Origin of the sequence: Novosphingopyxis sp. YJ-S2-01, from assembly GCF_016093175.1 — a bacterium.
Taxonomy (GTDB): domain Bacteria; phylum Pseudomonadota; class Alphaproteobacteria; order Sphingomonadales; family Sphingomonadaceae; genus Novosphingopyxis; species Novosphingopyxis iocasae.
On the sequence record NZ_JAEDAI010000001.1, the window covers coordinates 57,672 to 173,014 of the forward strand.

The 115,343-nt window shown below is 63.2% G+C and carries 101 protein-coding genes and 1 tRNA gene (2 of these 102 cut by a window edge); 51 read left to right on the forward strand and 51 right to left on the reverse strand.

The window, feature by feature from the left end; all coding sequences use genetic code 11:
- Positions 1 to 322 carry the start of a cation diffusion facilitator family transporter gene (locus I6A82_RS00230; protein WP_198093239.1) on the reverse strand. 626 nt of this gene lie to the left of the window's left edge, so the window shows 322 of its 948 coding nt (coding positions 1-322); the start codon lies at positions 320 to 322; its stop codon lies beyond the left edge, outside the window.
- Positions 319 to 897, reverse strand: a complete 579-nt coding sequence (gene pdxH, locus I6A82_RS00235) for a pyridoxamine 5'-phosphate oxidase (protein ID WP_198093240.1) — start codon at positions 895 to 897, stop codon at positions 319 to 321. Before pdxH ends, I6A82_RS00230 begins: the two co-directional genes overlap by 4 nt.
- 107 nt (positions 898 to 1,004) lie before the next feature.
- On the opposite strand from pdxH, the gene I6A82_RS00240 reads away from it, so the two are divergent.
- From I6A82_RS00240 to I6A82_RS00265, 6 genes are all read left to right on the forward strand, one after another.
- Positions 1,005 to 1,961, forward strand: coding sequence for a DnaJ C-terminal domain-containing protein (locus I6A82_RS00240; RefSeq protein ID WP_198093241.1), 957 nt, complete (start codon positions 1,005 to 1,007; stop codon positions 1,959 to 1,961).
- Positions 1,954 to 2,925 carry a YihY/virulence factor BrkB family protein gene (locus I6A82_RS00245; protein WP_187334492.1) on the forward strand — a complete coding sequence of 324 codons (972 nt, stop codon included), beginning with the start codon at positions 1,954 to 1,956 and terminating at the stop codon, positions 2,923 to 2,925. Before I6A82_RS00240 ends, I6A82_RS00245 begins: the two co-directional genes overlap by 8 nt.
- Complete coding sequence (fabI, locus tag I6A82_RS00250) at positions 2,922 to 3,731, forward strand: enoyl-ACP reductase FabI (protein WP_198093242.1); 810 nt, start codon at positions 2,922 to 2,924, stop codon at positions 3,729 to 3,731. The genes I6A82_RS00245 and fabI overlap by 4 nt, the downstream gene beginning before the upstream one ends.
- Positions 3,728 to 4,234, forward strand: coding sequence for a GNAT family N-acetyltransferase (locus I6A82_RS00255; protein WP_198093243.1), 507 nt, complete (start codon positions 3,728 to 3,730; stop codon positions 4,232 to 4,234). Before fabI ends, I6A82_RS00255 begins: the two co-directional genes overlap by 4 nt.
- 46 nt (positions 4,235 to 4,280) lie before the next feature.
- Positions 4,281 to 5,345, forward strand: coding sequence for a chorismate synthase (aroC, locus tag I6A82_RS00260; RefSeq protein WP_198093244.1), 1,065 nt, complete (start codon positions 4,281 to 4,283; stop codon positions 5,343 to 5,345).
- Between the two features lie 283 nt (positions 5,346 to 5,628).
- A complete protein-coding gene (locus I6A82_RS00265; protein ID WP_198093245.1) occupies positions 5,629 to 7,425 on the forward strand; it encodes an SLC13 family permease in 1,797 nt (598 codons plus the stop codon).
- A gap of 18 nt (positions 7,426 to 7,443) precedes the next feature.
- On the opposite strand, the gene I6A82_RS00270 is transcribed toward I6A82_RS00265, so the two are convergent.
- A complete protein-coding gene (locus tag I6A82_RS00270; RefSeq protein WP_232343177.1) occupies positions 7,444 to 8,769 on the reverse strand; it encodes a PAS domain-containing protein in 1,326 nt (441 codons plus the stop codon).
- A 213-nt stretch (positions 8,770 to 8,982) separates the two neighbouring features.
- Here I6A82_RS00270 and I6A82_RS00275 point away from each other — a divergent pair.
- The 5 genes from I6A82_RS00275 (at position 8,983) to I6A82_RS00295 (ending at position 13,854) form a co-directional block, all read left to right on the forward strand.
- Positions 8,983 to 9,058, forward strand: a tRNA-Thr gene (locus tag I6A82_RS00275).
- Positions 9,059 to 9,316: 258 nt separating this feature from the next.
- Entirely contained in the window at positions 9,317 to 10,078 is a 762-nt protein-coding gene (locus I6A82_RS00280) for a hypothetical protein (RefSeq protein ID WP_198093246.1), read from the forward strand.
- Positions 10,079 to 10,126: 48 nt separating this feature from the next.
- Entirely contained in the window at positions 10,127 to 11,506 is a 1,380-nt protein-coding gene (locus I6A82_RS00285; RefSeq protein WP_198093247.1) for an NAD-dependent succinate-semialdehyde dehydrogenase, read from the forward strand.
- The gene (locus tag I6A82_RS00290) at positions 11,496 to 12,920 is read left to right on the forward strand and encodes a dihydrolipoyl dehydrogenase (protein WP_198093248.1); all 1,425 of its coding nucleotides are present in this window, start codon (positions 11,496 to 11,498) and stop codon (positions 12,918 to 12,920) included. The genes I6A82_RS00285 and I6A82_RS00290 overlap by 11 nt, the downstream gene beginning before the upstream one ends.
- Positions 12,921 to 13,089: 169 nt before the next feature.
- Positions 13,090 to 13,854, forward strand: coding sequence for a MipA/OmpV family protein (locus tag I6A82_RS00295; protein ID WP_198093249.1), 765 nt, complete (start codon positions 13,090 to 13,092; stop codon positions 13,852 to 13,854).
- Positions 13,855 to 13,969: 115 nt separating this feature from the next.
- Here the strand turns inward: I6A82_RS00295 and I6A82_RS00300 are convergent, their stop codons facing one another.
- The 11 genes from I6A82_RS00300 to I6A82_RS00350 all read right to left on the reverse strand — a co-directional run bounded on the left by I6A82_RS00300 (position 13,970) and on the right by I6A82_RS00350 (position 31,243).
- Positions 13,970 to 15,580, reverse strand: a complete 1,611-nt coding sequence (locus tag I6A82_RS00300; RefSeq protein WP_198093250.1) for an NAD-dependent malic enzyme — start codon at positions 15,578 to 15,580, stop codon at positions 13,970 to 13,972.
- On the reverse strand, positions 15,558 to 16,883 hold the full coding sequence (locus I6A82_RS00305) for an NAD(P)/FAD-dependent oxidoreductase (RefSeq protein WP_198093251.1): 1,326 nt from the start codon (positions 16,881 to 16,883) through the stop codon (positions 15,558 to 15,560). The genes I6A82_RS00300 and I6A82_RS00305 overlap by 23 nt, the downstream gene beginning before the upstream one ends.
- The gene (locus I6A82_RS00310; protein ID WP_198093252.1) at positions 16,876 to 17,655 is read right to left on the reverse strand and encodes a succinate dehydrogenase iron-sulfur subunit; all 780 of its coding nucleotides are present in this window, start codon (positions 17,653 to 17,655) and stop codon (positions 16,876 to 16,878) included. The genes I6A82_RS00305 and I6A82_RS00310 overlap by 8 nt, the downstream gene beginning before the upstream one ends.
- 31 nt (positions 17,656 to 17,686) lie before the next feature.
- Positions 17,687 to 19,495, reverse strand: coding sequence for a succinate dehydrogenase flavoprotein subunit (gene sdhA, locus I6A82_RS00315; RefSeq protein ID WP_198093253.1), 1,809 nt, complete (start codon positions 19,493 to 19,495; stop codon positions 17,687 to 17,689).
- A gap of 1 nt (position 19,496) precedes the next feature.
- Positions 19,497 to 20,021: a succinate dehydrogenase, hydrophobic membrane anchor protein gene (gene sdhD / locus I6A82_RS00320; RefSeq protein WP_198093254.1), complete on the reverse strand. Its 525-nt coding sequence runs from the start codon at positions 20,019 to 20,021 to the stop codon at positions 19,497 to 19,499.
- Positions 20,018 to 20,428, reverse strand: coding sequence for a succinate dehydrogenase, cytochrome b556 subunit (sdhC, locus tag I6A82_RS00325; protein ID WP_198093255.1), 411 nt, complete (start codon positions 20,426 to 20,428; stop codon positions 20,018 to 20,020). The genes sdhD and sdhC overlap by 4 nt, the downstream gene beginning before the upstream one ends.
- 457 nt (positions 20,429 to 20,885) lie before the next feature.
- Positions 20,886 to 24,221, reverse strand: a complete 3,336-nt coding sequence (locus I6A82_RS00330) for an autotransporter domain-containing protein (RefSeq protein ID WP_198093256.1) — start codon at positions 24,219 to 24,221, stop codon at positions 20,886 to 20,888.
- Positions 24,222 to 24,769: 548 nt separating this feature from the next.
- Positions 24,770 to 26,251, reverse strand: a complete 1,482-nt coding sequence (locus I6A82_RS00335; RefSeq protein ID WP_198093257.1) for a TolC family protein — start codon at positions 26,249 to 26,251, stop codon at positions 24,770 to 24,772.
- Positions 26,252 to 26,260: 9 nt separating this feature from the next.
- Positions 26,261 to 27,403 (reverse strand): HlyD family secretion protein, encoded by a 1,143-nt coding sequence (locus I6A82_RS00340; protein ID WP_198093258.1) that lies wholly within the window; start codon positions 27,401 to 27,403, stop codon positions 26,261 to 26,263.
- The gene (locus I6A82_RS00345; RefSeq protein ID WP_198093259.1) at positions 27,387 to 29,099 is read right to left on the reverse strand and encodes an ABC transporter ATP-binding protein; all 1,713 of its coding nucleotides are present in this window, start codon (positions 29,097 to 29,099) and stop codon (positions 27,387 to 27,389) included. Before I6A82_RS00345 ends, I6A82_RS00340 begins: the two co-directional genes overlap by 17 nt.
- A 149-nt stretch (positions 29,100 to 29,248) precedes the next feature.
- A complete protein-coding gene (locus I6A82_RS00350) occupies positions 29,249 to 31,243 on the reverse strand; it encodes a BCCT family transporter (protein WP_198093260.1) in 1,995 nt (664 codons plus the stop codon).
- A gap of 249 nt (positions 31,244 to 31,492) precedes the next feature.
- Between I6A82_RS00350 and I6A82_RS00355 the strand changes: the two genes are divergently transcribed.
- On the forward strand, positions 31,493 to 32,827 hold the full coding sequence (locus I6A82_RS00355; RefSeq protein WP_198093261.1) for an MFS transporter: 1,335 nt from the start codon (positions 31,493 to 31,495) through the stop codon (positions 32,825 to 32,827).
- Between the two features lie 12 nt (positions 32,828 to 32,839).
- On the opposite strand, the gene I6A82_RS00360 is transcribed toward I6A82_RS00355, so the two are convergent.
- The 9 genes from I6A82_RS00360 to I6A82_RS00400 all read right to left on the reverse strand — a co-directional run bounded on the left by I6A82_RS00360 (position 32,840) and on the right by I6A82_RS00400 (position 41,042).
- Positions 32,840 to 33,061 carry a hypothetical protein gene (locus tag I6A82_RS00360; protein ID WP_198093262.1) on the reverse strand — a complete coding sequence of 74 codons (222 nt, stop codon included), beginning with the start codon at positions 33,059 to 33,061 and terminating at the stop codon, positions 32,840 to 32,842.
- A 131-nt stretch (positions 33,062 to 33,192) separates the two neighbouring features.
- Positions 33,193 to 33,336 (reverse strand): DUF2474 domain-containing protein, encoded by a 144-nt coding sequence (locus I6A82_RS00365; RefSeq protein ID WP_198093263.1) that lies wholly within the window; start codon positions 33,334 to 33,336, stop codon positions 33,193 to 33,195.
- Complete coding sequence (gene cydB, locus I6A82_RS00370; RefSeq protein ID WP_198093264.1) at positions 33,333 to 34,349, reverse strand: cytochrome d ubiquinol oxidase subunit II; 1,017 nt, start codon at positions 34,347 to 34,349, stop codon at positions 33,333 to 33,335. The genes I6A82_RS00365 and cydB overlap by 4 nt, the downstream gene beginning before the upstream one ends.
- Positions 34,346 to 35,806: a cytochrome ubiquinol oxidase subunit I gene (locus I6A82_RS00375; RefSeq protein ID WP_198093265.1), complete on the reverse strand. Its 1,461-nt coding sequence runs from the start codon at positions 35,804 to 35,806 to the stop codon at positions 34,346 to 34,348. Before I6A82_RS00375 ends, cydB begins: the two co-directional genes overlap by 4 nt.
- A 152-nt stretch (positions 35,807 to 35,958) precedes the next feature.
- Positions 35,959 to 37,233: a HupE/UreJ family protein gene (locus tag I6A82_RS00380; protein ID WP_198093266.1), complete on the reverse strand. Its 1,275-nt coding sequence runs from the start codon at positions 37,231 to 37,233 to the stop codon at positions 35,959 to 35,961.
- Positions 37,226 to 38,623 (reverse strand): tetratricopeptide repeat protein, encoded by a 1,398-nt coding sequence (locus I6A82_RS14610; protein WP_198093267.1) that lies wholly within the window; start codon positions 38,621 to 38,623, stop codon positions 37,226 to 37,228. Before I6A82_RS14610 ends, I6A82_RS00380 begins: the two co-directional genes overlap by 8 nt.
- A 33-nt stretch (positions 38,624 to 38,656) precedes the next feature.
- A complete protein-coding gene (locus I6A82_RS00390) occupies positions 38,657 to 39,433 on the reverse strand; it encodes a hypothetical protein (protein WP_198093268.1) in 777 nt (258 codons plus the stop codon).
- Positions 39,433 to 40,122, reverse strand: coding sequence for a DUF4331 family protein (locus tag I6A82_RS00395; RefSeq protein WP_187334517.1), 690 nt, complete (start codon positions 40,120 to 40,122; stop codon positions 39,433 to 39,435). The genes I6A82_RS00390 and I6A82_RS00395 overlap by 1 nt, the downstream gene beginning before the upstream one ends.
- A gap of 206 nt (positions 40,123 to 40,328) precedes the next feature.
- Complete coding sequence (locus I6A82_RS00400; RefSeq protein ID WP_198093269.1) at positions 40,329 to 41,042, reverse strand: hypothetical protein; 714 nt, start codon at positions 41,040 to 41,042, stop codon at positions 40,329 to 40,331.
- Between the two features lie 107 nt (positions 41,043 to 41,149).
- Between I6A82_RS00400 and acs the strand changes: the two genes are divergently transcribed.
- Both acs and ggt read left to right on the forward strand, forming a co-directional pair.
- Positions 41,150 to 43,093 carry an acetate--CoA ligase gene (gene acs / locus I6A82_RS00405; protein ID WP_198095419.1) on the forward strand — a complete coding sequence of 648 codons (1,944 nt, stop codon included), beginning with the start codon at positions 41,150 to 41,152 and terminating at the stop codon, positions 43,091 to 43,093.
- 61 nt (positions 43,094 to 43,154) lie between these two features.
- Positions 43,155 to 44,981, forward strand: a complete 1,827-nt coding sequence (ggt, locus tag I6A82_RS00410) for a gamma-glutamyltransferase (protein ID WP_232343178.1) — start codon at positions 43,155 to 43,157, stop codon at positions 44,979 to 44,981.
- A 10-nt stretch (positions 44,982 to 44,991) separates the two neighbouring features.
- Here the strand turns inward: ggt and I6A82_RS00415 are convergent, their stop codons facing one another.
- Positions 44,992 to 45,732, reverse strand: a complete 741-nt coding sequence (locus I6A82_RS00415; RefSeq protein WP_198093270.1) for a Crp/Fnr family transcriptional regulator — start codon at positions 45,730 to 45,732, stop codon at positions 44,992 to 44,994.
- Between the two features lie 232 nt (positions 45,733 to 45,964).
- Between I6A82_RS00415 and I6A82_RS00420 the strand changes: the two genes are divergently transcribed.
- Positions 45,965 to 47,698: a class I adenylate-forming enzyme family protein gene (locus I6A82_RS00420; RefSeq protein WP_442945034.1), complete on the forward strand. Its 1,734-nt coding sequence runs from the start codon at positions 45,965 to 45,967 to the stop codon at positions 47,696 to 47,698.
- 25 nt (positions 47,699 to 47,723) lie between these two features.
- On the opposite strand, the gene I6A82_RS00425 is transcribed toward I6A82_RS00420, so the two are convergent.
- The gene (locus I6A82_RS00425) at positions 47,724 to 48,530 is read right to left on the reverse strand and encodes an SDR family NAD(P)-dependent oxidoreductase (protein ID WP_198093272.1); all 807 of its coding nucleotides are present in this window, start codon (positions 48,528 to 48,530) and stop codon (positions 47,724 to 47,726) included.
- Positions 48,531 to 48,789: 259 nt separating this feature from the next.
- On the opposite strand from I6A82_RS00425, the gene I6A82_RS00430 reads away from it, so the two are divergent.
- Complete coding sequence (locus I6A82_RS00430; RefSeq protein WP_198093273.1) at positions 48,790 to 50,049, forward strand: TetR/AcrR family transcriptional regulator; 1,260 nt, start codon at positions 48,790 to 48,792, stop codon at positions 50,047 to 50,049.
- Here I6A82_RS00430 and I6A82_RS00435 read toward each other — a convergent pair.
- The 4 genes from I6A82_RS00435 to I6A82_RS00450 form a co-directional block, all read right to left on the reverse strand.
- Positions 50,028 to 51,269: an MFS transporter gene (locus tag I6A82_RS00435; RefSeq protein ID WP_332310919.1), complete on the reverse strand. Its 1,242-nt coding sequence runs from the start codon at positions 51,267 to 51,269 to the stop codon at positions 50,028 to 50,030. The two genes, I6A82_RS00430 and I6A82_RS00435, sit on opposite strands and share 22 nt — an antisense overlap.
- 79 nt (positions 51,270 to 51,348) lie before the next feature.
- Entirely contained in the window at positions 51,349 to 52,428 is a 1,080-nt protein-coding gene (locus tag I6A82_RS00440; RefSeq protein ID WP_198093274.1) for an acyl-CoA dehydrogenase family protein, read from the reverse strand.
- A 97-nt stretch (positions 52,429 to 52,525) separates the two neighbouring features.
- Positions 52,526 to 53,737 (reverse strand): acyl-CoA dehydrogenase family protein, encoded by a 1,212-nt coding sequence (locus I6A82_RS00445; protein WP_198093275.1) that lies wholly within the window; start codon positions 53,735 to 53,737, stop codon positions 52,526 to 52,528.
- Positions 53,738 to 53,831: 94 nt separating this feature from the next.
- Positions 53,832 to 54,734, reverse strand: coding sequence for an acyl-CoA thioesterase (locus I6A82_RS00450; protein WP_198093276.1), 903 nt, complete (start codon positions 54,732 to 54,734; stop codon positions 53,832 to 53,834).
- 175 nt (positions 54,735 to 54,909) lie between these two features.
- Between I6A82_RS00450 and I6A82_RS00455 the strand changes: the two genes are divergently transcribed.
- Entirely contained in the window at positions 54,910 to 55,473 is a 564-nt protein-coding gene (locus tag I6A82_RS00455) for a septal ring lytic transglycosylase RlpA family protein (RefSeq protein WP_232343179.1), read from the forward strand.
- A 29-nt stretch (positions 55,474 to 55,502) separates the two neighbouring features.
- On the opposite strand, the gene I6A82_RS00460 is transcribed toward I6A82_RS00455, so the two are convergent.
- Positions 55,503 to 57,230 (reverse strand): SulP family inorganic anion transporter, encoded by a 1,728-nt coding sequence (locus tag I6A82_RS00460; RefSeq protein ID WP_198093277.1) that lies wholly within the window; start codon positions 57,228 to 57,230, stop codon positions 55,503 to 55,505.
- Between the two features lie 99 nt (positions 57,231 to 57,329).
- On the reverse strand, positions 57,330 to 58,199 hold the full coding sequence (locus I6A82_RS00465; protein ID WP_198093278.1) for an S-methyl-5'-thioadenosine phosphorylase: 870 nt from the start codon (positions 58,197 to 58,199) through the stop codon (positions 57,330 to 57,332).
- 188 nt (positions 58,200 to 58,387) lie between these two features.
- Here I6A82_RS00465 and I6A82_RS00470 point away from each other — a divergent pair, with 188 nt between their 5' ends.
- Positions 58,388 to 59,542 carry an acyl-CoA dehydrogenase family protein gene (locus I6A82_RS00470; RefSeq protein WP_198093279.1) on the forward strand — a complete coding sequence of 385 codons (1,155 nt, stop codon included), beginning with the start codon at positions 58,388 to 58,390 and terminating at the stop codon, positions 59,540 to 59,542.
- 113 nt (positions 59,543 to 59,655) lie between these two features.
- Positions 59,656 to 60,087, forward strand: a complete 432-nt coding sequence (locus I6A82_RS00475; RefSeq protein ID WP_198093280.1) for an acyl-CoA thioesterase — start codon at positions 59,656 to 59,658, stop codon at positions 60,085 to 60,087.
- Between the two features lie 7 nt (positions 60,088 to 60,094).
- On the opposite strand, the gene I6A82_RS00480 is transcribed toward I6A82_RS00475, so the two are convergent.
- From I6A82_RS00480 to I6A82_RS00490, 3 genes are read right to left on the reverse strand one after another with little or no spacing between them, the layout of a single operon-like run.
- Entirely contained in the window at positions 60,095 to 60,472 is a 378-nt protein-coding gene (locus tag I6A82_RS00480) for a DUF3224 domain-containing protein (protein WP_198093281.1), read from the reverse strand.
- Between the two features lie 5 nt (positions 60,473 to 60,477).
- The gene (locus tag I6A82_RS00485; protein ID WP_198093282.1) at positions 60,478 to 61,260 is read right to left on the reverse strand and encodes a crotonase/enoyl-CoA hydratase family protein; all 783 of its coding nucleotides are present in this window, start codon (positions 61,258 to 61,260) and stop codon (positions 60,478 to 60,480) included.
- 23 nt (positions 61,261 to 61,283) lie between these two features.
- Positions 61,284 to 62,492, reverse strand: a complete 1,209-nt coding sequence (locus tag I6A82_RS00490; RefSeq protein WP_198093283.1) for an LL-diaminopimelate aminotransferase — start codon at positions 62,490 to 62,492, stop codon at positions 61,284 to 61,286.
- A gap of 104 nt (positions 62,493 to 62,596) precedes the next feature.
- On the opposite strand from I6A82_RS00490, the gene I6A82_RS00495 reads away from it, so the two are divergent.
- The 6 genes from I6A82_RS00495 (at position 62,597) to ahpF (ending at position 69,969) form a co-directional block, all read left to right on the forward strand.
- Positions 62,597 to 64,432 (forward strand): PHA/PHB synthase family protein, encoded by a 1,836-nt coding sequence (locus I6A82_RS00495; RefSeq protein ID WP_198093284.1) that lies wholly within the window; start codon positions 62,597 to 62,599, stop codon positions 64,430 to 64,432.
- Positions 64,433 to 64,577: 145 nt separating this feature from the next.
- Entirely contained in the window at positions 64,578 to 65,270 is a 693-nt protein-coding gene (locus I6A82_RS00500) for a phasin family protein (protein ID WP_198093285.1), read from the forward strand.
- Positions 65,271 to 65,631: 361 nt separating this feature from the next.
- A complete protein-coding gene (clpS, locus tag I6A82_RS00505) occupies positions 65,632 to 65,973 on the forward strand; it encodes an ATP-dependent Clp protease adapter ClpS (protein ID WP_232343182.1) in 342 nt (113 codons plus the stop codon).
- Positions 65,974 to 66,248: 275 nt separating this feature from the next.
- Complete coding sequence (murA, locus tag I6A82_RS00510; RefSeq protein ID WP_198093287.1) at positions 66,249 to 67,532, forward strand: UDP-N-acetylglucosamine 1-carboxyvinyltransferase; 1,284 nt, start codon at positions 66,249 to 66,251, stop codon at positions 67,530 to 67,532.
- A 165-nt stretch (positions 67,533 to 67,697) separates the two neighbouring features.
- Positions 67,698 to 68,261, forward strand: a complete 564-nt coding sequence (gene ahpC, locus I6A82_RS00515; RefSeq protein ID WP_198093288.1) for an alkyl hydroperoxide reductase subunit C — start codon at positions 67,698 to 67,700, stop codon at positions 68,259 to 68,261.
- Between the two features lie 124 nt (positions 68,262 to 68,385).
- Positions 68,386 to 69,969 carry an alkyl hydroperoxide reductase subunit F gene (ahpF, locus tag I6A82_RS00520; RefSeq protein ID WP_198093289.1) on the forward strand — a complete coding sequence of 528 codons (1,584 nt, stop codon included), beginning with the start codon at positions 68,386 to 68,388 and terminating at the stop codon, positions 69,967 to 69,969.
- A gap of 20 nt (positions 69,970 to 69,989) precedes the next feature.
- On the opposite strand, the gene I6A82_RS00525 is transcribed toward ahpF, so the two are convergent.
- Positions 69,990 to 72,095, reverse strand: coding sequence for a TonB-dependent receptor (locus I6A82_RS00525; RefSeq protein WP_232343184.1), 2,106 nt, complete (start codon positions 72,093 to 72,095; stop codon positions 69,990 to 69,992).
- Positions 72,096 to 72,220: 125 nt separating this feature from the next.
- Between I6A82_RS00525 and nikR the strand changes: the two genes are divergently transcribed.
- Positions 72,221 to 72,694 (forward strand): nickel-responsive transcriptional regulator NikR, encoded by a 474-nt coding sequence (gene nikR / locus I6A82_RS00530; RefSeq protein WP_198093290.1) that lies wholly within the window; start codon positions 72,221 to 72,223, stop codon positions 72,692 to 72,694.
- Between the two features lie 24 nt (positions 72,695 to 72,718).
- Here nikR and I6A82_RS00535 read toward each other — a convergent pair whose 3' ends face one another.
- The 6 genes from I6A82_RS00535 to I6A82_RS00560 form a co-directional block, all read right to left on the reverse strand.
- Positions 72,719 to 72,985, reverse strand: a complete 267-nt coding sequence (locus I6A82_RS00535) for a ribbon-helix-helix domain-containing protein (protein ID WP_198093291.1) — start codon at positions 72,983 to 72,985, stop codon at positions 72,719 to 72,721.
- Positions 72,986 to 73,010: 25 nt separating this feature from the next.
- Positions 73,011 to 73,733, reverse strand: a complete 723-nt coding sequence (gene phbB, locus I6A82_RS00540) for an acetoacetyl-CoA reductase (protein ID WP_187334542.1) — start codon at positions 73,731 to 73,733, stop codon at positions 73,011 to 73,013.
- 99 nt (positions 73,734 to 73,832) lie between these two features.
- The gene (gene hemH / locus I6A82_RS00545) at positions 73,833 to 74,831 is read right to left on the reverse strand and encodes a ferrochelatase (RefSeq protein WP_198093292.1); all 999 of its coding nucleotides are present in this window, start codon (positions 74,829 to 74,831) and stop codon (positions 73,833 to 73,835) included.
- Positions 74,832 to 74,891: 60 nt separating this feature from the next.
- Positions 74,892 to 77,174 (reverse strand): xanthine dehydrogenase family protein molybdopterin-binding subunit, encoded by a 2,283-nt coding sequence (locus I6A82_RS00550; RefSeq protein WP_198093293.1) that lies wholly within the window; start codon positions 77,172 to 77,174, stop codon positions 74,892 to 74,894.
- The gene (locus I6A82_RS00555; protein ID WP_198093294.1) at positions 77,158 to 77,583 is read right to left on the reverse strand and encodes a CoA-binding protein; all 426 of its coding nucleotides are present in this window, start codon (positions 77,581 to 77,583) and stop codon (positions 77,158 to 77,160) included. Before I6A82_RS00555 ends, I6A82_RS00550 begins: the two co-directional genes overlap by 17 nt.
- Positions 77,573 to 78,544 carry an Mrp/NBP35 family ATP-binding protein gene (locus I6A82_RS00560; RefSeq protein ID WP_198093295.1) on the reverse strand — a complete coding sequence of 324 codons (972 nt, stop codon included), beginning with the start codon at positions 78,542 to 78,544 and terminating at the stop codon, positions 77,573 to 77,575. The genes I6A82_RS00555 and I6A82_RS00560 overlap by 11 nt, the downstream gene beginning before the upstream one ends.
- Before the next feature lie 127 nt (positions 78,545 to 78,671).
- Here I6A82_RS00560 and hflK point away from each other — a divergent pair, with 127 nt between their 5' ends.
- The 4 genes from hflK to I6A82_RS00580 all read left to right on the forward strand — a co-directional run bounded on the left by hflK (position 78,672) and on the right by I6A82_RS00580 (position 84,027).
- Positions 78,672 to 79,739, forward strand: a complete 1,068-nt coding sequence (hflK, locus tag I6A82_RS00565; protein WP_198093296.1) for a protease modulator HflK — start codon at positions 78,672 to 78,674, stop codon at positions 79,737 to 79,739.
- Positions 79,736 to 80,590, forward strand: a complete 855-nt coding sequence (gene hflC / locus I6A82_RS00570) for a protease modulator HflC (protein ID WP_198093297.1) — start codon at positions 79,736 to 79,738, stop codon at positions 80,588 to 80,590. The genes hflK and hflC overlap by 4 nt, the downstream gene beginning before the upstream one ends.
- A 161-nt stretch (positions 80,591 to 80,751) precedes the next feature.
- Complete coding sequence (locus I6A82_RS00575; RefSeq protein WP_198093298.1) at positions 80,752 to 82,299, forward strand: Do family serine endopeptidase; 1,548 nt, start codon at positions 80,752 to 80,754, stop codon at positions 82,297 to 82,299.
- Between the two features lie 117 nt (positions 82,300 to 82,416).
- Positions 82,417 to 84,027 carry a helicase HerA-like domain-containing protein gene (locus I6A82_RS00580; RefSeq protein ID WP_198093299.1) on the forward strand — a complete coding sequence of 537 codons (1,611 nt, stop codon included), beginning with the start codon at positions 82,417 to 82,419 and terminating at the stop codon, positions 84,025 to 84,027.
- Positions 84,028 to 84,093: 66 nt separating this feature from the next.
- Here I6A82_RS00580 and I6A82_RS00585 read toward each other — a convergent pair whose 3' ends face one another.
- The 3 genes from I6A82_RS00585 to queF form a co-directional block, all read right to left on the reverse strand.
- Positions 84,094 to 86,796 carry a M1 family metallopeptidase gene (locus I6A82_RS00585; protein WP_232343185.1) on the reverse strand — a complete coding sequence of 901 codons (2,703 nt, stop codon included), beginning with the start codon at positions 86,794 to 86,796 and terminating at the stop codon, positions 84,094 to 84,096.
- Positions 86,797 to 86,902: 106 nt separating this feature from the next.
- Complete coding sequence (locus I6A82_RS00590; protein WP_187334551.1) at positions 86,903 to 87,304, reverse strand: acyl-CoA thioesterase; 402 nt, start codon at positions 87,302 to 87,304, stop codon at positions 86,903 to 86,905.
- A 67-nt stretch (positions 87,305 to 87,371) separates the two neighbouring features.
- Positions 87,372 to 87,830: a preQ(1) synthase gene (gene queF / locus I6A82_RS00595; RefSeq protein ID WP_198093300.1), complete on the reverse strand. Its 459-nt coding sequence runs from the start codon at positions 87,828 to 87,830 to the stop codon at positions 87,372 to 87,374.
- A 484-nt stretch (positions 87,831 to 88,314) separates the two neighbouring features.
- Here queF and I6A82_RS00600 point away from each other — a divergent pair, with 484 nt between their 5' ends.
- From I6A82_RS00600 to I6A82_RS00620, 5 genes are all read left to right on the forward strand, one after another.
- Positions 88,315 to 89,310 carry a hypothetical protein gene (locus tag I6A82_RS00600; RefSeq protein WP_198093301.1) on the forward strand — a complete coding sequence of 332 codons (996 nt, stop codon included), beginning with the start codon at positions 88,315 to 88,317 and terminating at the stop codon, positions 89,308 to 89,310.
- A gap of 51 nt (positions 89,311 to 89,361) precedes the next feature.
- Positions 89,362 to 90,903: a cryptochrome/photolyase family protein gene (locus I6A82_RS00605; protein ID WP_198093302.1), complete on the forward strand. Its 1,542-nt coding sequence runs from the start codon at positions 89,362 to 89,364 to the stop codon at positions 90,901 to 90,903.
- Between the two features lie 75 nt (positions 90,904 to 90,978).
- The gene (gene sseA / locus I6A82_RS00610) at positions 90,979 to 91,815 is read left to right on the forward strand and encodes a 3-mercaptopyruvate sulfurtransferase (protein WP_198093303.1); all 837 of its coding nucleotides are present in this window, start codon (positions 90,979 to 90,981) and stop codon (positions 91,813 to 91,815) included.
- Positions 91,816 to 91,940: 125 nt separating this feature from the next.
- The gene (gene metC / locus I6A82_RS00615) at positions 91,941 to 93,158 is read left to right on the forward strand and encodes a cystathionine beta-lyase (RefSeq protein ID WP_198093304.1); all 1,218 of its coding nucleotides are present in this window, start codon (positions 91,941 to 91,943) and stop codon (positions 93,156 to 93,158) included.
- Complete coding sequence (locus tag I6A82_RS00620; RefSeq protein ID WP_198093305.1) at positions 93,155 to 94,498, forward strand: mechanosensitive ion channel family protein; 1,344 nt, start codon at positions 93,155 to 93,157, stop codon at positions 94,496 to 94,498. Before metC ends, I6A82_RS00620 begins: the two co-directional genes overlap by 4 nt.
- Before the next feature lie 5 nt (positions 94,499 to 94,503).
- Here I6A82_RS00620 and I6A82_RS00625 read toward each other — a convergent pair whose 3' ends face one another.
- A complete protein-coding gene (locus I6A82_RS00625; RefSeq protein WP_198093306.1) occupies positions 94,504 to 94,797 on the reverse strand; it encodes a 4a-hydroxytetrahydrobiopterin dehydratase in 294 nt (97 codons plus the stop codon).
- Positions 94,798 to 94,848: 51 nt separating this feature from the next.
- Here I6A82_RS00625 and I6A82_RS00630 point away from each other — a divergent pair, with 51 nt between their 5' ends.
- Complete coding sequence (locus I6A82_RS00630) at positions 94,849 to 95,448, forward strand: ABC transporter ATP-binding protein (protein ID WP_198093307.1); 600 nt, start codon at positions 94,849 to 94,851, stop codon at positions 95,446 to 95,448.
- On the forward strand, positions 95,445 to 96,083 hold the full coding sequence (locus I6A82_RS00635; RefSeq protein WP_198093308.1) for a heme exporter protein CcmB: 639 nt from the start codon (positions 95,445 to 95,447) through the stop codon (positions 96,081 to 96,083). Before I6A82_RS00630 ends, I6A82_RS00635 begins: the two co-directional genes overlap by 4 nt.
- A gap of 24 nt (positions 96,084 to 96,107) precedes the next feature.
- Here I6A82_RS00635 and I6A82_RS00640 read toward each other — a convergent pair whose 3' ends face one another.
- Positions 96,108 to 96,866 (reverse strand): competence/damage-inducible protein A, encoded by a 759-nt coding sequence (locus tag I6A82_RS00640; protein ID WP_198093309.1) that lies wholly within the window; start codon positions 96,864 to 96,866, stop codon positions 96,108 to 96,110.
- Positions 96,867 to 96,925: 59 nt separating this feature from the next.
- Between I6A82_RS00640 and map the strand changes: the two genes are divergently transcribed.
- The 4 genes from map to glnA all read left to right on the forward strand — a co-directional run bounded on the left by map (position 96,926) and on the right by glnA (position 101,840).
- Positions 96,926 to 97,759: a type I methionyl aminopeptidase gene (gene map, locus I6A82_RS00645; protein WP_442945116.1), complete on the forward strand. Its 834-nt coding sequence runs from the start codon at positions 96,926 to 96,928 to the stop codon at positions 97,757 to 97,759.
- Between the two features lie 69 nt (positions 97,760 to 97,828).
- Entirely contained in the window at positions 97,829 to 99,853 is a 2,025-nt protein-coding gene (locus I6A82_RS00650) for an outer membrane protein assembly factor BamB family protein (protein WP_198093310.1), read from the forward strand.
- Positions 99,854 to 99,950: 97 nt separating this feature from the next.
- Positions 99,951 to 100,289, forward strand: a complete 339-nt coding sequence (locus I6A82_RS00655) for a P-II family nitrogen regulator (protein WP_198093311.1) — start codon at positions 99,951 to 99,953, stop codon at positions 100,287 to 100,289.
- 138 nt (positions 100,290 to 100,427) lie between these two features.
- Positions 100,428 to 101,840, forward strand: a complete 1,413-nt coding sequence (gene glnA, locus I6A82_RS00660) for a type I glutamate--ammonia ligase (protein WP_198093312.1) — start codon at positions 100,428 to 100,430, stop codon at positions 101,838 to 101,840.
- Between the two features lie 64 nt (positions 101,841 to 101,904).
- Here the strand turns inward: glnA and I6A82_RS00665 are convergent, their stop codons facing one another.
- A complete protein-coding gene (locus tag I6A82_RS00665) occupies positions 101,905 to 102,822 on the reverse strand; it encodes a LysR family transcriptional regulator (RefSeq protein WP_198093313.1) in 918 nt (305 codons plus the stop codon).
- Between the two features lie 84 nt (positions 102,823 to 102,906).
- Between I6A82_RS00665 and I6A82_RS00670 the strand changes: the two genes are divergently transcribed.
- From I6A82_RS00670 to I6A82_RS00695, 6 genes are all read left to right on the forward strand, one after another.
- Positions 102,907 to 103,653, forward strand: coding sequence for a pirin family protein (locus tag I6A82_RS00670; RefSeq protein ID WP_198093314.1), 747 nt, complete (start codon positions 102,907 to 102,909; stop codon positions 103,651 to 103,653).
- A 114-nt stretch (positions 103,654 to 103,767) separates the two neighbouring features.
- The gene (gene wrbA, locus I6A82_RS00675) at positions 103,768 to 104,367 is read left to right on the forward strand and encodes an NAD(P)H:quinone oxidoreductase (RefSeq protein WP_187334568.1); all 600 of its coding nucleotides are present in this window, start codon (positions 103,768 to 103,770) and stop codon (positions 104,365 to 104,367) included.
- 23 nt (positions 104,368 to 104,390) lie between these two features.
- Complete coding sequence (locus I6A82_RS00680) at positions 104,391 to 105,122, forward strand: pseudouridine synthase family protein (RefSeq protein ID WP_232343186.1); 732 nt, start codon at positions 104,391 to 104,393, stop codon at positions 105,120 to 105,122.
- Positions 105,109 to 105,504, forward strand: coding sequence for an alternative ribosome rescue aminoacyl-tRNA hydrolase ArfB (gene arfB, locus I6A82_RS00685; RefSeq protein ID WP_198093315.1), 396 nt, complete (start codon positions 105,109 to 105,111; stop codon positions 105,502 to 105,504). The genes I6A82_RS00680 and arfB overlap by 14 nt, the downstream gene beginning before the upstream one ends.
- A gap of 10 nt (positions 105,505 to 105,514) precedes the next feature.
- Positions 105,515 to 106,003, forward strand: coding sequence for a GAF domain-containing protein (locus tag I6A82_RS00690; protein ID WP_198093316.1), 489 nt, complete (start codon positions 105,515 to 105,517; stop codon positions 106,001 to 106,003).
- Positions 106,004 to 106,143: 140 nt separating this feature from the next.
- The gene (locus I6A82_RS00695) at positions 106,144 to 107,106 is read left to right on the forward strand and encodes a glycine zipper 2TM domain-containing protein (protein ID WP_198093317.1); all 963 of its coding nucleotides are present in this window, start codon (positions 106,144 to 106,146) and stop codon (positions 107,104 to 107,106) included.
- 91 nt (positions 107,107 to 107,197) lie between these two features.
- Here I6A82_RS00695 and I6A82_RS00700 read toward each other — a convergent pair whose 3' ends face one another.
- Positions 107,198 to 107,941 (reverse strand): arginyltransferase, encoded by a 744-nt coding sequence (locus tag I6A82_RS00700; protein WP_198093318.1) that lies wholly within the window; start codon positions 107,939 to 107,941, stop codon positions 107,198 to 107,200.
- A gap of 103 nt (positions 107,942 to 108,044) precedes the next feature.
- Entirely contained in the window at positions 108,045 to 109,295 is a 1,251-nt protein-coding gene (locus I6A82_RS00705) for a threonine ammonia-lyase (protein WP_198093319.1), read from the reverse strand.
- 14 nt (positions 109,296 to 109,309) lie between these two features.
- On the opposite strand from I6A82_RS00705, the gene I6A82_RS00710 reads away from it, so the two are divergent.
- The 3 genes from I6A82_RS00710 (at position 109,310) to I6A82_RS00720 (ending at position 112,245) form a co-directional block, all read left to right on the forward strand.
- Positions 109,310 to 110,233 carry an NAD(P)-dependent oxidoreductase gene (locus tag I6A82_RS00710; RefSeq protein ID WP_269750380.1) on the forward strand — a complete coding sequence of 308 codons (924 nt, stop codon included), beginning with the start codon at positions 109,310 to 109,312 and terminating at the stop codon, positions 110,231 to 110,233.
- A 62-nt stretch (positions 110,234 to 110,295) separates the two neighbouring features.
- Positions 110,296 to 111,894 carry an amidohydrolase gene (locus tag I6A82_RS00715; protein WP_198095426.1) on the forward strand — a complete coding sequence of 533 codons (1,599 nt, stop codon included), beginning with the start codon at positions 110,296 to 110,298 and terminating at the stop codon, positions 111,892 to 111,894.
- 102 nt (positions 111,895 to 111,996) lie between these two features.
- Positions 111,997 to 112,245 (forward strand): hypothetical protein, encoded by a 249-nt coding sequence (locus tag I6A82_RS00720; protein ID WP_198093321.1) that lies wholly within the window; start codon positions 111,997 to 111,999, stop codon positions 112,243 to 112,245.
- Positions 112,246 to 112,329: 84 nt separating this feature from the next.
- Here I6A82_RS00720 and I6A82_RS00725 read toward each other — a convergent pair whose 3' ends face one another.
- On the reverse strand, positions 112,330 to 113,712 hold the full coding sequence (locus I6A82_RS00725; protein WP_198093322.1) for a DEAD/DEAH box helicase: 1,383 nt from the start codon (positions 113,710 to 113,712) through the stop codon (positions 112,330 to 112,332).
- Positions 113,713 to 113,893: 181 nt separating this feature from the next.
- Positions 113,894 to 114,409 carry a hypothetical protein gene (locus I6A82_RS00730; RefSeq protein ID WP_198093323.1) on the reverse strand — a complete coding sequence of 172 codons (516 nt, stop codon included), beginning with the start codon at positions 114,407 to 114,409 and terminating at the stop codon, positions 113,894 to 113,896.
- Between the two features lie 211 nt (positions 114,410 to 114,620).
- Here I6A82_RS00730 and I6A82_RS00735 point away from each other — a divergent pair, with 211 nt between their 5' ends.
- Positions 114,621 to 115,343, forward strand: partial view of a SapC family protein gene (locus I6A82_RS00735; RefSeq protein ID WP_187334578.1) — the 5' portion only. The gene runs 57 nt beyond the window's last position; the window shows 723 of its 780 coding nt (coding positions 1-723); the start codon lies at positions 114,621 to 114,623; its stop codon lies beyond the right edge, outside the window.

Sequence of the window (115,343 nt, forward strand, 5' to 3'; positions counted from 1 at the left end):
GCTCGACCGCGCGCCAGGCAATCAGCGCGGCCGAGACCGCGATCAGCGCGACCTGGAACAGCGCGGCCAGCGATTCGGCCTTACCATGGCCGAAGCGATGGTCCTCGTCCGGCGGCATCGCGGCGTATCGCACGCTGAACAGCAGGACGAGAGAAGCCGCTAAATCCAAGCCCGTATCGGCAAGCGAGCCGAGCATCGCGACCGATCCGGTGGCGATCGACGCCCAGGTCTTGAGCACGAGCAGGAACAGCGCGGTCCCCACGCTGGCAAGCGCCGCGCGCACATTGAGGGGCAGACCGCCGCCTGTGTCTGCAGCGCTCACGGGTAAAGCAGCCCTTCTGACCAGCCGTCGCCATCGCGCACGAACTGGCGGCGTTCGTGCAGGCGATATTCGCGGTCCTGCCAGAATTCGATGCGCTCGGGGCTCAGGCGATAGCCGGACCAGTGCGGCGGGCGGGGCACGTCGCCGCCTTCGAACTTGCGCTCATAGCTCTCGAACCGGTCCAGAAACGTCTCGCGCTCGTCCAGCGGGCGCGACTGATCGGACGCCCAGGCACCGATCTGCGAATCGCGCGCGCGGCTGGCGAAATAGGCATCGGCCTCATCATCGGACACGCGCGTCACCGGCCCGTATATCCGGATCTGGCGGCGCAGCGATTTCCAGTGGAACAGCAAAGATGCCTGCGGGTTCGCCGCCAGCTCCGCGCCCTTGCGGCTTTCGAAATTGGTGTAGAAGACGAAGCCGTCTTCGCCATGTCCTTTCAGCAGCACCATGCGCACCGACGGGCGCCCGTCCGCGTCCGCGGTGGCGAGCGCCATCGCGTTGGGATCATTGGGTTCGGATGCTTCCGCTTCGGAAAGCCAGCGGTCGAAAAGAGTGAAGGGATCTTTGGCCATGGCCCATGCTGTAGCGCCGCGCCGCGCGCCGGTCGAGACGGCAGCGGGATGTGCCAAGGCCCAAGCATTTGTTGCCCTCGGGCCAAGCGCATCCTAACTCTCACGCCATGGCAGACCCTTATGCAACATTGGGCGTTTCGCGCGACGCCGACGAGAAGACGATCAAGAGCGCCTATCGCACGCTGGCGAAGGAGCTCCACCCGGATCGCAACAAGGACAATCCGGCCGCGGCGGATCGCTTCGGCAAGGTGACGCAGGCCTATGACCTGTTGATGGACAAGGACAAGCGCGCCGCGTTCGACCGGGGGGAGATCGACGAGGAAGGCAATCCGCGCGGCCCCTTCGGCTATGGCGGTGGGGGCGGCGGCGGTTTCCGCGGCCAGGGCGGACCGCAGGGCGGCTTCGGCGGTTTTTCCGGCGGCCCCTATCAGGGCGGCGGCGAGGAAGTGGACCTGGGCGATCTGTTCAGCGATCTATTCGGCGGCGGCGGCGGGCGCCAGCAACGCTCCAATCCCTTCGGCCGCGGTGGACGCGCGGCCCCGCCCAAGGGCGCGAACATCGCCTATCGCATGCAGGTGAGTTTCACCGATGCTGCCACGCGCGAGCCGCAGCGCATCACGCTGGCCGACGGGAAGACGATCGACCTGAAACTGCCCGCAGGGCTTGTCGACGGGCAGCAGATCCGCCTCGCAGGCAAAGGCCAGCAGGGTCCCGGCGGCACCGGCGACGGCATCGTCACCGTGCAGATCGGCGGCCATCCCTTTTACGAGCGGGACGGCGATACCATCCGGCTCGATCTGCCGATCACGCTGAAGGAGGCGGTGCTGGGCGGCAAGGTGCGCGTGCCCACCGTGGACGGCCCCGTCATGCTGACCGTTCCGGCAGGCTCCAGCTCCGGCAAGACGCTGCGCCTCAAGGGCCGCGGTTTCAGCACCAAAAGCGGCGGGCGCGGCGATCAGCTGGTCCGGCTGATGGTGGAGCTTCCGGAAGACGACGCCGCATTGAAGCAATTCGTGGAAGGCTGGGAGGCGCCGGGCGGCGTCCGGGACGAGCTGGGTGTCTGAACACAGCCCGCTCTCGCCGGAGGCCCGGCGCAGAACGGTGCTGCGCCGCCGCAAGAGCGAGCGCAGCAAGGAAACGGAGGCGAGCTGGTTTCAGCGGCTCAAGCCCGGCCAAAAGACGATCGAGGTGGTGAAGCGCACCGCCGTCGGCGTTTACACCGACGGCTTCACGCAGGCCGGCAATTTCGCCTATCTGTCGCTACTGGCGGTCTTTGCCTTCTTCATTGTCGCCGCGGCGGTCGCCGGCGTGTTCGGCCGAACGCAGCTTGGTTTCGACCTGATCCAGAGCTTTTTCCAGACGGTGCCGCGCAGCGTCAGCGATGCGCTGCGCACGCCCGTCGAAAGCGCGATGACGGCGCGCTCCGGCCCCGTCCTCTGGCTCTCCGCCGTCGTCGGGCTATGGACCACGGGCAGCCTGATCGAGACCATCCGCGCAGCCCTGCACGATGCCTATGGCACCACCGCCCAGCGCCCTTTCTGGCAATATCGCCTGCGTTCGATCGCGATCATCATCGGCGCGGTGTTCCTGGCCATGATCGCCTTTTCCACCCAGGTCATCGTCACCGGCGCGGAGCAATTCGTCTATACCTACCTGCCCTGGGCGCAGAATATTTCACGTATTCTTTCGATCGGGCGGTTCCTTCCCTTTTTCGTGCTGTTCGGGGCGCTCTACATCCTGTTCCGCGCCATCACGCCGCGCGATTATCGCGGACCCGATTGCCCGAAATGGCCGGGCGCGGTGCTGGTGAGCGCCTGGTGGCTCGCCTCTACCATGCTTCTGCCACTGTTTCTGGCAAACGCGACCAATTACGATCTGACCTATGGCAGCCTGGCCGGCGTGATCATCGCGCTCATCTTCTTCTATCTTATCGGGCTTGGCATGGTTACGGGCGCGCATCTCAACGCGGCTCTGGCCAATGAGGGCGGCTGCGATGTAGAGGGCGGGCAAGGAGAACAAGACGCATGACCGGATTGATGCAGGGCAAGCGCGGGCTCATCATGGGCCTCGCCAATGAAAAATCGCTCGCCTGGGGTATTTCGAAGCAATTGGCGGAGCAAGGCGCGGAGCTCGCCTTCAGTTATCTGGGCGAAGCGCTGGAAAAGCGCGTGCGCCCGCTGGCCGAGCAGCTCGGCTCTGACATCTGCATCCCGTGCGATGCGTCCGATCAGGAATCGATCGACCAATGCTTCGCCGCGCTTGGCGAACATTGGGATTCGATCGACTTCCTTGTCCACGCCATCGGCTTTTCGGACAAGAACGAGCTGCGCGGCAAATATGTCGACACCAGCCTCGACAATTTCCTCATGACGATGAACGTCAGCGCTTATTCGTTGGTCGCCGTCACCCGCGCCGCGCGCCCGATGATGAAGGACGGCGGCTCCATCCTGACGCTGACCTATTACGGCGCGGAAAAGGTGATCCCGCATTACAACGTCATGGGCGTCGCCAAGGCCGCGCTGGAATCCAGCGTCAAATATCTCGCGGTCGATCTCGGCCCGGAAAATATTCGCGTGAACGCGATCAGCGCCGGACCGATCAAGACGCTGGCCGCCAGCGGCATCGGCGATTTCCGCTACATCCTGAAATGGAACGAGCTGAATAGCCCGCTGCGCCGCAACGTCACGATCGAGGATGTCGGCGGCGCAGGCGTCTATATGCTGAGCGATCTTTCCAGCGGCGTGACCGGCGAGGTCCACCATGTCGATGCCGGCTATCACGCCATCGGCATGAAGGCCGAAGACGCACCCGACATCGCGCTCGACCACGGATGAGCACTATTCGCCCCGAAGCGCGCGGCGACCTCCCCGCGATCCGCGAGGCCGTGCGCGCCGCCTTCCCGACCGACGCCGAAATGCGGCTGGTCGATGCCCTGCGCGAAAAGGGAGACATCGCCGCCTCTCTGGTGTGCGAGGCGGACGGCTTCATCGTCGGCCATGCGGTGCTCAGCCGGATGAACGTCTTCGCCGACGGCCGCCCGGTCGCCGCCGCCGCGCTCGGCCCGGTATCGGTGCTGCCCGAGTGCCAGAGCGAAGGGATCGGCACGCGGCTGATCCGCGATCTGATAGAACAGGCGCGCGGCATCGGATTCCAGATGATCTTCGTGCTCGGTGATCCGGCCTATTACGGCCGCTTCGGCTTCGACGCACCCGCCGCGAAACCCTATCGCAGCGCCTATTCGGGCGAGAACTTCATGGCGCTGGAACTCGACGCCCCGCCCCGCCCCTTCGAAGGTAGCGCAGAATATGCCGCCCCGTTCGGGGAAATGGAGGGCTGAAGAGAGCCACTCTCCCCTCCCGGGAGAGGAAGGGGAAAAGGAAATTATGAGCCACAACAGCTTCGGGCATCTGCTGCGTGTCACCACCTGGGGCGAAAGCCATGGGCCGGCCATCGGCTGCGTGGTCGACGGGTGCCCTCCGGGCATCGACCTGAGCGAAGCCGACATCCAGCCTTTCCTCGACAAGCGGCGGCCGGGCACCTCGCGCTTCACCACGCAGCGGCGCGAGCCGGATGAAGTGCGCATTCTCTCCGGCGTGTTCGAGGGGCGTACCACCGGTACGCCGATCAGCCTGATGATCGATAATGTGGACCAGCGCTCCAAGGATTATTCGGACGTCGCCAAGGCCTATCGCCCCGGCCATGCCGATTATGCCTATGACGCGAAATACGGCTTTCGCGACTATCGCGGCGGCGGGCGCTCCTCCGCGCGCGAAACGGCGATGCGCGTGGCGGCGGGCGCGGTGGCGCGAAAGATCATCCCGCAGGTTTCCATCACCGCCTGGACAGCGGAACTGGGCGGGGATCCGGCGGAAAGTTTCGATGCCGACCAGATCGCCGCAAATCCCTTCTTTGCCGCCGATGCAGAGGCCGCTACGCGCTGGGAACAGCTGGTGGACGGCGCGCGCAAGTCCGGCAGTTCGCTGGGCTCCATCGTCGCCTGCGAAGCAACGGGCGTACCCGCCGGCTGGGGCGCACCGCTCTACGCCAAGCTCGACGCATCGCTGGCCGCCGCAATGATGAGCATCAATGCGGTGAAGGGCGTGGAGATCGGCGACGGATTCGAGGCCGCGCGGCTTTCGGGCGAAGCGAATGCCGATCCGATGCGCCCGGGAGCGGACGGTCCGCAATTTGCCGCCAACCATGCCGGCGGAGTAGCGGGCGGAATCGCCACCGGACAGCCGGTGACGGCGCGCATCGCGTTCAAGCCCACCAGCTCCATTTTGACGCCCGTGGACACCATCACCCCGGACGGGGAGGCAACGCAGATCGCCACCAAGGGGCGCCACGATCCATGCGTCGGCATTCGCGGCGTGCCGGTGGTGGAAGCGATGATGGCGCTGGTGTTGGCGGATCAATATCTGCTCCACCGCGCCCAATGCGGCAGCTGAGGCGGCGTGGGCACGAAAGGCCTGTCCTACAGGGCAAGCCAGTGATAACCATATCGGTTATGAGGGCTGCAATCTTTGAACCTTCCCGCGGTCTGCCAGCCGGTCTCGGCCGCGCTTGCTGCGAAGACATTCGCGCCAAAGCCGCGATCGGCGACAAGTTCGACAAGATAGCGGCGTCCGGCCCACCGCTCACCGTCAAAGCCTATGCGGCTCCCGCTTGTCTCGCCCCTTCCCCGCGCAATCCGCCTAGTGCGCGCCCGCAAACCGCTCTAACGGTTAAACGATGATCCTGATCGAAGCCTTCCGCGCATTCGTTGCCGAGTATCAGGCCATTATCGGCCTCGTCATCCTCGCGGCAATGTTCGTCGGCTTCGTCATGGAGCGCTTCCCGGCCACCGTGGTCGCGATCCTGGGGGCCTGCCTGTTCCTGTTCCTCGGCATTCTGGACGACAAGGGGCTGTTCTCCGTCTTCTCCAACCAGGCGCCGATCACCATCGCTGCGATGTTCATCCTGTCGGGCGCGCTGCTGCGCACCGGCACGATGGACGCCATCGCCAGCGCGATCATCGCCCGCGCCAAGAAGCGCCCGCAACTTGCCATCTTCGAGATGATGATCGGCGTGTTCTTCGCGTCCGCCTTCATGAACAACACGCCTGTCGTCGTCGTGATGATCCCCATCATCATGCGCCTGGCCCAGGCGCTGGGCACCAGCGCCAAGCGCCTGCTGATCCCGCTCAGCTACATCTGCATCCTGGGCGGCACGACCACGCTGATCGGCACCTCGACCAACCTCTTGGTGGATTCGGTCGCGCAGGATGCAGGCCTGCCCGGCTTCGGCATCTTCTCGATCACGCCCTACGGCCTGATCGCCGGCGTGGTCGGCGCGCTGATGCTCGTCTTCATCAGCCGCTGGTTCCTGCCGGACAAGGACGAGGACAGCCCGACGATCGGCCAGGAGGCAAGCGGCTTCCTGACCGAGGTGCGGATCCGTCACGACAGCGAATATGTCGGTAAACTGCTGTCTGATCTGCCGATGACGCGGCGCGACAAGGTGAAGGTGATCGCGCTGAAACGCGCAGGCCGCTTCCAACGCACCGGCATTGAGAACGAGGTGCTGCGCGCGAACGACCACCTCGTCCTGCGCTGCGCCATCGCGGAGCTGCTATCGCTGCGGTCATCAAGCGAGTTCGAGGTGGGGCTGACCGCCGGCGATTCGAACGTATCGGCCAGTTCGCGCGGGCTGGTGGAAGCCACGATCGCACCGACGCATCCCTCGATCGGCCAGCGCTTGATCGACATCCCTTTCCTGTCTGACCTGCGCGTGCGCATCCTTGGCATCTCGCGCTTCCGCAAAGTTCCCGGCCCCGATCTGCCTGGCGCGCGCGTCCATGCGGTCGACCGCATCCTCGTCACCGGCGAGGACGAGGCGATCCGGGCAATGTACAGCAATCCCAATCTCTACGGCGTGGGCGAGACCAAGGAGCGCGAGTTCCGCCGGGACCGCGCACCAATCGCCATCGGCGCTCTCGCCGCCGTGGTGCTCTTGTCGGCCTTCGGCATCCTGTCGATCGGCATTGCGGCGATCATCGCGGTGGGCGTGATCCTTTTGACCCGCTGCATCGACGCCGAAGAGGCCTGGAGCTCTCTCGATGGCAATGTGCTCGTCCTCATCTTCGCCATGCTTGCAGTGGGTCTGGCGCTGGAGAATGCCGGCAGCGTATCGCTGATTGTGGGCGCGCTGACGCCGATCCTGCGCGACGTGCCGCCCTGGGCGCTCATCTTCGCCGTCTACGGCATTTCTGTGGTGCTGACGGAGGTGGTGACCAACAATGCGGTGGCCATCATCGTCACGCCAATCGTCATCAAGCTGGCAAGCGATCTGGGCGTGGAGCCACGCCCACTGGTCATCGCGGTCATGTTCGCCGCGTCCGCCAGCTTCGCAACGCCGATCGGCTATCAGACCAACACGCTGGTCTATGCCGCGGGCGGCTACAAATTCACCGACTTCTTCAAGGCGGGCATACCGCTCACCATTGGTGTCGGCATCGCCACCTGTCTGGCGATCGACTGGCTGGCGTAACCGGGCGCCCCGGCCCGGTCAGATCACGGTCTTGCGCAGAGCCTTTTCGGTCAGCGCATCACCGCCATCGACATTGCCGATGATCGCCATGCTGCCATCCCCCTGTTTCCGCGCGACGAGGAGCACAAACTCCTCCTCGGTCCCGGCAAACTGATCGAGCGACTTGGGCGCGGCGCTGCGAAGCTTCTCCCGCGGGTCACGCTTCACGGTGCGTGCCAGCCCGGCCTTCGCCTCGCGGCGCGCCTTGCGTTCATCACGCACCAGCGCCTTCAGCCCGCCATCATAGCCCTCGATGGCGGCCCCGAGTTCCCCGCGCGCGATCCCGGTGCGCTCCGCGAACCCCAGTGCGGCGGCATATTCGGCGATCCGCGTCTTGTCGTAATCCGCCCCGAAGACGAGCTTCACGATCGGCGTCATCGGCGCGCGCGCCTGGCGCTTCAGCCCGGTGTCCGCGAGCAGCGCGGCATAATCCTCCGGCTTTTCTTCGGCAGCCAAAGCGAGATCCCAGGCAAGCCCGATCGCGGCATACAGCGCGCTGCGGCTGCGCATGTCGATGCCTTGCGCGATTTCCGCCTGCTCGCGCGCGGCGGCAAGCCAGTCAGCCAGGGGCGCATCCGCATCTGGCACGACAATCGCCGCCTCGTTCAGCGCGAACTCTTCTTCGCTCTCGTCCACATCCATGCGGCTCGGCGAATCGGCCCAGACCGGCACCGGCTTGGGCCGCGGCCGCACGGCGCGCAGCGCATCCTCCACTTCGAGCTGGAGCTCTCCGGAGATGTCGTCGCCTGCCGCTTCCTTCCAGTTGATGACGCCGTAGATGAAATCGATGCTGTCATCGTCGGAGGAAAACGGCAGCAGAATACCGCGGTACATGATCGTCAGCCCGCGCTGGTTCACGAACTCGGCCTCAAAGCCGATCGGCGCCCGGTTGGCGATGATCTGAAGATAATGATCGGTGATCCGCGTCAGCAGCGAACGCGGCGGCACCTGATCGAGATAGAAGATATTGCCTTCGATCTGGCACTCATCGCGAATCGCGGAGCCCAGGAACTGGATCGACGGATTTTCGATGCCCGATGTGAAGTCCAGGAGGACGCCGTTATCGGCGAATTCCGGGACGCTGGCGGGTTCCAGGTCCTCGATATCCGGAAAGTTGCGATCGCCGAGCAACGAGGTCCAGAAATTGTACGCACGCACCTGCATCCGCCGCTCATCGCCGGAAACCAGCGGCGGCGCGTCCAGGCCGACATCGTCTTCATCCAGCCCGACGTCTTCGTAACTCACATAGTCCGCATCATCGCCCTGAAAGCCGTCATGCGAACCGAAACCGCGCAGATCGTCCATCTTACCCCGCCTTGCACTCCGCCCGCCCCGGACAGGACAGGTGGCATGATTGTGCACCGCTTTTGGTAAAGAAGGTGTAAACCCTTGAAAGGCTGCGCCCGGCGGCCCTCCCCTGTCTGAAGAGAGTTCTGGCGAGGACAAGCGCAGGTCAGCAATTCTGCGCACAACATCTTGCCAGCCGCCCCCACCCCCGCTATGCGCGCCCCTCGGTAAGCCGCTTTAGCTCAGCTGGTAGAGCACATCATTCGTAATGATGGGGTCAGGTGTTCGAGTCACCTAAGCGGCACCACTCTTCCCTGCACCTATATCCCTGTAGATTGCCATTCGCTGACGCACGCAATGGGCGTTGGATCGATAGACCGGCCATCGGCATTCGCGGCACCGCGATGCGTTGGTTGCCACAGGGCCGGAAACGCCTCCGCTTTGATACGGCGAACGGTGAGCATATTCCGATGCTGGCACAGCCTTCGGCAGCTGCCCTGTGGAACGAAAGCCATTGCCGTTGCTTGATGGAACGTCATTTCCATTCAACCATCGGGACGGCACGATGCTGCATTTGGCAGACGGCTTCTGGAATATCCGTGGGGATTTCCGGATAGCGAAACTATTGAACGTCGGCACGCAGATGTCGCTTGTACGCCGTCCGAACGGGCGCTTTCTGCTCCTGGATTCTTATGCCGCCGATAATGACACGCTGCGTGCCATCCGCGCGCTTACGGATGATGGAAAACGCATTGATGCGGTGCTGAATGTCCATCCTTTCCACACCGTGCATTGCGAATTCGCGCAGAATTTCGTGCCCCATGCCCGGTTGATCGGAACGCGGCGGCACCATCTTCGGTCGCCAGAGCTGAACTGGGATCCCGCGCTGATCGAGGACGCCGCGACGCAGGACGAATTTTCCGATACGCTTGAGTTTTCCATTCCCGCAGGCATCGAATTGATCCCCGATGACCAGTCCGTCCACGTGGGATCGGTCATCGCACGGCACCGCGCAAGCGGGATCGTGCATGTCGATGATACGCTGAACGCGTTGGATCTGCCGTCGCTGGTCGAAAAGATCATGTCCGGCCCTGATCTGCGTTTCCATCCCAAGCTGGCGGACGGCCTGGAGAAGCGCTCCGGAGCCGCAGATGATTATATCGCCTGGGCCAAAGCGCTGGGTGCCGCCTGGCGCGAAACGCCCATTGTCTGCGCCGCCCATAACAGCGTCCTACATCTCAATAATCAGGATTTCGCCGCCGCAATCGATGCGGCGCTGGCTGACTCCCAGACGACGCTGGACAAACATCGCCAGCAATTCGGCTGACCCGGCTTTGCCAACTCGCATCTCTCCCCATTCGAAAAGGACAACATGATGACCGATAAGACCATCCAGACGATCAACCCTCTCACCGAAGAGGTCCTTAAAACCTACCCCATCATGTCCGATGACGAGGCAATGGACGTGGTGCAGAAAAGCCATGACGCCTTCCTGGAATGGCGCCTGAAGAGCCGTGAGGAACGCGCATCGGTTATCGCGACGATCGCCAAAGAACTGCGCGCCTCGAAGGATGAATATGCGCAGCTGATGACCGACGAGATGGGCAAGCTGCTCAGCGATGGTAAGAACGAGATCGAGCTTTGCGCGGGCATCTGCGACTGGACGGCGAAACACGGCCCCGACCTGTTGGCCGATGAAGAGCGCGATCTGCAGCAGGGTCGCGGGATCGTGACCTATTCGTCCATGGGTGTAATCTACGGCATCCAGCCCTGGAACTTCCCCTGCTATCAGGCGGTGCGTTATTCGATCTCCAGCCTGATGGTCGGCAACGGCGTGCTGCTGAAGCATTCTGAGGATTGCACGGGCAGCGGGCTGATGCTGCGCGATATTTACGAGCGTGCAGGACTGCCCAAGGGCCTGTTCGGCGTGCTGCTGATTACGCACGACCAGTCGGACAAGATCATCGAGCATGATCTGGTGCGCGGCGTGACGTTGACTGGCAGCGACAAGGCCGGGCGCACGGTGGCGCAGAAGGCTGCATCCGTCTCCAAGAAGACCGTGCTCGAGCTGGGTTCCAACGACGCCTATCTGGTGTTCGACGACGCAGATCTGGATCTGGCAATCAAAACCTGCGTGCAGGGCCGCCTGTTCAACAACGGCCAGACCTGTGTGAATGCGAAGCGCTTCATCGTGACCGAGGCGAATTACGACGCGTTCGTGAAGGGTTATGCCGAGAAGTTCAACGCCATCGAGATGGGCGATCCCAACGAAGACAGCACGAAGCTGGGGCCGATGGTGTCCAAGCGGCAGCGCGATCAGGTGCACAAGCAGGTTCAGGACAGCGTCGAGGGCGGTGCCCGTATCGTCGCGGGAGGCAGCGTGCCGGATCGCAAGGGCTGGTTCTATCCCGCCACCGCGCTGGTTGACGTTGCACCGGGACAGCCCGCTTATGATGATGAGATTTTCGGCCCGGTCGCCTCGATCATCAAGGCGAAGGATGATGAAGATGCCATGCGCATCGCCAATGACAGCCGCTATGGCCTCGGCGGCGGTATCTTCAGTAAGAATGTGGACCGCGCTATCGAAATGGCCTCCAAATATTTTGATACCGGCATGGTCAACATCAACACCTTTGCCATCGCACAGCCGAATATGCCCTTTGGCGGCGTCAAGGATTCCGGCTACGGCCGGGAGCATGGCGAGGTGGGCCTGAAGGAATTCGTGAACGTAAAGGCGATTTCGGTTGCCGGCTAATCCAGAGCAGAAGTTGCAATGTGATGTAGCGATAATCGGTGCTGGCACCGCCGGGCTGGCCGCGCAAAGCGCGGCCCACTCGGCGGGGGCCAGCACCTTGCTGATCGATCCCTATTTTGCGGGAACGACCTGCGCCACCGTTGGCTGCATGCCGTCCAAGCTGCTGATCGCCGCGTCGCACGCCGCGCATGCGGCCCAGACTACCGATCAGTTCGGCATTCATGTGCCGACCGTCCAGATAGACGGACAGGCTGTCCTTCAGCGGGTACGCGATGAGCGGGATCGCTTTGCCCGCCTGACCCGCGAAAGCATCGCAAAGCTGCCGGACAAGGTCCGGGTGAAAGCGCGTGCGGCATTCACGGGTGCGAACACGCTGATGCTTGACGATGGCCGCATGGTCGAGGCCCGCAGCATCGTGATCGCCACCGGCTCTGCGCCCTTCGTCCCTCCGCCGTTCGAGGCATTGGATGATCGGATGCTGACCAATGAAAGCATTTTCGATCTGGAGGATTTGCCCAAGAGCCTCGCGGTCATCGGTTCAGGGCCGATCGGGCTGGAATTGGCGCAGGCGATGGCCCGTCTGGGCGTCGCAGTCACTCTGTTCGACAGAAAAGACACGCTCGGGAACGTGCGTTGCGCAAAGGTGCACGACGCCTTGCAAGCCATTATCGCGAAGGACGTGGAGCTGAAACTCGGTGTCGACATAGAACCCCGCCGGACGGATGATGGCGTATCGCTGTCATGGAGCGGCGCATCCACTGGCGAGGACGTGTTCGATTATGTGCTGGTGGCCACCGGACGCCGCCCCAATCTGGACAGCCTCGATCTCACCAATGCCGGGATTGCGCTGGATGATGATGGCGTGCCCGAACATGACCGCGGCACCATGCAGTGCGGAGAAAGCAGCATCTTCCTTGCCGGCGATGTGGCTGACAATTTGCCGATCCTGCACGAAGCGTCACAGGACGGCGCCATTGCCGGGCGCAACGCCGTTGCCTTTCCCGCGGTCAACAGCGCCAATCGCTTCGTTCCGTTCAGCCTCATCTTCACCAGCCCGCCGACCGCGCAGATCGGCGAATCTGAGGAAGACGGCGTGATCACCGGTACGGCGGACTTCGACGATCAGGGCCGGGCCCGTGTCGAAGGCGTCAACCAGGGTTCGCTGACGCTTTACGCGGCGGCACCGGATGGCCGGCTGATCGGCGCTGATCTCTGCTGCCCGGCTGGAGAGCATCTTGCGCACATGCTGGCCTGGGCGGTGCAACAGGGACAAACGGCCACGCAGCTACTGGAGATGCCATTCTATCACCCCACGATAGAAGAAGGCCTGAAAACCGCGCTGCGCACCATCTGCGGTGCCACGCCGCTGGAATTGCCAAAGGATCAGGACCAGGGCTCCCCGCCCGGCGCGTGACTTTCTCCTTAGCGGAGACAGCTTCTCTTTTCGAATATGGTGCTGGAAAAGGCCGTATTGCGAAAGGGAACGTCCTGCGCGCGCGTACGATGGAGATGTCACGATGATTGCAGCGAGGAGTTCAGTTGTCAGGTTCCTCGCTCTTTCGATGCTGGCAATCAGCGCAGCCGTGACGGCTCTGCCTGCCTCGGCACAGGATGTAGTGCGCGAGGACGACAAGCCCGATCTGCAGTTTTTCGTCGGCCTCGGCCTGCAGGTCCGGCCGTCTTTTCCGGGCGCGGACAGCTATGATCTGGGGCCACTGCCCGTCATTCGGGTGCGCCGGGGAGGCGAACCGCTGCCAATCCGCTCGCCCGATCAGAACACGGCCTTTCGCCTGCTGGGCGAACGCGACGGCGTGAGCTTTGGCGGCACCTTCAATTTCCAGTCGGCGCGAAAGGAAAAGGACGTCGGCGCACCGGTCGGCAATGTCGGCTTTACTTTTGAGCCAGGCGTTTTCGCGCAAGGCTTCCTGAGCGATAATTTACGCCTCCGCGCCGAGGTCCGCCGGGGGATCGGTGGGCACAACGCCTTTGTCGGTGACGTCGCCGCCGATTACGTGCTGCGCGGCGCGGATGACCGCTTCGTCGCCACTATCGGGCCCCGCGTGCGGCTGGCCGATGCGCGGTACAATCGCCGCTATTTCGGTGTCTCGCCCGACCGCGCGGCTGCCACCGGGCTCCCCGCCTTCGATACCAGCGCCGGAATTTACGCCGTGGGTGCGACAGCCGGTCTGCTGTACCGTTTCTCGCCGCGATGGGCGGGCTACGGCTATGCCGGCTATGATCGCCTGGCCGGCGACGCCGCCCGCTCCCCCATCACGCGCGCTTATGGCAGCCGCGACCAATATTCAGCCGGCATCGCCCTCACTTACAATTTCATCGTCAAACGTTGATCTACCGGCGGGAGTTAAGTTCCACCCTGCAATGGTGATGAACGCTTCGTCCCCACGCTAATCCGGGTAACGCGGTTCCCACATGCGGCTGGTGATGGCCTTGGCCAGCGCCGCGTCATCCGGCTGTTCGATCTGTGCGACGCCGTCGGCAAAGGCTTGCTGGGCGACGGCCAGCGCAATTTCTCGGGCGACGTCGCGCAGCTTTTCCTGACGGGGGATGAAATGGCCCGTCCCGGCTGGTCGTCTCGATCTCGCTTAGCTTGCGCGCCGCCGCAACGAACATGGCATCTGTCACGCGGCTGGCTTTTGCAGCGACCGCGCCCAGGCCGACGCCCGGAAAGATATAGGCATTGTTCGCCTGATCGACCGGGTAGGTGCCCCCTTCAAAACTGACCGGGTCGAACGGACTGCCGGTTGCCACGAGGGCCTTGCCGCCGGTCCAGTCCACAAGATCCTGCGGGGTGGCCTCGCTCTTCGCCGTCGGGTTGGAAAGCGGCATGATGATCGGGCGGTCCGTGTGCCCCGCCATCGTCTCGACTGCCTTGCGGGTGAACGCCCCCTTTTGCCCCGATGTGCCGATCAGCACCGTCGCCTTGGCATTTTCCACCACGGCCTCAAGGTCGATCCGGTCTCCCGGGACGCTCCAATCATCCAGCTCATCCGCCTTTCTTGCGAATGGCTTCTGGAAAGCCTTGAGATTGCTGTCATCGGTCAACAGTCCATCGGCATCGATGGCGTAGAACCGTTTATAGGCATCATCCTCGCTTGATCCCTCGTCGATCATCAGCTTGACGAGCATGCGCCCGATCCCGCACCCGGCGGAACCGGCGCCGTAGATGACGAAGATCTGATCGCTCAATCGCCTGTCCGCCGCCTTCGAGGCTGCGAGTAGCATGCCCGCAACCACCGCGGCCGTGCCCTGCACATCATCGTTAAAGGTGCACAAATCCTCTCGGTAGCGTTCCAATAGGCGCAAGGCATTCGCCTGCGCAAAATCCTCGAACTGCAGCAGGACATGGTCCCAGCGTTTCTTTACCGCATCGACAAAGGCATCGAGGAATGCGTCATAATCCTCGCCCCGAACGCGGTCATGCCGCCAGCCGACATATTGCGGATCGTTCCGCCGATCATCATTGTCGGTCCCCGTATCGAGCAGGATTGGCAGCGTCTTGGCCGGATCGAACCCGCCGCACGCGGTATAGAGCGACAGTTTCCCGATCGGGATGCCCATGCCGTTGGCGCCCTGATCGCCCAGACCCAGGATACGCTCGCCATCGCTCACCACGATCACTTCGACATCGTCGAAACGCGGATCGTCCAGTATCCCGGTGATCTTGTCCTGTTCGGGAATGGTCAGGAACAGGCCGCGCGGATGTTGATAATGACGGCTAAATTCGATGCAGCCCTCACCCACTGTAGGCGTGTAGATGAGCGGAAGGATGGTCGGCAGATCGCCGGTCAGCAGCGCATAGAACAGCACCTCATTATCGTCCTGCAGATCGCGCAGCCTCAGATAGCGCTCGATCGGCGGGTCCACCTCCATCACCATCGCCCGTGCCCGTTCGAGCTGTTCGCCGAGTGATTCCACATGGGGCGGCACCAGTCCGCGCAGCCGCAGCGCGTCGCGTTCCTGCTTGTTGAAGGCGGTGCCCTTGTTGGACAGCGGGTCCTGCAACAGGGCAGTGCCCTCTTTGCGCGTCGGTTCAGCTCCGGTCTTGCCCGTCATTCTCATCCTCGTCCTCACCGGGCACCGCGCCCGCATCATCATGTGCAGCCAGCGCCAGGCGCGCGTCGGAGCGATCCAGCAGCCGCAGCCAGAACCAGTGCAACAGCACTGCGATGCGGCTGCGCACGCCGATCAAGAAATAGATATGCGCCAGCCCCCAAAGCCACCATGCCAGCCTGCCGGTCAGCTTGATCCAGCCGAAATCGACCGCCGCCTGATTGGGGCCGATGGTCGCAAGATCGCCCTGATGGCGATAGACGAACGGGCCGGGATCGCGCCCCTTGCCCAAACGGTGGCGCAGCAAGCCGGCGAGGTAGGCGCCCTGCTGTTTGGCGGCGGGCGCAATGCCGGGAACGCTCTTGCCATCCTTCCATTCCACTTCGGCACAGTCCCCGATCACGAAGACATCGCCATGGCCCGGCAAGCTGAGATCGCGGGAGACAGGCACGCGCCCGCCGCGTTCCGCTTCCACGCCGAGCCACTTTGCCACCGGCACCGCGCGTGTGCCCGCCGCCCAGATCACCGTATCGCAGGCCAGATCGCCCGATTCCAGGCTCACCCCTCCGTCGTGACAACCGGTCACCTTTTCACCCAGGCGAAGCTCGATACCCATCTTCCGAAGGCGCGCGGCACCATAAGCGGAAAGGTCGTCCGGCAGATTGGGCAGAAGCCGATCGGCGGCGTCGATCAGCACGATCGTGCTGTCGGACGGATTGAAGCTGCGAAATTCGTCTTTCAATTCTTTCTGGCACAAGGTCGCGATCATGCCCGCCAGTTCCACACCGGTGGGGCCGCCGCCGATGATGGAGATGCAGGGCGCGCGGCCTGAAGCCTCCCGCTCGCATTGTTCGAACGCGGCCAGAATGCGCGTGCGGATCGCCATGGCGTCGCTGGCCGTTTTCAGGCCGGGCGCCATGGCAGCCCATTCATCATTCCCGAAGTAGCTCGTCACGCTGCCGGGCGAGAGAATCAGCGTATCATAGGGATAGCTCCCCTCCGGGTGGGTGCGCACCTCGCGCGCTTCCAAGTCAACGTCGCAGACTTCCGCCTGCACCACGCGCACATCGGGCCGGTCGCGCATCAGCGTGCGGATCGGCCACGCGATATCGGTCACGGGCAGCACGGTGATCGCGGCCTGATAGAGCAGCGGCTGGAACAGATGATGATTCTGCCGGTCGATCAGGGTGATCTCCAGACCGGCCATTTTGGCGGAGGCGACGAAGTTCAGGCCGCCGAAGCCCGCACCCACCACGACCACGCGATGGGGCGTGCCGTCCGCGCCGTAGCCCATATGGTCAGTCACGCTCGGCCAGCTTCCGCTTGATGTCCGCAATCGCCTTGGAGGGATCGAGGCCCTTGGGACAGGCCGAGGTGCAGTTCATGATCGTGTGGCAACGATACAGACGGAACGGGTCGTCGAGCTGGTCGAGCCGATCTCCGGTATGATCGTCGCGGCTATCAACGATCCAGCGATGGGCGTTCAGCAGGATGGCCGGGCCAAGATATTTGTCCGAATTCCACCAGTAGCTGGGGCAAGCCGTGGAACAGCAGAAGCACAGGATGCACTCGATCTGCCCATCCAGCTTGCGGCGCTGGTCGGGCGGTTGCAGCCGTTCGCGCTCCGGCGCGGCGGTGTCCGATTTCATCCACGGCTCGATCAGTTCATATTGCGCGTAGAGCTGCTCAAGACTGCCGACCAGGTCCTTGATGACATGAAGGTGCGGCAGCGGCGTCAGTTCGATGTCGCCATCGCCCAGCTCCTCGATCGGGGTCAGGCAGGCAAGACCGTTCTTGCCGTTGATATTCATGGCGCAGGAACCGCACACGCCCTCCCGGCAGGAGCGGCGAAGGGCAATGGAGGGATCCACCTCGTCAATGATCTTCAGGATCGCGTCGAGAACCATCTTGCCGGTATCGGCCAGATCGATGGTGTAGCTGTCCATGCGCGGATTGCCGCCCTGCGCGCGGTTCCAGCGATAGATGCGTACCGTGCGCGGATCCTTGGCATCGTCCGGCGCTGGGTGGCTTTTGCCCTCAAGAACCTGCGAATTCTTCGGCAGACGGAATTCACCCATGGGTCCGGTCCTTATCCTGCATGATCACGGCCTAGATCTTCCGCTCGGTCGGCGGGAAGGGTTCGGCATCGCCGCGTCCTGTCGTGAGGGTCACGGGCCGGTAATCGATATCGACGCCCCGCTTGCCATTGCCGCCCTCCCGATCGAGCCAGGCAACGGTATGCTTGAGCCAGCCGTCATCGTCGCGCTCCTCAAAGTCGTCGCGGATATGGGCACCGCGCGATTCCTTGCGGTTGAGGGCACTGGCGGCGAGCACCACCGACTGTTCGTAGAGGTTCTTCACCTCATGCGCGGTCACCAGCTCCATGTTCCATTCCAGGTGCGGATCGGAACAGCCGATATCGTCCACATCGCCCGCCAGATCGGCCAGCGCATCGATGCCCTTTTGCATCGTGTCTTCCTTGCGGAATACGCCGAAGCGCTCCTGCATGATGGCCTGCGATTTACCCCGCACCTCGCCAGCATTCGCGCCGCCTTCATTGTAACGCAGCGCATCGAACCGATCGAGCGAGGCCTCCACCGCCGCCTTGGGCGCGGGCGGCGCATCGGCGTCCTTGTCCACGATCTCACCGGCCTTGATCGCAGCAGCGCGGCCGAACACGATGATATCGAGAAGGCTGTTGGTGCCGAGCCTGTTCGCGCCGTGAACGGACACGCAGGCAGCCTCGCCGATCGCCATCAGTCCGGGCACGATCGCGTCCTTGCCCCCAAGGCGCGGGTTGATGACCTGCCCGTGGATGTTGGTGGGGATACCGCCCATTGCATAATGCGCGGTCGGCACGACGGGCACGGGATCGGTGCGCGCGTCGATCCCGCGGAAGGTCTTGATGGTCTCCAGAATGCCGGGAAGCTTGGTTTCCCAGGTCTCGTCCGGCAGATCCATCAGGCACAGCTCGATATAGTCACCATTTTCGCCGCAGCCGCGCCCCTCGCGCATCTCCACGCCTTCGGCATGACTGACGATATCGCGGCTGGCGAGGTCCTTCTCATGGGGCGCGTATTTCGGCATGAACCGGTCCCCCTCCCCATTGCGCAGATAGCCGCCCTCGCCCCGCGCGCCTTCGGTGATGAGCACGCCCGGCCCCTGCAGTCCGGTCGGGTGAAACTGCACAAACTCGCCATCCTGCATGGGAATGCCAGCACGCAGCGCCATGGCGATCCCGTCGCCGGTGCAGGTATGCGCGCTGGTGCAGCTTTCGAACACCCGGCCATAACCGCCGGTGGCCAGCACGGTCTGCTTGGCGAGGAACCGGTGGACGGTGCCGTCGACCAGGCTGAACGCCATGAAGCCGTGACAGGCGCCATCTTCGTCCATCAGCAGATCGGTGGCGAAATATTCGACGAAGAACAGGGCCTTGTGCTTCAGGCACTGCTGATAAAGCGTGTGCAGGATGGCATGGCCCGTGCGGTCAGCGGCGGCGCAGCTGCGCGCGGCCATTTCGCCCTCCGCACAATGCGTGGTGTGCCCGCCAAATTTGCGCTGGTAGATGCGCCCGTCATCGGTGCGGCTGAAGGGTACGCCCATATGCTCCAGCTCGATCACCGCCGGGATGGCCTCATGGCACATATAGGCAATGGCGTCCTGATCACCGAGCCAGACCGATCCGGCAACGGTATCATACATGTGCCAGTGCCAGTCATCCTCCTTGATATTGCCGAGCGCGGCGGCGATTCCGCCCTGCGCCGCCGCAGTGTGGCTGCGCGTGGGAAACACCTTGGTCACGCAGGCGGTGGAAAGCCCCTGCGATGCCATGCCCAGTGTGGCGCGCAATCCCGCGCCTCCCGCGCCCAGAACCACGACGTCGAATTCATGCTCTATCACTTGATAGGCCCGGGCCATGTCAGGCGCCTCCGATATGTTTGAAAAGCAGCACGAGGAGCCCGCCGATCGCGGCAAGCCCGGTCGCCCAGGCGGCGGCGTAAAGTGCCAGGATGGATGTCGTCAGCAGGAAGCGCGTATGGACATAATCTTCCAGCACCACCCGCAAACCGATCGTGGCATGGCGCAAGGCTATCAGCAGCAGCGCGGCGATCAGTACGGCATTGATCGGTGAGCCCAGCCACGCCGCCGGCGCTGCCCCCGCCCCCGTCATATGAACCAGCAGAGAGACGACGAACCAGACCGCAAGCGGGATCAGCGCCAAGGCCGTGAGGCGCTGCATGCGCCAGGTTCGGGAGCCCGTGCCCGATGCGCCATAACCCTTGGACTTGCGATACGCCTCGCGCTGATAAAGCTGCGTCAGGAGTGCAGCATTGGTCTCCGTCTTGGCGACCTTGATCTCTTCATGGCCCCCATCATCCCCGTCAGCCTTTTGCTGATCATCGGCAGCGTCGTCGGTGCTGTCGGTGTCTTTCTGTTCGGTCATGCCCCCACCCCTCCAAACAGTACGAACACCCAGATCAGCAGCGCCAGCGCGACCGCGCCGATCATCGCCGCCCAGCCGGTCGAGCGCGTGTTCGCCATGCCGAAACCATGGCCGCTATCCCATCCGAGATGCCGTATTCCGTTCAGCAAGTGGAAGCAGATCGCCACGGTCCAGCCGAACAAAAGCAGCTTGGCGGGCCAGCTGGCATAAATCCGCGCGGTCCAGTCTGCGGCTGCGCCACCGGCCGCCATCGCGACGATCCACCAAGCCAGCACCGGCAAGCCCGCCGCCAGTGCGATACCGGTGGCGCGGTGCAGGATCGACGTCGACTGGCCGATTTCCCAGCGATAGTGCGCCAGATGCGGCGACAGGGGCCGCTCGCTGTTCATCCCGCTATCGCCGCTCATGCTGCCTCGCCTTCCCGCGCCGTCAGGCTGGCCGAATTGCCCTTCCGGGCATTTTGCGCGTTATCGACCGTGCCCAGCATCATGGCGCCTTTCCGCAACAGCGATCCAGGTCTTGCCGCAAGCCAAGCTGGATGGCAATTTCACCGCCAATATATGCAGACAGAGCTGGCTACCGCATCGGCGAACATCCTGTAACGCAGCAACGCGCACATATGTTGCATAGAAGTCCAGCGCGATCGTCTGGATTGGCAAGTCGACGACTGTTTGGATGGCTGAGGAGGATGCAGTCTCAGCTTGCGAAAGATGTGCGCCGACTTCTTCGCACCGTGAGGGGCGGGAAACGCGCTGCCTTTAGTATTTCTAGTAAGCCAATTTGCCGCCCGATGGCTTCAGGCAAATTCAGCGGGCAGCAGGATCGGCGCGGCCCGATATCAAGGGCCGCGCCTGTTCACTGATCTTAGAAGCGGAACGTGACCGAGCCGTAATAGCTCTGGTACGATACGTCGTCCCGCCAGATCGTGGTTTCGGCGGCTACCGAGAAGCCGATATTGCCGGCCTGGTAACCGAGCCCGCCACTGACTTCTGCCCAGTTCTGGTCCGTAGACGGCAGGGCGAAACCTGCGTTCGGACCAATTCCGCCGACGAAATTGGCGGCGAAATAGGCCGGTCGATCAGCGAAGTCATGCACATAGCTGGCATTCAGGAACGGACGGAACCCTGCCTTGCCGGCCAGATTAAGCCCGGCACGCGCCTGATAGCTGTCATAGCTGGGCAGTTCATATTGCAGCGCGGGCCCGCCCCCTTGCTCGGCCACGCGGCCGAAGTCGATACGCGCTGCGCGGAAGGCGACCCGCGGCGTGATATCGAACGCACCTGCCGTGAACACCTTGCCGATGCCGGCTTCGGACGAGAAGGCAAACGCCGTATCGCGGCCGCGGATATCGAACTGGCTGGTTCCCGCGGTGACACTGCGCTGCGTATGGGTTTCGAACGCACCCGCATTGATCTGCGCATCGAGACGGATCCCGCCGCCCAATGTGGTCACGCCGTAGAGCGATCCCTGATAGAGCTCAGACGATGCGCTGTGGGTGGCGACTGCCGTGTCGCCATCGATATCGGTGTAAGTGAACGCCACACCGATGGCACCATTTTCGATAGCCTTTTCGAGGCCCGCCCCGACATAGAAGCCGTCGAAATTGCTTTCGCCCTGCGGCGTTGCGGTCGGCATTCCGGGGGCATTGCCCTCGATATAACCGCCGGCGAGGAAACCGCTGTAATCGTCGGGCAGTCCGCTCTGCTGCTGATAACCGTCGGCACGATCCGGACCGGTCGTCACGGTGCCGCCCATGGACGCTTCGCGCGCCACCTGGTTCGGCTGACCGATCACGGAAATGCTGCCGCCCATATCGTTGCTGGCGCCCAGCTGCACCAAGCGATCGCGGATCAGGCGATTGCCGATATTGACGGCGGCCAGACCCATCGCACCGCGCAGGGACTGCTCGCGCGGGGCAAAGCCTTCCAGATTGCTACGGATCGTGGCGGCATCCTGCAGATCCAGAGGACCGTACAGATCGGCATAGCGACCATATTGCGCCCGGTTACGATCGAGCAGCGCCGCAAAGGCGGACTGGACCGGAGAGTTACCATCGATGACCGACTGATAATCTCCCGCCTCGATCGAAAGCGTGACCGACTGCGTACCATAAGTGAATTCGGGACGCAGGATCGCGCTGATATCGGGCGAATTGAAGGTGCCTTCATATCCGCCTTCGGCAGTGAAGATCGTGAAGCTGTCTCCGAAGCGCGGAATGCTGCCGCCGACCGGATTGAGCAGCACGGTGCCGCCGATGCTGGCCATGCCGTCCAGCGGATTGTCATCGCCATCGAACATCGTAGCATTGACGTTGATGGTGTCGGACTGGCCCGCCCCGTTGAAATCGACGCTGTAGACGCTTCCCGAAGTCAGGATGACATTGCCGTTGAAATCCAGAGAGCCGATCGTACCCATCGTGCCGGGCGCGAGGATACCCATCATATTGGTAAAGAAAGGCGTTTCCACGGTGCCGTTGCCGGTCAGCGCGCCGGTGAACAGCAGATAATCGCCATTCGTCGCCAGCGTGCCGTCAACATTCATGCGGCCCGCCATCTGCGTCACATCGACTAGGCTGGTCAGTGACCCGTCGGCGGTGATGTTCAGCGCCGCATTGGCGCCTGCGATCATGAACTTGTCGATGGTGACGGCAGTGTCCAGGGTCGTGGTACCGGCATTGGCAAGCGTCACGTCGAAATAGCGTGCATTGACGCGCGCACTGTCCGCGGTTTCCGGAGAATAGGCGACATTGTCGGGAATGAAGCCGGTGCCGCCGGGCAGACCATTGGCATAGCTCGGCTCGCGTGCCTGTGCCTCACCATCGGCGGCCACGGCTGCCTTCTTCGCGGCGATGGACTGCGCCAGATCGAGCAGATCGTCCGGCACCACATGGCCGATGCTGTTGTTCGTGACCTCGGGATCGGTATCGGGATTGGCGGGGATGATGATGTTGCCGTCATAATCCACGATGTCGCCGGTTGCGAGATCGAGGCAGAAGGCACCGTCGCAAACCTGACCGAATTTCGGCTCGGTCCCGTCACGCCCGGCACCCGGGCTATCGGGAACGCCGTTCACGAATTCGCCGTTCTGGTCGATGATCCGGTAATTTGGATCCAGCGCCAGCTGCCAGTGATTGGGATCGGTCCAGTTGCCATCACCCTCTACGCTCTGCGCATAGCGATAGGGGTTGTTCGCCACGATCCAGTCCCAGTGCAGGTACAGCGGCTGGTAAAGGCTGGACGAACCATAAGAATCGGAAGGCTGGGCCGCAAAGAAACGCGAACCGCCGGACAGAACACCGATGATGAGATCGCTGACGCTCGGCGACTGCAGGATCAGCGGGCCACCGGAATCGCCGCCGGCGGTGCTGCCCTCAACGTCTCGCGCCTTGTCGCGGAACAGGTTGAAATCGAAAATGTTCTGCTCGTTCGGATCGTCGAAATCGAGCTGGTAGAGGTTCTGCGGAAGCCCATAATTGCCCGGGCCGAAGAGGAACTGGTTGCGATCATTGAGCGAGGCCAGCGCACCAATCACATTTTCCGCCGCACGGCGCCGGAAGTCGATACCTTGGAACGAACCGGACTGCCCATATCCGCTGCGGCCGTAGCCGACGACCTGAACGTCATAGCCGGTGCCGGACACGCTATCGATCTGATCCGGGACGGGGAGCGGCGAGAACAACATCGCCCAGGTCGGCACATTGGTGGCCGGCGTATCGAGCGCCGCCAAAGCGATATCAGCCTCAAGGAAACCCCGCGCCGCAGGGTTCTCCAGCGATGCCGGATCGAACAGGATCTGCTCGATATTGTAAACAAATTGGTCGGGGAAAGACTTGAAGCCGGACGCGGTCCGACCGGACTGAAGCCAAGAAATCAAACCGCCGCGCGCATCAGCACGAAAAGAAAATGCAGCAGGAATATTGCCGGCCGCGGCGCCGAACCCGTCTTCGCCGGCATCGTTGACGCAATGGGCGGCGAAGAGAACGGTGCGCGGATTGATCAGGGTGCCCGTGCAGACGGAACCGTCCGCACGATAGAATTGGCCGACGCCGGTCACATCCACCGCGTTGTCAAAGATAGAGCCGGGCTGCCCGGGATTGAGCGTGTGCCCCTCACCCGGCCCTTCAACAACAATATGCGGCACGTCCACGCCGAACTCGGGCGCGCGCATCGAGGCCGCAGCGTCCGAGATTGAAGACGTCATGTCCGTAATTTGGCTCGACGATGGGGCGCTCACGCCCAACAGGGAGGCGTCGATCTGTACAGAGCCCGACAATGGGGTCGTAATGTCGACAAGCGGCCTCTTGCCCGAATGATCGACCGCAACAGGAACCGCATCAAGCGCGACACTATCTTGGGCATGCGCCGCAGCAGACCCGATCAGCGACAGAAGCGCTGTCGAAGTATAAAGAAACGAGCGCTGAAATGACGGGCGTCGGCCAGAATGCTTAGACATGGTTGCTCCTTGGAATTTGGAACAACGCGAAAAGCACAATCTAATCTAAGGATCAACCGGCCAGGTCTTGATGCCGAACAATAAGCAAAATAAAAAAGATGAGTTGCACAAACAGCACATATAGGTTTGATAGCAATTGTTCCACGCGGACAGACGACCGACCGAAACTCGTCAAAAGTAGTCCGGCTTACAGACTGCCACACCGATTGCGTCCTTCAAAGCGCCTCAAGGTAAAAACCTGCTGAGGATCGACGAACGTCATTTCGTCCCGTGACCGATGGAGAGCCACGCACCGATTATGGCAGCTCCAGCTGCTCCCGGTCTGCGGTGGCGGCGATGAGTTCGCCTTTCAGCGCGGCGAGTTCATAGCGGGCATCGAGCAGGTTGATCCGTGCCTGCAGCAGCGCCTGTTCGCGCAAATTCACCGTCAACAGATCGCTGGCACCTAAAAACAGGCGGCGGCGTTCCGCCTCGGCCAGCTGCTGCGCCAAGCTTGCGTCCTGGCGGGCAAGGCTGATCTGGTCCTCCGCGGCATCTGCGCGGATGGCGAGCCGATTGATCCGCACCACGATCTCGTCTTCCAGCTGACTGTGCTTGCGCTGCAATTCGTCGATCTTGGCCGAAGCGGCGATGCTGCGCCCCTGTGCATCGCGGCGCTGCAGCGGCATGGAAAAGGTAACGCCGACCTTGGTTTCCAGCGGGGTACGGCTTGGCCCGCCAAGGCCTTCCGCGCCCAGATCCTTGGAAACGTCGACGCCGACATCGAGCCGCGGCCGCAGATCATTCTCCGCCAGCAAGCGTTCGGCACGCGCTTTATCCATCCGCAGCAGGATCGCCGACAGATCGGGCCGGGCAAGCCGGTCCAGCCCGCCGAAAACCGGCAGAGGGCTTTTCAGATCGGGAAACTCATCGGGCAGCAGGTCGGACGTCGGGAAGACCGGACGGCCCAGCGCATCGCGCCAGAAGAAGGACAGGTCGTTGGCGGCGGCATCCAGGGTACGCTCTGCCCGCACCAGATTGGAGCGGCGCTGCACGATGTTCTGCCGATTTTCGACGGACAGGATCGCCGGCTGCGCGCCGAGGCGGATGCCGCGCTCTATGCCAGACTGGCGCGATTCGGCGAGGTTCAGAAGTTGCCGGAACACGCGCACGCGCTGCCCGGCGGCGACCCATTGCAGATAGGCATCGAGCGCGCGCTGCTGCACGCCGATGGCCACCATCTGCCGCTCGAACGAGGCAATCGATACGTCGGCTTCCGCCTGCGCCAATTTGGTGCGGCGGCTGTCGGTCAGCCGATCCCGCAGCAGAGAAAAGACCCCGCCAACGCTGACCTCCCCCAGCTTGTTGGTGAAATACTGGTCTTCATAAATTGGAAAATCGCCGCGCGAGACACGGTATCCGGCGTAAACCTGCCCACCATTATTGGTGAGCGGCTGATAGGCCTTCGCCTCGGCCTTTGCCCCGTCATAATAGCCGAGCACGCGGGAAAAGCCGTCGCCCTTGAACAGCAGATCGAATTCGCCGCGCGTGGAGAGGAGACGCCCCGCCGCCTGCCGTTCCTGAGCTGCCGCCGCCAGAATTTCCGGCGCATGGCGCGCTGATGAGCGCAGCACCTCGCGCAGCGTCAGCACATCGCCGACCGGCGGCTGTGTCGCCTCCTCAATCTCGGGCTGCGGATTGCCAACAGGCTCGATATTCTGGGCAGCCGATGGCGATGCGAACGCCTGGCAGGCCAGTAGCGTCAGCATGGGCCACGGGGAAAAGCGCGAAAGCAGCATCGCCCGCTCCTAAAGCGCCTTGCCGCTGGGCTCGTTCTGGCCGGATTTGTCCGCGGGCGTCACCCGGCCTTGCGGATATTCCAGCGGGAAATCGTTGAGCCGCCGCCACAGTTCGTAACCAACCGACACCGTTTCCATCTCAATCCAGCCGCGCGCCTTTGCGCCGACGCGCAGATATTCGGTGCTCGGCCAGCTGCGTTCACCGGGCTGCTGCTCGACAAGCACGCGGAACAGGCCGTTGGGCTGCGCCGAATGATCGACCGAGCGCACGCGCCCATCGAACAGGCCGCCGCCCAGCGTCGGCCATCCGCTGAACTGGATTGCGGGCCAACCTTCGAAAGCGATGCGCACCGACTGGCCGGGATGGATCAAAGCGATGTCGCGGCCATCCGCATACATTTCGAGCACGCGTTTAGGACGCAGCGGCACCACCGTAGCAAGCTGTGCGCCGGCATCGACATAGGTTGATCCGGTGGCCGAATTGACCCCCTGGATGCGGCCCGACCGGGGGGCGAACACCGTCTGCGAGGATTGTCGGTCCAGCGAGATATCCACTTGATTCAGCTTCGCCCGCGCCACCGCAAGCGAGCTGCGATACCCCGCGGCAGTGATCTGGGACGCTTCATAATCGCGCCGGGCAAGCAGCCCCTCGGAATAAAGCTGCTGATTACGATCGACGTTCAAATTCGCCGTCGCCAACGCGGCCTGGGCGGCATCGATCTCCGCCAGCACCTGCAGCCGTTCGGCGCGCAGCCGCTCGACCAGATTGGGGTCGTTGTCCATGATCCGGGCAACCGGATCGCCGGCCTTTACGAGATCGCCGTCCTGCACGAACCATTTTTCCACGCGGCCCGGAACCAGTGCCGTCACCGCCTGCGGACGGTCCTCAGGGTTCAACGCGACGATCTCACCCGGGCCGGCGGCGGTCTGTACCCATGGCGCAAAAAACAGAACCGCCGTGACAAGCAGGATGCCGATGATGGTGCTGATCACGAAGAAGCGCGCGATGCGCGGTGTCTTGATGGTCTGGAGCGTATGGAAATGATCGTAGCGGCCCGGCAGGCTCGCATCACTGCGCGCCGCCCGCTGCTTTTCCGAAAAGCTCGGCGCGAAACCCGGCTGGCCTGCGGAGTGTTCAGGCAGAGAGGACATAGCCGGTCTCCGTTCCCATATCGCGCTCGAACCCCTCCATCGATGCAAAGCGCCGCTGTTCGGTCCCACCCAGCCAGAGCAGGGCATCCCGGTCCAGATCGGTGGGCCGCCGGGTGAATTGCAGCACGGTGGTGCCCCCTTTCTTCAGCTCGGCCAGCGCCGCCGTCACGCGCGCTGGGGGCAGCAGATCGTAGAGCGGAGACATGACGAGCAGGCGCGGCCTGGAGATCAGCGCCGCCGCCAGCTTCAGCGCCATGACTTCGCCCACGGTGAATGGCCATCCGCTGTTGGACAGGATGGTGTCCAGCCCATCTTCCAGCGTTTCGATGCGCTGCGTCAGGCCGACACGGTCGATGCTATCATAGATGACGGCGCGGCGATCCGCGCCTTCGGTTTGCCGATCGGTCTCCTCCGCAGCGAGATCGAGATAGTCGCGCACCGACATCTCGACCATTTCCGCGCGGTCGCAGATCATGACTTCCGAGCGCAGCTCATACAGCCCGAAATCGCCGACATCGTGACCGCCGATCAATAGCATGCCGCGCTGTGGGCGCTCCTGTCGCTTCAGCAGCTGCGTCAGGGCACGGCGCTCGTCCGCCCCTGCCACCACCGCCAGCTGCTCGCCCGCATCAACCTCGAAGTCGAAACGATGGCCACCGGTGCTGACATTGCGCAGCACAAGCGCGCCGCTGTCCGGACGCCGCTTCTTACCGCCTGGATTTTCCTGCTCGACATCCCAGAAACGGGTCGTTTCCTCCAGATTGGCGGCGAACTCGTACAGAGTGGGCAGATAGATCGTCACCTGCGCGATGCCGTAAAACACGCTCGACAGGATCAGCTCGGCCGCCACCAGCTGCCCTAGCGAAAGCTGCCCGGCAATGATCAGCGCACCGCCCAGCGCGAGGAAACCCGCATTGGAGAGAGCGAACGCGACGAAAAAGGCAATGCTCTGCCCGAACGACTGCCGAAAGTGCCGCCGATGCTTGTCCACCCAATTGGCGCTGAGTGCTTCCGAGCGATTGATGGCGTGGTGCAGATGGCGGCTGGATTTGAAGAAGCCGCTCGATTCCGCCAGCGACTGGATCCAGTGTGCGGTCTGGTGCTTCGCCTCGCTCTGTTGAACGGCCGTGAAGATCGCGTCCTTGACCCATACCCGCCAGATGATCGCCAGCACGAGGACCAGGATCACGTTGAACAGGAAAACATAAGGATGGTAGAAACTGGTTACGACCAGTCCGACACCGCCCTGCAACAGGATCGCGAACAGGCCGATCAGAAGGCTGGGCAGCGACTTCTGCACCATGATCATATCGAAATAGCGATTGAACAGATCGCCGCGCCGCGAATCGTAGAAATGCGGATCGCGGGCGTGGACGGTGCGCAGCGTGATCTCGGCAACGATCCGTGTGTAGATACGCCGCTCCAGCAGGGCGATCACATACAGCCGGAAGGCGCTGAGCAGCGCCAGCACCGTCAGCATCAGAAGGAGCATCAGCGACAAGGTGATCAGCGGCGTCGCGACATCGATGGCGGCGACGGAATTGATCAGCAGCTGCACCGAGATCGGCGTTGCCAGCCACAGCAGGGAAATGCCCACACCGTAGATAACGGCCATCCAGACATAGCGGGAATCGGGCCCGATAATCGTACCGAACCATTGCAGAAACTGAGTAACGCCCGCTTCCGACCGCTTCATCAAGGATTTCCCGTGAATCTGACTTGAGGTGGGCGTGGCCTACCAACAAGCCTTTTCACGATCTACCCCAATCGTCGTGAGAAGCGCGCAAAAGCGGGGTTCTCAGAAGTTAGAGCAGCTCTGAAATACCATGCAATTGGTCTGATCGCTCACGGACCGAGGCGGCGGCTCTGGCGGAAGTGAGCGTAACGATTGAGCAGATCGTTGATCAATTGATCGCTGCTGAACCCGGTTACGTCATGCGGTTGATCGCCTTCGGAAGAATGCGCCATCGCACGATAATGCGTGCGCTCACCATCCTTGGTCTTGCGCGTTTCGGCCCAGGCGAAGCTTGGCGCACGGAAACCGCGGGCGCGGATGGCGTAGCGGAAGGTGCCGCGTTCGCCATGTTCGATCTTCAGATCGATCACATCCTCATCTTCGCTGATTTCCGGCGAAAGTCCGCTGCCGTCGAACTGGCCTGCTATGGCTTGCAATGCCGGCTTGGCCGTATCGCGCAGGAAGGCGGACACCTCCGGCTTGTCATGATGGCGAGTGATAGCGGACAAACGCGACTGCCAGCTGACCGGACTGCGCGCGCCGGCGGGCACCCCGGTAATGGCAAGATCCATTGCCGAGCCGCGTGCCTCCGTCTGCAACGCACGCAGCAGGCCGTAACAGATGAACACCATCACCACGGAGAAGGGCAGCGCGCTCGTGATCGCTGCGGTCTGCAACGCCTGCAGTCCGCCTGCAACCAACAGCACCCCGGCCACCGCCCCGGCGCAGCATGCCCAGAAGACGCGCTGCCAGACCGGCGGGTTCTCGGCCGCGCCGGAAGTGATCATGTCGATCACAAGCGCGCCCGAATCCGCAGACGTCACGAAGAACGTGATGACGAGCAGCGTGGCGAGGCCCGAAGCCAGACTGGCAAGCGGCAATTGCCCCAGCACCTCGAACAGCGCGACCGGCAGGTTGTTCTTCACCGTGGCCGCGATCGGCGCGATGCCGGAAAGGTCCATCGCGATGGCGCTGTTGCCGAATACCGTCATCCACAGGAAGGTGAACAATGCGGGCACCAGCAGCACCCCGGCGATGAACTGGCGGATCGTGCGGCCGCGCGAAATGCGCGCGATGAACATGCCGACGAAGGGCGACCAGGCGATCCACCAGCCCCAGTAGAACAGCGTCCAGTTGGCGAGCCAGGGGTTCGGTTCATAGGCGTACATACGGAAGGTGCGCGGAACCACCTGGCCGAGATAAGCGCCCACATTCTGGACGAAGGCTTGGAACAGGAAGATCGTCGGCCCGGTGATCAGCACGAAGGCCAACAATAGGCCGGCAAGGATGATGTTGAGTTCGGACAGGCGCTTCACGCCTTTGTCCAGTCCCATCACGACCGAAAGCGTCGCCATACCGGTGATCGCCGCGATCAGACCGATCTGAACCGGCACGGATACCGGCAGGCCGATGAGATAGTTGAAGCCCGCATTCACCTGCAGCACGCCAAGGCCAAGCGAGGTGGCGACGCCGAACATGGTGCCCAGCACCGCAAAGATATCGATCGCATGGCCGATCGGCCCGTTGATGCGATCCCCGATCAGCGGATAGAGCGCGCTGCGGATCGTGAGCGGCAGGCCCCGCCGGAAGGCGAAATAAGCGAGCGCCAGGCCGACCACGATGTAGATCGCCCAGGCATGCAGTCCCCAATGAAAGAATGTCAGCACCATCGCATCGCGCGCGGCCTGGATCGTGCCGCCCTCACCCACCGGCGGATTGGCATAATGTTGGATCGGCTCGGCCACCCCGAAGAAGATGAGGCCGATGCCCATTCCTGCGCTGAACAGCATCGCGAACCAGGACAGATAGCTATATTCCGGCTCGCTATCGTCCGGCCCCAGCTTCACATCGCCATAACGGCTGAGCATCAGAAACAGCACGAACACCAGGAAGCCGGCGACGGTGAGGATGTAGAACCAGCCGAAATCGGCCACGATTCCCGCCTGCAGCGCGTCGAATATCTGTTTCGAACGCTCCGGAAAGAGCGCGCCGAACAGCGCGAAGGCGAGGATCAACACAGCCGAGGTGAGGAACACCGGCGCATTGATCTTGATCCGGAAATTCTGCCCAGATTCGGCCGGTTCTTTCAAAACAGGATCGTTCATTGATGTTCTTCCGGCTGTTTTATAGCGTCGTGAACCGGCGGAAATCACCGGACGCGGCTGGGCGGCGCGCTTCTAAGAGCATTCCGCGCGCGCCGATGCAACCGCAGCGCCCACTTTACCGCCATTTTCGCTCCGCTCGTCGCTCCCGCAGCGCCAACTCGCGGCAGCGAGCTGTCCACCATGCTGCCGGGCGCCCCTTCACCTTTTTGCCTTCCCCATCCGCATTGCTGTCGCTAGGGCTCGGCAGCGATGCAGGCCTCCTTCCATCTGCTGAACAAGCGACGTTTTCTGCCATTGTTCGCTACGCAGAGCCTCGGCGCATTTAACGACAATCTATACAAGACCGCGATGGTGCTGTTCGTCGTCTATGGCGTGTTCAGCGATCCGGAGAGCGAAACGCTGTTCAGCGCGGTGGCGACGGGCGTGTTCGTGCTGCCTTTCTTCCTGTTTTCCGCGATATCCGGTCAGTTTGCCGATACGCGTGACAAGGCGCGGCTCATTCGCATCATCAAGGCGTGCGAGATCGCGATCATGGTGGTGGGCGGCACTGGACTGCTGCTCGCCTGGGCCGACATAGCGGTGCATCTGCTGGCGATCCCGCTGCTGCTGATCGCGCTGTTCGCCATGGGCGTGCACTCTACCTTTTTCGGCCCGATCAAATACGCCATCCTGCCGCAGCATCTGCAGCATGAGGAGGTGCTGGGCGGAACCGGCCTTGTGGAGGCGGGCACCTATATCGCGATCCTGATCGGCACCATTGTCGCCGGGATCATTCCGGTGGAGGTCGCCGCCGCGGCGGTAATCGGCGTTGCGGTGATCGGCTATCTTACCGGTCGGCAGGTCCCGTCCGCCCCGCCCGAAGCTGGCGACATCCAGCAGATCAATTTCAACATATGGACCGCCTCGCGCGACCTGGTGATGCTGGTGCGCGAGACGCCGGCCGTGTGGCTTGCCGTAGTGGCGATCAGCTTCTTCTGGACGATCGGCACCGTGCTGTTCATCCAGTTCCCGCCTTTAGTAAAGAATGTGCTGACCGGCGACAAGACGGTGGCCAGCCTGTTTCTGGCGGTCTTTTCGGTCGGCATTGCAATCGGTTCGGTGGCGATCAACCGGCTTCTCAAAGGCCAGGTGTCGGCGCGCTGGGCGCCGATCTGCGTCCTAGTGATGGGCGGCTTCGTCGCGCTGTTCTATTTCATCTGCCACGGCTGGCAGGTCAGCCGGTCCGGCACGCTGTACGATATTCCCGCCTTCCTGGCACATCCGGACAGCTGGGGCGTGGTGGTGGCGCTGCTGGGCGTTGCGATCGCGGGCGGCATGTTCGTGGTGCCGCTCTATGCGTTTCTCACCACCACCGTGCCGAAGAGCCAGACGGCACGGGCGGTCGCTGCCAACAATCTGGTGAATTCGGGCGCGATGGTGGGGGGATCGGTGATCACGCTGGGCATGAGCGCGGCCGGCATTCCGATCACCGAGCAACTGCTTTTCAGCGCCGCAATGTGCCTGGTTTCCGCCTGGCTCGCGCACCGGCTGCACATGGCCAGCCGCAATATCATCTTGCGAGAGGCCGATGGGCCGATGCTTTAGGCAGACCCGCTTTTAAGCGATAAACCCGTAAATCGCGGTGAAGAACGCCGCGAAACTGATCGCGAACAGATGCGTGTCTTCCTGTCGCCACCACCCTTTGTCCGGATTGCGCGGATCGGATGCCCACGCGTCCGGCAACGGGTCGGGTTGCGGCACCCGCAGGATATGCGGTTTCAAGGTGCGCCGGAATGGGTGGCCGGCAGCTTCGGATGTCAGAACGAGGGCGCGTTTCATGGTCCCACGTTAACGGTTTGTTAGGATTTTGATCCACCATCAATCATCGTTAACGCCGCGCTGTCCAATCCGGGGACAGAAAAGGCCGTTAACCTTGGCGGCTCGCCGCGCGCCGGCGCAGGCAGACTGCTTCAGGCGATCCAGGCGCGGATCAGGAATGCCACGACGCCGAGCGTCGCCACGCTGATCCCCCAGATCGCCGCCATCCAGCCGATCCGCCGCCACAAGGGCAGCGTCTCCGCCTCATCCGCGCCGGCCAGCGGATCCAGCTTCATGAGTGATAGCCTTCCTCACCGGTCTTGCCGCGAAACACCCAATAGGCAAAACCGGTGTAGATCAGGATGATCGGCATAATGATCGCGGTGCCGACCAGCATGAAGATCTGGCTGCTTTCGGGTGCGGCGGCATCCCAGATCGTGATCGCGGGCGGAACGATATGCGGCCACATGCTCACCCCCAGCCCGGCCATGCCGAGCAGGAACAGCGCCAGCGAAAGCAGGAACGGCTGATGGGTCCGCCGCTTCACCAAAGCGCGCAGCAGGGCAAAGACGATGATCCCCGTCAGCAGCGGCACCTGCGCTGCGAAGAGAACATTCGGATGAGTGAACCAGCGCGAATAATAATTGGCCTCGAGAAAGGGCGTATAGAGGCTGACCGCCACCATAAGGCCCAGCGTGACGAAGAAGGCAGGCTTTGCCATCCTGTAGGCATGGTCGAGCGCGCGCCCTTGCGCCTTGATGATCAGCCAGGTGCTGCCGAGCAGCGCATAACCCGCCACCGTGCCGAGGCCGGTGAGCAGCGTGTAGGGCGTCAGCCAGTCGAACCAACTGCCTGCATAGGCACGCCCATCAACCTCCACGCCCTGCAACAAGGCGCCGAGGATCATGCCCTGCGCCATCGCCGCGGCCAGCGATCCGCCGAAAAAGGCGAAATCCCAGAAGGTCTGGTGCCGTTCGTCACGCCAGCGAAATTCGAAGGCAACGCCGCGAAACACCAGGCCGAGCAGCATGATGATGATCAGCGGATAGGTAGCCGGCAGCACCACGGCATAAGCCAGCGGAAAGGCCGCAAATAGCCCGCCGCCGCCCAGCACCAGCCAGGTCTCGTTCCCGTCCCAGACCGGCGCGATGCTGTTCATCGCCGCGTCCCGTTCCTTGCCCACGGTGATGGTTGGAAACAGAATGCCGATGCCCAGATCAAACCCGTCCATCACCACATACATGAATACGGCAAAGGCGATGATGAACGCCCAGGCAGTGGCCAGATCGAAATTGTAAAGCGCGCTCATTCCGCCATCTCCCGGTCCGCCATGCCGCGTCCTTTCGGGCCGCCGGGCCGTGCATTTTCTCCCTGCACCGGTCCGGGCGTGATGCCTGCCGTCCTCACCGGCCCCTTCTCGCCATGCTTGACGCCGCGCTCACCGGGCTGCGGCGGGCTCTTCATCAGGCGCAGGATGTACCAGGTGCCCACCCCGAAAACCGCCAGATAGACCGCGGCGAATGCGGCCAGCGATATCGCGACCGCCGGCGCATCGAGCGGACTGGCGCTATTCGCGGTGCGCAGCAGCCCATAAACCGTGAAGGGTTGCCGCCCGACTTCGGTCGTCACCCAGCCTGCAATCACCGCGACGAAGCCCGCTGGCCCCATCACCAGCGCCGCCCGGTGCAGCCAGGGCCAGTCGTATAGCTTTTTACGCACGCGCGCGACGAGGCTCCAAAGGCCTAGGCCCAGTATCGCAAAGCCGATGGCAACCATGATACGGAAGCTCCAGAAGACGACGCCGACCGGCGGCTGATCCTGATCCGGAATGGTGTCGAGGCCCGGTAAAGGCGCGTCGAGATCGTGCTTCAGGATCAGCGAACTCAGTTTGGGAATGCCGATCGCGTAATCGAGCCGTTGTTCCTTCTCGTTGGGAATACCGAACAGATAAAGCGGGGCGCCATCGGGATGGCTTTCATAATGCCCCTCCATCGCCATCACCTTCTGCGGCTGATGCTCCAGTGTATTGATGCCGTGCGCGTCCCCTGCGAAAATCTGAACGGGTGCCACCAGTGCGGCCATCCACATCGCCATCGAGAACATTTTGCGTGCGTGGGCGTCCGTCTTGTTCTTCAGAAGGTGCCAGGCGCCGACACCGCCCACCACCAGCGCCGTCGTCAGATAAGCCGCGATCACGGTGTGAACCAGGCGATAGGGAAAGCTGGGATTGAAAATGATCGGCCACCAGCTGTCGCCCGGCAGGAACTGGCCGTTTCCGCTCAGTTCATAGCCCACGGGCGTCTGCATCCAGCTGTTGACGCTAAGAATCCAGAAGGCGGAGACCGCGGTGCCTGCGGCCACCATCAAAGTGGCGGTAAAGTGCAGCGTCTTGCCCACACGGTTCATACCGAAGAGCATGACGCCCAGGAAACCGGCCTCCAGAAAGAAAGCCGTAAGCACTTCATAGGCCATCAGAGGCCCCAGGATCGGCCCCGTCCTGTCCGAAAACACCGACCAGTTGGTGCCGAACTGATAACTCATGACAATGCCGGAGACGACGCCCATGGCAAAGGCCACCGCGAAGATTTTCAGCCAATATTTGAACAGGTCTTTATAGAGACTTTTGCCCGTCTTCAGCCACAGGCCTTCCAGCACCGCCAAATAGCTGGCGAGGCCGATGGAAAAGGCCGGGAAGATGAAGTGGAAGCTCACCGTGAAGGCGAACTGTATGCGCGCCAATATCAGCGCGTCGGCATTGTCGAACATCTCGGTTCGTCCCCGTTGGCGACCGGTATTGGGTCCGGCCCTCCCGACCCAGCCCGTCTAAAGGGGAACGGTTCGATCATCCAACCCCCCGGGGGTGGAAAAGCTCCCGCTTCCACTTGCACCGCGCGCAACTGGTATGGGCGCAGTGTTTCTTAGGCAGCTACAGCGGCCGCGCGGTCCTTGCGCCGGTCCGCAAGCCAGGTCACCACCGCGGCGACGGTCAGGAGGGCGACCAATAAGGGCGAATGGTTCAAGAGCGCATCGATGAAGGCGGCCAGCGGATTTTCCGTCGCGAAAATACGCTCGATCATCCAGCAGATCGCGGCAAAGCCGGCAAAGGCCGCGCCGCCGAGCCGCAGCCAGTCATAATGGCGGGTGCGCGCAAAAATCATCAGCGCGGGCAGAAACGCCAACACCACGCCCAGTTGCACGATCTCGATACCGATATTGAACCCTAGGATGGAGATAATCTCCCGGTTCACGCCAAGCCCCAGGTCTCCGACCAGAGTGGCAAAGGCAAGACCGTGGATAAGGCCGAAAACCACCGCAACCAGCGGCTCCCGCCCCGGAAAGATCGGTCGCCAGGCGTGGATCGCGGACACCAGAATAGAGATGGCAATCGCCACCTCCACCGGCTGCGCGGGCAGGTGCAATCCGAGCAGCGGCGCAGCGATCAGCGTCAGACTATGGCCGATGGTGAAGCTGGTGATGATCTTCGTCATGCCCCACAGGGCATCTTTTGGCGGACGCGGGCCACCCCAACGCTTGCGATTGGCGCTCAGCACCAGCGGCATCGGAAGGAACAGCGCAAGGAGGAAGAGCAAGTGATCGTGCCCCTCCGCAATATGCTCCCCACCAAGACGCACGGCATTGGCAAAGCCGGTCATCGCACTGGGGTGGCCGCGATCGACGGCAAGGCGCATCCGGTCGCTACGCACCGCGCCAATGATCTCACGCTCGTCGCCATACCGACCATAGAGATCGCGTTTGGCGACGAAGAGCACGAAATGCGCCGGGTTCACGTCGACCACCGCACGCCAATCTACCGTGAACTGGCGCACCGGTGCGCCGGCCGGCGGCACCAGCCGCGCAACCGCGTGCAAATCAGGCGGCCCGGCGATCTGCGCAAACTCGGTGTCCAGAAATTCGATTGTCCAGGCGCGCCCGTCCGGACTTCGGATGCCGATATGCTGTTTCAGCCAGTCCTGCGCCTTGGCATAATTTTGCGGCGTCCAGGCAACCGGATTGCCGCTCGCCGCGGCATAATCGCCCAGCGGTACGATGATATCGGCGCGCGCCTCGCTGGGTCCGAAGTCGATCTGCACCTCGCTATTGGGTGTCACATGCGCCGCCGCCGCGCCCGAAAGCATCAGCGCGAACAGCGTCAGAAGCAACGCGATCATCCGTGCCACATGCCGCTCAGCCATGGCCGAACCAGATATAGCTTTGTGCCGGATCGAATATCTTGGGATCGATTTTTTCCGCTTCCGCGCGCGCCGCATCGCTTGCCTTGCCATCACCCATCAGCGCTTCGGCTTCGGCGCGCAAGGCCCAGGCGCGCGCGCTGACCCAGCCCGAGCGATCGACCTGCTTTAGAAGGGCAAGCGCCTTTTCAGGTTGCCCATTGGCCAATTCCGCCGATGCCAACATGATCGCCGTCTGGCCGTGCGGTCGGGTGGCAAAATCGGCCGCCGCGATGCGCAGCGCCTTGGCGGGATCGCCGAGGGCCAGTTCATGTTCCACGGCATGACCGCGCGCCGCGCTGGGCAAGGCGGCCATCCGCCGGTCCCAGATGCCTTGCGCTTTCGCGATCCACGGCTTCGCCTCTGCGATCCGCCCATTGGCGCGCAGCAACGCGGCCAGAGCGTCCATCACCAGCGGATCGTTCGATTGGTTGGCCGCTTTCGCGTATAGAGCGACCGCACCGTTCACATCGCCTTGCAGGGCAAGCATCTGCGCCTGATAGGCCTCGGCCAGCCACCAGCCTTCAAAAGCGCGATTGGCAGCGGCGATATTCCTCGCCGCCATCGCCCAGTCTCCGCTCGCCAGACCGACATCGGCAAGTCGCAGAAAGAAAAAGGCGGCGAGATAGGGGCTCGGCGTTTTGGCGGTGGCACCGGCGCGGCGAATGTCAGCCTCAGCCTCATCAAAACGGCCATGCTTCAGCTCATAAGTGGACAGGCGCGTCAGGCTGCCGATGTCCTCGCTCAGCCGCGCCGATGCCCTGTAATAACGCAGCGCCTCGTCATAATTGCCGCGGTAGAAGGCGATGTCCCCGCGCATGCCGAGCCATTCGGCGCGCCCGGCATCGTTCGGCTGGACCGCAAACCGATCCGCCTGATCGAGATAGCGCTCGGCATCGTCCAGCCGGTGAACGGTTATGGCGTGGGCGGCAGCGGAGACAATCGGGCCGGCGCCCGTCGGCGCGTCCTGAAAGGCGCGCGCCAGTTCGCGGTCGATCGCTGCGAGATCGGTGTAATTGCCGGTCAACGAAGCACGTCGAGAAAGCGCACCGGTATACGCCTCGCGCAGCAGCCATTGGTCGGGGGCGTTTTCGAGACGTTGGCGCGTATTCGCTACAGTGGTTTCGGTGCGCGCAAGTTCGAGGGCGTAGCTGTCCGGGCCGACCACCCGATCGATGCCGATCCCTTCCGGCACCGGCGGCGCGTCTTCGCTGCCCCCGAACAGGCGGATAGCCAGCGCCACCAGCGTGGCAGCGGCGAGAAGAAGGATGACGAACTTCCACAGCCGGCTGGTCGAGCCGCCATGCGGGCGTTCAGGCCCGGTCGAAGGTGGAGGCGCCGTGACGTCCGTCACGCCGCCCCCTTCCATTCAATCATTGTGCACGCTTCACTTGGTGGTGGAGCAGGGCACAAAACCGGCGGTGATCAGATCGTCCCGCAAACCGGCGTGAATTTTCGTGAGTTCACTTGTCAGCTCGTTCACGAACTGGCCAGCGACATCGTCCGCAGGATCGGCGTCGTTATACGGGATTTTCTGGTTCGTCCCGATTAGCGCCGTCGCTACCGCAGGCATGCCCATACGGTCGACACGGACATAGGACGTATCAGGCTGGCTCCGGAAGTTGAAGTTCGCCCCAGCGCTGCTGGCACGCGGCGGCGAACCCTGGGCTTGGCCTAGCCACGGATAACCGCCAGCCATGCTGCGGTCTCCCTGCGCATAGGCGACATCGTTGCGCGGAACGTCCAGCGGCAGGTTCTGGAATGTGAGCGCTCCCTGCGTCGCGCCGCCGCGGGTCTTCGCGCCCAGCTTCAGAAGGATCACCGCTTCGGTGACGTTCGCGACCGGATCACCCACGCGGCGACCGTTCGGGAAGCCCGCTGCCGCGCCGTAGTTCAGCGTCAGCGTGTCTGGGATGATGAGATCGGCCACCGTAGTGCCCGGTGCCACTTCCTGCGTGAGGCATTGCGACACATCGACGGTGCCGGTCGTGCTCGTGGGCGTGGGCGTCGGTGTGGGCGTGGGTGTGGGCGCAGGGGCCGGAGCCGGTGCCGGTGCCGCAGTTGGCGGCGGCGTAGTGTTGGCGTTATTGTCATCGCATGCCGTCAGGGTCAGAGCGATGGCGAGCGGGGTGGCGAGTGCGAGTGCACGCTTGGTGATAGTCATCAGAGCTGTCCTCCCAGACGCAGGGTTTCGGCCCAGACATCGATCGGAACGGCCTGTCCGTTGGCGCTGTTCTGCGGAATACGGCTGCGCGGAATTTCGATCACGATGGCGGTGTCATTCGAATTTGCGAAGAAATCACGCGTGCTCATGATTGAAAGGTTGCCGGTCTGCTTGGATTGGGTGAAGCCCTGCAGATCGAAAAAGAACGGATCGTCGAACAACCCAGCGCGGAAGCGCACTCCGTCGATCGTATTGTCGGCTTCTACCGGTCCGACCAGCGCGTTGCCGCCATTGGTGTTCGGAATACCGGTGATCTGCATGCCATAAGCGTTGGCATTGCTCGGATCCTGGCCGAAGCGAATGCGGATCGGAATGTTGGTCGCGGTGCGCGGCGCCTGGTTCGAAATGTTGATCTTATAGAGAACATCACGGTCATAGGTTGCACCCGCCGTCGTCGGCATCGGGCCGGCAAAGGTCAGGATCAGCACCAGCTTGTCATCGGTATGGAAAGCGAAGACGTCGGCGATATCGGCCGCGTAATCGGGCGTATTATCGACGGTGGGGTCTGTACGCTGCGGCGGATCGCGGTGATCCGCAGCAGGAGCGAACTGCTCCGGCAGCATGATGGCCAGCGGCACGGCGAGCGCCATGGCACCCCCCGCGATCGCCAGCTTGGCAAAACGATTCATGTGGCTTCCTCCTCTAAAGGCGGCGCGGATGGGGACTTCCCCTTGAGCTACCAATACAAGCCTACGCGGCGGATCGCGGGATGGATGCTTTTAGCGCGAAAAATTTTCCCGATATTCTAAGCGCTTATAAATTTTGTTCAGAACCCGGAAAGGAACGGATCCGAAATGAACTCGTCGACGACGACCTGTTCAAATTGCGACGGCACCTATTTCTTGGCGCAAAGCGCATAGCCCGCCGCCGTAAGATCGTCCGCAAAGGCGTCGGTCAGGGCGCCCAGTTCGTCTTCGATATTGCCGACAAAGTCGCCGTCCACATCATCGCCGGGGCCTGCGTCATTATAGTCGGGCTTCTTCTCGAACGGCACGACCACGGTGGACACCAGCGGCATGCCCATGCGGTCCACCCGGTCATATTTGTCATCGTCCTCATCGACGAAATTGAAGTTTCCGCCCGCGGAACTTGCCCGCGGCGGATTGCCCTGTGCGGGGGCCAGATAGGGGAAGCCGGACGGGAAGGCGACGTCGTTGGAAGCTGGGTTCAACGGGATATCGGCGAACCGACGCGCACCTTCCTTCGAGAGATCGAGGAAGATGTAAGCCAGGAAGATATCACCCACCTGATCGGTAAGCTTGCGGCCGTTGGGGAAGCCGGAGGCGCGCGAATAATCGAGCGTCAGCGTATCGGGGAAGATCGTCTGCCCTACGGTGCGACCCGCCGGGACCGTATCGCTTTCCGGAATCCGCTGCGTCAGGCAGTCGCGCACCGAATAGCTAACCCCGCTCGGAGCGGGCGGCGGCGGGGGAACCGGAATGTTCGAGAAATCCTCCTCGGTATCGACGCCGTCATTGCTATTCCCGCAGGCAGGAAGCGCCAACAGCATGGAAACGGCCGCAACGGCGGCAATGGTACGAACGGTCATCAGGCAAAATTCCCCGCTACTGGCCTTGGACGGGCATGCTAGCAGAGGAACCGAGCGCTATGGTAGCCCGTAAAACCAGCGCAGACAGGATCATGAAGGAGAGAGCGATGGCGGACGGCAAGCAGGAAGAGGCGCTGGTGGCACGACCGCGCGGCGGCAAGACGAATTGCACCGCGGAGGAATATGACCGTCTGTACGAACGCTCGCTGGCCGATCCCGACACCTTCTGGGGCAAACAGGCCGAACGTGTGGACTGGATCGAGGAGCCGTCCACCGTCTGCAACAGCAGCTTCGATCCAGTCGACATCAAATGGTATGAGGGCGGCAAGCTCAACCTCTGCCACAATTGCGTCGATCGCCATGTCGAAGACGGCAAGGGCGATGTCACCGCGCTGATCTGGGAAGCCGACGAGCCGGGCGAGGTCCGCCGCCTCAGCTACAAAGAACTGCACGAGGAGGTGCAGCGATTCGCCAATGTGCTGAAAGACATGGGGGTTGCGAAGGGCGACCGCGTGACCCTATACATGCCGATGATCCTGGAAGGCGCGATCGCCATGCTCGCCTGCGCGCGGATCGGCGCGGTGCATTCGGTGGTGTTCGGCGGCTTTAGCCCGGACGCGCTTGCCGGACGGATCGAGGATTGCGACAGCCGCTTCCTGATCACCGCCGATGCGGGCGTGCGAGCCTCCAAGACGGTTCCGCTCAAGAAAAACGCCGATGCGGCGCTCGATAAGCTTTCGTTCGAGGTAAAGACGCTCGTCATCCGCCACCGCAGCGAGGATGTGGCCATGAAGGAGGGCCGCGACATCTGGTATGACGAGGCGGCGAAAAACGTCTCGGCCGACTGCCCGTGCGAGGAGATGGACGCGGAAGACCCTTTGTTCATCCTCTACACTTCCGGCTCCACCGGAAAGCCCAAGGGCGTGCTGCACACGACGGGCGGCTATGCCGTCTGGACCGCGACGACCTTCCATTATGTGTTCGATTACCAGCCTGGCGATATCTACTGGTGCACCGCCGATATCGGCTGGGTGACCGGGCACAGCTACATCGTCTATGGCCCGCTCCAGAATGCCGCCACCAGCCTGATGTTCGAAGGCGTGCCCAATTATCCGGACGTCGACCGCTTCTGGGACATGGTCGAGCGGCACAAAGTGAACATCTTCTACACCGCACCCACCGCGATCCGCGCGCTGATGCGCGAGGGCAAGGAGCCGGTGACCCGGCATGATCTCTCATCGCTGAAACTGCTCGGCACTGTGGGCGAGCCGATCAATCCGGAGGCATGGCGTTGGTACCACGATATCGTCGGCGGCGGCGATGCGCCGATCGTCGACACCTGGTGGCAGACCGAAACCGGCGGCGTCATGATTACCACCCTGCCCCATGCGCATGACATGAAGCCGGGCAGCGCGGGCAAACCGTTTTTCGGCATCGAGCCGCAGCTGCTCGACGCGGACGGCAATCTGCTGGAGGGCGCGAACGAGGGCAATCTGGCCATCGCGCGCAGCTGGCCGGGCCAGATGCGGACCGTTTACGGCGATCATGAGCGGTTCGTGCAGACCTATTTCAGCACTTACAAAGGCAAATATTTCACCGGCGACGGCTGCCGCCGCGATGCCAATGGCTATTACACCATCACCGGCCGCGTGGACGATGTGATCAACGTTTCAGGCCACCGCATGGGCACCGCGGAGGTGGAAAGCGCGCTGGTGCTGCACCCCAAGGTTGCCGAGGCCGCGGTGGTGGGATTCCCGCACGACATCAAGGGTCAGGGCATCTATTGCTACGTTACGCTGAATAGCGGCGTGGAGCCATCGGAGGAGCTGGAGGCGGAGCTGAAAAACCATGTCCGTAGCGAGATCGGCCCGATCGCCACGCCCGATCATCTGCACTTCACGCCGGCGCTGCCCAAGACCCGCTCGGGCAAGATCATGCGTCGCATCCTGCGCAAGATCGCCGAGAATGATTATAGCGCGCTGGGCGACACCTCCACGCTGGCCGATCCGGACGTGGTCGACGGGCTGATCGAGGGCAGAAAAAACCGGTGAGCGGAGGCACCGTTTGACAATCCCGTCGCTCCGTTGAAGGCTGGGGCGACGGAGGAATTTCATGACGATAAAGTTCGCGCTTGCTCTGGCTGCCGCATCGGCGCTGACGGCCCACCCCGTTTTCGCTCAGGCGCAAGATGCCGCCGCAGATCAGGCCGCGCCCGCCCCGCCTCCGCCCGAACCCTCCTTCACCGAAAGCATCGGTGCGGGGGGCAGGCCTGTGGGCGCGATCTGGTCCCGCAGTCCGGTTTACGGCGCGAACGGCATGGCCGCGACGGCGCAGCCGCTGGCGAGCCAGGTGGCCATCGACGTCCTGAAGCAAGGCGGCAGCGCGGTGGACGCAGCGATCGCCGCCAATGCTGCGCTCGGGCTTATGGAGCCGACCGGCAACGGCATCGGCGGGGATCTGTTCGCGATCGTCTGGGACCCGAAGACGAAGAAGCTTTACGGCATCAACGGCTCGGGCCGCTCCGCCAAAAACCGCTCGCTCGCCGAAATGCGCGAAAAGGCGGGCGGTGATCACATTCCCGCCTTCGGATCACTTCCCGTCACGGTGCCCGGCACCGTGGGGGCTTGGTACGATCTGCACGATCGCTTCGGCAAGCTTCCCATGGCGGACAATCTTGCCCCCGCGATCCGCTATGCGGAAGAGGGTTTCCCGGTCTCTCCGGTCATCGCTTATTATCTGCAGGCCAATCTCAAGCGCTTCAATCAGGTGCAGGACCAGATCGAGGAGTTCGACAACGCCCGCGCCACCTATTTCGCGAACGGCGCGCCCGAGGCGGGAGAGATGTTTCGCAACCCCGATCTCGCGAACACGCTGCGCACGATTGCGAAAGGTGGGCGCGATGCCTTTTACAAAGGCCCGATCGCGCGCACGGTCGACGCCTATATGAAGCGGATCGGCGGCGATCTGGCCTATGAAGATTTCGCCGCGCACCAAAGCGAATGGGTCGAGCCCGCCTGTATCGATTATCGCGGCACGGACCTGTGCGAACTGCCGCCCAACAGCCAGGGCTTCGCCGCGCTGGAGATGGCGAGCATCCTTAAGAATATCGACCTGTCCCGCTATCCGCGCGGCAGCGCCGAGGTGCTGCATTATATCACAGAGGCCAAGCGCCTCGCCTTTGCCGATCTCGCCCGCTTTTACGCCGATCCGGACTTCGCAAAGATCGACTATGATCGCCTGCTGTCCGACGCCTATGGGCGCGAACGCTTCGCACTGATCGATCCGGAGCGCGCCACACCCGAATTCGGCCCCGGCGAGGATCTGCTCGAGGGTGAAGGCGATACCACCTATCTCACCGTCGCGGACAAGGACGGCATGATGGTGAGCCTCATCCAGTCCAACTATCGCGGCATGGGATCGGGCCTGGTCGCCGATGGCCTCGGCTTTATGTTCCAGGACCGCGGCGAGCTATTCTCGCTCGATCCCGCCCACCCCAACGCTTATGCGCCGGGCAAGCGACCCTTCCAGACCATCATTCCCGCCTTCCTGATGCGCGGCGGCGCCCCTCTGATGAGCTTCGGGGTGATGGGCGGCGGCATGCAGCCGCAGGGCCATGTCCAGATCCTGATCAACATGGTCGATTACGGCATGAACATTCAGGAGGCCGGCGATGCCGCGCGGCTGAACCATGACGGCGGCCGCCAGCCGACCGATCCGCTCGTGGGCGGAGAAGGCATCGATCCGCTGGGCGTCCTGGCGCTGGAACCTGGAATTTCGACGGAAACGATCGCCCAGCTCGGTGCGATGGGCCACAATGTCGAACTGGTCGACAATGGCGTCATCTTCGGCGGCTATCAGGCGATCCTGCGCGATCCGGAAACCGGCGTCTATGTGGGTGCCACGGAGATGCGCAAGGACGGCACCGTCGCCGCTTACTGACTGCCGGGGGTCAGCTCTCCGCTGGCGGAAACCAGCTATTGTCCATATCGAAATGGCGGTCACGATATTGCGAAATGCGGCGCAGCTGATCTTCGTCGCACAGTTCGATTTCGCGGCGCGTGCGCTTGATAAGCCCTTCGCGCGTCATCTCTTTCAACAGCCGGTTGACGTGAATAGCCGTGAGACCGACCGCATCGGCCAGGTCGCTCTGCGTCAGCGGCACATGCATGACCTTGGTGTCCCTTCCCTCCAGCACGCGCAGGCGTTCTGCGATGGAGAGGAACAACTGCGCGAGACGCGCCTTGCCGTCCGTCCGGCCCAGTGCGCGCAGCCGATCGTTCAGGTCCGCCACTTCCAGCATGCCGAGTGAATAGAACAGGCTCGCAAGGCGCGGCTGGCGCGCGAACAGCTCCCCCATCCTTCGTCGGGGCACAATGCACAACCTTGCATCCTCTACAGCGCGCACTGTGCTGGAGGCTTGGTTGAAGCTGATGCCGGCGGTACCGATCAATTCGCCCGGAAAATAGAAGCGCAATATCTGACGCTCGCCCGCTTCCAGGAAGGTCTCCGAAAGTAGCCACCCTTCCTGCACGATGCATAGGCTGTCACTGTCGCCGCCTTCTTCCCAAAGCTTCTGGCCCGCAGGAATGGTGATGGGCTCCTGCTCCAGCTCGGCAATAACGGATTTCTCTGCTTCGCTCAGATTCAGATAATGCAGCAGACGCTGCACGAAGCAACTGTCAGACGTCACGGTTACGCATCCCCCAAAATCGTATTCCCATCCACGAGCTTGTTCTTCCTAACGCTTTGTTACGGGGAGGCAATCAACCCACGTTAATATCAAATAGCGCGCTACGAGCCAGATCGGCAAGAATATGCTGCCTTCGGATTCAAATCCAGCTGGGCGCCGGATTTTCGACGAAACGGTATGGTGAAACTTGCCGCCTGCCCGTGCAACGGCTAGCCCTTGTCGAGATATGAGCATGGAAAATCCCCCCGCTTCGCCGCCCGCCTGGCCCGCCGCCACCCTTCCGCAGATCGAGGCCGCGCTCTGCGCGCCCGGCCAGCGGTTTGAAATGGAGGAAGTGGACGTGCGCGGCGTAACCACGCGCGCTTGGAAGAACGCTCCGCCAACGCTGGCAGCCCTTGCCGCGCTGTCGCGCGAGCATGGAGATGTCGACTTCACGGTCTATGAAGGCGAGCGCGTCAGTTATGATGCCTGGCACCGTGCCACCGCGAAGCTCGCGCGCCACTTCATCCAGGAAGGGATCACCAAGGGAGACCGGATCGCGCTGGCCATGCGCAATCTGCCCGAATGGCCCGTCATATTTTTCGCCGCGACCGCGATCGGTGCGATCGTGGTTCCGCTCAACGCATGGTGGACCGGCGCAGAATTGGAATATGCGCTGAAGGATTCAGGCGCGCGGCTGCTGGTGTGCGATGCAGAGCGGCATGAGCGCCTCCACGATCATTACGGCGCGCTACCGGGGCTAGAGGCAGTGCTGGTTTCGCGTGGCAATGGCGCCTTGGGCGGCAACGCGCGCGCGCTCGAGGACATTATCGGCAAGACCGCGGATTACCCCTCACTTGCCGACGACGATCTTCCCGTCGTCGATCTCGTGCCCGACGATGAAGCGACGATCTTCTACACCAGCGGCACGACTGGTGAGCCTAAGGGCGCACTCGGCACGCATCGCAACATCTGCACAAACATCTTTTCCAGCGCCTATGCCAGCGCCCGCAGCTTTCTGCGGCGCGGCGAGATGCCACCCGATCCGCCGCCGCGCAATGTCGGCCTGCTCGTCATCCCGCTGTTCCACGTCACCGCCTGCTCGGCGACGCTGACGGGCGCGATGGCGGGCGGCGCGACGCTGATCTTCATGCACAAATGGGATGCCGAAGAGGCCTTTATGATCATCGAGCGCGAAGGCGTGACGCTGGCAGGCGGCGTGCCGACCATCGCGTGGCAGCTGATCGAACATCCCGCGCGCGAGAAATATGACCTCAGTTCTCTGAAGACCATCAGCTATGGTGGCGCGCCGTCCGCACCCGATCTGGTGCGCAAGATTCGTGATGTGATGGGCGCGCTGCCCGGCAATGGCTGGGGCATGACCGAGACGATGGCCACGGTCACCAGCCACAGCGCGGAGGATTATCTGAACCGGCCGGAAAGCTGCGGACCGCCGGTGCCGGTATCCGATATCAAGGTGACAGGGCCGGAGGGAGAGGCCCTGCCGAGCGGCCAGGTCGGTGAGCTCTGGGCGCGCGGCCCGCAGATCGTCAAAGGCTATTGGAACAAACCGCAGGCTACCGCTGAAACCTTCGTTAATGGCTGGGTGCGCACCGGTGATCTTGCGCGGATTGATGCGGAAGGCTTCTGCTATATCGTCGACCGGGCCAAGGACATCGTGATCCGCGGCGGCGAGAACATCTATTCCACCGAGGTGGAGAACATCCTCTACGATCACCCTGCCGTCACCGATGCCGCGGTGATTGCCCTGCCCCACCGCACTTTGGGCGAGGAGCCCGGCGCAGTGGTCCATTGCGCCCCCGGTCAGGAGGCGAGCGAGCTGGAATTGCAGGACTGGGTTCGCCAGCATCTCGCCGCGTTCAAGGTGCCGGTGCGGATCGTTTTTTCGGACGACACGCTGCCGCGCAACGCCAACGGCAAGATCTTGAAGGGCGAGCTGAAGGCGCTGTTCGAGCCGGCCGCCTGAACAACGCCCCCTTCCGCGCCCGCGGTCAGGCGCCGCGATTGCCGCGCGGAGCGATGGGATGGCTCGCCGAAAGCCCGCCATCGACGGGAAGCGCCTGGCCGTTGATATAGCTGGCCTGATCGCTGGCGAGGAACAGGGCCGCGCGCGCAATCTCTTCCGGTTCGCCGCCGCGCTTCATCGGGTTGAGCTGCCCGATCTTGTCGAGCTTCCCCGCCTCGCGCGCATAATCATAGACCGGCTTCGTCATGCCAGTTTCGATCAGCCCGGGGCAGATGCAGTTCACGCGCACACCGGTGCCGTCCAGCTGATAGGCCGCGGTCTTGACGAGGTTGATGACCCCCGCCTTCGATGCCGAATAGCTGGCTGGCCCCGCGCCCGAGCGCAGCCCCGCCACCGAAGCGGTGCAGACGATGGCGCCGCCGCCGCGCGCCTCAATCTTCGGCGCAGCATATTTGATGGCGAGGAACGGCCCGATCAGGTTCACCCTCAACACCTCGGCCCATTCGGACGCATCGCTGTCGAACAGTCCGCCGGGCTTGCCGCCGGTGACACCGGCATTGGCGTACACGATATCGAGCCCGCCGAAGCGGCTCTCCGCCTCCTCCACCAGTGCTTGAACCTCCGCTTCGTCGCCGACGTCCATCTGACGCGCCGCGGCGGTACCGCCGGCCTCCTCGATCAACTTCAGCGTCTCCTGCACCGCATCGGCCCGGTCCGCGATCAGCACCTGGGCCCCGGCCTGCGCAAACAACCGCGCCGAGGCCCGGCCGATGCCCGACGCCGCGCCCGTGACGATAGCCACCTTGCCCGAAAGATCGATGGTGACGCTCATGCTTCGCTCTCCTAAGCTGTTTGCCCGGTATTAGGCCGCCGGACACGCGCTGAGCAACAGGCGAAATCGAAAACGCACCGTACCCCGCCTTCGATGATCCCGGCTGCCTCCAAGTTTGCCAAACCGCCGCGCTTGTTGCCCAAAGCCCTCACCTTTGGTCGGAAACGTAGCGTAAAGGCCGTCATCGAACCGTATTTCGGATGACGCAATCGCGAAGCTTTGCTAGCGCCGAAATCTGCCAGGGGAGAATACCGCGCGCATGAATGCCGAAAGCAAGGCCGAAAACGGCAACGACATGGAAGAGCGCACCGACCGGTTCGAGGCGAAGCGCGAACGGATCATCAGCGCAGCCGCCGAACTGATCAACGAACGCGGCGTGAAGGGCATGACCTTCGTCGATGTCGGCCGCATGGTCGATCTCAACACCACCAGCATCGCTTATTATTTCAAGCGCAAGGAGAAGCTGGCCGAAGCGGTGTTCCACCGCACGCTCTCGCGGATCGAGCGAGAGGTGGACGAGGCGGGCGCCGAAGCCACGCCCGAGGCGCGGGTACATCGCTATCTGGAGTTTACCTTCGATCGCATCGCCGCGCAGCGTCAGGGCAGTCATCCGCCGGAGGCTGCGCTGTCCGACATCCGCGCGATGCCGGACGAAACGCGCGAACGGCTCCTCGGCGAATTTGTCGGCATGTTTCGCAAGGCCCGCCGCTTTTTCGGTACGAGCGAAGACCCCGTCGGCCATGCGGACCTGACCGCGCGCGCGCACATCTTTCTGGAGTTCACCTACTGGCTGCCGGTGATGTTGAGCGATTATTCGCGCACCGATTTCGGGCGGCTGCGCGAGCGCTGTTTCGAGCTGATCTGTCACGGCATTGCCGCCGATGGCCGCGAACCGTCAGCGATCGATCTGCCGGCCGAAGAGGCCGACGGGCCGGATGGGCCCGAACGCGGCCTCAGCGATTTTCTGGGCGCTGCCACGCGGCTGATCAACGAGCGCGGCTATCGCGGCGCCTCGGTGGAGCGTATCGCGTCGCAACTCAACGTGACCAAGGGCAGCTTCTACCATCATCTCGAGGCGAAGGACGACCTCGTGATGAAATGCTTCGCGGCGAGTTACGACCGCGTCTCGGCCACCCAGCGTCTGGCACTGGCGGAAGAAGGCAGTTTTCTGGACCGGATCGCCGCTAGCGTGGAAACGCTGGTGCATTCGCAGTTCGACGGCAACCGGCCTCTGTTGCGCACCACCGCCATGGGCGTGTTGCCGCCGCGCATGCAACAGTTGGTGCTGGAACGCTCCGACTGGATGGCGCGGCGCTTTGCGGGGATGATGATCGACGGCATCGCCGAAGGATCGGTCCGCGCGGTCGATCCGCTGGTGGCGAGCCAGCTGGTCATGGTAATGCTGAACGCGGCCTGGGACCTTAAGAACTGGGCCGGCAGGCGGGATATGGAGCTGGCGACCCGGCTCTATGCCCGGCCGCTGCTCCACGGTTTCTTTCAGCCGCCCGCCACGGCCTGAGCTGCGCGGCGCGGCTCGCTCACACGAAGCCAGAAGGCCAGAAGCGCGGCAACCAGAAAGCCGGCCGTGACACCGAGCAACGCCACATAACCGAACAGATGCACGACCGCTCCGGCCAACAATGGCCCGGCGGTGGCGATGAAGCCCTCCACGGTGGTCGAAAGCGCCAGGCGCATCGGCATATTCTCCCGGTCGCCCAGTTCCAGCACCATCGTCTGCGCGCTCATCATATAGCCCGAATTGGCAGCGCCTAGCCCGACGAAGGAAAGAACCACAAGGGGATCGGTCTGCGCAACGACCAGGAGTAGGATGGATCCGATCCAGGCGACGATCGTCAGGAGGAAGGTCAATCGGTATCCGAACCGATCGCCCAACTGTCCCCACAGAATGTTGGAGGCCGTGTCCGCGCCCAGATAGGCAAGGCTCAAGATTCCGATGGTATTGCCATCCAGCTCCATGACCCGTGCGGCATAGAGGATGTAGAAGGGAGCCGAGACCCGGCCGGTTACGGCGAGCGCCTGACCGATCAGGAACCAGCGATAATTGCGCTCGGCCAGAAGCGCCGGCAGTTCGGTCAGACGCTCGCGCACCGGCATCCGCAGCCGGACCGATGGCGCGTCCGGTTCTTTCATCCCGAATTGCAGAACCACGAGGCCGAGCGATGTCAGCACGAACGCCAGCAGGAAGGTGGTGGCATAGCCATTGCCGAGCACCTGTTCCTCGATCAGCCAGCGCCCTGCCGTATAACTGAGCGCCGCCGCGATCGCGCCGCCAGCCAGATTGCGCATGCCCTGAAGCCGCCCCCGCCTGTCCAGCGGGATGACCTTGGCGATTATCATCTGAAAGGCAACGCGCTGGAAGCCCTGAAACAGCCCGAGCAACAGGAACAGCACCATTGTCGCCACCAGAAGCGAGGTGCCCGAAAGAAAAAAGCCGGCCAATGCGAGGCCGAGCACCTGGACGCGCATGGCCGTGCCGATGCGGACCGAAACGGCGAGGATGCGTCGGCGATGTTCCAGCTGCGATGCGCCGATAATCGGCACCGCGAAACCGCCCAGCATCAACAGCGTCTGCCCAAGACCGACGAACAATGCCGAACCGGTCATCAGCTGGATATAGGCGGGAATGAAGGTCGGGGCGTAAATCAGCCGAAAGCCCGTCATTCCCAGCATGCCGTGAACGAAATTGGCGATGAAATTGCGGCGGAGATTACTCTCCACCTCGCGATCGAACGCGGCCTCGCGCGCGGTTACCTCTTCCCGCTGCGCGGCCGCAGCGGGAACATGGTCGGGCGCCGCCTCAGTAATCGTTGAGGCGCGCGAAGCGTTCGCGGTGGAAGGTAGATGAGCCCCACAGCTGCTCGAGCGTGCGGGCGCGCTTCAGATAGAAGCCGATCGCATATTCGTCGGTCATGCCGATGCCGCCGTGCAGCTGCACCGCTTCCTTGCTCATATGGTGGATGGTGTCGCTGGCCACCGCTTTGGCCTGGCTGGCCAGCATGGCCATGTCGGACCGCTTGTCATCGAGCGCGGCGAGCGCGGTCTCGACTGCCGAGCGCATGAGTTCGATCTCGCCGAAAAGATCGGCCATCCGGTGCTGCAGCGCCTGGAAGCTGGAGAGCACCTGATTGAACTGCACGCGCTGCTTCAGATAAGCGAGGGTGACATCGAACGCCTCGGACGCCATGCCGAGCATTTCCGCCGCCGCGCCGATGCGCGCGCGATCGAGTACCTGATCGAGCAAATCCTCCCCGCCCTGTTCCAGCTTTTCAGCCGGTACGCCGTCGAAGGAAATTTCGGCCCAGCCGCGCTGATCCACCAGCGAACGGTCCGAGCGGGTGATGCTGTCCGCCGAGCCGTCGACCAGATAGACGCCGTCCTTGGCGGAGACCACGAACAGCCCCGCGCTCATGCCTTCGGGCACGAACATCTTGGTGCCGGAAAGCTTGCCGTCCGAAACGCTTGCATCGCATTTCGACGGATCGTGGCGCGGACCTTCGTCGATGGCGAGGGTACCGATCGCCTCCCCGCTCGCGATCTTCGGCAGCCAGGCCTCTTTCTGCGCATCCGATCCGCCGAGGATCAGCGCGCTCGCCGCGCCCAGCGCGGAGGCGAGCAGCGGGCTGGCGGTCAGGCTGCGGCCGGTTTCCTCCAGCACGAGGCCAAGGCTCATATAGCCGAAGTCCGATCCGCCCTGATCTTCGGGAATGATGACGCCGGTCCAGCCCATTTCGGCCATCTGGCCGTAGACGGCGGGATCGAAGCCGCCCTCGAAATCGCCGTCGCGCATCTTGCGGAACGCGCCGACGGGGTTTTCCTTCTTGGTCCACTCGCGCGCCATATCGCGCAGCATGGTCTGTTCTTCGCTGAGGATTGCCATGAAAACTCCGAATATTTGGTGCCTGCCAGTGCAGGAATTTTAAACCTGTGCAGCGCGGGGCCGCCTCAGGCTCCGGCTTTCACCGGAGCCCGCGGGATTACTGATGGTCCAGCATGCCCAGGATGCGCTTGGCGATGATGTTGTTCTGCACCTCGGTCGAGCCGCCATAGATCGTGGTCGCCTTGCCGAAGAGCCAGGCGCGGGTCTGGCGCAGCTCGTCTTCGGAGAAGCCTTCGCCTTCCCAGCCGAGACCGTTCATACCCATGATCTCGATCATCAATTCGGCGCGGCGTTGGCCGAGCTTGGTGCCGACCTTCTTCAGGATCGAGCTGACTTCGGAGACGCCGCCCGTCGCCTTCGCCTCGGCCTGCACGCGCATCGCGGTGGCGAGGAAGCTACGCCATTGCATTTCGAAATCGCTAATCTGCGTGCGTAGCTCGCTGTCGGCCAGCTCGCCATTGTCGTTCACCCCGACATAGGTCTTGGCCATCGCGTGCAGCGGCATCGCGGGCATACGGATCGCGCTGCCGCCGCCGGACAGGTTGGTCCGCTCATGCTGCAGCAGGCGCTTGCCGATGGTCCAGCCCTGCCCTTCCTCGCCGACGAGGTTCTCTTTCGGCACCTTCACATTGTCGAAGAAGGTTTCGCAAAAGGGGCTCATGCCGCTGATCATGCGGATCGGCTTCACGTCCACGCCGGGCGCGTCCATGTCGATCAGCATGAAGGAGATGCCCTTGTGCTTGTCCGATTTGTCGGTGCGCACGAGCGCGAAGCATTTGTCCGCCCACTGGCCGCCGCTGGTCCAGGTCTTCTGGCCGTTGACGACATAATGATCGCCCTTGTCCTCGCCGAAGGTCTGGATGTTGGCGAGGTCCGATCCCGCATTGGGTTCGGAATAACCCTGGCACCAGCGGATTTCGCCGCGGCAGATCGGCGGGATATGCTCCTTTTTCTGTGCCTCGCTGCCATATTCCAGCAGCGTCGGGCCGAACATCATCACGCCCATGCCGCCGATCGGGTTGTAGGCCTGTGCGCGGCTCATCTCCTGATGGAGCACCTTGGTCTGCTCGCGGGTCAGGCCGCCGCCGCCATATTCCTTCGGCCAAGTGGGTGTGCCCCAGCCGGTTTCGCCCATCGCCTCGCGCCAGGCCTTTTCGTCTGCGCTTTCCTCGGTCGGCCCTTCGACAGAGGACATCGTGTTGTCATGCCCCTTCAGCGATTTGGGGAAATGGGCATCCAGCCATTCGCGCACCTGGGTGCGGAATGCGTCTAGATCGGATTCGGGGTTTATCGCAGCGGCGCTCGCCATCTTGCTCTCCTGAGACTTTTCGTGCTTCCGGTATGCCCGAAAAGAGGGGGGAGCGGCAAGGAAATATCGCGCGGGGTCGAACCATTGTCCGGTCTCATCCGCGCAGGCGCATCATTCCTTCCTGCGTGGCGCTGGCCACCAACCGCCCGTCGCGGGTATAAAGGCTGCCGCGGTTGAAGCCGCGGGCATGGCCCGACCAGGGGCTGTCGAGGGCAAACAGCAGCCATTCGTCCATGCGGAAGTCCTCATGATACCACAGCGCATGATCGATACTGGTCATCATCAGCTTTTCGGTGGCCCAATGGACACCGTGCGGCAGCGTACAGGTGCCCAGCAGAAGCATGTCGCTGGCAAAGGCGAAGAGCGTGCGATGTTCGGCCGCCGGCCCATCGACCGGGGCCACCGCGCGCATCCAGGCGTGCTGGAACGGCGGCTGCTTGTTGCCGCCGCCGACGAACCGCGTCTCGACCGTGCGGAACTCGATTGGGCGCGGGCGTGCGCGCAGCCGCTCCAGATAATCGGCGGGCACGCCTTCCTGATTTTCCAGGCGCTCGATCTCACCGGGCAAATCTTCCGGCCCCGGCACATCGGGCATCGGCAACTGATGGGTAAGCCCCTCGGCCGGACGCTGGAAGCTGGCCGAGAAATTGAAGATCGGTCGGCCGTGCTGGATTGCGATGACGCGGCGGTTGGAAATACTCCGTCCGTCGAAATCCCGCTCCACGCGATAGATGATGGGCACGCCTTCTTCGCCAGCGCGCAAGAAATACGCATGTAGAGAATGGACAATCCGATCCTCCTCGACGCTCTGCGAAGCAGCGTCGAGCGCCTGCGCAATAACCTGCCCGCCGAAAACGCGTCCGCGGTCGTCCTCGCGGTTCAGACCGCGGTAGAGATCGGTATCGAGTCGTTCCGTTCGCAACAATTTGCGCAGTCCACCGACGAGTCGTTCCGGCGGATAGTGGTTAACGCCCTGCGAAGACTCCGCTTCGTTCATGCAAAGTTCCCTTTGAACCATTCGTCCGACCTCATCACCGGCACCGCTTGTCGCGTCAAGCGGGACAAGCCGCGGAACGCCTTCTAGCGAACAGTCGACCGCTGGAGGGCGGCCTGAGGTTGGTTGAGAAAATTTCGGTTTTCTGTTAAAAATCAAAGGCATGAAACAGATGCACATGAAGACGCAGATGATCAGCGCCCGTATTCGCGCACGCGCCAAAGGCTTCAGCAGCCGCCGCTATATGAGCTATGGCCTGGCCGCACTCGTGCCCGCCATGGGTCTGGTCGGCGCCGCACGCGCAGACGCCCCTGCCCCGGCAAGCGGCTTCACGCCGATCGAAATCAGCGCCGATATCGATGCCGACATCACATCGCCTGCTGCTGCGAGTGTCGATCTTCATTTGGAACAGGACGCGGTCGGCATTGCCGATGAAGCCGAAGACATACTCGAAGATCTCGGCACCGGCGGTGCCAGCTATTACGGGCCGAACCTCAAGGGCAATCGCACCGCTTCGGGCGAAGTGTTCGATCCCACCGAATTGACAGCCGCCCACCGCACCTTGCCGATGGGCAGCAAGGTGAAGGTGACGCACAAGGGCAAGTCGGTCGTGGTGCGTATCAACGATCGCGGCCCCTTCCACGGCAACCGCGTGATCGACCTATCGACTGCCGCGGCAAAGCAGATCGGCCTCTTCCGCGCTGGCACGGGGACGGTTCACCTCCAGCTGGTGAACGGCTGAGCTTCATTTGCGGACGCCGATAGGGCTCCCTAGCCCGCCGCCATCTTGCGGTTATAGGCCGCTTCCTTGTCCTCCTCGATATCGTGCATCGCTTCCTCCACCGTGGTGAAGCTGCGCGCCTGACGCGGGCGATCGCTAGCATTCAGCGCTGCGGCGATGGGTTCGTGCATCGCGGCGAATGCGACGCGCACATTCTTTTCCTGCAAATTGTCGAGCAGCCGCTCCAGCATCGCCATGCCGCTGGCATCGATGCTGTTGACCGAGCGCATGTCGAGCACCAGCCAACGCACGTTCTTATGGGCCGACACGAAGTTCAGCACCGCATCTTCGCAATAGGCGGCATTGCCGAAATAGATCGAACGGTCGATCCGCACGATCAGCACGGGAAGCGTGCGCGGGCCGCCGTCATGCCGGTCGATCGAGCGGTAGACGTGCAGATCGTCCATGCGGTCCACACGCGTTACGCGCGGCACGCTGGAAAACCACAGGAACGCGGCCAGGCCCATCAGGGTCCCCGCCGCAAGACCCCACTGAACGCCGAGCAGCAAGGTCACCGCCAGAGTGGCGAACAGCACGGCGCTCTCCACCTTGCTGTAGCGCATGACCGCCTTGATCGCGCGCAGCTTTACGAGGCCGAACACCGCGCTGATGACCAGCGCGGCGAGCGCGGCCTTGGGCAGAAAAGCGAGCGCGCCGGTGAGGAAAAGGAGCACGGCCAGGGTCACCAGGCTCGCCACCACCGAACTGATCGGCGAGCGGCTGCCGCTGTCCGCGGTCAGCGCCGAGCGGCTGAGGCTGACGCCGACCGCATAGCCGCCGGTGAGCGCCGCGGCGATGTTTGCCATGCCGAGCGCCAGCGCCTCGCGGTCGCTGCGCACCTTTCGCCGGTTGCGGCCCGCCAGCGATTTGGCGACGCCGCTGCCGATCACGAACACGATCAACGCCGCGATCAGCGCCGAGGGGGCCAGCGCGATCCACGGGTCCAGACCATATGGCGGCATGCGCAGAGAGGCGAGGCCGCCTTCGACCGCGCCGACACGCGGCACCGGCAGATCCGATCCTCCGACCATCGCCGCCGCGCCGACCAGCACGAGCAAGGGAATGGCCTTCACGATCAGCCCGCGCCAGGGCGGCCGCACGCCCGCCTTCCAGAGCATCGGCCCGGCATAGCGATCTCCCAGCAGGAGCAGCAGGAGGGCGCCGATACCGATCAGGACGACATCCGCGTGCAAATCCGGCAGCGCCTCGATCAGCCCCACGAGCGTCCCGATCAGCTCGCTGCTGCGGGGCACGTCCAGACCCAGCAAGGTCGGCAGCTGGCTCGCCGCGATCAGCACCGCCGCGGCGGCGGTAAAGCCCAGCATCACCGGCTCGCTGACGAAATTGACGAGGCGGCCGAGCCGAAACAGACCGACGAGCACCAGCATCGCGCCCGCCTCCAGCGCGATCACCATGGCCGCCGTCATCGGCGCGAAACCGCTTGCCGCAATGGCATCGCCCACGATCAGAGAGACCAGCGCCACCGGGCCGACCGAAACATAGGGGCTGGTGCCGAATAGCAGATAGAGGAGCGGCGGGGCCAGCGCGGCATAAAGCCCGGCCTGCGGCGGCAGCCCGGCGAGCAGCGCATAGGCCATCGCCTGCGGGATCAGCAGGACCGAGAGGACGAGTCCGGCGATCGCATCGTCGGCCAGGAAGGACGGCTTATATTCCTGCAGCCAGGCGGGCTTGTCCGGAATGAAACGCGTCACGTCCATCGATGTCGCCGTCCCTTCTGCCGAAGCGGGCAGCCTAACCGCGCGGCAAAGCGATGGGCAAGCGATGTAGGTTAATCGGACGGCCTTTGGTCGACGCTGTCAGCCCAGCACCCGTCCCGCAACCGCGTCCAGCTTCTTCAGAAGCCCCGGATCGCGGTGCGCGGGATCGGTGATGAGCGCAAAATCGAGTACGCTGTCGAGCGGGCTGGCCTCACGCTGCGCCGGCAGGGCGGAAACGAAGGCTTCCACCGCCTTGCGCGCAACGGCGCCGTTGGCGGTCATTTGCTCGATCACCTCGCTCACTTCCACGAACGCGGTTTCCTCACGCCAGCAATCATAATCGGTGACCATGCCGATGAGCGCGTAGGGCAGCTCCGCCTCGCGCGCCAATTTGGCTTCGGGCATCGCGGTCATTCCGATCACGTCGGCGCCCCATTGGCGGTAGAGATGGCTCTCGGCGCGGGTGGAAAATTGCGGCCCTTCCATCGCCAGATAGGTGCCGCCCTTGGCCACATTGCCGCCCGCTTTGTCGACCGCCTCAGCGGCGAAGGCGGACAATCTCTCGCACACCGGCTCGGCCATCGACACATGGGCGACCATGCCGCTGCCGAAGAAGCTGGACGGACGGCCCTTGGTCCGGTCGATGAATTGATCCACCACCACGAAATCACCGGGCGGAAGTTCTTCGCGTAAAGACCCGATCGAGCTGATCGACAGCAGATCGGTGCACCCTGCCCGCTTCAGCGCATCGATGTTGGCGCGGGCGTTCAGATCGGACGGCGCGATCCGGTGGCCCCGCCCATGACGCGGCAGGAAGCGCAGCTGCACATCGCCGATACGGCCGAACAGGATTTCGTCCGACGGCTGCCCCCAAGGCGATTCGACGCGCCGCCATTCCTGATCCTCCAGCCCGTCGATCGCGTAGAGGCCGGAGCCCCCGATGATGCCGATGGTCCATTGGTCAGACATAGCTCAACTCCCGTTCGTCCTGAGCTTGTCGAAGGACCGCTCTTCTCTGGCGAGAACGCATAAGAACAAGGACGGGGCTTCGACAAGCTCAGCCCGAACGGATTTGGGTTCGAGATAGAAACTGTTACACTTGACGTTCGCGTAAACCTTCGGTCCAATCGCGCGAAAAGAGACCGAGGAGAGAGACCATGCCGATCGAGACCGCTACCCGCACCGCCTATGACGAGGATATGGAGGCGTTTCGCGATACCGTGCGCGCTTTCATGCGGGACCGGGTCCTGCCCAATGCGGACCAGTGGGATGCGGACAAGATCGTGCCCAAATCGATCTGGCGCGAAGCGGGCGAGCTCGGCATGCTCTGCCCCACCGTGCCGGAAGAATATGGCGGCCTGGGGCTCGATTTCCGGTACAACGCCATCGTCGACGAGGAAGCGGCCTATGGCGCGGGCACCACGCTCGGCTTCTCGCTGCAATCCGACATCGTGGCCGATTACATAGTCAATTACGGATCGGAAGAGCAGAAGAAGGAATGGCTGCCGAAGATGGTCTCGGGTGAGGTCGTCACCGCCATCGCGATGACCGAGCCGGGCGTCGGCAGCGATCTGCAATCGATCCAGACCAGCGCCAAGAAGGACGGCAATCATTATGTCGTCAACGGCTCCAAAACGTACATCACCAACGGCCAGAACGCCGATCTCGTCCTCGTCTGCGCGGTCACCAATCCGGATGCGGAGAAGAAGTGGCAGGGCGTCTCGATCATCTTGGTCGAGGCGGACCGGGATGGCTTCAAGCGCGGGCGCAATCTCGACAAGATCGGGCAGGACGCGGCCGATACGTCGGAACTGTTCTTCGACGATGTGCGCGTGCCGATCACCAATTGCTTAGGGGAAGAGGGCAAGGGCTTCATCTATCTGATGAGCCAGCTCGGCCAGGAACGCCTGTCGATCGCGGTCAGCGCGCAGGCGAGCGCGCAGAAGGCTTTCGACGATACGGTGGCGTTCGTGAAGGAGCGCAAGGCGTTCGGCAAACCGGTGTTCGATTTCCAGAACACGCGCTTCGTGCTGGCGGACCTGAAGGCCAAGCTGCAAGTCGGCTGGGCCCATCTCGACCATTGCCTGACGCTGCACGCCAAGCGCACGCTGACGCCCGAGGAAGGCGCGGCGGCCAAGCTGTGGCATACCGATCTGCAGTGGGAGATGATGGATAAGTGCCTGCAGCTGCATGGCGGCGCGGGCTATATGAACGAATATCCCATTGCCCGCATGTGGCGCAGCGCACGCGTGACGCGCATCTTCGGCGGCACCAACGAGATCATGAAAGAGCTGATCGGGCGTTCGCTCTGACCTCGAAGTCCGAAGTCCTGAGCCTGTCGAAGGACGGCTCTCGAACGAGAAGCGCCCTTCGGAGTCGTAGACGGCGCATGGCGCCACCGGCTCAGGCCTACGGAGATAATTGAATGCAAAAACCACCCCGCGACGTCGCGGCCTATCCCTTCACCACGCACACCGAAACCCGGTTTCAGGATCTCGATCCTTTAGGCCATATCAACAATGTCGCTTATGCCGCATTGTTCGAGAATGGCCGCGTGCGGTTCAACCATTCGCTGGGCCTGGAGCACCCCCGCGGCACGCGCTGGCTGATCGCGCGGGTCGAGATCGATTATGTGGCCGAAGGATTTTTCCCGGAGGCGATGGAGATCGCCAGCGGCATCGGCCAGATCGGCAATTCGAGCTGGCAGATCCTGAGCGCCGCGTTCCAGAAATCCGGCTGCGTCGCGACCAGCGTCACCACCCTCGTGCTGACCGACAAGAACGGCTCGATGCCCATGGACGATGCCATGCGCGGCGTGCTGGAGCGCGCGCGCGTGAAGGGTTGGGCGGACAGCTAAAGGGCGATCAGGGGAGCTGGTATTCGAAGCTGTAGCGATGATCGCCGGAAGACTGGTCGATCGTCATGGTCCCGGCAATCCCCTCCAGCTCGCCCGATCCGGAATCCGGGATCACCTGCACACTCAGCGACGGCGCGCCGCGATCCATGATGCCGTGATGCTGGAGCGCGAACCCGCCGCTCTTGCCGTTCAGCGAGCCTTCGAACCGCTCGATCGCGACATAGCCGGCGGAGCCTTCGGTATTGGTCCGCACCGCCAGCATTGCGCCGCGGCTGGTGCCGGTCAGATCGCCCTCGAACGTCTTGGCAATGGTCATTCGCGAAACCGAATCGCCGGCATCGGCGGCGGGTTTCAGATCGACGTCGAATCGTCCTTGCGCGGTCATGGCGTTTAATCCTTCCAGTTCGCGGCGCGCTTTTCCATCTGGCTCATCACCGCCTCGATCTGGTTGGGCTGGCGGATCACGCGGGCCTGCGCGTCGCTTTCGGCTTGCAGGATTTCGGCTTCATCCAGATCGACCGAACCGTTGAACAGCGCCTTCGCCTCGCGCATCGCCTGAGGGTTCCTGTCCGCGATGGTCGCGGCGATGGCTTTCGCGCGTTCCAGCGGCGCGTCCTGCACCTCGGTCGCGAAGCCCCATTCCACCGCCTCGCGCCCGTTGAATTCGGCGTTGGTGTAGGTGAGCCGCCGCAGCACATCTTCGCGCACATTGCGCCGCCACAGGGCATAGCCGCCCATGTCCGGCACCAGCCCCCATTTCATCTCCATGATCGAGAGCCGCGTTTCGGGCGAGACGATGCGCATGTCAGCCCCGCTCGCAATCTGCAGCCCGCCGCCGAAGCAGATGCCGTGCACCGCCGCGATCACCGGCATCGGCAATTCGCGCCAGACCATCGCCACCTTCTGATAGAGGTTCGAGATGCCGTGCGTGCGCTCGATCAGCGGCGCGCCGGTGCCGCCGCTCGCCATGCTGGCCATGTCGAGGCCCGCGCAGAACGCCCGCCCCTCGCCCGACAGCACCACGGCGCGTACGCCTTTCTCGTCACGGAGCCGTTCGCCCGCCGCCACGATGCCTTCGAACATCGCGGGGTCGAGCGCGTTCATCTTGTCGGGCCGGTTCAGCCGCACATCGGCGACGTGATCCTGAATGGTGATGCTGACGCGATCGTTCATGGCGGCGTTCCTCTCCTGTACTTTTAGTCTTTCTGGCCGCTCGGCACATTGACGCCGTGCGCGGTCATCAACTTTTTCACGCCGCGCGCGGCCTGGCGGATGCGCTGTTCGTTCTCGACGAGCGCGAGCCGCACATAGCCCTCTCCTTCCGAACCAAAGCCCGCGCCCGGCGCAACGGCGACCTTGGCCTCGCTAAGCAATCGCTTGGAAAATTCGACCGAGCCGAGATGCGCCAGCGCGGGCGGAATCGGGGCCCAGGCGAACATGCTGGCATCGGGCGGCGGGATGTCCCAGCCCGCGCGGCCGAAGCTTTCCACCATCACGTCGCGCCGCGCCTTGTAGAGCTGGCGGTTCTGCTCGACCACGTCCTGCGGCCCGTTGAGCGCGGCCACCGCGGCGGCCTGGATCGGGGTGAACGCCCCGTAATCGAGATAGCTCTTCACCCGCGCAAGCGCCCCGATCAGCGTGGGATTTCCCACCGCGAACCCGATCCGCCAACCGGCCATCGAATAGGTTTTGGACATGCTGGTGAACTCCACCGCCACATCCTTGCCGCCCGGAACCTGCAGGATCGATGGCGTCGGCTCATCGCCATAATAAATTTCGGCATAGGCAAGGTCCGAGATCACCCAGAGCCCATGCTCTTTCGCAAAGGCTACGACCTCGCGGTAGAAAGCGAGGTCCGCGGTGTATGCGGTGGGATTGGACGGATAGCCGATCACCAGCACCTTGGGCTTGGGCACCGAATAGGCCATGGAATATTCCAGGCGCTTGAAGAAATCCGGCCCCGGCGCGGCAGGGATCGATCGAATTGCGGCGCCGGTGATGATAAAGCCGAAGGTGTGGATCGGATAGCTGGGATTGGGCGCCAGCACGACATCTCCCGGCGCGGTGATCGCCTGCGCCAGATTGGCGAGCCCTTCCTTCGAGCCCAAGGTGACCACCACCTCGGTCTCCGGATCGAGATCGACGCCGAAGCGGCGCTGATAATAAGCCGCCTGCGCCTTGCGCAGCCCCTTGATGCCCTTGGACGCGCTGTAGCCATGGGCGCCGGGATCGCGTGCGACCTCACACAGCTTCTCGATAATATGCGGGGCGGGCGCGCCGTCGGGATTGCCCATGCCGAGGTCGATAATATCCTCGCCGCGGGCGCGCGCGGCGGCCTTCATCGCGTTCACCTCCGCGAACACATAGGGCGGCAGGCGGCGGATGCGGTAAAAATCGTCGTTCATAGCCAGGCCGTCATATCGGGCGGAACCGCGCGCGTCATGTGGAACTTCATGTTATGACGGCACGAAAGCTTGTAACAAAGCAGGCGCACAGGAGGAGGATGACGATGGCGGACAAAAGCGGCGAGGATGCAGTTGGCCCGGGTCTGGAGCAGGCCGGACAGGATCTGATGGAAGGCACGCAGAACCTTCTGGAACAGATGCAGCAATGGGGGTTCGTGACGCTGCGCGCGCAGCAGCTATTGGGAGAATTCGCCGCCGAGCAGATTGCCGACGGGCGGCTGGCCGAACAATCGGAAACGATGATGCGCCGCTGGATGGAGGGCGCGGACGCCCCGGCCCGCTATCGCCTGAGCGCGCAGGACCCGATGGACGTGATGCGCCGGCAATCCGAAATGATCACCTCCAGCTTCGAATATTGGGGCAAGCTGATGACGTCCGGCCTGGACGGCTGGAACCAGCCCGTCGAAACGCGCGACAAGCGGTTCCGCCATGAAGGGTGGGATAACCATCCGGTTTTCGCCGCGATCGCGCAGGCCTATCAGTTCACCGTCGAACGCATGCTGGCCTGGGCGGATGATATCGACGGGCTCGATCCGGACATGAAAGCCAAGTTGCGCTTCAATCTTTCCAACGCGCTCGATGCCGTCTCGCCCACCAATTTCGCGATGACCAATCCGCAGGTGCTCGAACGCGCCTATGAAACGCGCGGCGAAAGCCTGCTCAAGGGTCTGGAGCATATGCTGAGCGATTTGCGTAAGGGCCAGCTGACCCATACCGATCCGAACGCTTTCGAACTGGGCGAGAATATCGCGACGACGCCCGGCAAGGTGGTGCACGAAACACCGCTTTATCAGCTGATTCATTACACGCCGACCACCGACAAGGTGCTCAAAACGCCGCTGGTGGTGTTTCCGCCCTGGATCAACCGCTTCTACATCCTCGATCTCAACGAAAAGAAGAGCTTCGTGAAATGGGTGGTCGATCAGGGCGTGAGCCTGTTCATGGTCAGCTGGAAATCCGCCGACGCCTCCATGGCGGATGTGGAATGGGACGATTATGTCGCCGCCCAGATCGATGCTATCGACACCATTCGCGATGCGTTGGGCGTCGAGCAGGTCCATACCATCGGCTATTGCGTCGCGGGCACCACGCTTGCCGCCACCCTGGCCCTCCTGGCCGAGCGGGATGAGGCCGACAAGGTTGCCAGCGCCACCTTCTTTACCGCCCAGGTGGATTTCGAAGAAGCAGGCGACCTGCTGCTCTTCACCGGTGACGAGCATATGCAGCTGGTCGAGCAATTGAGCGAGCCGGGCTATCTCGACGGGCGCTATATGGCCGCCACGTTCAACATGCTGCGCGGGCGCGACCTGATCTGGAACTATGTCGTCACCAACTATCTGCTGGGCGAGGATTATCCGGCGTTCGATCTGCTCCACTGGAACGGGGACACCACTAATCTGCCGCGCAAATGGCACCGTTCCTATCTCGACGATCTCTATCGCGGGAACAAGCTGGTGTCGCCCGGTGCGATCCGGATCGACGGCACGCCGATCGATCTCGGCAAGATCGAAACCCCGGCCTATATCCAGGCCGGCAAGGAAGATCATATCGCCCCGCTCGCCAGCGTGTGGAAGCTGATGGACCATCTATCGGGCGAGAAGCGCTTCGTGCTGGCGGGCTCCGGCCATATCGCGGGCGTCGTCAATCCGCCCGCCGCCGAAAAATACCAGCATTGGACGAACGAGGACGCTGGCGTGGAAACGCTCGAAGAGTTCATCGCCGGAGCCAGCGAGACCAAGGGCAGCTGGTGGCCGGACTGGATCAAATGGCTGCGCGACCAGGCGCCCGAGGAAGTGCCCGCGAAGGGCGGCCGCAAACCCGGCAAAGGCAAGCTGAAAGCCATCGAGGACGCGCCCGGCCGCTATGTGAAAAGCCGGTAACGCCGCTGCAGCATAATTTTGGTATCGATCCGTCGAAACGCCCTCAAACTGCGGCGTTTCGATCTTTGTGCAGTGCACAATATCCCTTGACAATTGTCGCCTGAAGGGCTATTGTGCATTGCAGCAAAGAAGGAACGGATTGACGATGACTGATCGTAAGACAGCGCCGAAATCGAAAGCTCCCGCGAAGGGGAAGGCTAGCGCACCCACCAGCCCGGCCAAGCCGGCGCCCAAGGCCGCGGAGCCTGCAACCAAAGCGGCTCCCGCCAAGGCAGCGGAAGCCGAGAAGCCCGTCCAGACCGCCGCAAAGGCTGGCGAGACGGCCGTTACCGAAGTGAAAAAAACTCAGGCGGCCACGCAAGACGCTGCCGCCAAGACCATTCAAGAAGGATCGAACACCATGGCCAACACCACCGAAAAGATGACCGACAAGACCACCGACATGGTCAACAACATGTCCGAGCGCGCCAAGGCCGCTTCGGAAAAGACCACGCAGATGATGAGCCAGGCCGGCGAATTCGGCCGCGGCAACATGGAAGCGTTCGTCCAGGCCGGCAAGATCGGCGCCGAAGGCATGCAGGAAATCGGCCGCGACAATATGGAGTTCGCCAAGAAGAACTTCGAAGACGCTTCGAGCGCGATGAAGGACTTCACCTCCGTCAAGTCGCCGACCGAGCTGTTCCAGCTGCAGGGCGAATATGCCCGCAAGAACTTCGACGTGATGGTCGAGCAGAGCTCCAAGAACACCGAGAAGATGGTGAAGCTGTGGGGCGACATGTTCCAGCCGATCTCGAGCCGTATGGCCGAAGCCGGCGAGAAGATGAAGATCGAAGCCTAAGGCTTTGACGGCTTCCGATCGGGCAACCGATCGGACAGCAACCGATCTTACAAGGGCCGCTCCCGGAAACGGGGGCGGCCTTTTCCATGGTAACGGCCATCGGGAAGCCGCCATACCCTGATCCGCCGCTCTCTGGTCCGCGTCCCCTGATCCGCCGCCCCCCACTCCGTAAGTGCTGAGCCTGTCGAAGCACGGTTCTCGTTCGCAGAGCGCCCTCAGCCCAAGAGGCCGTCTGCGGCTTCCAAGCCGCCGGAAGCATCGTTCACCAACCTCGGGGCTTGCCCCCGCGCCCCGGGATGCCATATTTTGTCGCATCATGAATCAGCACGCTTCCTCCCCGATCCGCCCTTTTTCGATCTCCATGGCGCCGATCCATATGGCCAAGGATGACGAGCAGGATCCCGGCGGCCCTTCGGTCGGCCTCGCCACGCGCACGCGGCCCAAGACCAAACAGCCGAGCCAGTACAAGGTGCTGATGCTGAACGACGACTACACGCCGATGGAATTCGTCGTGCACTGCCTGAAGCGCTTCTTCACCATGGACACGGATGAGGCAACGCGCGTGATGCTTCACGTTCACCAGCGCGGCGTGGGCGTGTGCGGCATCTTCAGTTATGAGGTGGCGGAAACCAAGGTGAACCAGGTGATGGACTTCGCCCGGCAGAACCAGCACCCGCTGCAGTGCACGCTGGAGAAGGCGTAACCGTCGCGTTCAATTGTGAAAGCTCGCTGGGTCAGGCGAGGATGCCCGACTGAAAGCCCGGTGAACACGCCCGACTAAAAACCCGGTAGAAACGCCGGACTGAAAACCCGTAAGTCCTGAGCCTGTCGGAGGACGTTTTTCGCCGACGCTCCACGGCCCTGACCGATAGACGTCCTTCGACAAGCTCAGGGCTTCGGACGTGTCTCAACCTTTGGCGGAAGGGAGAAGGCGTTCCCCCACCTTGTTTCGGCGCGTGCAATCGCTATTCCCGTTCGATGGACAGAATTCTTATTCGTGGCGGCAACCGCCTTTCGGGCCGCATTCCCATCTCCGGTGCCAAGAACAGCGCGCTGACGCTGATCCCCTGCGCGCTCCTGACCGATGAGCCGCTGACGCTGCGCAATTTGCCGCGGCTGGCGGATATCGACAGCTTCCAGCATCTGATGAACCAGTTCGGCGTTTCCACCGCCATCGCCGGTTCGCGGCCCGAGGACTTCGGGCGGGTGATGACGCTGCAGGCCACGCGGATCACTTCTACCGTCGCGCCCTATGACATCGTGCGCAAGATGCGCGCCTCCATCCTGGTCCTGGGCCCGCTGCTCGCGCGCTCGGGCGAGGCGACCGTCTCGCTGCCGGGCGGCTGCGCCATCGGCAACCGGCCGATCGACCTGCACCTGAAGGCGCTCGAAGCGATGGGTGCCGAGATCGAAATCGCCTCGGGCTATGTCCGGGCGAGCGCGCCGGACGGCGGCCTGCCGGGCGGCACGTTCAGTTTCCCGGTGGTCTCCGTCGGCGCGACCGAGAATGCGCTGATGGCGGCATCGCTCGGCAGCGGCACCACGATCCTGCGCAATGCCGCACGCGAGCCGGAGATCGTGGATCTGTGCAAACTGCTCGTCGCGATGGGCGCGGATATCGAGGGCATCGGCACGTCCGATCTTACCATCCACGGCGTCAAGCGCCTCCACGGCGCGACGTATGAAGTGATGCCGGACCGGATCGAGGCGGGCAGCTATGCCTGCGCCGCGGCGATCACCGGCGGTGAGGTCGATCTGGTCGGCGCGCGCGCGGACGAGATGGAAACCACGCTCGACGCGCTGCGCGAAATGGGCCTTCATGTCGACGCCTATAAAGGCGGCGTGAAGGTGGCCGCGAATGGCGCGCTGAAGCCCGTGCGCCTCACCACCGCGCCCTATCCCGGCCTTGCCACCGACATGCAGGCGCAGCTGATGGCGCTCCTATGCAAGGCGGATGGCAACAGCGTGCTGACCGAGACGATCTTCGAAAACCGCTACATGCACGTGCCCGAGCTCACCCGCATGGGCGCGAATATCGATGTCGATGGGCACACCGCCGTGGTGCGCGGCGTCGAACGGCTGACCGGCGCCCCGGTGATGGCCACCGATCTGCGCGCCTCGATGAGCCTCGTGATCGCCGGCCTCGCCGCGGAAGGCGAGACGCAGCTCAATCGCGTCTACCATCTCGATCGCGGCTATGAACGGCTGGAGGAAAAGCTGGAGGCGGTGGGGGCGGATATCGAGCGCGTGGGCGGAGACTGATCAAAGCGTCCGCGCGGCCATGGTTCCGGAATATTTATCGGACGGGCTGATCGACAAACTCAATCATTAAATCTGGACAAAACGCCTTTATAAATCTGTCGGGCGGGGTCATATGCTGCATTGCACACAGCGTTTCTCCCACCCCAACCGACAGAGGAAATATCCATGTCCGTCATCGATAAACCGATCAAACCGTTCAGCACCCAGGCCTATAAGCAGGGCGAATTCGTCACCGTCACCGACGAGGACACGAAGGGCAAATGGGCGGTCTTCTTCTTCTACCCGGCCGATTTCACCTTCGTGTGCCCGACCGAGCTGGAAGACTTGGCCGACATCTACCCCACGCTCCAGAAGATGGGCGTCGAGGTGTACAGCGTCTCCACCGACACGCATTTCAGCCACAAGGCATGGCATGACAGTTCCGAGAAGATCGGCAAGATCGACTTCTACATGCTGGGCGACCAGAACCACGAAATCGCGCGCAACTTCGAATGCCTGCGCGAGTCCCAGGGCCTTGCCGACCGCGCCACCTTCGTCGTCGATCCCGACGGCGTGGTGCAGGTGATGGAAATGACCTGCGAAGGCGTCGGCCGGAACGCGGCAGAGCTGCTGCGCAAGGTGAAGGCCGCGCAGTATATCCGCGAGCATCCGGGCGAAGTTTGCCCCGCCAAGTGGGAAGAGGGCGAAAGCACGCTCGCTCCCTCGCTCGACCTCGTCGGCAAGCTGTAAGCCTTCGCGCTGATAATCAGGGCCTGCTGCCGTCACGGCGGCGGGCCCACTCAAAGGAGCGAGAGACCGGATCACCGGCCCCGCTCCGCCCCCCCTCTCCCAAATTTGATCCGGAACCCAAGCGATGCTCGATGCCGCTCTCCAGAACCAGCTGAAAACCTATCTCGAAAATGTGCGCGAGCCGATCGAGCTCGTGCCGTCCTCGGACGATAGCGCGAAATCGCGCGAGATGGCCGAGCTTCTGTCCGAGATCGCCGCGCTGTCCGACAAGGTCAGCGTTGCCGCCGAGGAAGCGAACGAGCGCAGCCCGAGCTTCGCGATCCGCCGCACCGGCACCGACATCGCGGTGCGCTTCGCCGGCCTGCCGATGGGCCATGAGTTCACCTCGCTGGTGCTCGCGCTCCTCCATGTCGGCGGGCACAAGCCCAAGACGCCCGAGGACGTACTCGATCAGGTCCGCGCGCTCGACGGCGACTATCATTTCGAAACCTATTTCTCGCTCAGCTGCCAGAATTGCCCCGACGTGGTGCAGGCGCTGAACCTGATGAGCGTGGTCAACCCGCGCATCCGCCATACGGCGATCGACGGCGGCAGCTTCAAGCAGGAGGTGGAGGACCGCAAGGTCATGGCCGTGCCGTCCGTTTATCTGAACGGCGAACCCTTCGGTCAGGGCCGCATGGAGCTGGAGCAGATTCTGGCGAAGCTCGACACCGGATCGGAGGCCAAAGCTGCCGAGAAGCTGTCCGCGAAGGAGCCCTATGAAGTGCTGATCGTCGGCGGCGGCCCCGCGGGCGCGGCGGCCGGTGTGTACGCAGCGCGCAAGGGCATCCGCACCGGCATCGTTGCCGAGCGTTTCGGCGGTCAGGTGCTCGACACCATGGGCATCGAGAACTTCACCTCGATCAAATATACCGAAGGCCCCAAGCTGGGTGCCGAACTGGAAGAGCATGTCCGCCATAATGAGGTGGACCTGATGAACCTGCAGCGCGCCGAGGAGCTGATCCCGGCGGCAGAGGAAGGCGGCTATCACGAACTGCGCCTGAAGAACGGCGCTTCGCTGAAGGCCCGCGCGATCATCTTGTCCACCGGCGCGCGCTGGCGCCAGCTCGGCGTGCCGGGCGAGGAAGAGTATCGTAACAAGGGCGTGGCCTATTGCCCGCATTGCGACGGCCCGCTGTTCAAGGGTAAGCCGGTCGCGGTGATCGGCGGCGGCAATAGCGGCGTCGAAGCGGCGATCGACCTTGCCGGCATCGTCAAGGAAGTAACCTTGATCGAATATGACGGCAGCCTTCGCGCCGATGAGGTGCTGCAGCGCAAGCTGCGCAGCCTGAAGAATGTGCGCATCATCACCTCCGCGATGACGACCGAGGTCAATGGCAATGGCGAAAAGGTGACCGGCCTGACCTATAAGGACCGCGACAGCGGCGAGAGCCATGAGCTGACGCTGGACGGCATCTTCGTCCAGATCGGCCTCGTGCCCAACACCGAATGGCTGCAGGGCACCGTGGCGCTGACCCAGCATGGCGAGATCGAAGTCGATGCCAAGGGCGGCACCAGCGTGCCCGGCGTCTATGCCGGGGGCGACGCGACGACCACGCCGTTCAAGCAGATCGTCATCGCCATGGGCGAAGGCTCCAAGGCTGCGCTCGGCGCGTTCGACTATCTCATGCGCCTCGCCCCGCCGGAGGAACAGCGCGAAGCGGCCTGAGCGCCGCCGCGCCGCCGTCGTCAGAAGGTGTAGCGAAGGCTCGCGCGCAGCTGGCGCGGTTCGACGGGATGGAAATGCCGGTCCGCAATCGGGGCCGGTTCATCGCGCAGCCGCGATTCGTAGAAATAGGTAATGTCGGCATCTTCGGCATCGAAGATGTTGAAGATGTCGACGCCCAGCCGCAGCCGCCCGAGATTGTAATAGCCGCCCAGATTGACGAGCGTCGTCGGATCGCTGCGCACGCTATCGTCCTCGATCAGCGGAGCGGAGCCGAAATGGCGCAGCCGTGCGGTCAGGCTGAGCGCGCGTAGCGGGCTCCAGGTCACGCCGCCCGAAATCACCTCGGGCACCGCGTTCGGGATGTAGAATTCGCCGTCCGGCACATCGACGAAGCGCGCATCGGTATAGGCATAGTCGGCATCGACGGTCAGGTTCGGTAGCGGCCGCCAGAACAGGCTGGCCTCCACGCCGTAGCGGCGCGATCCGTCGTTCGCTTCCGTATTGCCGGCATCGCCCACGAACACGAGCTCGCTCGCCAGCGAAAGATAATAGCCGACAAGCGATGCCGTAAGGCCGCTGCGTTCCACGCGCGCGCCCAGTTCCACGCCGTCCGCCGGGGCGATCACGCCAACCGGATCGGCCGGATCGCCGCTTGCCGGATCGATGCTGATCGCCGCGCCGCGCACGTCGTTCGAATGAAAACCGCGCCCGTAATTCGCGTATAGTTCCAGCCCGCGGGCAGGCTGCCAGGCCAGCGCCAGCTTGGGGGCCAGCAGATCGCCATGGCCGCTGCCCGAATTGACCGCGAGATCGGCGGAAACATCGTAACCGATCCGGTCGTAGCGCAGCCCGCCGATCGCGCGCAGCCCCGGCGCAAGCCGCACCTCCGCCTCGCCGTAAAGACCGAAGCCGAATTCATCGACCTGATCCTGACGGATGGTGTCCGTCGCCACGCCGCCCACGCTTTCGTAAAGCCCGACGCGGTCGATCGCATCATAGCGCAGATCGCCGCCCAAAGTGACGCTGACCCATCGGCCGAGCGCGATGCCGTGGCTTACCTCACCACCATAGGTCATGCGCCGGTCACGCTGGATGAATTCATCCCCGTTCACCGGATCGTCGAGGAAATAGGTGAAGTTGGAGGTTAGCTGGAAGTTGTAATAGGTCGCAAAGGCATTCAGCCGGGTTTCGCCCAGCGCCGCATTGGCGACCGCGCCGATGCGCGTCGTGCTGCCACCCAGATCCGGATCGATGAAGCCGAAGCGCCCGATCCGTCCGCTTTCTACGGCGCGTTCGGGCACCTGATCGGTGGAGGTCCAGCGGCTGTCATAGCCGTTGAGCTGCACGGAATATTCGGTGCCGCCCGCCGCAGCGCTGCCGCCGCCGCTATATTTTACGAGGCCTGCGATGCGGTGAAGGTCTTCGTGCAGATCCCAGGGCCCGTCATAGCCTTGGATCTCGGCGGCGGCGAGGAGGTTGCCACCGCCGAGAGGGGTGCTGCCCGCGGCCACGCCGCGGACATAGCCGAAGGCGCCCACCTCGCCCTGAACGAAGGGCTCTATGGTGTCGCGCGTTACGAAGGAGACCGTGCCCGCGGCCGAAAAATCGCCGACATCGGCGAAATAGGGCCCCTTGCGGTAATCGATCCGCTCCAGCGTTTCGGGAATCACGAAGTTGAAATCGAGATAACCCTGGCCATGGCCATGCGTGCGCATGTTGATCGGCACCCCGTCGACGAAACCGGCGAAATCCGTGCCGTGATCGAGGTTGAAGCCGCGCAGGAAATACTGGTTCGCCTTGCCTGATCCCGAATGCTGCGTGGCGATGACGCCGGGCACATTCTCCACCAGCTCACCCGTCCGGCTGATCGGCACATTGTCGAAATCGGCATAGCCGACGGTGCCCTGCGATCCCGAAACGGCGATGCCGATCTGTTCGATCGCGCGGCCGTACACGATGATGGGATCGCGTTCGGCAGCCGGATCGGCACCGGCGGGTGTGCGGGGGCCCGCTGTTTGCTGCTCGTCCGGCGAAGGATCGTCATGGGCAAACAGCGGCGGCGTCCAGCCGAGCGCCACCGGAGCCGCTAGAAACAGGATCGTCCGTGCGCGCGCCGCTTTTGCCATTCCTGCCCCCGCTTTATGCATTTTCTTCTCATTGTGCATACGCGCGGCCGCCAAGAGACGGATGCAGCGGTTTGACGCTTTTTTTGCCCGGTGGCATGAGGTGGGCCGCAAGGGAGCCACGCGCGATGCAGCGGATCACCATATCGATCGACGACGGCCTGGCCGGGGAAATGGATGCCATGGCGCGGGCGCGCGGCTATGGCAGCCGGTCCGAGGCGCTGCGCGACATGCTGCGCGCGCAGACCGAGCGCTGGCGGCAGGAAGACAGCAGCGCCGCCTTTTCGGTCGGCAATCTGTCCTACGTCTATGATCGGCGCGTGCGCGCTCTGCCCGAACGCCTGTCCGAACTGGAGCATGCGCATCACGATCTGGTGGTTTCGTCCACGGCGATGCGGCTCGACCATCAGGACAGTCTGGTATCGGTAATGCTGAAGGGGCGCACCGAGGCGCTGCGAAAGCTGGTGGACCAGATCGTCACCCAGCGCGGGGTGCGGCTCGCACAGCTGAACCTGATTGCCGTGCGGCCGGGCGACGATCACGAGCATCCGGGCGATCACGAACATCACGGCCATGAGCATCTCTCCCCCGTGACCAGCTGAGCCGGATCGGCCCGGAGGGTTTGATCAGGGCTGGGGGGATGCGTCCTCGGCATCGCCGCCGAGCCAGCGATCCGCGAGCCATAGCCGGATGGCTCCGGCAAGGCCGGGCGGCGTGTCCGATTCCAGCCGTTCGACATCGATCCGGGCGATAAGCGCGCTGAACGGTTCGTCCCGCTCTTCCGCCGCCTTTTTCAGGAGCTGCCAGAAGAGCGGTTCGAGGCTGATCGAGGTGGGATGCCCCGCGATCGTTACCGATCGTTTGACCGGCGGATGGTAGCGCTCCGGATTCATCCTACCTCCATCCGCCGGCGAAGGCTCAATACATGTGCTGGCCGCCGTTGATGCTCATGGTGGAGCCGGTCACGAAGCCCGCATCCTCGGAGGTCAAGAAGCACACGCCGCGCGCGATCTCGTCGGCCTGGCCGAGGCGGCCGACCGGGATCTTGGCGACGATCTTCTCCAGCACCTCTTCGGGCACCGCGGCGACCATGTCCGTATCGATATAGCCCGGCGCGATGGCGTTGACGGTGACGCCGGTGCGCGCGCCTTCCTGAGCGAGCGCCTTGGTGAAGCCGTGGATGCCGGACTTGGCGGCGGCGTAGTTCACCTGGCCATATTGCCCGGCCTGCCCGTTGATCGAACCGATGTTGACGATGCGGCCCCATTTGCGCTCGCGCATGCCGGGGTAAACCGCCTTGGCCATGTTGAAGCAGCCGCCGAGGTTCACGCGCATCACCTCGTTCCAGTCCTCGAAGCTCATCTTGTGCATCGTGCCGTCGCGGGTGATGCCGGCATTGTTCACCAGCACGTCGATCGGGCCGACGGACTGCTCGATCTCGGCGCAGCCGTCCATGCATGCCTGGTGGTCGCCCACGTCCCATTTGCGCGTTTCGATGCCGGTGCGCTCGGTAAATTCCTGCGCCGCCTGGTCGTTGCCCGCATAGATCGCGACGACCGTCATGCCCTTGTCCTTCAGCGCGCAGCTGATCGCCTCGCCTATGCCGCGACTTCCCCCGGTGACCACTGCGATACGTGCCATATGCTTCAAGCTCCTCTTCCTGGGCCGCCCGTGGAATCGACCGGCTTCCTCTAGGGAAAGGCTTAAAGCGCGCCGGGGTTGCCGACAAGCAGCGCTTTTTCAGCGCGTCCAGCCCATCAGCTCGCGCCGGAGCAGCGTCTCCAGCATGGCGATACCGGGTGCGCTGTCGTTGAGGCACGGAAGATACGCAAAACGCTTCCCGCCCGCTTCGACGAACTGCTCCTGCCCGCGAATGGCGAGCTCTTCCAGCGTCTCGAGGCAGTCCGAAGCGAAGCCCGGCGCGGCGATGGCCACGCGTTTGATCCCCTCGCCCGGCATGGCTTCCAGCACCGCGTCGGTGGCGGGCTCCAGCCATTTGGCGCGGCCGAAACGCGACTGGAAAGCCACGCGCACATCGCGCCCCATCGCCTCGCCCAGAAGCCGCGCGGTTTTGCGACAGTGGCAGTGATAGGGATCGCCCAATTCCAGCGTGCGCTGCGGCATGCCGTGGAAGCTGAGCAGCAGCGCGTCCGGGCTGAAGTCCAGCGCCCCCAGCGCTCCGCCGATCGAGGTCTTCAGCGCATCGATATAGGCCGGATCGTCATGATAGGGCGGCAGGCTGCGCAGCGCCGGTTGCCAACGCATGGCGGCAAGCGCGCGGTAGCACTCGTCCATCACCGTCGCCGTGGTCGCCGCGCAATATTGCGGATAAAGCGGCGCCACCAAAATGCGTTCGCACCCGTCCGCCTTCATCTGCGTCAGAACCTCGCCCACCGCAGGCTCGCCGTAACGCATGGCCCAGCGAACATCGACATCCGCGCCGAAGCGCGCGGTCAGCTCCTCGGCCTGCCGCATGGTATAATGCGCCAGCGGGCTGCCTTCCTCCATCCACACCTGCTCATAGGCTTCGGAAGATTTCTTCGGGCGGGTTTGCAGGATGATTCCGCGCAGGATCGGCTGCCAGAGCAGTGGCGGAATTTCGACAACGCGGCGATCGGATAGAAACTCCCCCAGATAACGCTTCACCGCCTTCGGCTCCGCAGCCTCGGGCGTTCCGAGATTAACGAGCAGCACGCCGATACGCGGCGGCGGGATCTGAGGATGGTCGGCAGGTTTCACGGCTCACCCGTTGGCACATCGGGGGCGAAAGCGAAAGCCGTGAGCGGCACCGAGCGCCGCCTACAGTCCATCAGAAAGCAGCGGCAGATTGCGCATGCGCACGCCGGCTGCGGAGAACAGCGCATTGGCGACCGCAGGGGCCACCGCCGGCACGCCAATTTCCCCGATACCGCCAGGGTCCGCGTCGCTGCGCACAAACTCCACCTGCACTTCCGGCATATCGGCAAGCGTCGGGAGATTGGCATCGCGCAGCCGCCGCACATTCGCCAGTCCGCCCTCGAACCCTGTTGCAACGCCCAGCGCCTGCGCAAGTCCCCAGACGATGCCGCCCTCGATCTGCTGGCGCGCGATGTCCGGATTGATGAGGCGCCCGGCATCCACCATCGCCGAGATGCGGCTGACACGGACGCCGCGGTCTCCGGTGCGGGCGCTGGCGATCACCGCGATGTAGGAGCCCCGCGCTACGTGACTGGCGATGCCCTGCCCCTCTCCGCCAGCGCCACCGGTCCAGTTCGCCATCGCCGCGACGCCGTTGATACAGGCGGCAAGGCGCGGCTGCCCGGTAAGCATCTGCATGCGGAAGGACAGTGGCTCGATCCCCGCGGCGCGCGCCAGCTCATCCAGAAAGGATTCCACGAAGAAAGCCGTGTAGCTATCCGCGTTGCCGCGCCAGCGCCCGGTGGGGATGCCGACATTTGCAGGATAGTGATCGATCGCGATGTTCGGGATCGCGTAAGGCGGCATGGCCCCTTCAACGGCCAAGGGATCACGCTCATCGGCAGCCTGCTGCCATGCCTGATAGGGCAGATCGCCGCGTATCATCCGGCGCAGCTGTTCGCGCATCGTTGCCGGCGCGGCGATTTTGGCGGCGAAACCTGTAAGCTGTCCTGTGTCGTCGATCGCGCCGATCATGCGCGCCTTGGCGGGCGCGCGATAATGGTCCTGGAGGCACTCTTCGGCGCGCGACCATGTAAGTTGCACCGGCCTGCCCATCTGACGGCTGATCAGCGCCGCCTCCACCGCAACCGCGGGATCGAGCGCGCGCCCGAACGCTCCGCCCGCCATCATCGGATAAAGGATCACGTCGCTGGCCGAAAAGCCCAGCGCGCTCGCCACCACCTCGCGCGCCGCGGCGGGCGCCTGCGTCGCAACCCAAATTTCCACCTTGCCGCCGCGAACCGATGCGGTAGCGCAGCGCGTCTCGATACCGGCGTGGAGCGCGGGCGCGACATTATACTGCGCCTCGAAAACGCGCGTGCCCGCGCTCTTTTCCAGCGATTTCAGCAAGGAACCGCGACTGTCGATCTGCCAGCCCTTGCCGGTTCTCAGCGCCTCGGCAAGCGCGGTCTCGATGGATTCGTCGGATGGCAGGCTACCGCTTGTCACGAACACGGGCGCCAGCCGATCGAGTGCCTTGTTCGCCGCCCACCAGTTGGTTGCCACCGCCGCAACCCAGCGATCATTTGTCACCACATCGACCAGCCCGATGATACCTTTCGCACCGGCGCTGCGCAGCGCTTTCAGGCGGCTGTCACCGATCGGGCCGTGCCGGATCGAGGCGTACAGCATCTCCGGCAGGCGGACATCGCCCGCGAATGTGGCGCTGCCGTCCAGCTTGGCCGGTACGTCGAGACGCAGCTGGTCCGTCCCCGACAAAATGTTGCGCGGACTGGGCAGCAAGGGCACCGGATCGGGCGGGTCCAGCGCGGCGGCTTCGTCCACCAGCTCTCCGAACCGCAGGCGCTTCTGTTGATAGACGACGAATCCGTCCTGCGCCTGGCAGCTCTCCCAAGCCACATCCCAGCGCGCGGCGGCGGCCTGACACAGCATCGCGCGCGCCACGGCACCGGCCTTACGCGCCGGCTCCTCGAACATGCGGATCGAGGTCGATCCTGCCGTAACCATGAATGTGCTGCGCGTCGCCAGCTTGTCGATGGCATCGGCGATCACCGGTTCCTCGCCCGCCCGGTCTGCGCCTTCCGGCAGCACCGCAGGCGCCCATTGCCGGGCCAGCAGATCGTTCGCAAACAGCGGATTGATCGCCGCCGGCTGCACCGCCACCGTGCGCCAGTCCGCACCCAGTTCTCCCGCTACGATCTGTGCGAGCTGCGTATAGACGCCCTGCCCCAGCTCGGCCTGCGGAACCGCAACCGTCACCTGCCCATCGCGCGCGATCTTGAGCCAGGCATCGAACACTCGCTCATCTTCCGTCGCGGCGAGCCCCGGCCGATACTGCCGTGGCCATAGCGACCAGCCGACGACGAGCCCGCCCGCAGCGAGCCCGCCGATCAGCAGCGAGCGGCGGCTGAGGCCCTCTTTCGTGCGGTCAGGCTTTGCGGACACCGAGGCGCGGAATCTCGATCTTGGGACAACGGTCCATCACGACGTCCAGTCCGGCTTCCTCTGCGCGGGCCGCCGCGTCCTCATTGATCACGCCCAGCTGCATCCAGACCGCGCCGGCGCCGATCGATATCGCCTGATCCACCGCATTGCCCGCATCCTCGCTGTTGCGAAAGATGTCGACCAGATCGACCTTTCCCTCGATGTCGGCAAGCGATGCCACCACCTCGGCTCCGTGGATTGCTGACCCGGCGTGACCGGGATTGACCGGTATTACCTCATACCCCTGATCTAGCAGGAACTTGAGCACGCCGTTGCTGGCGCGGTCCGCCTTGGGCGATGCGCCCACCATCGCGATCCGGTTCGTACGTTCGAGCAGGCTCTTGATTTCGTCTGCGCTCTCAAGCGGCATGTCCATGTCCTTCCATCCAGTCGATCACCTTATCGGCAATGGACAGGAACGCACGTCCCTGCACGCTGTCTCCCGCAGCGGGTGGAATACCGGCGTCGCTAGCCGTCCGTATCGCGATGTCCAGCGGCACGCGGCCAAGGAAGGGTAAGTCCAGCGCCTTTGCCGCGGCTTCCGCTCCGCCCGAACCGAAGGGATCGCTCAGCTCGCCGCAATGCGGGCAGACATAGCCCGCCATATTCTCGACCAGCCCAATTACCGGCACGCCCGCTTTGTCAAAAAAGGTGATCGCGCGGGTCGCATCGATGAGAGCGAGATCTTGCGGAGTGGAGACGATCACCGCGGCGGCGGGTTTATGGCTCTGCACCATCGACAGCTGGATATCGCCGGTACCGGGCGGGAGATCGACTACCAGCTCCTTCGCCTGCCAGTGCGCATCGATCAGCTGGGTGAGCGCCTTGCCCGCCATCGGCCCGCGCCAGGCCACCGCCTGCCCTGCATCCACCAATTGTCCCATCGAGAGAAACGGCACGCCGTAATCGCTATCGACCGGATGGAGTTTCTGATTTTCCGCTTCGGGCTTCACACCCTCACGGCCCAGCAATGTCGGCACGGAGGGGCCGTAAATGTCGGCATCCACCAGCCCTGTGGAACGGCCGCGCCGCGCCATGGCCACCGCCAGATTGGCCGAGAGCGTAGATTTGCCGACGCCGCCCTTGCCGCTGCCGACCGCGATCAGCCGCGGTTTGGAGCGCTCAGCCGTCAGCGCGATGCGCAGCTTTCGCTCGCCCCGCAGCGGCTCGACCGCGCCGCGCACGGCCTGTTCGATTGCTTCATGATCTGAGGCCTTCAGCCCGGCGACATCGACGGTCACCGTAATCGCGTCGTCATCCAGCCGCACGAGCCGCGCCCGTTCGGCGGCCGCATCGCGCAGCACGGTCTCAATTGCTTCAGAGGTCGCCATGGGCGCGTGGCATAGGGACCAATTTCGTGCTTGGCACTGTTTTTCTGGCCGCACGCTTCCTATAGCATGGGGCATGAGGGAAATTTCCAGCACGTCCGGCTCGGTTGGGGCCGGAACAGGCAGCAATATGAACGATCAAGGCCCGTGGGGCGGTCCGCGCAAAGGCGGCAGCGACGGAGGTAACGGCAGCGGCGATGGCGGCGGCGACGGTCCGCGCAATCCGTGGAGCCCCCCGCCGCAGGGACCTGGCGGCGGCGGTCCGCGCAAGGGCCGCGGCCCTTCGCTGGAAGATCTGCTGAAAAATCGCGGCAGGTTCAACGTACCCGGCGGCCCGGCGAACAAATCGATCTGGCTGCTGGCGGTTGTGGCGCTGGTGGCGCTTTGGCTCGCCTTTTCGAGCATCCATGTGCTCGGCGCCGAAGAAGAAGGCGTGATCACCCGCCTCGGCGCATATGATCGCACGGTAGGCCCCGGCGTTCAGTTCACCCTGCCCGCCCCGATCGAAAAGCTGCAGAAGGTGGACACGCAGGCCATCCGTACCACGCAGATCGGCTCCACCGGCGCATCCCAGGAAAATCTGATCCTGACGAGCGACCAGAACATCATCGACATGGCCTATGAGGTCCGCTGGTCGGTCCGCAATCCCGCTCGCTATCTCTTCCAGTTGGAAGATCCTGCGCAGACCGTTGCCGAAGTGGGCGAAAGCGCCATGCGCGCCGCCGTTGCAAACTTCGACCTCATCTCCGCTATCGGCCCCGGTCGCGGTGAGATCGAAGCGCAGGTGCGCGAGCGCATGCAGCAGATTCTGGACAGCTACGGCGCGGGCATAACGATCGAGGCGATCTCGATCCTGCAGTCCGATCCGCCGGCCGAAGTGAACGAGGCCTTCAAGGAAGTGAACGCGGCCAAGCAGGAACGCGAATCGGCGATCAACAACAGCCGCGCCTTTGCGCAACGGGTGATCGAGCGCGCGCTCGGCGACACCGCACGGTTCGACAAGGTTTATGCCGAATATCGGCTCGCGCCCGAGGTGACCCGCCGCCGCATCTATTATGAAACCATGGAAGGCGTGCTGGGCGACGTCGACAAGACGATCGTCGATACCGATGGATCGGTGACGCCCTATCTGCCCCTTCCCGAAATCAGGAAACGCGCCGAACAGCCCGCGGCTGGTGCGGAGGCGAGCAACCCATGAACCGCAACAATCTGACAAGTCCGCTGGCGATCGCCCTGTTCGTTCTGGCCGCGATCATCCTTTTGGTGATGACGGTCTCGATCGTACCGGAAACCAAGCAGGCGATCATCACCGCCTACGGCAAGCCGGACCGGATCGTGAATCCCTATCGCACGAACGAGGAATTCGGTGAAACGCCGGGCAATCTGGTCGCGCGCATTCCGTTCATCGAGCAGATCCAGTTCATCGACAAGCGGATCCGCCGCGTGGAAATGGCGCGGCAGGAAGTGCTTTCGACCGATCAGCTGCGCCTGCAGGTGGACGCCTATGCGCGTTATCGCATCACCGATCCACTGCGCATGTACACCACCATCCGCACCGAGGACGCCTTGGGCGAGCAGCTGCGCACCATCCTCGGCTCATCCTTACGTAATGAGCTCGGTAAGCGCGCCTTTGCGACGCTGCTTAGCCCGGAGCGCGGGCAGGTGATGGAAAACATCCAGGACGCGCTGAATATCGAGGCCAATAAATATGGTGCGCAGGTAATCGATGTGCGGATTAAGCGCGCCGACCTGCCCGAGGGCACGCCCCTGCAATCGGCCTATGAGCGGATGCGCACCGCGCGTCAGCAGGAAGCGGTCGCGATCCGGGCCGAAGGCGAGAAGCAGGCGCAGATCATCCGCGCCGATGCCGAAGCCCAGGCCGCGCGCACTTATGCAGAAAGCTTCGGCAAGGACCCGGAATTCTACGATTTCTATCGCTCGATGGAATCCTACGCCCGCACGTTCGAACAGGGCAAAGGCAACACCAACATCGTGATGTCCCCCAAGAACGAGTATCTGCGCAACTTTGAAAATGGTGGCGGCCGCTGATGTCGTTCATCGAACTGTCGCGCCCGAAAGCCTGAAAATCGGCACGGCTGCGAGGGATATTCAATCGATGTTCAGCGTTGTGCGTGCATCCATTCGTCTCCCGTTGGGGGCAGTCGACCGCAGCTTTTCATGAGGACCCAATTTTGAGAGGACATTCCAAAGTGCGCTACGCTTATGCCTTCACCGCAGCACTTCTACTCGGCGGAAGCACGATCGCGCTGGTGAACGGCACGCCCGTAACCGCGCAGACCGCGCAGAACGAGGATCATGTGATGCGCGCCCTGGCGCCCGCTGGCGCTCCCGTCAGCTTCGCCGATCTCGCCGCGCAGGTTTCGCCCGCCGTCGTCAACATTTCCACCAAGCAAACCGTCAAGGTGGAACAGAACCCGATGGCAGGCCTGTTCGGCCAGTTCTTCGGCCGACGCGGACAGCAGCCGCAGCAGCCCAGCACGCAGGAAGCGCAGTCGCTCGGCTCCGGCTTCATCGTGTCCTCGGATGGCTATATTGTCACCAACAACCATGTGGTGGCGCCGGGCAATGAGAATGCGACGGTAGATTCGATCACCGTCATCATGCCCGATCGCACCGAATATCCTGCGACGCTTGTAGGCCGTGACGAGGCATCGGACATTGCCGTCCTCAAGATCGATGCGGGCAAGACGCTTCCCTTCGTGAAGCTGGGCGACAGCACCAAAACGCGTGTGGGCGACTGGGTAATGGCCATCGGCAATCCGCTGGGCCTCGGCGGCACCGTCACGAGCGGCATCGTGTCCGCGCTCTACCGCAATGTCGGTCAGGGCGGCGTGGACACGGGCGGCGCCTATGATCGGTTCATCCAGACAGATGCGGCGATCAACCAGGGCAATTCCGGCGGCCCGATGTTCAACCTCAATGGCGAGGTTATCGGGATCAACCGCGCGATCCTGTCGCCCACCGGCGGCAGCGTTGGCCTTGGCTTCGCGACGCCGTCCGAAGTGGCCGCGCCGATTATTGCACAGCTCAAGGAAGGCAAGGAAGTCGAGCACGGCTATCTGGGCATCCAGTTCCAGCCTTTGTCCGAAGACTTTGCCGCTTCCCTTCGCGGTATCGACAACAAGAACGAAGGTGCATTCGTTCAGAGCGTCGTGCCCGGCGCGTCTGCCGACAAGGGCGGTGTCGAAGCGGGCGATGTCATCACCGCGATCAACGGCCAGCAGGTCACGCGCGACAACACGCTGGCCTATATCGTGGCGAACATCCCGGTCGGCCAGACGGTGCCCGTGGACGTGATCCGTAACGGGCAGCGCAAGCGCCTCAACGTCAAGATCAGCCAGCGTCCGTCCGACGAGGAGCTCGCGAAGCTGGCCGGCGGTGATGAGCAGGACTTCTCCGAGCCCGACGAGTCGGTGAACGAGCAGGCTGCCGAGGCCGATATGGGCATCGCTGTGCTCGATCTGACGCCGAACCTGCGCCGCCAGCTGCGGCTTGGTGCGGACACGCAGGGCGTGGTTGTAAACGGGGTTGATCCCAGCAGCGATGCGGCCCGCAAGGGTATCCAGCGCGGCATCGTCATCCTGTCGGTTGACGGACGCCCGGTGACATCGGCCGAGGCGTTCTCCAATGCGGTGAATGCGGCACAGCGTTCGGGCAAGGCAGCCGTGCTGCTTCGCGTGCAAGCGCCGGGCGGACAACAGCCGGTGTTCATTCCGGTGCGCATTCAGGGCGACTGAGCCCGCAGACGAAACAGTGACAGCAAGGCCCCGACGGATAGCGATCCGCCGGGGCCTTTTCTTATGGTGCGCCATCTGCCAATTCCCGGCCATCATCGGCGATGAAAGGCCCGGCGCATGGCAAGCGATAGCAACGAAGCGATCTTCATTGGCCATAGCGAAGAACCGGATTGCGGGCATCCGCAGTTCCTGAATCTGAAGCGCGCCAATCGCCACGGGCTGATCGCGGGCGCGACCGGTACTGGCAAGACCATCACGCTACAGGGCCTTGCCGAAAGCTTTTCGCAGCAGGGCGTTCCGGTCTTTCTTGCCGATGTGAAGGGCGATCTGGCCGGTATGGCGATGGCAGGCTCACCGGATAGCAAGCTGCACGAACCGTTCACAAAGCGCGCCGCCGAGATCGGCTATGACGGTTATGCCTATGCCGACAATCCGGTGGTTTTCTGGGATCTGTTCGGCGAGCAGGGCCATCCGGTTCGCACAACCATTTCCGAAATGGGTCCGCTGCTGCTCGGGCGGCTGCTGCAACTGAACGATACGCAGGCAGGCGTGCTGGAGATCGCGTTCCGCGCCGCCGATGATGAGGGCCTGCTGCTGCTTAATCTGGCCGATCTGCAATCGCTGCTGCTCTGGACGGCGGAAAACCGCGCGGACCTTTCCAAGAAATACGGCCAGGTCTCCTCCGCCAGCGTCGGCGCGATCCAACGCGCGCTGTTGCAGCTCGATTCGCAGGGCGGGGCGCGCTTCTTTGGCGAGCCTGCCATGGAAATCGCGGACCTGATGCGCGTGGAGGAAGACGGGCGCGGGCAGGTTAATATCCTCGCGGCGGACAAGCTGATGCAGAGCCCGCGGCTTTATTCCACCTTCCTGCTCTGGCTGCTGTCCGAACTGTTCGAAGCGCTTCCCGAGGTTGGGGACCCCGACAAACCCAAACTCGTCTTCTTCTTCGATGAGGCCCATCTGCTGTTCGACGATGCGCCCAAGGTATTGCTAGACAAGGTGGAGCAGGTGGTGCGCCTCATCCGCTCCAAGGGCGTGGGCGTCTATTTCGTCACGCAGAACCCGGTCGATATTCCCGAAGAAGTCGCAGGCCAGCTCGGCAACCGGGTGCAGCATGCGCTGCGTGCCTTTACGCCGCGCGACAAGAAAGCGATCCGCGCCGCAGCCGAGACATTCCGTGAAAATCCGGCGCTGGATGTCGAGACCGCAATCACCGAACTGAGGACGGGCGAGGCGTTGGTTTCCACGCTGATGGAAGATGGCGCGCCGTCCGTCGTGCAGCGCACCCTGGTGAAACCGCCGCGCTCGCGCGCGGGGCCGCTCACGGCGAAGGAGCGCGCGATCATCCGGTCAATCTCACCCTTTGCCGACAAATATGATCATGAGGTAGACCGGGAAAGCGCGTCCGAGGTGCTTGCCGCCAAGGCCGCCGACGCAGCGCAGACCGCCGAGGCGGTGGATCGCGAGGGCGTGGAGGCGGTACGGAAGGAGCCACGCCGAACGTCGTCCATCTGGGAAAAAGCGGGCAAGGCCGCAGTCGATGCGGCGGCGGCTTCCGCTGGCGGAATGATTGGGCGGAAGCTGTCCGGCCGTACTAGCCGCGCCTCGCCCACGAAAAGCGCCGCCGGCGCAGCAGCAGGGACGATTGGTACCGAGCTGGGCAAGGCGATCGGCTTTCCCGGCCTTGGCCGGTTTGCGCGCGGTCTGCTCGGTGGCCTGATGCGCTAGCGCTTAGAAAAGAAACGGGGCCCCGGTTTGCACCGAAGCCCCGCCCTTTAGATAAAACTGCCAGCCTTAGCTAGCGTTGGTGGCAAGCCATTGACGCGTCTGATCCATAATGCGCTGGCGACGATCGAGCCGCGCCTTGATGATCGAGATCGTCTGGTCGACAGGCTTGCGGGCTTCCTCGCCCAGATTGGCCTTTGCATAGGCGTCCAGCTTGTCGATCGTCGCCGGGTCGTCCGAGCCCTGGGCGATGCGCGCGACGAAGCGGGACTGAGCGCTGTTATCGACGATGCGATCGATCTCGACCGGGTGCGCCAGCGCGAAGTCGAGCGCCAGCTCCGGATTGTTCGCCGCCACAGCCGAGATGATCGACGCGCCGATGGTCGCGCCGGGTTCGTCGGTGATGGCAAGGTTCAGCGCCTTTTGCGCTAAAGCCGGATCCTTCACCCCGCCCAGGGCGCCGTAAAGTGCCGAGCGTTCGGTATAACCGCCTGCATTCTGCGCAAGCTGATGCAGAGTGTCCCAATCCGCCGCATCGGCATCGCGGGCGATCAGGCTGAGCCAGGTGGTCTTCAGCGGCCCGTCCAGCGCGGTGGAAGTCTTCGACAATTCGCCAAGCAGACGCACTCGCTCCGCCTTCACCGACTCCAGCCCGGTGGAGCCGAGCACCGAGATCAGCGCGGGCCGTAGCAAGGTCTCGCCTGCCGCCTCGCCATCGCGCACCGCAAAGCCGATGCGATCGAGTTCCGGCGCATATTGCGTCTGGATCAGCTTGCCGATCTGCGCCTGCACCGTCGGCTCGTCATCGAACATGCCATAGAGGCCCGACCAGGTGCCCAGCCCCTCTCCAAGCACCTTGGGATTGGCATCGGAAGGGATGGCCGCCGTAAGATCCAGCGCGGGGGCAAGCGGCTGATAACCGGTATAGGCCAGCGCGATATTATCGTTCAGCAGGCCAAATTGGTCGATCGGTTCCAGACTGGCGAAGTTCTGCGCCAGCGTGGCGAGCTGTGGTGCTTGATAGAGCGAGCGATAATAGCCCGTCTGCCCGGCATTCAGCAGCAGCGGCCCGCAGCCGGGCACCGTCATCTGCGTGGACGGCCCCTCGGTCACGGCGCGAACCAGGGAACCGCCCGCCGTCGCCGCGTTGACCGGCACATTCCAGCTCTGCGGATTGGCGGTCACTTCTGCGCGCCGATCCGATGAAAATTCGCTCTGGCGCAGTGTGACCAAGGTGTTGCCGCCCGTGCACTGCGCGTCCGTAACCTGAATAAGCGGCACGCCCGGCTGCAGCGTGAACTGATGCGCGATGCGCGTGAGGTCCGTCGCCCCGGCAGCTTCCACCGCGTTCCATAAATCGTCGGTGCGGGTGTTCTGATATTGGTGCGCCTTGATGTAATCCTGCACGCCCTTTCGCCAGACATCGGCCCCGGCATAGCCCTCCAGCATCGCGATCACCGCCTCACCCTTGGAATAGGTGATGGTGTCGAATGCCTGGTTGGTCTGCTCCACAGTGCGGATTTTCTGCACGATCGGATGCGTGGCGGCATAGCTGTCCAGCCCCATTGCCGCCTCTCGCGCGCTGACCCGGTCGATATCCGCATTCCATTCGGGGTGCAGGGTGGCGGTGGTCTTGTTCTCCATCCAGCTGGCGAAGCCTTCGTTCAGCCAGAGATCGTCCCACCACGCCATGGTGACGAGATCGCCGAACCACTGATGCGCCATTTCATGCGCCGCGACCGAGAAGATCGACTGGCGGTTGCCCTCGGACGTGATCGTCGGATCGTTCAGCAGGATGCGCTCGAAGGTGAAAATCGCGCCCCAATTCTCCATCGCACCGAAGAACTGCGACTGGCCCGGCCCGGCAATGTTATCCAGCTTGGGCAGCGGATAGGGCGTGCCGAAATAGTCATTGTAGAAGGGCAGGATCGCAGAGGCCGCGTCCAGCGCGTATTGACCCTGGTCCGCCTTGCCCTTGCTCATTACGATGCCGACATCGGTGCCGCCCGCCTCGCGGTGGATGCGCTCGAAATCGCCAAGACCGAAGAACAGCAGATAGCTGGACATGGGCGGCGTGGTGCCGAAGCTAACCTTCGACATGCCGTTGCCGACATCCTCGCTGGCCTTGATCGGCATATTGCTAAGCGGCATCTGGTCGCTTGGCACAGTCGCCGTCAGATCGAACACCGCCTTGTAATCGGGTTCGTCCCAACTGGGCACGAAACGCCGCGCATCGGGCGCTTCGAACTGCGTGAAAAGGCCGCGGCGCTGGGTGCCGTCCGGATCCTTGTAGTCCAGCGCAAACAGTCCGTTCGCCTGGGTGTTGATCTTACCGGTGTAGGGAATGTCGAGATAATAGGCGCCCGTGGGCAGTGTCTCCCCGAAATCGAAGCTAGCGGTCTGTGCGCCGGCGTCCAGCACAGCCTTCGCCCGGTGCGGCTTACCGTCGGGGCCGTAGAGCGTCGCGCCGTCGATCGAAAGATCGGCCGCGTTCAGTACCAATGTATCGGTGGGCTTCACGATATCGAGTGCGATGCGCACCGCACCGCCGAAAGTCAGCGCCTCGGCATTGGGCACCACCTGGATGCTGTAACGGTGCGGCACGGCGGTGCGCGGCAGCTGCGTGGGCAGGCTGGGATCGACGCTATCCGCCTGGGGCGCGGGCCGCGCGTCCGCGGCGGAACCTTGCGCCATTTGGGCCGCGGCGGGAACGGCCAGCGACAGCAGGGAAGCGGCGGCCAGTAGGCGGCCGGCGGGGCGGATCATGGACATGGGAAACGGCTCCGGGGTGGGCAGGCAATTGCGGCGAACCCTATGCCTGCACCTTATCCATCACAAGCAGGCAGTGCAGCCTGACTTGGTCGTTCGTCGAAGCCCGTCAGTCGTCCGTCTTCGGGAAGAAATATTCCGAAATATCCTGCGCGATCCGGGTGGGGCGCAGCGTCTCGGCATCCAGGCAGCACCAGCTCGACTTCACCTCGGCCAGCACCTCTTCGCCGCGCTTGATCACCGTATCATAGAAAGCGCGCGCGCCGTGCACCTTTTGCAAGATCACCTCGGCAAACACCTCGTCATTCAGGAAGGCGGGCTTGCGATAGGTGATTTCATGCTTCAGCGCGACCCAGAGATGCTCGGCAACCGCCTGGGAAGGCGCAATCTTCTGCCAATGCGCAACCACCGCGTCCTGCACCCAGGACAGGTAGTTGGCGTTGTTCACGTGCCCCATGAAGTCGATATCTTCAGGTGTGATGTCGATGGCGTGGCTGTGGCTTGCGGTCATGATACTGACAATAATGTCAGTCGCACATGAAAGATAGATGAAGGACGCAAGAAATCTGCGAAAAAACTTATCCGCGCCCTCGGTAAGAGGCAACGCCGGTGTCCGGCACCCACAAGCCGCGCGGGGCCTCTCCGCTCTGCCAGAACACATCGATGGGTATGCCGCCGCGCGGATACCAGTATCCGCCGATTCGCAGCCATTCGGGCTGCATTTCCTCGAACAGGCGCACGCCGATGCCGACGGTACAGTCTTCGTGGAAGGCACAATGGTTGCGGAAGCTGCCCAGGAACAGTTTCAGCGACTTCGATTCGACAATCGTCTTGCCAGGCGCGTAATCGATGACCAGATGCGCGAAGTCGGGCTGGCCGGTAACCGGGCAGAGCGAGGTAAATTCAGGCGCGGTAAATCGGACGCAGTAGAGTTGTCCGGCGCGCGGATTGGGGACATAATCCAGCTCCGCCTCGTCAGGCGACGAGGGAAGCGGGCTATCCTGTCCCAGGAAACGGGGTTTTGAATTTTCGGCCATGGCGGCATCCATAAAGGCGGGCAGGCCCATCTGTCATTCTCGAAAATCACGCGCACCGGCGGTTATGCTCCCGCTGGCGCTAATCGTGTATCCGCTGGCGCCAGCCGCCGCGCAGCAGAATAGCGGGCAGACCAACGATGCCAGCGGCGGCTTCCGGCTCGATCCGACGCCTGCACCCACACCGGCGCCGATCATTGCACCTCTGCCCAGCCCTTCGCCCCGTCCCGCCCCACTGAACGTTCCCATTCTGGACAAGGCGCCGCGCGCAACACCGACACCGGCGCGCCCTGCTCCCGCGCCGTCTCCTGCGCGTGTGCGTCCGGCCCCCACGCCTGCACCCCGACCTGCGCCTCCACCTCCGCCGCGCCCTGCACCGAGCCCGGTCGTACGTCCCGCGCCTGCCCCTGCCGCACAGCCCGCGCAGCCTGCTCAGATAGAAACCGCACCGCAGGCTGAACCGACGGCCCAGGCGACGCCGGAAACGATGCCCGCGGCAGGCCCGCCCGCGCCCGTCATCACACCGCCGCAGATCGCCCCGGATACACCTGCCGATGCCGTGCCGGTGCAGGAAGAACAGGGCAGCACCGACATTTTGAACATGCTGCCTTGGCTGGTGCCGCTGCTGCTGATTCTGGGCATCGGCCTGATATGGATTTTCGCCAGGCGAAGGGCGAAGCCGGGGGCCGCGTCAGAAGCCGCTACCGCTCCTGCTGCTGCGCCGCCCCCTGCCCCGCCCAGCCAGGCCGGGCCGCCCGCGCGTCTCCCCACACCTCCAGAACCGGCCCCCGCCCCGCCCCCGCCGCCGGCAGCGCCGGCACCGGAACGCGCTTCACCGCCCAGCGGAACGGTCACATCCAGCGCAGGCGCCGCGGCCAGATCAGCGGGCGGGACGGTCCGCGCCTTCTCTGGCCTTACCGGAGCGCCGCCACCTGCGGCCCCTGCGGCTGCACCGGCCGGCCTCGTCACGACGCGTTTGTCGCAACCGGCCGCCCCCCGCCCGACGCTGCAAGCGCGGCTGGAAATCCTGCGGGCCGAACAGACGGCAACGCATTTCGAGCTTCACTACCGGCTCTGGCTGGCCAACACCGGGCCTGCGCCGGTCGATGGCGCGGTCCTGCGGCTCGACGCACTGCCCGGCGGACAGGATACGCAAGGACAGGTCGATCGCTTCTTCTTGCGCGAGGCATTTACCGGGCAAAGCGTCACCATCCCACCCATCGGCGCGGGAAGCCGCATGCCGGTGGAGGGCGAAATGCGCGTGCCGCTGGACAGCTCGTCCGCCTTCCGCATGAACGATCGCACCGTGATCATCCCACTCGTCGCCATCGATTGCGATTATCGCTGGCATGACGGCCAGGATGGTCTGCAAAACAGTTTCGTGATCGGCCGCGCCGGGGCTGCCGGTCAGGACAGGCTCGGCCCCATCCCGATCGATCCCGGCCCTCGCATCATCCAGGAAGTCGCCGCCAAGCCCGTTTGACGGCACGGTTGCGCGGGGAACCTGCATGCGCCTGCCGCGCTTTTGATCGGCATGGCCATCAAAACACTCATTCCCGTCCTGGGCGATCAGCTTTCGCTCAACCTGTCCTCGCTGGATGGCATGGAGCCGAAGGATTGCGTCCTCCTGATGATGGAGGTGCAGGACGAGACCGAATATGTCCGCCATCACAAGGCCAAAATCGCCTACATCCTCTCGGCCATGCGCCATCATGCCGCGCGGCTGGAGGATAAGGGCTGGACGGTCGATTACATCAAGTTCGATGATCCCGACAACAATGGCAGCTTTTCCGGCGAACTCGCCCGGGCGATCGAGCGGCACGGGCCCGAGTGCATCCGCGTCACCGAAGCGGGCGAATGGCGCGTGCGCGAGATGCTGGAAAATTGGGAAGACCAGTTCGGCCTGCCGGTTACGATCTGCCCCGACACCCGCTTCCTCGCCACCCATCAGGAGTTCGAAGAATGGGCGGAGGGCAAGAAACAATTACGCATGGAATTCTTCTATCGGGAGATGCGCCGCAAGACCGGCATCCTGATGGAGGAAGATGGAGAGCCTGCGGGCGGCCAGTGGAATTACGATCAGGAGAACAGGAAGCCCGCACCCGGCGGCGATCTGCTGATGCCCCGGCCTATCCGGTTCCGGCCCGATAACGTCACGCAGGACGTGATCGCGATGGTGAACGAGCGGTTCGGGGATCATCCGGGCACCAACGAGAATTTTCATTTCGCCGTCACGCATGAAGAGGCGATGCGCGCACGCCGCCAGTTTCTGGACGAAGCGCTCCCCTGCTTCGGCGATTATCAGGACGCAATGCTGCGCGGAGAGCCGTTCCTGTGGCATTCGATGCTGAGCCCCTACATCAACTCCGGCCTGCTCGATCCGGTCGAACTTTGCCGCGACGTCGATTCGCTGTACCGCGATGGCAAGGTGCCGCTGAACAGCGCCGAAGGCTTCATCCGCCAGATCATCGGGTGGCGCGAATATATGCGCGGCATCTACTGGCGCGAAGGCCCAGACTATGTAGAGCGCAATTTCTTTGAGGCGGAGCGTGATCTGCCGGGTTTTTACTATGACGGCGAAACCGACATGGAGTGCCTGTCCCAGGCCATCGGACAGACGCTGGATCATGCCTATGCCCATCATATCCAGCGGCTGATGATTACCGGCAATTTCGCGATGCTGGCGGGGATCGACCCTAAACAGGTCCACGCCTGGTATTTGGAGGTCTACGCGGACGCCTATGAATGGGTGGAACTGCCCAATGTTCTGGGCATGAGCCAGTTCGGCGATGGCGGGCTTCTCGCGTCCAAGCCCTATGCCTCATCGGGCAATTATATCGACAAGATGTCCGATTATTGCGGGGCCTGCTGTTACAATGTGAAAACCAAGACCGAAGACGACAGCTGCCCGTTCAATTCGCTTTACTGGGATTTCCTGGCGCGGAACGAGGACAAGCTGAGCGGCAACAGCCGGATGGCGCTCGCCTATCGCAACTGGGACAACAAGGAGACCCGCGAGAAAATCTCACTGCGCGCAAAAGCCCGCGCAGTGCTGGACTCGCTCAATGAACTCTGAGGCAAGCCAAGGGTTTTCACCGCTCCGGTATGGCGCTAGTCCTGCCGGCCCACTTCAAAGCAGGAACGCGAATCGATGGACCAATTAGTTTCGACCGAATGGCTGGCAGGCGAAATGGGCGCGAGCGATCTGCGCGTGGTCGACGCAACCTATTTCCTGCCCGATGCCGGACGCAATCCGCGCGCTGAATATGAGGGCGGCCACATCCCCGGCGCGGTGTTCATGGACCTCGCCGAACTGGCCGATCCGTCGGGCGATCTTCCCAATATGCTGCCGAGCGCGGAAAAGTTCGCCAGCCGCATGCAGTCGCTGGGGCTCGGCGACGGCAGCCGCATCGTGCTGTACGATGATTCGCCGCTCAAGAGCTCGGCCCGTGCTTGGTGGATGCTGAACATGTTCGGCGCGCACTCCGTCGCCATTCTCGATGGCGGCCTTGCCAAATGGAAGGCGGAAGATCGCCCGCTGGAAACCGGCAAGCCCGATCTTCGCCATCGTCATTTCACCGTCTGGAAGGATGAAAAGCAGGTCGCCAAGAAGTCCGACGTGCTGGCAAACCTGCACGACAAGGGCGCCGAAGTGGTCGATGCCCGCCCCAAGGGTCGCTTCGACGGCACGGAGCCGGAACCACGCGAAGACCTGCCGAGCGGCCACATCCCCGGCTCGCACAGCACGCCGCATGGCCAGTTCTTCCACGAAGACGGAACCTGGAAGACCGGTGACGAGCTGAAGGCGGTGTTCAAAGACGCCGGCGTCGATCTCGACAAGCCGATGATCACCAGTTGCGGCAGCGGCATGACGGCCGCCGTCCCGCTGTTCGCCGCGCATCTGCTCGGCAAACAGGATGTGCGCCTCTATGATGGCGCATGGTCTGAATATGGCGCGGACAAGGACGCTCCCAAGGCGACCGCATAAGCGCATCGGGAATACGAAATCCGTTCGGGCTGAGCTTGTCGAATCGTTGCCCTTCCCTCTAAGCCAAGGCCAAGAGGGAGCAGGGCAGCTGCTCGACAGGCTCAGGGCGAACGGAGTTCAAAAAATTGGCAGATAGCGGCTCGTCGAAAAAACCGGCCACGCAGCTTGTAACCGGCGGTCGTCGGCGCGAGTGGACGGGCGGGGCGGTGGTTAATCCGCCGGTCTGGCGCGGCAGCACGCATCTGTATGACAGCACAGCGGATCTGCGCGCCGCCAAAGGCCCGGTGCAGGAACACAAGTTCTTCTATGGCCGCCGCGGCGGCCCGACGCACTGGGCGCTCGCCGAAGCGCTGACCGAGCTGGAGCCGGGCGCGGCGGGAACTTATCTGTTCCCCTCCGGCGTGGCCGCCATTTCCTGCGCGCTTCTTGCCGTTCTGAAACCCGGCGACACGCTGCTGATGACGGACAATGCCTATGATCCGTCGCGGAGTTTCGCAGCCCAATTCCTGAAGCCCTGGGGCGTCACGACGCGCTGGTTCGATCCGCTCGCCAGCGTGGAGGAGATCGCAGCGCTGATGGACGGCGAGGGCGATGAAGGCACGGCCGCGGCGATCCTGCTTGAAAGCCCCGGCAGCCTGACCTTCGAAGTGCAGGACGTGCCCGCCATCTGCGCCGCCGCGAAGAAACGCGGCGTGGTGACGCTGCTCGACAACACCTGGGCGACGCCGCTGTTTTTCCCGGCGATGGAAAAAGGCGTCGATCTCACGATTCTCGCCGGCACCAAATATATCGGCGGGCACAGCGATGTCATGCTGGGCACCGTCTCCGCAACGAAACGCTGGTGGCCTGCCCTGCGCCGCTCCGCGTTCCAGTTCGGCCAGGTCATCAGCCCGGATGACGCCTATCTGGCCCATCGCGGACTACACACGCTGGATGTGCGCCTGCGGCGGCATGAAGCGAACGCGCTCGCCGTGGCGCGCTGGCTCGCCGATCGTCCGGAAGTCGATGCCGTTTTCCATCCGGCCCTGCCCGGCTGCCCGGGCCATGAGACCTGGAAACGCGATTTCACCGGATCGTCGGGGCTATTCTCCTTCGTACTGCACGATGTACCGACCGAAACCGCCGACGCCTTTATCGACGCGCTGCATCTTTTCGGCATCGGCTATAGCTGGGGCGGGTTTGAGAGCCTTGCCTTGCCGGTCGATCCCGCGCCCGACCGGACGGCGACGCGCTGGTCCGCTGGCGGACCGCTGATCCGGCTCAATATCGGTCTGGAAGATCCCGAAGACCTGATCGCCGATCTTGAACGGGGTTTCGCCGCGTTGCATGATCGCGGGGCATGAAGGACTTCGAACAATGGCTGGCTGATCTCGGCATCAGCGTCAATCTGGATGTCAGCACCGCGCTGATCGCCCTGGGGTTCATTATCGCGGCCTGGATCATCGGTTGGGTCGCGGGCGCCGCTTTGGCGCCGCGCATTGAAAACTTCGTCCAAAATCGGCTGAAGCAGGATGAACATCCGCAGCGCTGCAAGCGGATCGAGCGGGTGGCCCGTTTCCTCATTGCCGCGATCCTCTTGTTCATTCTGTTCCAGTCTCGCAATTGGGGCCAGCTGTCGATCGCGCTGATCGGCCTCAACCTTGCCGCTGCGTCCACCCTGGTCATCAACCGCGCGATCCGCTTTCTCCACATGCCGCAATGGGCCGCGCTGCTCTTGTCCGGCGCGGTCTTCCTGTTCGTCGTCAACGGCCTGATCGAGGGGTTACAGGGGATTGAGCCGCTCAGTCACGAGCTTGACCGGATCGGCTTCGATGCCGGCAAGACGCGCGTGTCCGTGCTCACGGTGCTGCAATGGGCCATCACCGGTATCCTGCTGTTTGCCATGGTGCGCTTCGTCAACCGTCTGACGCGCCACTTTATCGAAGGCGCCAACCGCTTCGATCCTGCGCAGAAACTGCTGATTGAAAAGCTTGCCGGCATCGCCGTCATCATCGTCGCCTTCTTTGCAGGCATCGACTTTCTGGGGATCGATCTTACCGCGCTCGCGGTCTTCTCCGGCGCTTTCGGCCTCGCCATCGGTTTCGGCTTCCAGAAGACCTTCGGTAACCTGATCTCGGGCATCATCCTCCTGATGGACCGCTCGATCAAACCGGGCGACGTCATCGCGGTGGGCGACAGCTTCGGCTGGGTGAACAAGATCGGCGTACGCGCGGTTTCGATCGTCACGCGGGACGGCAAGGAGCATCTGATCCCGAACGAGATCCTGATGACGGAAGAGGTGGAGAACTGGAGCTATTCCAGCAAGAATGTCCGCGTCCGCATTCCGGTTGGCGTGTCCTACAATTCGGACATGGAGCTCGTCGTCAAGCTGATGGGCCAGGCTGCTGAGGAAAGCCCGCGGGTGCTCGATCTGCCCAAGCCCAATATCTGGTGGATCGGCTATGGTGACAGCAGCGTCGATTTCGAGATTCTGGTGTGGATCAGGGACCCCGAAGAGGGCGTCGGCAATGTGCGTTCGGACGTGCTGAGGCGCCTCTGGTTCCTGTTCAAGGACAACGGCATCGAAATCCCGTTCCCGCAGCGCGACATCAATCTGCGCAATCCACCGGCGGAGATTATCGAACGGCTGGCAAAGGCGCAGGCGCAGGACCGCGAGGGGCCGCCCGCGCCCGCCGACGGCTGATCCGATCAGCCCTCGGCGAGGGCGTCGATCGTCTTGGCCAGCCTCACGTCCTTCTCGCTGAGACCATCGCAATCATGCGTCGTCAGCGTGATCTCCACCTTGTCGTAAACGTTCGACCATTCGGGATGGTGGTCCATCTTTTCGGCATGCAGCGCCACGCGGCTCATGAAACCGAAGGAACCGACGAAATCGTCGAACTGAAAGGACTTCGTGATCGCATCGCGCTCGGCATTGTGCGTCCAGTCCGATAGCTCGGAAAGGGCTGTTTCGCGCTGGCTGTCGCTCAATTTCTGGACCATCGGTCATCTCTCCGGCTTGGCATGGGGGTGCGTCCATGCGTAAGTCGCGCGATGGAGGAGCGTCAAGCAGGGCCTGCGATCAGCATCGAGAAGCTTGCCTGCCTGCGCGGCCAGCGGCTGGTCTTTTCCGGCCTGGACTGGCGGGTGGAACGCGGCACCTTGGGCTTGCTGACCGGACCGAACGGTGCCGGAAAATCCAGCCTGCTGCGCATTCTTGCCGGGCTGTTGAAACCCGCCGGGGGCCGGGCCGACATCGCAGGCAGCGTCGCGCTGGCGGATGAGCGCCGCGCCTTCGACCCGGAATCAAGCGTCGAAAAGGCATTGCGTTTCTGGGGCGCGATCGACGGATGCAGCGCCGCTGATACAGCCGAGGTTCTGACAGAGCTGGGTCTGGACACCCTGGCAGAGGTGCCGGTGCGGATGCTCTCCACCGGCCAGACCAAACGCGCGGTCGCCGCGCGCGCCCTGCAATCGGGCGCGGACATATTGTTGATGGACGAACCGATGAACGGGCTCGATCAACCGAGCGCCGAACGGATGGCCACCGCGCTCGCACGGCGGATCGCGGGGGGCCAGACGATCATCGTCGCCTCGCATATTCCGATTGGCCTCGAGCCGGCGACGATCCTGAACATGGGCCCGCCCGCATGAACGCCGTGCGCCTGATCGCGCGCGATCTGCGCCTCGCCTGGCGCGGGGGCGGCTTGTGGCTGCCGGTGCTGTTCTTCCTGGGTGTCGCCATTCTTTACCCCTTCGCCGTCGGGCCGGATCTGAAGCTGCTGCGCGCTACCGGAGGGGCGATGCTGTGGATCGCGGCCTTGCTCGCCGCGCTGCTGCCGATCGAACGGCTGGTGCGCCCGGACCTGGAAAGCGGTCATCTCGATCAACTGGCGCTGCGCGGCTGGGCGGACGAGACCATCGCCGCGCTCAAGATCGCCGCGCACTGGCTGGGCTTCGGCCCGCCGCTGCTGGTGGCCACCGTGATCGGCGGGGCCCTGTTCGATCTTGACGGAATTACTCTCGGCACGCTGCTGGCCGGTCTTGCCGTCGCCACGCCTGCGCTCGCCGCCTTGTCGGTCACGATCGCCGCGCTCACGGCGCGCGCAGGCGGCGGCGCGGCGGGGCTGATGCTGCTGCCGCTCGCCATCCCCGTTCTCATCTTCGGAGCTGGAAGCCTCGATCCCACCGCAGCCGGAGCCTTGCCGCTGCTGGCGGCGGTGAGTTTGGGGCTGACCGTGCTGGCCCCGTTCGCGGCGGGAGCGGCCCTGAGGGCGTTGCGAGAATAGCGACTTCCCGCTCTTACGAAGAAATCAGATCCCGCCGTCCACGGGAGCGAAGCCAAGTTCGCGCAGACCCTTCTTCAGCGCTTCCATACAGGCATCAAGCGAAGCCTGCTCGGTGGAGCGAACGACGAAATTGGCACCGGTGCGTCCTTCGCGAAAGAACGGATAGCTGCCGATCTGGCAGTCTTCATGCGCCTTTTCGGTCTCGCGCAGAAGTTCTGCGACCTCGCTTTCAGCCGTCCAGCACCCGATCTGCTCGGCAATCAGCGGCGCGCCGCCTTCCAGCGTGCCTGTCAACGCATCGAGCATGCCTGCGGTGATATGCGGCACACCGGCCATGATGAAGATATTGCCCAGCTTGATACCGGGCGCGCCGCTCATCTTGTTCGGGATCAGTTCGCCGCCGTCCGGCACGCGCGCCATACGCAGGCGGCCTTCGTTGATGCCGCCCTTCGTCTCATAATAACGCTCTAGCGTCGCGCGTGCTTCGGGATGGATTACCACCTCCACGCCCAATGCAGCGGCGATCGCGTCCACCGTGATGTCATCATGCGTCGGGCCGATACCACCGGTGGTGAACAGATAATCGTTGCGCGTGCGCAGGATGTTCACCGCCTCTGCAATCGCGTCCATATCGTCGGCAATCACGCGCACTTCGGCCAGCCGGATGCCCTGCACCTGCAGCCAGGTGGCGATCTGCGCAATGTTCTTGTCCTGCGTGCGGCCGGAGAGAATTTCATCGCCGATCACGATCAGCGCGGCGGTCCATATGCGGGAAGCGGTCATGGCGCGCACCCTAGCCGTACCATCGCGTCTCGCAAAGCGGTGCTTTGGACGCTATATGGATGGGCATGGACCAATATATTACCGTCGACCCCGAACAGGCCGCCGTCCCGCGCGACGGCACGATCAAGCTGCATGGAGAAGAAGGCTTTGCCGGCATGCGCCGCGCAGGCCGCGCCGCCGCCGAAGTGCTGGACGCGCTCGTACCTCATGTGGTGCCCGGCGTTACGACCGCGGAGCTGGACGATATCGTGCGCAAACATATGCTGAGCCTGGGCGGCGTGCCCGCCACGCTCGGCTATCGCGGTTTCACGCACAGCTGCTGCACCTCGATCAACCATGTGGTGTGTCACGGCATCCCCAACGATAAGCCTTTGAAGGACGGGGACATCATCAATATCGATGTCACCATCATCATCGACGGCTGGCACGGCGATACGAGCCGCATGTTCCTGGTCGGCGATGTGCCGCTCAAAGCCAAGCGCCTGGTCGATGTCACCTATGAATGCCTGATGATCGGCGTCGACATGGCAAAGCCTGGCGTTCGCCTCGGCGATATCGGCGCGGCGATCCAGCGTCATGCGGAAAGCCACCGTTTTGGCGTGGTCCGCGAATTTTGCGGCCATGGTCTCGGTCGTCTGTTCCACGACGCGCCGGAAGTGGTCCATGCGGGCAAGCCCGGCACCGGCACGGAGCTGCGCGAAGGCATGTTCTTCACGATCGAGCCGATGATCAATCTGGGCAAAGCGGGCGTGAAGATCCTGGACGACGGATGGACCGCCGTGACGCGCGATCGCAAGCTTTCCGCCCAGTTCGAACATTCGATCGGCATCACGGCGGACGGCTGCGAGATATTCACCGAGAGCCCCAAGGGCCTGCACAAGCCGCCTTACTGATTTTACGCGATCCATCCTTGTCGCAAGCCATTGTGCCCGTTAGCGTTAAGGCGTGAGGTACGTGCGACAATGCGATTGAGATTCTGGGGTCTGCTTGCTCCGCTGGCACTGCTGGCCGGCTGCAATTCGAATGAAGACAAGAGCGGCGCTTCCGCGCCGACGCCGCAGGCTGTCGCGGCGACCCAGATCGATGGCGATTATCTCGCCACCGGCGGTGATGGCACCAATTGGGCTGCGATCGGCTTCAATTATTATGAGCAGCGTTATTCGCCGCTCGATGCCGTAAACCGCGCCAATGTCTCCAATTTCGGCATCGCCTGGACCGCCGATCTGCCGGAAGGCGAGGTGCCCCACTCCACGCCTATCGCAGCCGATGGCAAGATCTACATCACTACGCCGCGCTCGCGCGTGTTCGCGTTCGATGGGGCTTCCGGAAAACAGCTGTGGAGCTTCAATCCCGGACTGGCCCAACCCAAAGCGGGCGCAGACACGTCCGATGTTGGGAATCAGGGCCTCGCAATCTGGAAAGGCCGACTTTACCTCGCCACGCTGGACGGGCAGCTGATCGCGCTCGATGCCATCACGGGCGCGCAGCTCTGGCGCGTGCAGACAGGCGGTGAGGCGGGCACCTATCGCATCACCTCCACGCCGCGCATCGTGAAGAACATGGTGATCATTGGCAGCGGACGCGCAGGTTCGGGCGGACGCGGCTATGTGTCGGCTTACGACACAACCGATGGCACCCTGCGCTGGCGCTTCTATACCGTGCCGTCACCCGGCGGCACCCCGGACAAGGCATCGAGCGACGCCGTACTGGGTACTGCCGCCCAGACATGGGCACCCACATCGCTGGCAGGCGCAGCGGGCGGTTTCGTGACCGACGCCATCACCTATGATCCGGATCTGGACCGGCTCTATGTCGGCGTCGGCGCCGGCCCCGGTTCGGATGGCAATGGCGGCGACCGGCTGTTCCTGTCCTCGATCATCGCGCTCGATCCGTCGGACGGCGAGTTTCTCTGGCAGTTCCAGGAAACGCCCGGCGCGCGGCCATCCTTTGGTGCAAGCCAGCCCTTCGTTCTGGCCGATCTTCCGGTTCCGACGCCCGCGCCAACGCCGACCGGACAAGCCAGTCCTCCGGCCAGTCCGCAGGCAAGCCCGTCGCCCAGCCCGACAACGCAGCCTTCGCCACAACCCGCGCGCAAGGTGCTGATGCAGGCGTCGGATAACGGCTTCTTCTTCGTGCTAGACCGTCAGAACGGCAAACTGCTTTCGGCTACCCCGCTGTTCGACCGGCAGGGCTGGACCGAAGGATATGACCTTTCCACCGGCCGCCCGTTGAAGCGCGCCCCTTCCGTGGGCGGCGCGGAGAAATCCTCCGCAGCGCGCAGCCTGGCATCCGCCGAGACCCCGCGCCCGAATTTCCCGCCGGTCGACCCGCAGCGGGCACCGCGCTGGATGAGCTTCAATCCCATGACGGGCCTCGTCTATTTCACCTTGCCGCGATACGCCGATCCCGCGCAGGACGACGAAGGGGAACAGGCCACCCCCGCCCCTATCGGCCCGCGCTGGACGCCGGAAGGCGCGAAGATCGTCGCGTTCGATCCCGTGGCAGGCGAGATTCGCTGGTCGCGCGATCTAGCAGCGCCGCGCAACGGCGGGCCGTTGTCGACTGCGGGCGGACTTGTGGTCATCGGCACAGGCATCGGCCGCTTCGTCGCGCTCGATGCGATGACCGGTGAGACGCTCTACAATCGCGATCTTGGATCGGGCATTGTGGCTGCGCCCAGCACCTTCCTGATCGATGGCGAGCAATATTTCGCGGTGCTGACCGGCCTGGGCGGCGAATATGACTGGGCGGCGCCGGAAAGCCAGCCCGTCGCCATGCTGGAGGGCGAGCCGACAGGCTACACGCCCGGCTGGCTGCTGCGCGTTCCCTCAAAGCCGCGGCTTGTGCTCCTGAAGCTTGGTGCCAACGGACAGGTCGCGGCGGTCCCAGGCCCCGCGCCCTCGCCCACGCCGCAGCCCACTCCAGACGTCGCAGCGACGCCGACGAGCGCGCCCGGCGCCGGGACCACGGAACCGCGCCGCCGATGATGCGCTTCATTCCTGTGCAGTTGAGGCGTCGGCACTATGATAAGCTGCTGCCACGCCGGACCGAAACGGACCCGATGCGGCCGGGACAGGGGAAGCGATGAAAAAGATCGAAGCGATCATCAAGCCGTTCAAGCTGGACGAGGTGAAGGAGGCGCTCCACGAAGTAGGCGTGTCTGGCATCACCGTGACCGAGGCAAAAGGCTTCGGGCGCCAGAAAGGGCATACCGAACTGTACCGCGGCGCCGAATATGTCGTGGATTTTCTGCCCAAGGTGAAAATGGAAATCGTGGTGGAAGATGCGCTGGCAGACCGCGTGGTGGAGGCCATTGCCAACGCCGCGCAGACGGGCCGCATCGGCGACGGCAAGATTTTCGTCATGCCCGTCGAAACCGCGCTTCGCATCCGCACCGGAGAACGCGACTCGAACGCGCTCTAACGCCTGCGGGCAATCGATTCCGATAACGGAATCCCGTGCGAAGACCAATTTTGCTGCGCCGCAAAACAAATTTGCAGCCGATGCTGACTCCCTGTAGGGAAGTTGCGCGAAATACCTTAGACTGAAAGGCAATCGAACATGGCGACCTCCGCGAAGGACATTTTGAAGCGCATCAAGGATGAAGAGATCGAGTGGGTCGATCTTCGCTTCACCGATCCCAAGGGCAAGTGGCAGCACCTCACCATGTGCGCCGGTGTGCTCGGCGAGGAAGAGCTTGAAGACGGCCTCATGTTCGACGGCAGCTCGATCGAGGGCTGGAAGACGATCAACGAAAGCGACATGATCCTGCGCCCGGATCTGGATGCGATCTATGCCGATCCCTTCTCGGCCACCCCCATGCTGGTGGTGTTCTGCGACATCGTCGAGCCGTCGACCGGGGAACTGTATGCCCGCGATCCGCGCTCGACCGCCAAGCGCGCCGAGGCGTATCTGAAGCAGACCGGTATCGGCGATACGATCTATGTCGGCCCCGAAGCCGAGTTCTTCATGTTCGACGACGTCCGTTTCGAGGACGGTTACGATCGCAGCTACTACAAGATCGACGATATCGAGCTGCCCACCAATTCAGGCCGCGAATATGATGTCGGCAATATGGGCCACCGCCCGCGCGCCAAGGGCGGCTACTTCCCGGTCGCGCCGGTCGATAGCGCCGTCGACATCCGCGGCGAAATGGTCGCCACGATGCTCGAGATGGGCCTCAAGATGGACAAGCACCATCATGAAGTCGGCGCGGCGCAGCATGAGCTCGGCCTTACCTTCTCCACGCTCGTCACCTGCGCGGACCAGATGCAGGTCTACAAGTACGTCGTGCACCAGGTTGCCCATGCCTATGGCAAGTCGGCCACCTTCATGCCCAAGCCCATCGCCAAGGATAACGGCTCCGGCATGCACACCCACATGTCGATCTGGAACGAGAGCAAGCCGCTCTTTGCGGGCGACCAATATGCCGGCCTCAGCGAAATGTGCCTCCATTATATCGGCGGCGTCATCAAGCACGCCAAGGCGCTGAACGCGTTCACCAACCCAACCACCAACAGCTACAAGCGCCTGGTGCCGGGTTACGAAGCACCGGTGCTGCTGGCCTATTCCAGCCGCAACCGCTCCGCATCCTGCCGCATCCCCTATGGTGCGGGTGAGAAGGCGAAGCGCGTGGAATTCCGCTTCCCCGATCCGCTGGCGAACCCCTATCTCGCTTATGCAGCGCTGCTGATGGCGGGCCTCGACGGCATCCGGAACAAGATCCACCCGGGCGATGCGATGGACAAGAACCTCTATGATCTGCCGCCGGCGGAGCTTGAGAATGTCCCCACCGTCTGCGCTTCCTTGCGCGAAGCCCTCGAGTCGCTCCAGGCGGACCACGACTTCCTGCTGGAAGGCGATGTGTTCACCAAGGATCAGATCGAGGCCTATATCGAACTGAAATGGCCCGAGGTCGAGCGTTGGGAAATGACGCCGAGCCCAGTCGAATTCGACATGTACTACAGCGCCTGATCGTCGGCGCGATCGAAACAGCGAAGGGCGTCCCGTAAGGGGCGCCCTTTTCTTTTGACCGCGTTCAATCCGATGACTGCTCCACCCTGCACCGTTCGGCGAGATTTGCGGCGAGAAAGTCTACCAGCAGATCGACACGCTTGGGCCGCAACGGTGATGGCGGCAAGACGATTTGCAGATCCAGCCTTGGCGCAGACCAGTCCGTCAGCAGCGGAACCAATCGTCCCTCGGCCAGCGAATCGCGGACGATGAATTCCGGCAAGAAGGCGATACCGAGCCCCGCCTCCAGTGCCTCCACCATCATCGCGCCGTTATTCACATGGAGGCGCCCATCGGGATAAACCGAGACCCGCTGCCCGCCCTTCTCCAGCACCCAGCTCTGTCGGCCCGGCGCGCTGGTATAGGCAAAGCATCGATCGCCCGGAATGTCCGATGGATGCGCGGGCACTCCATGCCGCTCAATCCAGCCGGGCGAGGCCGCCAGCACCACGCGGATCGGCCCGACGCGGCGGGTGCGCAGGCTGCTGTCAGGCAGATTGGCGATGCGCACCGCCAGATCGAACCCTTGCGCCACGATATCGACGCGCCGGTCATCCAGCTCCAGATCGATGGCAATGGACGGATGCTCTTCCATGAACCGTGCGATCAGGGGCCCCAGGAAAGCGATACCGAAACTCATCGGAGCGCTGAGCCGGATCGTGCCGCCTGCCTGCCCCGCATCCTCGCGCGCCATCTCTTCCAGCGCCTGCGCCTGCTCCGTCAGCAGACGCGCCGGGCTGGCGAGCCGTCGTCCGGCCTCGGTGAGCGAAAGCCGGCGCGACGTGCGATGGAACAAGCTGATACCCTGCGCCGTCTCCAGCCTAGACACTGCCTTGGAGACCGTCGCCTTGCCGATGCCGAGGTCTCGCGCCGCCTCGGTAAAGCTTCCCGCCCGCGCCACGGCCGCGAAAATCGCCCAGCCTTCGAAATCCGGTAATGCCATAATCGGAAACGATCTGTTTCATGAGTGCTTATTTCGGAAACGATAAGCCGCAACTATATTCAGTGGCAAGCAAGGAGACCGATTATGCCCACCGTTACTGCATTTCGCCCTGCCACCCAGTCCGGTGCTCCGGCCATCGAGCGCCGCCCCTTCGCCTCTCTGGGCAAGGCCGATCATGGCTGGCTGAACGCGAACCACCATTTCAGCTTCGCCTCTTATTATGATCCGCAGCGGATGAACTGGGGTGCGATCCGCGTCTGGAACGATGACGAGATCGCGCCGCGCTCCGGCTTCCCGCCGCATCCGCATGATAATATGGAAATCATCACCTATGTCCGCGAAGGCGCGATCACGCATCGCGATTCCATGGGCAATGAAGGCCGCACCGAAGCTGGCGACATCCAGGTGATGAGCGCAGGCACCGGCGTTCAACACAGCGAGGCCAATGTCGACGATGAGACGACGCGCCTGTTCCAGATCTGGATCATGCCGCGCGAACGGAACATCGCGCCGCGCTGGGATGCGAAGCCATTTCCCAAGGCGAATCGCTCAGGTGCCTTCGTCACGCTGGCTAGCGGCGATGACGCCGACACCGACGCGCTTTACATCAATGCCGATGCCAAGCTGCTCTGCGCTACGCTGGAAGAGGGTCAGACCATCCAGCACCGGATCGACGACGGCCGCCATGCTTATCTGGTGCCGGTAAAGGGCGGCATTACGATCAACGGTGAAACGTTCGATCCACGCGACGGAGCGGCGATCCGCGGCGGCACCGATCTGGAAATTTGCGCGTTGAGTGGGTGCGAGATCGTCATGATCGACAGCATCTAGAGCTCCGGCCCGTCATTCCCCCTCCCCACCCCTCCCCCTGAATGACGGGCCGGTTACCGCCGCGGCCCCATGGCGCGCGGCCTTTTTTCATCCACGAACAGAAGGTTGACCCTCATGAGCAAGATTCTCGTCCTTTATTATTCCTCTTATGGTCACACCGCGACGATGGCAGAGGCCATTGCCGAAGGCGCGCGCGCTGCCGGCGGCGATGTCGATATCAAGCGCGTGCCCGAAACAGCACCGGATGAGGTCGTGAAGCAGGCCGGCTTCCAGCATGATGAAAGTCACGGCGTGGCCGAAGTCGATCACCTGCGCGATTATGACGCGATCATCGTCGGCTCGCCCACCCGCTACGGCCGCATGACCAGCCAGATGGCCAGCTTCTGGGATCAGACGGGCGCGCTGTGGCAGGAAGGTACGCTCGTGGGTAAGGTCGGTGCAGCCTTCACCTCCACAGCCAGCCAGCATGGCGGGCAGGAAACCACGCAGTTCTCCATCCTGACGAACCTCATCCACATGGGCATGACCATTGTTGGCCTGGATTACGGCTTTGACGGTCAGCTCGACCTGAGCGCCGTGCATGGCAATTCGCCTTATGGCGCCAGCACCATTGCGGGCGGCGACGGCAGCCGCCAGCCGAGCGACAAGGACCTCGCTGGTGCCCGTTATCTCGGCAAGCGCGTGGCCGAAACCACGGCGAAGCTGCACGGCTAGACGACGCGAATGATCGATCACGCTTGAAAGGTGGCGGCGGTGCTGCCACCTCGCCAAGCGTGATCGAAGTTCCCGAAACCCTGTTCATCGATGGCGAAGCCCTCGTCATCGACAAGCCCGCCGGGCTCGATGTCGAAACGCCCAAGCGCGGCGGCTTCAGCCTCGTTTCCATGCTCGGCGCATTGCGCTTCGGTTTCCGTCGGGAGCCGAGCGCGGTGCACCGGCTGGACCGCGATACCAGCGGCTGCCTGCTCCTTGCGCGCAACCCGAAGGCGCATGCGCGCTTCGCCAAGGCCTTCGAGGAAGGCATCGTCGAAAAGGTCTATCTCGGCATTCTGGACGGCGTGCCGGAGGAGAGCGAAGGTACCATCTCGTTGTCGCTGTCCAAGCAAAGCTCGCGCGAGAAGGGCTGGCGCATGATTGCGGCGAAGAAGGGCAAGGCGGCCGTCACCCATTGGCGCCTGATCGATCACAAAGACGGCAAGGCGCTCGTCGAATTCCGGCCCGAAACCGGCCGCACTCACCAACTGCGCGCCCATGCGCTCTACGGCCTTGGCATCCCGCTCGCGGGCGATCCGATCTATGGCCGGGGCGAGCAGACCCTGCTGCACGCCGCCGCCATCCGCATGCCGCGCGAGGGCAAACCCGCGGTGGAAGCTTTATCCCCCCTGCCCCGCGCCTTCACCGAGCGCGGCTTCACGGAACCCGAGATCGCGTTCGCCGCCGAGCCCGCCGAAGACGATGCGCGTTCCTGAAGAGCATATCGAGGAAAGCTTCCTCGCCGGGTCGGGGCCGGGCGGACAGAATGTCAATAAGGTGGAAACGGCAGCCCAGCTGCGCGTGAACATCTTCGCCCTCGGCCTGCAGCCTTATGCCTATCGCCAGCTCAAGGACCTGGCGGGCAGCAAGCTGACCAAGGACGGCGTGCTCGTGATCACCGCGCGCACCCATCGGACGCGCGAAGCCAACCGCGAAGAGGCACGCCGGCGGCTGGACACGCTTTTGACCAAGGCACATCAGCGCGATGCCAAGCGCCGCAAGACCAAACCCAGCCGCGCCGCGAAGGCCCGCCGGGTCGATACGAAAAAGAAACGCAGCGCCGTGAAGGAAAAGCGCGGCCGCGTCCGGTTCGACTGAAGGAAATTCCATGTTCGCATTCGACATTCCTGCCGACACGCCCGCCGCAGAGCGCTGGGAGGAGATCGGCCGCGCCGCGAAAGCCATGGTGGACGGTGAACCCGATGGAATAGCCAACATGGCCAATGTCGCCGCGGTGCTGTGGCAATTTTTGCCCGACGTGAACTGGACCGGCTTCTATCGGATGGTCGGCGATGAGCTCGTGCTCGGTCCGTTTCAGGGGAAAGCCGCCTGCATCCGTATCCCACTCGGCCAAGGCGTTTGTGGCGCGGCCGCCGCGACGCGGGCAACGCAGCTCGTGGAAGACGTCCATGCGTTCGAAGGGCATATCGCCTGCGATGCGGACAGCCGATCCGAACTGGTCGTGCCGATCCTGCACGATGGACAGCTTCTGGGCGTGATCGATCTCGACAGCCCTACGCCCGCGCGCTTTACGGCGGATGATGCCGCGGGTTGCGAGAAGCTGGCAGCACTGATCGCGCCCGCTTTGGCAGGCTGATCGGGAACCGCGCCAAAACGGGACATCAAACGGGCGATTTGCCACGGTCAGTAGCGGCAAGCCTCTAGAAATGTTAAGGAACTCTTAACCAAAACCGCACGTTCGCATCCTCGAGCGTGGTAAGGCCGAGGAGTGACTTGATGAATAAAAATCTTTGTTTGTGGACGGTTGCAGCCCCCGCATTGCTGGCGGCTACGCCTGCGATCGCCGGACACGACTCACCCGATAGCGTGCCTTACGGCGCTGAATACGGCCCCACCGCTACCTATGACGACGGCGCGTATAACTGGGATGACCGCGTCTATTCGCAGGAAGATCAGCAGAGCGGTACCTATGACGGCACCTGGTCCGGCAATTATGTCGATGATCAGGGCCGCGTCTATCAGGGCGAATGGCAGGGCACCTATGTCGACGAAAACGGCCAGGCTTTTCAGGGCAGCTATCGCGGCACCTCCATCGGCGCGCCACGCTACGGTTATGAGACCAATGGGGTAGCGACGGCTCCTTATGCCGGCGCCGAATATCAGGCTGGAACACCCTATCAAGGCGCGCCTGCTTATCAGGGCACACCCGCCTATCAAGGCAGCTATGTGGCGCAAGCACCCGGTTATGGCTATGAACAGCGTCAGGACAATGGCGTCGGCGGTGCGGTTATCGGCGGCGTTGCAGGCGGTGTTGCCGGCAATCTGATCGCCGGGCGCGGCAACCGCCTGGCCGGCACGTTGATCGGCGGAGGCCTTGGCGCCGCGGCCGGTTATGCAATCGACAAAGCGGAAGACCGCGGCCAGCGCCGCTATTATCGCGACGATCGCCGCGTATATAGAGGCTCCGCTCCCGTCTATCGCGGCCCCGCCCCGGCCTATGGCGGCGCGTATGCGCAAGGCGCGCGCGGATATGCGATGCCGACCGGCTATGGCTGGCAGGGCCACCGCTATTGGTATCGCGGCTATGCCCAGCCGCAGGCTTACAATGGCGGCACCACAACAGTCGTCGTCGTTCCCGGCCAGACGACCACCACGACGACGACGACCGTGACCGAGGAATATGTCAGCACCGGGCATGACAAGCGCGTGATCCGCAAGGACAAGCGTCTGCGCCGCTAAAGCACGCGTCGATTACAAGCTTAACATCTAAAAAAACCCCGTCGGATCGGCGGGGTTTTTTACTGTCTCAAATCTCGATCTAACGCCAGGATTACGCGCCGCCGGGCTCGAACTTTTCCCAGCCCTCCGGCCCGAGCCGTTCGAGCGGGCGATAGCGGACCTTGTACTGCATCCGCGCCGATCCCTCGACCCAATAGCCGAGATACACATAAGGCAGCCCAGCCTTGCGCGCGCGCATGATGTGATCAAGGATAATGTAATTGCCAAGCCCCTTGCGGTCCTCCAGATCGGGATCGAAGAAGCTGTAGATCATCGACAGCCCGTCCGATTGCTGATCGGTAAGGCAGGCGCCCACAAGCTTACCGGGCAAACCGTCCGCGCCCGGCTCGCGATATTCGATGACATAGCTGTTGACCGGCGTCTGCTCGACCATGTCCGCATAGTCCATGTCGTCCATATCGTTCATGCCGCCATCGGGATGGCGGGCGTTCAGATACCTGCGCAGCAGATCATATTGCTCGGACGTGGACCAGGGGCGGCAGGCCGAAACCTGCAAATCTTCGTTGCGGCGCAAAAGCTTGCGCTGCGTCGCACCCGGCTCGAATTCGTTCGCGATTACCCGCACCGAAACGCAGGCGCGGCAGTCCGCGCAGCTCGGCCGGTACGCGACATTCTGGCTGCGACGAAAACCGATGCGGCCAAGCGCATCGTTCAGCTCATCGGCATGCTCGCCGTTGAGCTCGGTAAAGACCTTCCGCTCCGTGCGCCCCGGCAAATAGGGGCAAGGCGCCGGATTGGTGAGGAAAAAGCGGGGAAAGCGTACCGGTGCGCTCACGGGTGGGGACTGTCCTGCCGAATGAATGAGGAGCGCTCAACCTATGCAGCGCGGCCCATCAAGGAAAGCCGATTTACCACATTTCGACGTTCACCGGTAACGCTTAGTCCATTTCGACTCGGTGGAGCGAATAACCCTGGCTCCGCAGATCCTCGATCAGGGCATCGAGCTGTTCCTTATCGCGCGCCTCACACTCGATGTCGGTGATCAGTCCCTTGGCGGGCAGATTGGTGAAAATCCGCTGATGATAAATTTCGATTATGTTGACGCGGTGCTTGTCGAAGGTGCGCATCACCTTGAACAGCGCACCGGGCCGGTCCTGCAGCGTGATGCGCAGGCGCGATAAGCGGCCGGACCGAGCAAGATCGCGAATAAGAACGTTCGCCAGAAGGCGTGTGTCGATATTGCCGCCACATAGGACGAGGCCGACATTCTTGCCGGAAAACTTCTCCGGGTTGGCCAGCACGGCGGCGAGGCCGGCAGCGCCCGCGCCCTCGACGACTGTCTTCTCGATCTGCAGCAGCAGGCTGACGGCGCGCTCGAGATCCGCCTCGCTGACGAGCAGGATGTCGTCGACCAGCTCGGATATCCACTGCCGCGTGAGCGCGCCCGGCTCCTTGACGGCAATGCCCTCTGCCAGCGTGTCGCCAGCGCATTCACCCGATCCACCCTTCACCGCGCCGTACATAGACGGGTACAGTTCGGCTTCCACACCGATAAGCTCGATATCGGGCTTCAGCGCGCGCGCCGCGGTGGCGATACCGGACATCAAGCCGCCGCCACCGATGGGCACGACCAGGGTGTCCAGATCAGGCTGGGCCTCCAGCATTTCGATGCCGATGGTCCCCTGCCCCGCAGCAACGTCGGGATCGTCGAAGGGATGGACGAAGGTGAGGCCCTGTTCCTGCTCCAGCTCACGCGCATGGGCGTAGGCATCGTCGAACTTTTCGCCGAACAGCACCACCTTGCCGCCCACGCTTTCGGTCTGCATCACTTTGACCACCGGGGTGGTCACCGGCATCACGATGGTTGCAGGAATGCCAAGGCGCGTGGCGTGATAGCTAAGGCCCTGAGCGTGGTTGCCGGCGGACGCCGCGATAACACCCTTGGAACGCCGCTCTTCGCTCAGCAGCAGAAGCGCATTCAGCGCGCCGCGCTCCTTGAAGCTGGCGGTGAACTGGTGGTTTTCGAACTTCAGATAGATATTCGCGCCGGTAATGTTGCTCAGCGTCTTGCTGTGGCTCATCACCGTCTCGACCACCGCACCGCGCACACGCTCACACGCCGCGCGAATTTCATCGATGGTGAGATCGCTACGGCCGGCCGCGGGCGCTATTTTCGACTGTTCGTTCATATGCGCGGGCTAACCTGTCTGGCCCTTACGCGCAACGCCCGTTAGGACGTGACGCCATGACCAAGATCGCATTTATCGGGCTCGGCGTTATGGGCTTTCCCATGGCCGGGCACCTCGCAGCCGCCGGACACGATGTGACCGTCTATAACCGCACCAGCGCAAAAGCTGATGACTGGGTGGAACAGCATGGAGGCGCCATGGCCGCGAGCCCGCGTGAAGCGGCTGCGGGGGCCGAGATCGTCTTCACATGCGTCGGCAATGACGACGATCTGCGCTCCGTAACGCTTGGGCAGGACGGCGCTTTTGCCGGAATGGCCGAAGGGACATTGTTCGTCGATCATACCACCGTGTCCGCGCATATCGCCCGCGACTTAGCGGAAAAGCTGGAAGAGCAAGGCTGTCACGGCATCGATGCCCCGGTCTCCGGCGGGCAGGCGGGTGCGGAAAACGGCAAGCTTGCCATCATGTGCGGCGGCTCGGACGCGGCGATGGACCGCGCGCGGCCGGTGATGGACGCCTACGCCGCACGCATCGTCCATGTCGGCGGGCCGGGCGCGGGGCAGACCACCAAGATGGTGAACCAAATCTGCATCGCCGGCGTGCTGTCGGGGCTTTCGGAAGCGGTGCGGTTCGCGCAGTCCGCCGATGTCGATCTGGCCAAGGTGAAAGAAGCTATATCGGGCGGCGCTGCGCAAAGCTGGCAGATGGACAATCGCTGGGACACGATGGCTGCGGGCGAGTTCGACTTCGGTTTCGCGATCGACTGGATGCGCAAGGACCTCGGGTTGGCGCTGGACGAGGCGCGGCGCAACGGCTCCAGCCTGCCCAACGCAGCGCTGGTCGATCAATATTATGCCGAGGTTCAGGCGATGGGCGGCAACCGGCAGGATACCAGCGCGCTGATCCGACGGCTGCGCAAGGGCGGAGACAAAGATTGAAATTACTGGGCCGTTTTGCGGGCGCGTTGCTGCTCGCATCGTCGCTTTTCTCAGCTCCGGCGATGGCCGATGGGCTGTACGACAATGTCAACGGCTTCACGCTGGATGATGATGGCCAGCTTATCCGCTTCACCGGCATCCTGATCGACCGTGACGGCAAAGTCACAAAACTGCTCGATCGCAAGGACAAGCGCCCGCGCGAGCTTGACTGGCGCAAGGATGGCGATGGCCGCACGCTGATGCCCGGCTTCATCGATGCTCACGGCCATATCATGGAGCTGGGCTTCAAGCAGCTGACGCTGGACCTCTCGCAGACCAATTCGCTGGCCGAGGCGCAGGCCGCGATCGCGGCCTATGCGCGCGAATATCCCGAGCGGCGCTGGATCATCGGGACGGGATGGAATCAGGAAAAATGGGGCCTTGGCCGCTTCCCCACCGCAGCCGATCTCGACGTGGTAGTTTCCGATCGGCCGGTCTGGCTCTCACGCGTCGATGGACATGCCGGCTGGGCCAACAGCGCAGCGATCGAGGCGGCGGGAATTACCGCGAAGACCGAAGTGCCCAGCGGCGGCCGGATCGAAATGGCGAACGGCAAACCCAGCGGGGTGTTCGTCGACAAGGCCGGCGATCTCATACAGAAATTCGTGCCCGTCCCCCGCCCTGCCGAACGCGATCTGGCGTTCTCCAAAGCGCAGGACCTGCTCCTGTCCCACGGCGTTACCGGCGCGGCCGATATGGGCACCACGATCGAAGACTGGCAGACTTACAGGCGCGCAGGCGATGCCGGGTGGCTGAACATGCATATCGCAGCCTATGCCGCCGGTATCGATCAGATGATCGCCATCGCCGGGCCGCGCCCGACCCCCTGGCTGTACGATGACAAGCTGAAGCTCGTCGGCGTGAAGCTTTATCTCGACGGAGCGCTGGGCAGCCGCGGGGCATGGCTGAAGCAGCCTTATGCCGACGCGCCCGATCAGAGTGGGCTTCCCATGCTCGGCAGCGCAGAATTGCGTAATCTGATGAGCCGTGCGTCAATGGACGGCTTTCAGACCGCGGCGCATGCGATCGGCGATGCGGCGAATGCAGAAGTGCTCGGCGCGATCGACGAGCTGGCGGAAACCTATGATGGCGACCGCCGGTGGCGCATCGAACATGTGCAGATCGTCGATCCCGTCGATTTGCCGCGCCTTGGCCGCAACGGCATCATCTCTTCCATGCAGCCGACCCACCAGACCAGCGATCGCCAGATGGCCGAAGCGCGGTTGGGACCGGGTCGACTGGAAGGTGCCTATGCCTGGCGAACGATCCTGAGCGACGGCGGGAAACTGGCCTTCGGCTCCGATTTCCCGGTGGAGGCGCCCGATCCGTTTGCCGGGTTCGCGGCCGCGATTTCGCGCACCGGCCCTGACGGACAACCCTTTGGCGGGTGGCGCCCGCAGGACGCGGTCAGCCGCATACAGGCCCTCGCCGCATACACCACCGGCGCAGCGTTCGCAGAATTTGCCGAGAAGAACCTCGGCAGTCTGACGCCCGGACATCGCGCCGATTTCATTCTGGTGGACCGGGACATCATGCTTGCCAGCCCCTCGGATATCCGCGCGACGAAGCTATTGGAAACCTGGGTGAATGGCCGTCCGGTCTATCAGGCCAAGGATAAATAAGGCACGCTCAGGAATTTGCTGCACTGCAAACATTGCCTCGATCGAATGACCGGTGTATGGACCGAGCGATTTTTTCAAAGATCAAAAGTGAGGGAGACAATTATGAAACTCGGAAAGATTGCAGCAGCCGCTGCCATGCTTTCGCTGACGGCCGCTCCGGCCATGGCGCAGGCAACCCAGTCCGCAAGCGCGCTTTCGGTCGCCGGTGCTGAGCGTCTCGGCGCTTCCGTCGATCAGGATAGCGATCTTGCCGGCAGCAACGTGCTCATCGGCATCGTAGTTGTCGCAGCCATCATCGGCGCGATCATCGTTGTCGCCGACGACAATAATGATGAGCCGGTCAGCCCCTGATCGTTCGATCAGACTGATATGAGAAAGGGCGCCGCGGCGCCCTTTTTTGTGTCTTGCTTCAGGATGCGTTGCAGACGCCGGTTTTCAGATGCCGACGCTGAGAAAGTCGGGCACCGGCCCGTTCCAGTCGCCAGCCACATCTGACTTGCGCGCATTTCCATCAGCCCGCCTGTCGCTCTGCGTCTTGCGCGACGGCACTACCTTTTCTTCGGACAGCGTGGACGTATCCTTCGCGCGCCCACCACGACTACGCGAACGGTTGGAACGCGCAGGCTTCTCTTCGCGCTCATCGGATATTGCCGACTGCTCCGGCTCAGCCGCTTTTCCGGATGAACCGCTGTCCTTCGTCGCCGCATCGCTGTCCTGGCGCTGGATCTTGGTGCCGATCAGCTTCTCGATATTCTCGAGCGCCTCTTCATCGTCCGGCGTTACGAACGTGTAGGCGACACCCGTGGCTCCCGCCCGGCCGGTGCGGCCGATGCGATGGACATAATCGTCCGGATGCCATGGACAATCATAGTTGAAGACATGACTGACGCCCTTCACGTCGATGCCGCGCGCGGCAACGTCGGAGGCGACCAGGATATTGACCTCGCCCGATTTGAAGAGGTTCAACTCGGCGATGCGCGCGGGCTGGTCCATGTCACCATGGATTTCACCGCTGGCAAATCCGCGGCGCTTCAGCTCCTTGTTGAGATCGCGGACCGTTGTCTTGCGATTGCAGAAGACGATACCGTTCTGCACATTTTCGCTTTCGAGCAGTTCGCGCAGCTTCGCCTTCTTGGAACGCGCGCTCAGCTTCACCAGACGCTGATCGATATTTTTCGCCGCCGTCGCTGGGCGCGCAACCTCTATATGCTTGGGATTGGAGAGGAACTTGTCCGCAAGCTTCTTGATCGGCCCCGGCATGGTTGCCGAAAACAAAAGGGTCTGCCGCGTCGCGGGAAGCTTGGAACAGATGCTCTCGATGTCCGGAATGAAGCCCATGTCGAGCATCCGGTCCGCCTCGTCGATCACCAGCAATTCGCATCCGTTGAGGAGGATGTTGCCGCGATCGAACAGATCCATCAGCCGGCCGGGCGTGGCAATCAGCACGTCGACGCCTTTTTCGAGAGCCTTGACCTGATCACCCATCGAAACGCCGCCGATCAGCAGGGCCATGGTGAGCTTGTGGTTCTTGCCGTATTTTTCGAAATTTTCGGCAACCTGCGCGGCCAGTTCGCGCGTAGGCTCAAGGATGAGCGAGCGCGGCATCCGTGCGCGGCTGCGCCCATGAGCAAGAATGTCGATCATCGGCAGGACGAAGCTGGCCGTTTTGCCCGTTCCGGTCTGCGCAACACCAATCAGATCGCGCATCATCAGCACCGAAGGAATGGCGCTCGCCTGGATCGGGGTCGGCTCTGTATAGCCGGCCTCATCGACCGCTTTTAGGAGTTCATCGGAAAGGCCGAGATCGGCGAAGGTCATCCATGTTCCTGATATTTGCCGGGAGAAGTCGTTGTCATCCATCCGGTCTTGCACATGCGCATGCGTCGCTGCGGGAAAGGGCCCGCGCGAGACCCGCTGCCAATGCTGTAAAGTGGCGCCTTAGTCAAGCGATCCGAAGCCAGACCCCCCGACTACAAGCGCCGCCGCCCCACCAGAATGTTCAGTTTTTCGTTTCCGCAACAACGCGGCGTAGGCGATCAATCTCACACCGCATGCCCGAACGCGCCATCAGAACATCGCGGCCTGCGCAAACCTTCCCGTCTTTACTTCGCTCCATGTAGAGCCCGGCGTGGAAGTCCATCGCGAGGCAGCCACCGTCCAGATAGGCGCGAATGCGCTGGCGATCGCGCGTGATGAAATCAAGTGCGCGACTGCGCGAGGGCGTCATGCCGACGATCTGATCGGACGCGAGGCACTGTTTCATCTTCTTCTCGACCAGCCGGGGCGGCGGAGCGGCGGCCGGTGTGCGCGCTGGCCGGGTGGCCGAAAGCTGCACGCGATCAGACGAGCGACGCGGGATGCGGATGATGATGCGCTGCTCGATCCGCACCTGAAACACCGGCTCCGGTGCCGGGGACATGGTGTCCACCATCGGCATGGCTACTGGGTCTGCCGGAATCATGTCTCCGCCGGCGGCCGCACTGGCAGTCAGAATGGCGAGCCATTGCCAGATCACGCATATTCCCCAAGCAATTCGAAACGATCGGCTGCGATGCCGCTGCTATATGCTGTGCCATTGAACGTGGAGTGAACTGACACGTCAACCCCGCCATCGCGGGTGTCCCGTTCCTGCGCTTGCTCTTGCGCGGCTCCGCGGCGCAACCTAAGGCCTTGCCAGCAATATTCGAGGCCGTCCGCGGCCCGCCAAGTGTAATGGAGCAGAAGTGATGGCGAGTGCGCCGACCCCCAATAACCTTCCGATGTTTTACAAGGACCTCGTTCCGCTCAACAGCGAACAGCATGGCGACTGGCGCACGCGCGGTCTGGACGATGCCAAGTTCCTTTCGAACCAGCATGCCATTCCCATCACGGTCGATGAGTTCGTGCCCTGCTCGCGCAGCTATCCGATAATCTTCTCGTCGGGCGACCAGCCGGTGCCGCTGGCGCTGATGGGCATGAACGAGGGCGTCAACACCTTCATCAACGATGAAGGCAAGCTCGACCAGCCGGTCTATCTGCCGGCCTATATCCGCCGCTACCCCTTCCTACTCGCGCGTCTCCAGCAGGACAGCGATGAGCTGTCGCTTTGCTTCGATCCCGAAGCCGGCGCGATCGGCCCGTTCGATGAAGGCGAAAAGCTGTTCGAGGACGGCCAGCCCAGCGAAGCAACCAAGAATATCCTGAAGTTCTGCGAGGATTTCGAGCAGTCCGGCGCGCGCACCCAGGCCTTTATGGAGGACCTCAAGAAGAGCGGCCTTATCATGGATGGCGAGGTGTCGATCCAGCAGAACGGTGTGGAACAGCCCTTCATCTACCGCGGCTTCGGCATGATCGACGAGCAGAAGCTGAAGGATCTGCGTGGCGACGAACTTCGCAAGATGAACCAAAACGGCATGCTTCCGTTGATCCATGCCCACCTCTTCTCACTCCAGTTGATGCGGGAGCTTTTC

Excerpts from the sequence above, each read along its gene's own strand:
- I6A82_RS00350 (WP_198093260.1), bottom strand. The coding sequence starts at position 31,243 with ATGAACGATCCTGTTTTGAAAGAACCGGCCGAATCTGGGCAGAATTTC.
- ggt (WP_232343178.1), top strand. The coding sequence starts at position 43,155 with ATGACGATAAAGTTCGCGCTTGCTCTGGCTGCCGCATCGGCGCTGACG.
- I6A82_RS00625 (WP_198093306.1), bottom strand. The coding sequence starts at position 94,797 with ATGGTCCAGAAATTGAGCGACAGCCAGCGCGAAACAGCCCTTTCCGAG.
- I6A82_RS00365 (WP_198093263.1), bottom strand. The coding sequence starts at position 33,336 with ATGAAGCTGGATCCGCTGGCCGGCGCGGATGAGGCGGAGACGCTGCCC.
- I6A82_RS00490 (WP_198093283.1), bottom strand. The coding sequence starts at position 62,492 with ATGAACGACGATTTTTACCGCATCCGCCGCCTGCCGCCCTATGTGTTC.
- I6A82_RS00560 (WP_198093295.1), bottom strand. The coding sequence starts at position 78,544 with ATGGCGACCTCTGAAGCAATTGAGACCGTGCTGCGCGATGCGGCCGCC.
- arfB (WP_198093315.1), top strand. The coding sequence starts at position 105,109 with ATGCGCGTTCCTGAAGAGCATATCGAGGAAAGCTTCCTCGCCGGGTCG.
- I6A82_RS00270 (WP_232343177.1), bottom strand. The coding sequence starts at position 8,769 with ATGGACGATCTGCGCGGTTTCGGTTCGCATGACGGCTTTCAGGGCGAT.
- I6A82_RS00480 (WP_198093281.1), bottom strand. The coding sequence starts at position 60,472 with ATGACCGCGCAAGGACGATTCGACGTCGATCTGAAACCCGCCGCCGAT.
- acs (WP_198095419.1), top strand. The coding sequence starts at position 41,150 with ATGGCGGACGGCAAGCAGGAAGAGGCGCTGGTGGCACGACCGCGCGGC.
- nikR (WP_198093290.1), top strand. The coding sequence starts at position 72,221 with ATGCAGCGGATCACCATATCGATCGACGACGGCCTGGCCGGGGAAATG.
- I6A82_RS00725 (WP_198093322.1), bottom strand. The coding sequence starts at position 113,712 with ATGACCTTCGCCGATCTCGGCCTTTCCGATGAACTCCTAAAAGCGGTC.
- I6A82_RS00525 (WP_232343184.1), bottom strand. The coding sequence starts at position 72,095 with ATGGCAAAAGCGGCGCGCGCACGGACGATCCTGTTTCTAGCGGCTCCG.
- hflK (WP_198093296.1), top strand. The coding sequence starts at position 78,672 with ATGAACGATCAAGGCCCGTGGGGCGGTCCGCGCAAAGGCGGCAGCGAC.
- wrbA (WP_187334568.1), top strand. The coding sequence starts at position 103,768 with ATGAGCAAGATTCTCGTCCTTTATTATTCCTCTTATGGTCACACCGCG.
- I6A82_RS00715 (WP_198095426.1), top strand. The coding sequence starts at position 110,296 with ATGGCCGATGGGCTGTACGACAATGTCAACGGCTTCACGCTGGATGAT.
- I6A82_RS00300 (WP_198093250.1), bottom strand. The coding sequence starts at position 15,580 with ATGACGGGCAAGACCGGAGCTGAACCGACGCGCAAAGAGGGCACTGCC.
- I6A82_RS00620 (WP_198093305.1), top strand. The coding sequence starts at position 93,155 with ATGAAGGACTTCGAACAATGGCTGGCTGATCTCGGCATCAGCGTCAAT.
- I6A82_RS00360 (WP_198093262.1), bottom strand. The coding sequence starts at position 33,061 with ATGAAACGCGCCCTCGTTCTGACATCCGAAGCTGCCGGCCACCCATTC.
- I6A82_RS00395 (WP_187334517.1), bottom strand. The coding sequence starts at position 40,122 with ATGAATCGTTTTGCCAAGCTGGCGATCGCGGGGGGTGCCATGGCGCTC.
- I6A82_RS00375 (WP_198093265.1), bottom strand. The coding sequence starts at position 35,806 with ATGTTCGACAATGCCGACGCGCTGATATTGGCGCGCATACAGTTCGCC.
- I6A82_RS00255 (WP_198093243.1), top strand. The coding sequence starts at position 3,728 with ATGAGCACTATTCGCCCCGAAGCGCGCGGCGACCTCCCCGCGATCCGC.
- I6A82_RS00470 (WP_198093279.1), top strand. The coding sequence starts at position 58,388 with ATGCCGATCGAGACCGCTACCCGCACCGCCTATGACGAGGATATGGAG.
- hflC (WP_198093297.1), top strand. The coding sequence starts at position 79,736 with ATGAACCGCAACAATCTGACAAGTCCGCTGGCGATCGCCCTGTTCGTT.
- pdxH (WP_198093240.1), bottom strand. The coding sequence starts at position 897 with ATGGCCAAAGATCCCTTCACTCTTTTCGACCGCTGGCTTTCCGAAGCG.
- I6A82_RS00705 (WP_198093319.1), bottom strand. The coding sequence starts at position 109,295 with ATGAACGAACAGTCGAAAATAGCGCCCGCGGCCGGCCGTAGCGATCTC.
- I6A82_RS00345 (WP_198093259.1), bottom strand. The coding sequence starts at position 29,099 with ATGAAGCGGTCGGAAGCGGGCGTTACTCAGTTTCTGCAATGGTTCGGT.
- I6A82_RS00585 (WP_232343185.1), bottom strand. The coding sequence starts at position 86,796 with ATGTCCATGATCCGCCCCGCCGGCCGCCTACTGGCCGCCGCTTCCCTG.
- I6A82_RS00665 (WP_198093313.1), bottom strand. The coding sequence starts at position 102,822 with ATGGCATTACCGGATTTCGAAGGCTGGGCGATTTTCGCGGCCGTGGCG.
- I6A82_RS00485 (WP_198093282.1), bottom strand. The coding sequence starts at position 61,260 with ATGAACGATCGCGTCAGCATCACCATTCAGGATCACGTCGCCGATGTG.
- I6A82_RS00590 (WP_187334551.1), bottom strand. The coding sequence starts at position 87,304 with ATGACCGCAAGCCACAGCCACGCCATCGACATCACACCTGAAGATATC.
- I6A82_RS00285 (WP_198093247.1), top strand. The coding sequence starts at position 10,127 with ATGACCGATAAGACCATCCAGACGATCAACCCTCTCACCGAAGAGGTC.
- murA (WP_198093287.1), top strand. The coding sequence starts at position 66,249 with ATGGACAGAATTCTTATTCGTGGCGGCAACCGCCTTTCGGGCCGCATT.
- ahpF (WP_198093289.1), top strand. The coding sequence starts at position 68,386 with ATGCTCGATGCCGCTCTCCAGAACCAGCTGAAAACCTATCTCGAAAAT.
- I6A82_RS00420 (WP_442945034.1), top strand. The coding sequence starts at position 45,965 with ATGGAAAATCCCCCCGCTTCGCCGCCCGCCTGGCCCGCCGCCACCCTT.
- I6A82_RS00495 (WP_198093284.1), top strand. The coding sequence starts at position 62,597 with ATGGCGGACAAAAGCGGCGAGGATGCAGTTGGCCCGGGTCTGGAGCAG.
- queF (WP_198093300.1), bottom strand. The coding sequence starts at position 87,830 with ATGGCCGAAAATTCAAAACCCCGTTTCCTGGGACAGGATAGCCCGCTT.
- I6A82_RS00720 (WP_198093321.1), top strand. The coding sequence starts at position 111,997 with ATGAAACTCGGAAAGATTGCAGCAGCCGCTGCCATGCTTTCGCTGACG.
- I6A82_RS00535 (WP_198093291.1), bottom strand. The coding sequence starts at position 72,985 with ATGAATCCGGAGCGCTACCATCCGCCGGTCAAACGATCGGTAACGATC.
- aroC (WP_198093244.1), top strand. The coding sequence starts at position 4,281 with ATGAGCCACAACAGCTTCGGGCATCTGCTGCGTGTCACCACCTGGGGC.
- I6A82_RS00400 (WP_198093269.1), bottom strand. The coding sequence starts at position 41,042 with ATGACCGTTCGTACCATTGCCGCCGTTGCGGCCGTTTCCATGCTGTTG.
- I6A82_RS00240 (WP_198093241.1), top strand. The coding sequence starts at position 1,005 with ATGGCAGACCCTTATGCAACATTGGGCGTTTCGCGCGACGCCGACGAG.
- I6A82_RS00670 (WP_198093314.1), top strand. The coding sequence starts at position 102,907 with ATGCCCACCGTTACTGCATTTCGCCCTGCCACCCAGTCCGGTGCTCCG.
- sseA (WP_198093303.1), top strand. The coding sequence starts at position 90,979 with ATGGACCAATTAGTTTCGACCGAATGGCTGGCAGGCGAAATGGGCGCG.
- I6A82_RS00690 (WP_198093316.1), top strand. The coding sequence starts at position 105,515 with ATGTTCGCATTCGACATTCCTGCCGACACGCCCGCCGCAGAGCGCTGG.
- I6A82_RS00280 (WP_198093246.1), top strand. The coding sequence starts at position 9,317 with ATGCTGCATTTGGCAGACGGCTTCTGGAATATCCGTGGGGATTTCCGG.
- I6A82_RS00340 (WP_198093258.1), bottom strand. The coding sequence starts at position 27,403 with ATGTCCTCTCTGCCTGAACACTCCGCAGGCCAGCCGGGTTTCGCGCCG.
- I6A82_RS00380 (WP_198093266.1), bottom strand. The coding sequence starts at position 37,233 with ATGGCTGAGCGGCATGTGGCACGGATGATCGCGTTGCTTCTGACGCTG.
- I6A82_RS00635 (WP_198093308.1), top strand. The coding sequence starts at position 95,445 with ATGAACGCCGTGCGCCTGATCGCGCGCGATCTGCGCCTCGCCTGGCGC.
- I6A82_RS00445 (WP_198093275.1), bottom strand. The coding sequence starts at position 53,737 with ATGGCGAGCGCCGCTGCGATAAACCCCGAATCCGATCTAGACGCATTC.
- I6A82_RS00580 (WP_198093299.1), top strand. The coding sequence starts at position 82,417 with ATGGCAAGCGATAGCAACGAAGCGATCTTCATTGGCCATAGCGAAGAA.
- I6A82_RS00460 (WP_198093277.1), bottom strand. The coding sequence starts at position 57,230 with ATGGACGTGACGCGTTTCATTCCGGACAAGCCCGCCTGGCTGCAGGAA.
- I6A82_RS00330 (WP_198093256.1), bottom strand. The coding sequence starts at position 24,221 with ATGACGTCTTCAATCTCGGACGCTGCGGCCTCGATGCGCGCGCCCGAG.
- I6A82_RS00265 (WP_198093245.1), top strand. The coding sequence starts at position 5,629 with ATGATCCTGATCGAAGCCTTCCGCGCATTCGTTGCCGAGTATCAGGCC.
- I6A82_RS00650 (WP_198093310.1), top strand. The coding sequence starts at position 97,829 with ATGCGATTGAGATTCTGGGGTCTGCTTGCTCCGCTGGCACTGCTGGCC.
- I6A82_RS00450 (WP_198093276.1), bottom strand. The coding sequence starts at position 54,734 with ATGAACGAAGCGGAGTCTTCGCAGGGCGTTAACCACTATCCGCCGGAA.
- I6A82_RS00440 (WP_198093274.1), bottom strand. The coding sequence starts at position 52,428 with ATGGCAATCCTCAGCGAAGAACAGACCATGCTGCGCGATATGGCGCGC.
- I6A82_RS00475 (WP_198093280.1), top strand. The coding sequence starts at position 59,656 with ATGCAAAAACCACCCCGCGACGTCGCGGCCTATCCCTTCACCACGCAC.
- I6A82_RS00605 (WP_198093302.1), top strand. The coding sequence starts at position 89,362 with ATGGCCATCAAAACACTCATTCCCGTCCTGGGCGATCAGCTTTCGCTC.
- I6A82_RS00655 (WP_198093311.1), top strand. The coding sequence starts at position 99,951 with ATGAAAAAGATCGAAGCGATCATCAAGCCGTTCAAGCTGGACGAGGTG.
- ahpC (WP_198093288.1), top strand. The coding sequence starts at position 67,698 with ATGTCCGTCATCGATAAACCGATCAAACCGTTCAGCACCCAGGCCTAT.
- I6A82_RS00500 (WP_198093285.1), top strand. The coding sequence starts at position 64,578 with ATGACTGATCGTAAGACAGCGCCGAAATCGAAAGCTCCCGCGAAGGGG.
- I6A82_RS00455 (WP_232343179.1), top strand. The coding sequence starts at position 54,910 with ATGAAGACGCAGATGATCAGCGCCCGTATTCGCGCACGCGCCAAAGGC.
- clpS (WP_232343182.1), top strand. The coding sequence starts at position 65,632 with ATGGCGCCGATCCATATGGCCAAGGATGACGAGCAGGATCCCGGCGGC.
- I6A82_RS00555 (WP_198093294.1), bottom strand. The coding sequence starts at position 77,583 with ATGCCGCTTGAGAGCGCAGACGAAATCAAGAGCCTGCTCGAACGTACG.
- sdhD (WP_198093254.1), bottom strand. The coding sequence starts at position 20,021 with ATGACCGAACAGAAAGACACCGACAGCACCGACGACGCTGCCGATGAT.
- I6A82_RS00335 (WP_198093257.1), bottom strand. The coding sequence starts at position 26,251 with ATGCTGCTTTCGCGCTTTTCCCCGTGGCCCATGCTGACGCTACTGGCC.
- sdhA (WP_198093253.1), bottom strand. The coding sequence starts at position 19,495 with ATGGCCCGGGCCTATCAAGTGATAGAGCATGAATTCGACGTCGTGGTT.
- I6A82_RS00390 (WP_198093268.1), bottom strand. The coding sequence starts at position 39,433 with ATGACTATCACCAAGCGTGCACTCGCACTCGCCACCCCGCTCGCCATC.
- I6A82_RS00425 (WP_198093272.1), bottom strand. The coding sequence starts at position 48,530 with ATGAGCGTCACCATCGATCTTTCGGGCAAGGTGGCTATCGTCACGGGC.
- map (WP_442945116.1), top strand. The coding sequence starts at position 96,926 with ATGGGCATGGACCAATATATTACCGTCGACCCCGAACAGGCCGCCGTC.
- sdhC (WP_198093255.1), bottom strand. The coding sequence starts at position 20,428 with ATGAGCGGCGATAGCGGGATGAACAGCGAGCGGCCCCTGTCGCCGCAT.
- I6A82_RS00640 (WP_198093309.1), bottom strand. The coding sequence starts at position 96,866 with ATGACCGCTTCCCGCATATGGACCGCCGCGCTGATCGTGATCGGCGAT.
- I6A82_RS00430 (WP_198093273.1), top strand. The coding sequence starts at position 48,790 with ATGAATGCCGAAAGCAAGGCCGAAAACGGCAACGACATGGAAGAGCGC.
- I6A82_RS00695 (WP_198093317.1), top strand. The coding sequence starts at position 106,144 with ATGAATAAAAATCTTTGTTTGTGGACGGTTGCAGCCCCCGCATTGCTG.
- I6A82_RS00355 (WP_198093261.1), top strand. The coding sequence starts at position 31,493 with ATGCAGGCCTCCTTCCATCTGCTGAACAAGCGACGTTTTCTGCCATTG.
- I6A82_RS00310 (WP_198093252.1), bottom strand. The coding sequence starts at position 17,655 with ATGGGTGAATTCCGTCTGCCGAAGAATTCGCAGGTTCTTGAGGGCAAA.
- glnA (WP_198093312.1), top strand. The coding sequence starts at position 100,428 with ATGGCGACCTCCGCGAAGGACATTTTGAAGCGCATCAAGGATGAAGAG.
- I6A82_RS00465 (WP_198093278.1), bottom strand. The coding sequence starts at position 58,199 with ATGTCTGACCAATGGACCATCGGCATCATCGGGGGCTCCGGCCTCTAC.
- phbB (WP_187334542.1), bottom strand. The coding sequence starts at position 73,733 with ATGGCACGTATCGCAGTGGTCACCGGGGGAAGTCGCGGCATAGGCGAG.
- cydB (WP_198093264.1), bottom strand. The coding sequence starts at position 34,349 with ATGAGCGCGCTTTACAATTTCGATCTGGCCACTGCCTGGGCGTTCATC.
- I6A82_RS00600 (WP_198093301.1), top strand. The coding sequence starts at position 88,315 with ATGCCCGCGGCAGGCCCGCCCGCGCCCGTCATCACACCGCCGCAGATC.
- I6A82_RS00630 (WP_198093307.1), top strand. The coding sequence starts at position 94,849 with ATGGAGGAGCGTCAAGCAGGGCCTGCGATCAGCATCGAGAAGCTTGCC.
- fabI (WP_198093242.1), top strand. The coding sequence starts at position 2,922 with ATGACCGGATTGATGCAGGGCAAGCGCGGGCTCATCATGGGCCTCGCC.